Origin of the sequence: Paenibacillus sp. FSL R5-0470 (assembly GCF_037975205.1) — a bacterium.
In the GTDB taxonomy this organism is placed as follows: Bacteria; Bacillota; Bacilli; order Paenibacillales; family Paenibacillaceae; genus Paenibacillus_AQ.
In genome coordinates this window covers 288358-403700 of record NZ_CP150238.1, presented here as the reverse complement: position 1 = coordinate 403700, position 115343 = coordinate 288358, and the positions used below count along the sequence as shown (strand labels likewise).

Here is a 115343-nt window from a genome sequence, read left to right as displayed (position 1 = left end):
GTTCGATGGAGTCAGCCATGGTACAGAGCAATGGCAATAAGTGGGGATGTGCCACATCTATATCCGCCATAAATGATATCGTTCCCAATATTTCAAGCCCATCCTCTTTATAAAAAGGAGCCGTGCAGCACACTAAACGATGAAGAATTTGATGATAATGGTCTTGTCCCTTCAACTGAAAAGGCCGATGGTGTTCGAGACACAACGCAATTGAATTTGTACCCACTTCTTTATTTAGTTGCACACCTTCTTTGATGCCAACCTGCCCTACGAGATCAATAATCGTCGGATCCCCTTTGAACGCCAATAGATAACCTGCATCATCCGATATGGTAACAAGGATCGGATTGCCTTTTACTGAAGAAAGAAACTTATTTACGAAAAAATCAATAACCTCAATCACTTCACTATATACACGGAGTTGCGACCCCAGTTCATCTGCAGCATAACATTTTGGAAAAATAGGAGGCTGCTCAGGGTCTATTCCTTGATCAATGCAATGCTGATTGGAAGCCTTAATGATAGTCTCATCCGTCAGTACCCCTGTTGTCTTTTCCAAAGCCTTACCCCATTCTGTATGAATCTTCAATTTTGTAATACTAATATGTATTCTACTTCTTTCCCCCTAATCCTTTTGAACCCTAAAAAATCAAAATATCCCAATGCGAATAAATTTCTTGCAGTACAAAAAAAACTCCGCCCTTTAAAGAGCGAAGTTGCGGATTCACATTATTTCTTCTTAATGTTTCGGATCATCCAGAAAAGGTTTGTTCACATAATAATACATAACCCCCATCAGAACTCCACCACCAATTAGATTTCCGATTGTAACGGGCACAAGATTATGTACCACACCACCCCACGAAACCGTTCCGGGATGGTCAAGGACTAATGCAATTGCAAAGGTACACATATTGGCAATACTATGCTCATAACCAGAGATGAAAAAACAGAATACGAATAAGACCATTGCGAACATTTTGGCCCCATCGCCCTTTATATTCATCGGGATGAAAAAAGCCATACAAACGAGCCAGTTACAGAGGATAGCACGGAAAAAAAGCTGACCTGCCGGAGCCTCCATTTTATGCTCAACCACATATAGTAAAAAACCATTTACATCAGAACTGTAAAACAGGCCTGTTAAAAAAATCAACAGTGCAAATGCAGCAGCACCAAGAATGTTACCTATATAACTCATGATCCACATGCGTACAACCTCGGACCATTTCATTTTGCGTCTCAAAGCAGTGTACGTGTAGTAGAAAGTATCTCCGGTAAATAAGTCCCCTCCCCCGTATGAGATTAGGATGATCGCTGCTCCAAAAGTAATCGCAGCCATTGGATACGCAAATGGTGAATGCTCCATATAGAAGTAGTTGCCTGTCTTGAATGCTACAATTACGCCGAACCCGATAAACATACTGGCCAGCATGGCTCTGGCAATATAGCGCAATATACTTTGCCGATAGATCTTTTGTTTCTTAAGTGCTAATTGTTCAACCTGTAGCAGCGCCTCGTTCTCCATGTGACCTCCTTAGGAATTTGGGTTTTCCAGCTAGTTATGGGCTAATCGTGCAATCTTGCGTTATTATACCCAATAACCAGCTGGAAATTACTTGAACCAAATCATGGTAAAAATCCTAAGTGTCCTCATTCATTTTTGCAATCGCTTCTGCTCTTTCACTACTGGCTACGATGATAAGCACGAGTATCAAGCACCCTAAGATCATATGCCTATCCTCACTTCCTCCACATGTAGTCTTGTGACAACTTATGTGTGAAGATAGGGCTTTATGATTGAGTATTGGCGTTTAAAAAAGCCTGTTGAATGAATTCAACAGGCTTCTCAATCTATTCTCTGTATTTTTATTATTGTCAGAAACAATTTAGTTCAAGAAACTGCTCAGTTGACTCTCAGCCTCTCCTTGCTTCAGTGCCTGAGGCTTGTCCGCCTCATTTAGTCCTAAACGATTGCCTAGTTGAGTATTGATTGCTGTCATTTTAGACGTATAATCCTGGCAGCTCTCAATAATGCGACGGTTGGACTGTTCTGAAGTGTCTAATGCGCTAAGCAGATCACCTATCGCTTGATTCACAGCTTCCATAGACATAGAAGGCTTAGACAGCAACTCGGTTGTTTTCTCTGTAGTGGTACGCAGCAGACGTGCATTTTCTTTAAATTGATCTTCAATCGTCTTATTCGTCGCTTCAACAGCATTGATGACGTTCTCCTGATCCGCTAAAGACATCGCAATCATTGCCGACACCGTGATCAGATTAGAGGTCTTATCAATAGCGTTATTCACGGAATCAATCAGCTTGTCATTATTGTCATTAATAATATCTGTAGCAGCAATCGCTTGATTGTACAGCAGAATCATTTCTGTCATCGACTGAATTCGAACCATCACTTTACGCAAACCGCGCTCCAGATAAGCTTTACGGTACTCATTCTCAGGCTTCGCGATCTCTACCTCGAACAACTCTTTCAACTTAGTGCCGAAAGCAATTTTGGTCTGTAGGTTATAGATCTCTTCCATGGAAGTACGTTTCAGCTGACGCATATTCACAATGCTCTCTTCGAGGGTATCTCTACCATCGCGAAGCCCTGTAACTATGGCATCAATGTTCGTGCGGACCGACTGATATTTGTACACATAATTCTTCATCGGACTCTTGCGTAGCATCTTGCCAAAGAAGCTCACATTCTTACTCTGCTGCAGATTCTCACACTCATTCCGCAGCTTCATAATCATGTTAGGCACTTCAACGCGCTTACCAGACATCAGGTCATTTACTGGGCGATCCAGCAGCTTCAAGGTTTGTCCTGCTTTTTCCTGCGTCTTAACCCCAAGCTTACCGATATCATCCATCAAGGAATCCAGTGTAACAGTATCCGTTTGGGATACCTTCTCAATTAATTGTGCCGCTTCCTCGACTACCTTTTGTTCATCTTCTTTTTTTAATTGGATCAACTGCGTGGACATGGGATTCCCTCCTATAGTTCGGAACTGCTGTACCGCTGATGAATCAGTTCCGCCTTCGTCTGAAGTTCCATCAGGTCTTTATGTTCGATCGTGGACGCAATATCCGATATTTTGGAATCGACATCTCTTAGACCGTTCAGCAGCATTCTCCGATTCTTCGTCTTTGCTTCACCGCCTAGGCGTAAGAACGGGTTGATTACACCATTCAAATCCTTCAGAATCAATCTGCGGACCGTATGATTAATCTCGCCGTTATTCAGCTCCTGCAGCAGTGGAATTACACGTTGAAGCCTCGCGAAGAGCGCCAATGATTTCTCGACAATTTCATTGTCCAGCGTATCCTTCTGCCCTTCTGAGATAATCATATCTTCCAGAATGCTAAGATACTCCACAACCGGAGCGAACTCCGGTCCAATCTTCACCGCGCTCTCAGTTCTACCGTCATAGCTGTGATTACCTGATGTAGTATCATTTGTCGTGTTGCTTAATTGAGGAGCACTCGCAGCGGGTGCCTTAGCAATAGGTGTCGTCACAGGGCCTGCTGGCAACACCTCCGCTGGGAGATTGGTTTTTGGACTTCTCGTTACCAGAGCACCTATCCCCGCACCCGCTAAAGGCAACAGCAGAGAGATGAATTCGGGAAGAAAAGAACTCGTTAATACAGCAACAACGTAGCCGATACCGGCGTAAAGCAATACTTTCGATTTAAACTGAATTGTTCTCACCTCTTGTGAGCGACTTTATGAACGCTCAATTCACGGCATCCGGAATGACAGATTGGCCGTTTATTTTCATAATCATCGGTTGCTCCAGATGGCTAGCCAATACATCACCTTCAAAATTCATAGGCTGAACCTCGCCACCGAGTGCGCTTTTAACGGCTAAATAAGGAAAGTTAATCCCTGACAGACATGACATATGCAGTCCACCGGACATTCGTGGGTTAATTTCCAACAGCTTTGGAGTATCTCCATTGTATTTCATTTGAATATTGAAATTGAAGGGGATCTTGTAAACTTCTGCAACTCTAGCTGCAATCTCCTCCAGTTCAGGAATATGCTCCATCAATCGCAGACGACCGCCCACTTTTCGACGTGGCACAGCTACTAACAGCTTACCGTTCTCATCTGCCAGACAATCTATACTATACTCGTAACCCTCCAGTAATTCCATCACCATCAAATCAGGGAAGGTCTCTTTGCTTGCAAGAATACGATAGGCATCATCAAACGTAATCAATGGAGTTACATACCCAAAAAGCTCTTGAAGAGGATCGCGGGTATTGTCGATAATACGGAAGCCTAACCCGCCTTCTGTTTCAGTAGGCTTAAAGCAAACACGATGTCCCTTGGCAACAAGGTCCTCGTAAGCGTCTTTAAACTGCTCCGCTGTACTAACTACATGATAATCCGGGATACTCATAATGCCCTGCTCACTAACATTCTCGTAAAATTTACCTTTGTCCATAATGGACTCCAGCAAATCAAGATCTCTACAGACCAGAACCTTTGTACCAATCGCATCAAACATTGCCGCATGGAGAGCAATATCAAGCATATGCAACCGTGGAATAAAAACATCGATCTCATTACGCCGACAGAAATCAACGCAAAACTGAACATATTCTATTCCCTTCAGCGCCGGCTCGGTTTCAGCAAAGTCAGCACCTTGTAGCGACATATGGCGGATATCCGGGTGTGTCGCAAAGATTTGAATCGGTATACCATCCTCGTTATTGCGGAGGAGATTCATATAATGGTAAGCCACGGAAAACCAACGATTGAAATAAATATTTACCTTTTTCATAGTGGCCCCACTCCCAATGCAGTTAGATTATTATAGATCATATTTACATACTGCAAAATCTCATCTCCAGCAAATACACCTGATTCTTTCGTAAATGGATATCTTGATTTTACAAGACCACTCTGTTGCTCTGCAAATATTTCACCATGGCAAGGGGCAATAGCATAGTCGGCACTCTCAAGCAGACTCTTATCTAGCAGTGAGTCCCCGGAGGCCACCATAGGTTCAGAGCGAACGGTGCGCCGCAAATGGAGTATAGCGTCGCTTTTGTTCACGGCAGCCGGCACAGCGTACAACTTGCGGCCTTGTAAAGAAACTCTCCAGCCGAGATTATAGAGCCGATCTGATAGATTAGTGATTTCATCTAAAGGCAACTGATCCCGATAAACCATGAAGGAATAGAATAGATCATCACAATAATTCTCACTAATGATCCAATCCTCACGCACGACCGCCTTGATATATGATCTAACCTCTTCAGCCCCAGCAGAGTGACGAGCTACCAATCTCCCGATTGATTCTCTCCATTCCTTATCGACAACTCCACCGATTAGGATATTCCCCCCATTGCTCGTAACCGCATAGTCAGGTATGACCGTTTCTTGAAACAGATTAATACGCTTATATTGTTGTATCGTACGCGTAGTAACCGGGATGAAAATAATCCGTTTGTTCAGATCCATCAGCTGATTTAATGCTTGCTGCGAAATGTAAGATCTCGTCTTTCCTTCTATAATTTCCGCCGGAATTAGACCTGGGGTATTCTCCGGCACACCTATTGCACCTAAAGAATAAATCAAAGTACGATCTAGATCACTAGCATATATCATTCTGTCTCCCCCTTCAGCGGTTTAATTATTCCGCAGCAGGAGTACGTCATCCCAGGAAAGATCTCAACAGGAACGCCCCGGTCCTTCGCTAAGAGAAGAATATGCTTTAGATTCGGATTATCCATAGTATCGACAAGAATTTTCCAAGGTACTCTGCGCAGTAATACGCGGGTTGTTTCGCCGACTCCCGGCTTTATTAGATTAATGTTATCTATTTCGAAAGTCTCCTGAATACTCTGAATATCACGAAGACCCTGCCAAGTGATTTCTGGCGGATGCTCCAGCATCTGTCCAGCAATATTCTTCGCTTCTGCTACTACGGATGGAAAATACGGGCAAATCGTATCAATAAATACATTGGACTCGTCCGCATCCAGCCACTCCTTATAAAACTTTGAACCATGAAATTCCTCAGGACCAATGAGATCAGCATGTAACACCGTTCGGCTCATCAGCCCTGAAACGGTAGAGTTTAAGCAGGCGCTAGGAATGAGATAGTCTTCTCTAGTCCCAAACATGCCTGCGCAGTTTCCCGGGTCAGCCAATACGGCAAGATCATCATTTAAGCGAATACCATACTTCTCGTAGAGGGTGTTGCAAGAATCAATCAGCACCCCACGGATAGCCCCTTTTCCTGTCCACCCATCCACAAACTGCAAATCAGCATCAAGTCCATGCTTCTGCAGAATGTAGAGTATCGCATTCTCATCTATCCCTTTTCCTCGAATGATAGAAATACTATAATGCGGCAAATCTACCTTGTATCTCTCAGCTATATAACGCTTAATCAGTATACCAATGGGCGTTCCTGCTCTAGCTAAAGAGACAAGCACCGTACTTAGTCCTCTTCTTGAGACAATCATCTCAGAAACAATGGCAACAGCTAAAGCAACCTTCTTAGCTGATTGCCGCAGCGTCTCATGAAACAAGTCGATATACTGCTCGGTAGGCTGATATTCAACGGGCAACATCTCAGAATAATGGACACCCGATTGAATAGCTTCCTCCCTTTCCTCTGTCGCAAGCTCCAGCGAAACGTCACTAAGATCCTTGAGCAGAAACGTAACATCTGACGGTGGATAGCTACCTAGCGCAACCGGTTCTGCTATTTTTTTGTCCATGACTTTATGATTACTTGTTCCCTTCATACTGGAGGCCTCCACTTCTTCCTTCAGGAGTCAGTACAATAAGATGCACTTTATGGCGGGCCAGTGTCTTCAGTATATCAAGCATGGGTTTCATTCTTTCATGCGGTACATCACGCTCAATCAGCACGAATATATCATCATACTGATCAGAATCCACATTGTAAATAAAGTTTTTAATTTCCGGATCGCTAGCTGAAGGATATGCGGCAGCACTATGCACTCCGTAATCTGGTCGACGTTCAGGGTGGATTGGACTGCGAGTAGAGGACTGATATGAAATGCCTTCCCCCATCTCAGCCGCTATCCGCATAGGAAGGTACATAAATTCCCCTACACCCATCACTAGAGTCTTAGAATCTCCCCCTCGTAGTTCTCTTAGCTGAGCGGCTATCCGGGTTACCCCTACATCAAGACCATCATTATTCAGCGACTCCAGTCCGAAACGTCCGCTGTACTTCAAATAAGGAGACGAGTTGGTGTCACCATATGAATCTACGGATGTTGCCTGCAGACGATCTAAACCGTCCACTACATAAGTAGTCACTACTTCGGATTCCACTGAAGACGATAACAAATCTTTGTCATTCCTAGCATTTAGCAAAGGCGTGCCTTTTACTTCAATACTTCCTTGAAGCAAACATAAGGACTTAATCCGAATCCCCAGTTCCTGTTCTAATTCGCTATAGGTATGAAGATTATTACCGCTCCTCCAATCCAAAATAGAAACGACTACGTATTCCTCCCGAGGGAATTTGGACTGAATATCACGGATCGTATTAATTGCTGTATTCCCTGTTGTAATCTCATCATCCACCAAAATAATCGGCTCAGTCCCTGATAATAGCTTAGTATTCAAGGCGTAACATAGATGGTCAACCGCATGTGAATGCTCTTCTTCAAAGCTAACAATGGACTCCAAATCGATGATATGTTCACGGGTAGTATGAATATATGATGCTGCATCGGCAAACATGTTGTACACACTGTGACCCAGCGCAGTTGCAGTCTCAGCAAAACCAATAAAGACAACAGGCCTAGGAAGAACTAATCTTGCCGCTAATAAATGCTCATAGGCTTCCTTGGCAGACTCAGGGTGCATCAGTCCGTGTACAGCTTTATCTAATAAATCTTCCATCCTATCATTATCCGCAGAATTACCGTTCATCTCCTGATATAACAACAGCGCTAATGCAGCACCACTTAGCAGAGAGGTGTACGGATTAACAGGGATATGTTTACCAAGTACCTTGCTGACGAACAAAAAGGAGCGTTTCTTATTAATCCGGGCTGCCATGGAGAATAAAGTATCCACAGGCAAATGAAAGGGATTAGATGTTTCGGTAACCGTAACCTGCAGGTTCTCGACTATGTTATACGTGTGTAAATTCGTTTTCGGGTAATAATCCGACAAAATGCTGTTGTTCATGTAACACCCCGTATATTTGTGATCGTAGTAAAATCCGTTTTGCCCAGTTCAAATGCGGCTTAATCTCGTTCATCTTATTAGAATATTGACTCTTGAAGACTCCTAGGCTGCCATCGTTACTCTCTACGATACTGCAGGCGTCAACATATTCCTCGTGCATTACCGTGTACATGGCCTGAACAGGTCTGAGGTGTGAGGGATGTATAATCGTCTTGCCCAAGATTCCATTTTCTTTATCTAAAATCACTTCACGAATAAGCCCATCCATGCTGCTAGAAATGTAACTATTTCGCATGTCGCGGCCGTTTTTACCATAGGTATCCTCAAACGGAGTCTGCCGTAGCTGTGGTCTGAGCACCCGATGCCCTTTATTCGCAAAATATTCCCAGACTGGTCCGGAAATTACATACCCTTCTTCCACTCTGCCAAAAATATTAATAATATCCGATATGCAGTCTCGAATAGGGGTAAGATCATAAATACTAATATCAGGACTACGGCGCAGTCCGAATAAACTTGAGAAGTCTGTTGCTCCAATTCTAACGTTCAACACATAATCGCGATAATTGCCTAGCAAATTACGAATAGATAAAAGACTATCTACCCGACTCTCCCGGTAAATAATAGGCGCACTTTCCAGAATTGGCATGCCATAAAGCACTGGGTCTGAGTAACTGCGCGTTCTATTGTAATCGGCTATGGCCTCGAAATATTGGATTCCGTTGTCGACCGAAAACTTAGGGAAAACAAACCCTGTTAACATCGTAACCAAAGACCCTAACCGAAAAATCAGCTGCCGTAGCTGCTCCGGGTTACGAACTCGGATGAAGAGAAGCGGAAGACTATCACTCCCGCTTGGCTCGTTCTCCTCATATGCGGCGAGAAAAATAAGATGCTGAATGAGAGACTCCTCTGCATGGTCAACCTCGTTATCTCCGATCGCATCCTCCAGATCAATAATAACGGTTACAAGTCCTGCACTTTTAAGCTTCAAAATGTCTTCGGGAACACTAGCACGAGTTGCTGGCATATAAAGGGCAGCTCCAACAGCATGAGCCAGCAAATCTTTACTCGTAGTATTATGGTTAAATGAAATCGGCGGATTATAAAATAAGGCTATTTCTTGTTCTTTCGTCAGGTAATCGAAGTATCTCAAGATGGTTCCCCCTTATAGTTTTGCGAAGCCAAGCAAAACAAGCGCAGGCCTCTCCTATAGAGAGTGGCAGAACCAGCTATACCCTATCCGGTTCTCTCATATATAAGTGAAGGCCTACGCTATAAACATATACGATTACCTGAAAGCAGCAGTGTTCAACTAGCTTTGAAATCAAGCATTTCTATGGGCTTCTTTTTTCTTACGCAGTACGCTGTAAAGGATCGTACCACCGAATACAAGAATAATGATTGAAAAGAATAATACATGTGGCATTTCGTACCCAAAAGCGCCCGCGAGCATTTTACCAGCAATAATGGCAATAAGCGCAAAAGCGGCACGCTCGAGTTCCGGAATTTTATCAATAAGCTTTAAGAATAATTGCGCTACTCCCCGCATCATCAGAACGCCTATGATTCCGCCCATAAAGAGCACCCAAACCTGGTTACTAACACCAAATGCAGCAATAACACTATCAATACTAAAAGCAATATCCATTAATTCAACAAGGAGAACCGTCTTCCAAAAAGAGAACCCCTTATTCTCGATCTTCTCATCGCCACCGCCCTTAAATAACCCGCCATAAGCGATATAAAAGAGATAGGCTGCACCAAGAACCTTAACCAACATGAATTTAATAAGAAATGTCCCTAGACCGATAGCCAAAAATCTGAATACATAAGCTCCTATAATACCGTAAAAGAGCGCCTTCTTCTGTTGTTCTTTAGGTAAATGCTTAACCATGACGGCGAGAACAAGCGCATTGTCTGCAGAGAGCAGTCCCTCTAGCAGTACTAAGCTACCAATAATGCCCCAGCTAACCGGGTCTGAGAGCGTACCTACCACATCGCTCCATGAGAAAAAATGACCGTAGTTCTCACTAATATTCCTAAAAAAATCAGCGAACCAATCCATTACACTTGCGCCTCCGAAAAAATCGTCTATTTACTGCCAGCAACCCAGCGCAGTCCCCAACCATATGCCTCATCAATCTCCCGATGACCACTGTAATATTGGACCAGCCGTTCAACACTGAATGTCTCGTTATTCACATTCCGAAATAACGCGATGGCACACATGCCTTTGCGGTTGTTATGCTCGTCCAAATTGACAATAATATCGGGGCCATCACTCTGGGTAATCGTGACAACACCGTCAGCTTCTGACCAATTGGTAACACCCTTATAAATAAAAGAAAAAATTAGAATCCGTTCAATATCAGCAATTTTGCTGCCATTAATCCGCAGATTCTCACCGGTTGTTACAGAGCCTGTCCGGTCATCTCCATCAAGCATGACATAAGGAGGTTGGTTCAATGAGCCAAAAGCATTGCCCAGCGCCTGAACTACTCCCTTACTGCCATTCTTCAACTCATATAGACAAGCAAGATCTAAATCCACACCATTTTTACGATTAAATAGCCCTCCACCCTGCTTCTGATTCCAGTTGAGGTTAATTAGCAATTCGCCCAAACCACCAGCTGATTTCTTCAGGTTGATCGAATCACCTTTTTTCTTCAGTTCGATCTTCTTCAGGTTGAGATTGACCGGAGGGGGTGTTACAGGTGAAGGCGCAGCTGCAGGAGGAGGTGGAATCTCAATCTTAGGCTCCGCTACCGGCGCTGATTGTCGTTTAAGCTCTGGCTGCGGCGGAGCTGCAGGCTTAGGCACTGGTACTGGTATCGGTGCCTGTTCATCGTTCGCTTCTATCCCAAAGTTCCTACACAGTTCCTGTAGACCACCAGCAAAACCCGCGGCAATGGCGCTGAATTTCCATTCACCGTTATATCTATATAATTCTCCTACCACAACAGCCGTTTCCACGGAGAAATGATTTTCAAGATCACATCGGAGAAGCTCCGCACCTGTTACTTGATTCAGAATCCGAAAATAGGCCTGATTTACCTGCCTAAAGCTTTGACCCCGCTTCTCGCCATCATAAATGGTAAGTGTAAACGCGAGTTTCATCACATCAGAAGGAACTTTGTTTAGTTCCACGTCAAATTGCTTGAGGCTGTTTGATGTAGGCATTTCCTTATATCTGATATAAGGTGTAGACGGATTATTATAAAATATCAAATCCTCATCTTTGCTTACTTTACCTTGCGCTCCAAGCAGAAAAGCAGAAGTATCAATCTCAAGTGAAGATGGCGATTGCCAGCCAATCTCTACGATAAGAGCATCAAGTCCAGGATTCCCTTTAGTTAAATCAACCTTTTGTCCTTTGACAACTGTAATACCCATTCTTACACCACCTTTATAAATGGAGCAAGCATAAACGCCTTCGGCGTCCTTATAAGGACGGCAAGCGTTTAAGCGAGAAATATAAGACATAATGTATCGTGTGAAACTTATATTTTTAAATAACTCCACAAAGTGGAGTTTATACTTCGAGACCCATTCCATTTCCTTTGTGAGGCAATCCATAAAGAATTAAAAAAAGGGCAGGATCGGTGATGACCCCGCCCGGAAGATGCTATTGCGCGTCCAGCCCATAATTTTTACACAATGCGCTAAGGCCGCCGCCAAAACCACTACCTACTGCCTGGAATTTCCAATCCGCACCATTGCGGTAGAATTCGCAGAATACAACTGCCGTCTCTGTTGAGAAATCTTCACCCAGGTCGAAACGGAGTACTTCACGATCTGTGGAAGCATCCACAACACGTACGAAAGCATTGGAGACTTGTCCAAAGTTCTGTGCACGAGTTTCGTAATCATAAATCGTTACGGTAATACCAATACGCTGAATATGGGCAGGGACTTTGCTAAAATCAACGATAATTTGCTCGTCATCTCCGTCGCCTTCTCCTGTACGGTTATCTCCCGTGTAGACTACAGAGCCTGCGCCACCATTTGGGTTGTTATAGAATACAAAATCATCTGTACCTTTAGCTTTGCCGTCTTCATGAAGCAGAAACGCTGAAGCATCGAGGTCAAAATCTTGACCTCCACTATACTTATTAGTGTCCCAGCCCAATCCAACTACTACCTTTGTCAGACCTGGATTAGTCTTGGTAAGATCAATCCGCTGTCCTTTGGAAAGACTGATCGTCACTGACATAACCTTCTTTCATGAGTGGATTCAGTTCACTGTGTACTACAAGATTTATTGCAAGCCGTAATCGCGAGTTAAACCGCTCAAGCCGTCTTTGTAGCCGCTACCGATTGCATTGAACTTCCACTCTGCACCATGACGGTACAATTCACCGACAACAACGCCAGTTTCAATAGAGAAGTCTTCACCCAAATCGAAACGGATTAGTTCTTCATTGTTCAAATCATTTACGATACGCACATAAGAACGAGAAACTTGACCAAAGTTTTGGCTTCTTGTTTCAGCTTCATAAATTGTAATAGTAAAAGCTACCTTTTCTACATCCGCTGGGATACTCAAAAGATCCACTTGAATCTGCTCATCATCACCATCGCCGTCACCTGTACGGTTATCACCTGTATGAACAACAGAAGCGTTCTCGTTCTGTTTATTATTGAAGTAAATGAAGTTGGTTTCTTTTTCAACTTTGCTGTTCGCATTAGTCAAGAATACGGAAACGTCCAAGTCGAAATCTTTACCGCCGTCATATTTATTAGTGTCCCAACCAAGACCTACTGTGATTTTGGATAGACCTGGATTTGTTTTTGTTAAATCGATCTTTTGACCTTTAGATAGATTAATTGCCATGATAACATTCCTCTTTTCTTTTATTTGGATTATACGTAGCGTTCTGCCAGTTGATTGATATGTGCCGCGTGACTACCCTCACCAATTGCGGCGAACTTCCACTCTCCACCTTGACGGTAAAGTTCCCCACAAATAAGCGCCGTATAGCCATTATAATTATCAGATAGGTTGAAACGGATTAGCTCATTGTTGCCTACAGCGTTCATCACACGGATATAAGCTGATTTAATCAATCCGAAATCCTGTTTACGGTTCGTGGCATCATAAATATTCACAACTACCAGAACCTTGTGTACATCGGAAGGAATGGCATTCAGGTTAACCATGATTTGCTCATCGTCTCCGTCACCATCACCCGTGAGATTGTCTCCGGAGTGAATGACAGAGTTACAAGGACTTTGCTTGTTATGGAAGCACACCAGGTTACCCTTCTTAACTAGCTTACCATTCTCGTTCAGCATCAGTGCTGACGCGTCACAGTCCACGTTAGCTTGTTTCTTTACACCGAAGAATCCTCGAGCTGGCTCAGCCGGATCCCAACCTAAACCTACAATTACGTTAGATAAGCCTGCATTACCTTTTGTGAGATCAATCTTCTGACCTTTTACCAGATTAATTCCAGCCAACTTTACGTACCTCCATTCCCTAAAAAGAATCACCATCTATTAGTCTAGCTTTTGGATGTTATATGAGTGATACGCTAAAGAACTAAATACGTTTCATCCGAACTCATGTATATGGTATTACATCATTTATAAACTGAATTCACCAGGGTTTAATCCCAAGACACCGCAAATATGCCGCACAACTGCTTTTTCATTGTCATCAAAATCACCATCAGCTGATCCAATAGCTGAGCACACACCCACAATTACACGTCCCACATCTGGTTTACCGGTAAACTTACCGATTGCTTTAAGTGCTTCCTGCTTACCGATTTCTGGTGAGAACTCAAAGTTACTTACATAAAAGTTGAACTGGGTAATGACATCTCTCATGTCAAACACCTTAAGCTCATTACTCATATTCATGTAACCAGCCATTTTATTCTTTTCAGCTTCTTCTATTTTACCGTCGGCAGCAGCAACCAAGGCGCAGCCCGCAACTACCGCATTCATGAAATCTTTATTTTTGAATTTCTTTACTTGTTCTGTTAGTCCGTTTTTGGTTGTGTTCAACCAGTTTTTAAATGTGCTCATCGTTTTCTCCTTCTATCACTGCAAGATTATGATAACAAAAGATATCCCAGAGCCTCCTCTCCACGTATCCGACAGAATTTTCATAGTAGATCCCTGAATCACGGTTTACTCTTCTAATATACCTGATAAAATATCAATATTCTACTTTTCCAGACTTTTACAGCACTTTTGATAGAAAAGATTGTGTCCGATCTTGCACAGGAATTCCGAACAATTGCTCCTCTGTTCAAAGAACCCCCGTATTTCTCGTTGAAACACCAAAAAAGGCACTGCCAGAGATTCTATCCTCTCTAGCAATGCCTTTAGCACATTTAACTGTGAATTCTTTTAAAGAATGATGTCCCCATCATAAGAACCAATCATTTTGTACAAATCCGGCCGGCGATCACGGAAGACGCCCCACTCGATCCGTCCGACTTCCAAAGCATCCAGATCAAATTCGCTCACTATTACAGCTTGCTCGTCTCGGCCTGCTTCAACAATTTTATTGCCTTGCGGTCCCGCAATGAACGAAGAGCCGTAGAAATTAATGCTAGAATCTTCATCAATTTCTTCACCGATGCGGTTGGAGGCAACGACTGGAATAAGGTTAGCCGCTGCATGCCCAAGCATACAAGTCTGCCAATGATCCTTAGAGTCGATCGATCCATCCTGCGGTTCTGATCCGATAGCGGTTGGATAGAACAGAATCTCTGCCCCCATCAAGCTCATCACTCTGGCCGCTTCCGGGTACCACTGATCCCAGCAAATCCCTACACCAATCTTGGCATAGCGAGTGTTCCATACTTTAAAGCCAGTATCTCCCGGATTGAAGTAGAATTTCTCTTCATATCCTGGGCCATCTGGAATATGGCTCTTACGGTATTTGCCCAGTATCGTTCCATCGGCATCGATTACAGCTAGTGAATTGTAACGTGCGTAGTTCTTTTTCTCATAAAAACTGATTGGCAGCACCACTTGCAGTTCCTTGGCTATTGCTGTGAAATGATTAATCGCTTTGTTATGCTCAAGCTCTGTTGCATATGCGTAATAATCAGCCTTCTCTTTCTGACAGAAATACGGAGTCTCGAACAGCTCCTGCAGCAAAATAATTTGTGCTCCCTGTGCCGCCGCTTCTCTGACCAATGTTTCAGCTTTGCTGATATTCTCATCAATATTGCTGGAACAGCTCATTTGCGTCGCAGCTACTTTTACATTTCTCAAGAATCTGTCCTCCTTATATATAAATGTCCCTTTGGACGTTTAGTTTCCTTCAATTATTGCTGAGCAGGCATTTGTTGCGTAGTGCAGTGAACGTTCCCACCCTCGGTGATGACCGCCATACCGTTAACTGTACGAATCTTACGTTCCGGGAACATACCAGCCAGTACTTCCTCGGCAAGTTTATCTGTTTCCACCGCTGTACCGCCAAACACAGGTAAAATAATTCCACCATTTACGAAATAGAAGTTCAAATAACTGAGCGTCAGACGGCTGCCGTCATGATCCACCCGTGGTGGTTGCTGAATCTTGATGATCTCCAGCTTACGCCCTTTGGCATCTTTGGCATTCTCCAAAATACGAAGATTCTCCTGTGTAATCTCAAAATTCTCGTCCTGCGGATCCTCACAGACCTGAATAATGACTTTACCTGGAGCAGCGAAGCAAGCGATATTATCCACATGACCATCGGTTTCATCACCACTTAGACCACGCTTAAGCCAGATAATAGTTTCTGTACCTGTATAATTGCGCACGTTCTCTTCAATATTCTCGCGCTTCAAATCCGGGTTGCGGTTCGTATTGAGCAGACATTCTTCTGTAGTAATCAAGGTGCCTTCTCCATCCGTATGGATCGAGCCGCCTTCCATCACAAGCGGCGCATCAAAGCGTGTCACTTGTGTGTGTTCGAGAATCTGTGGAGCTACCTCATCATCCAGATCCCAAGGTGAATATTTACCGCCCCAGGCATTAAACTTCCAGTTCACGCCTGCTAGAACGCCGTCTTTATTAACAACAAAGGTAGGCCCGTTATCACGCAACCAAGCATCGCTATGCTTTATAGGTAGTAGCGTTACATTCGGTCCGCTGACCAGACGTTCTACCTTTTCCACGTCCTCCGGGTTAACGATAACCGTAATCGGTTCAAACTCGGCAATAGCTGTAATAATGTCAGCATAACCTTGGCATACCGACTCGTGGTTGTCCGGGAAACACATAGATTCCTGCACCGGCCAGGAGATAAAAGTACGTTCATGCTTGCCCCATTCCGGTGGCATTGTATAGTTCAAATCTTTAGGATTCATGTGTTAACTACCTTTACTATTATATTTGGAGCCAGCCCTGCCCTAAAACTCCTACCTCATCATACAATAATATGTTCTAGTGCTCAATTCCCTAGAACACTAATAATGTTGGAAGGAATTCGGGTCACAAGAGATCTGACTGAGCTTATAGTGTAATCCTTTTTACCACATCGCCCTCAAAATCCTTAACGATGAATTCTCCACCCTCAAGGATACCATAGGAATTCGGATTATTCTCTTTAGGCAGCGATATCGAGCCGGGATTCAGCACGTATACGCCCTCTTTTACATCCGCAACCGGAAGATGGGTATGCCCCTGAATAAAGATATCATTCTCAGATAGTGCCGGTAAATTCTCAATACTAAAGCCATGACCGTGTGTAACATAGATTCGTCTGCCTTCATGCAGGAGCATCACATAATCGCCCATCATCGGAAACTGCAGCAGCATCTGGTCTACCTCAGCATCGCAGTTACCACGTACTGCCGTTATAGGCTTCTTTTTGTTATATTCATTCAGTTTATTAGCAACTCCCTGCGGGTCATAACCCTTCGGCAGTGGATTTCTGGGACCGTGATATAAAAAGTCTCCTACGATTACAAGACTGTCTGGCTGTTCTTCCTCCACCTTTTCCAAAGCCCGTTCTAACCAGAATAAAGAACCGTGAATATCGGAAATAAACATTAGCTTCATCATGTATTCTCCTTTTCGACTTAAATAGATCTTGTGCTTAGGTTTCAATTTTAACCTTGAATAGGCAAACAACGCAAAAGCGGACGTTCCTCCAAAAGGAACGCCCTGCCCTATATGCCTCTATTCTCACGGCAAATTCGATGATCCCATCAAGAATCGGTCCACTTCGCGGGCTGTCTGACGCCCCTCATCAATGGCCCAAACGACAAGGCTTTGGCCGCGGCGCATATCACCTGCTGTGAATACCGCCTCTACATTGGTCGCTTGTGCTCCGAACTCCGCCTTGGCATTTCCGCGCTCATCACGTGCCACCCCAAGCTCACCTAGCACAATCTCTTCGGGCCCTGTGAATCCTAATGCGAGTAGTACCAGCTGTGCCTTTAGAACTTCTTCACTGCCTGGTACTTCAACCGGAACTATCCGTCCCTGTTCATTGCGAGTCCACTCAATGCGCACGGTATGCAGCTCCTGCACATGTCCACCATCGTCACCAACAAAACGTTTCGTCGAAACGAGATAACGACGTGGATCTTCCTTATACAGTGAAGCCGCTTCTTTTTGGCCATAGTCCACCTTAAGAACCTTTGGCCATTCTGGCCACGGATTGCTAGGCTGACGGGTCAGTGGAGCTTGTGGCATAATCTCAAGCTGGATCACACTACGACAGCTGTGGCGGATCGACGTAGCTACACAGTCTGTGCCAGTATCCCCGCCACCGATTACAACTACATCCTTATCTGCCGCAGACAAGTATTCACCATCAGCAAGCTCTGAGTCCAGTAAGCTCTTAGTATTCAGTGTCAGAAATTCCATCGCCTGATGAATGCCCCGCAGCTCACGACCCTCTATAGGAAGCTCCCGTGCCTGCGTAGACCCACCACACAAGACAACAGCATCGTGCTCCGCCTTGAGTTGTGACGCCGAGATATCTCTCCCAATCTCTGTACGAGTTACGAATGTAATGCCTTCAGCCGTCAGCAGGTCTACTCGGCGCTGAACTGTCTTCTTATCCAGCTTCATGTTCGGAATACCATACGTCAACAAACCACCAATCCGATCTGCCCGTTCATACACGGTCACCGTATGCCCCGCTTTGTTAAGCTGAGCTGCACAGGCAAGACCTGCTGGACCCGAGCCCACTACAGCTACCTTTTTACCTGTGCGAGTAAGCGGTGGCTCAGGAACAATCCAACCTTCTTCAAAACCTCTATCTACAATCGACTTTTCAATCGACTTTATCGTTACGGGCTTGCCGTTCATCCCTACTGTACAAGAACCTTCACAAGGTGCTGGACACACACGTCCAGTAAATTCAGGGAAGTTATTGGTCTTATGCAGACGTTTCAGTGCAACCTCCCAGTTCCCACGATAAACCATATCATTCCATTCAGGAATCAAGTTGTGCAGAGGGCAGCCGGAAGCCATACCAGACAACAGACGTCCTACATGACAAAATGGCGTACCACAGTCCATACAACGCGCGCCTTGCTCGCGCAGATTCTCTTCATCCATAGGAATCGAGAATTCATCCCAATTCTTAATCCGCTCAAGCGCCTCACACTCCGAAGGCGTCTGCCGTTCAAATTCCAAAAATCCGGTTGCTTTCCCCATCTCTCTCATCCTCTCTAAATATCCCCACAGATATATACTTCCTAAACCGTTAAAAAAGAAAAGTACGCGCTATGTTTGTCTGCTGCCAAGCCTATGCCACTCTAAAGCGCCAAAGTAAATGCCTTCATATTAACATCCAATATCATCATCGAAAATGAGTAATGTCACCTTTTTATGTAAAATGAAACAATCAAATTAAGAAAATGGAAAAACAAAAAAAGCACACAGAGTACTGTACCTTAATTAGGGTACGTTATTCCGCATGCTTTTTAATAATGATCTTGTAAAAGACTAATTATTTCGCCGTCAGGACTACTGTCCCAATCCCATTTACAGTTAGCTTATTTCCAGTCAGCTCCTGCGTAAGATCAGCCCCGAAGATGGTCTTCCATGCTCCAAGCTGCGGCAGAACCACAGTGGTCTGTTCAGCATTCGCATTAAAAAGAACATAAATATGCTTCGCTTCATCTCCTCCAGCATGGCCACGTAGCGTGTAAGCTACTGCACTTGCCGGTGCTTTTTCAAAAACCAAATGGTTCCGAATGTCCACTGCTGTTCGCATACGGAAGGCCGGGTGAGCTTTACGCAATTCGATTAACTGTTTCATATACGCCACATCTTCCTGATGCGCGGCGCACAATTCCCAGTCCATACGATTGATCTCAACCGAAGACTTATAGCTGTTCTCCACCCCGTCCTTCGTACGCATAAACTCCTGCCCTGCATGGATAAAAGGAATCCCCTGACTCATGAACACTATCGCAGAAGCTAGTCTGTGCATGGAACGGCGCTGAGTAACCGTCTCACCCTCGGTGGACAATACGATTTTATCCCATAAGGTATGATTATCATGACACTCCACATAATTAACGTTTTGCTGAGGCTCCTCGGCAAATTGCTTAATTCCTGGGCTGAAGTCAATTCCTCCCGCAATCCCCGCCTTGATCGCAGGCTCCAGACCCATCATTCCACTGATGAAGCCCGGCTGATCGTACAAAAAGATATTTCCTTTAATAGCATCCCTGAAATCATCATTAAAATGTCCGATTCCCGGCATAAGGGAGGCATTCTTCTGATGAGCGAGCCGTTCCATCGGTAGCTCAGTCCCCATCATCCAGCCTTCACCGATCGTCATGATAGACGGATCTATTCCATCCAGACGCCGCCGGGTTTCCCGCATCGTATCGACATCCATCAAGCCCATCAAATCAAAGCGGAAGCCGTCGATATGGTACTCTTTAGCCCAATAGACCACGGACTCCACAATGAAGCGGGACATCATCAAGCGTTCTGTAGCCACGTCATTCCCACAGCCCGACCCATTCGACAGGCTTCCGTCTTGTTTATAACGCAAATAATAGCCAGGAACCAGTTTAGTGAAATTCACGCGATATCCGTCGTACACATGGTTGTAAACAACATCCATAATGACGCGGAGTCCACGATCATGAAGCGCTTGAATCATTGTTTTTAGTTCTTGAATACGTAGTCCGGGCACATAAGGATCCGTAGCATAGGAGCCTTCAGGAGCATTGTAGTTCTTCGGATCATAACCCCAGTTAAAATGAGGCTCATCCAGCTTCGTCTCATCTACACTCTCTGTAGAATAATCATAAATAGGCAATAGCTGCACGTGGGTTACACCGAGATCTGCGATATGATCGAGTCCGGTGAGAATGCCCTCTGGTCCGCGGGTTCCTTCTTCCGCCAAAGCGAGATATTGACCCTTATGAGCCATACCGCTTGCTGGATGAATGGATAAGTCACGCAAATGAAGCTCATAAATAATAGCGTCTACAGGATCCTCAAACGACGGCTTATCTTCCGTCCACCGCTCAGGGTCCGTCTTGCGCAAATCTAGAATAGCACCTCTGTCCCCATTCACGCCGACAGCACGCGCGTAAGGATCAGCTGCTTCATTCCACTGTTCACCTAGACGCACTCGGTAGGTATAGAACTTGCCATCTAAATCACCGTCAACCGTAGCTCTCCACGTTCCCCGAATATCGCGAATCATAGCATATTTGGACCCCGCAGCTCCCTGCCATGAATCATAAATTACTAGCTCTGCCTCCTGAGCCGTAGGGGCCCACAAGCAAAATGATGAACAGGCCGATGAATATGTAAGTCCGAGATCATCCCCGTCATAACTAAACAACTGATCAAACTCCTGAGCGAATACGGAAATCCCTCTAGTAGTCGCAGGATCACCATAATAAATCGGTTCCTTCATTTCCTTTTGTACGGACAAAGCACCTATCCCCTTTTCCAGTTATTAACTGGATTATAGTATGATCCTCGAATTTGTGCAAACGTTTGGACTCAAAATAACCAGATCATTTTTCCAGGGTAATTGCATAGCTAAATCACGATTAACTAGGCGTTTCTAAGATATTCATTCCCACCATCGTAATGATGTCTTTATTTGCATAATATGGGATGCGGCGTTCTTTACAAAGAGCAATCCTTCCATCCTTATACCTCACACCATTATCCTGAACGATGAGGATTGGACGATCCCCGTTATCAGGTACTTCATATCCTATTCCTAATACCCAATGGTAATCGTAAGCAAAATTCCCTCTCCACCGAAAATTAAACCATTTATCAAATTTAACAGCTACTGGCCGACCTGCATCAATCTCCACTTTATACACATCGAAATCGTTAAAAGTAGAGACAGAAAGCTTATGTCCCCCTTTTGGCGAGATTGAAGAGTGGATATAAGCTGTGATTCCCTTTACAAAACTACGTGTACTCATCCCCAAAGGGGTACCTCCGTGATGACTGTATATGTAATTAATATGAGCTGCTTTAGAGTGAAAATGACCTTTGCCACGAATAAAGTCCATTCCTAGCTGGGTATTCCAATACTCGGTTAAAGCTGCCAGCGTCGCTGGTCCACATGCAGAAGACGGGGATGAAACCCCAGCCTCCCACTGTGTGTATGGATCTACCGATAGTTTGTAACTGAGACTGGAGTTTCTATGCCTCATCAGGATGTTTCTCCCTTTGAAGAGTTCGGCTTAGAAGCTGAAAGGGCAGGGCCTTCCGGAAGTAAAATCACATTTTCACCAACATCCATAGATCCCTCTGAATTAGATCGTGATTCCATTTCCTGTGCGGGCTTCTGCTCTGCCTGAGCAATATCTTCCTCATCGCCCTCATATTTGCTTTCAGGATTAATCTGTAGCGTGAAATAGAAATTAGAGCCGTTTCCTTCGCTACTCTCCACCGCAATGGCTCCGCCCATCAGCTCGACAAGCTTCTTGCAAATGGCTAGTCCTAACCCCGTCCCGGCATACTTACGATTAAACGAGGAGTGCAGCTGGTAGAATGATTGAAACAACTGATGCTGCTTTTCTAAAGGAATACCTATCCCCGTGTCTCTGACATTAAACTTCAAAGTAGATTTCTTTGAAACCACGGACAATTTTTGCTCCACATAAATACAGACTTTACCTCGGTCAGTAAATTTAATCGCATTGCTGACCAGATTAACCAATACCTGACGTAATCGTCCTGCATCTCCCATAATGAACGTAGGAACTCCTGGTGCCATGCTGTAAGACAGCTCAAGATTTTTTTCCAAAGCCTTAGCCATAAACAGATCCGTTACACTGTCCAGTACCTCTCGAAGATGCACGGGCTCATGTACGATCATCATTTTTCCGGCCTCAATTTTACTGTAATCGAGAATTTCATTAAGAATATATAGAAGAGAGCTACTGCTCTCCTTAATAATATTTGTGTACTCACGTTGTTCTTCATCTAGTTCCGTCTCTGCAAGCAGATCAGTCATCCCCACAATGCCGTTCATAGGCGTGCGTATTTCATGGCTCATAATGGCTAGAAACTCTGATTTAGCCTGGTCTGCTTTTTCCGCAGATTCCTTCGCCCGAATGATCTCCTTCTCATCTGTAATATCCCTGAAGACGACTACAACCCCCTTAGGTTCACCTTTATCAAAAAGAGGGGTTACTTGGTACTCCGCAAGAAAGCTTGTACCATCTTTACGCCATAAGACTGCATCCTTGCTCTGGTAAGATCCCCCTGACCTAATGGCTTTGATAAGTGGCGACTCCTCTGGCCGGTAATGTATCCCATCAAGCGCTGTCTGCTGAATATGATCTAGATAGGAATGACCCATGATCTCATCATGTTCATAACCGAGCATATGCAAACCAGCAGGGTTGATGAAGGTCACCTTCTCCTCCATATCCAGTCCAAAAATACCCTCAGATACTGCATTTAATATAAGGGTGTACTCATTGCTTAGCTTCTCAATTTGTTCTGTATATCTTATACGTTCCGTAATGTCACGGGAAATACCATATACACCAACCACTTGATCGTCTACAATGATCGGAATATTAGTGGTATTAATCTCTACAAGATGGCCTTCTTTATGAATAAGCGTCAGATCATAGCTTTGGGGATAGCCCTTAGCAGCTAAGTTAAAATGATACAGCGTCTTCTCCATGTCCTTCTCATGCACAACGGGACCAAAGTACATTCCGATCAGTTCTTCCAGCGAATACCCGGTCAGCTTCTCCAGATTCGCATTGGCTGTTAAATAATCCCCTTGTAAATTCATTGAGTACACAGCAGAGGGATTATATTCAAATAAGGATTTATAGCGCTGTTCATTCTCCTGAAGCTTGAATTCGAACTGTTTGCGCTCTTCAACTGCATGACGCGAGATTAAATCCAGCGAATTCTCGGACATCAATCTATAATTACGTTCACTTTGATAAATCTGTTCCTCTAGATCTCGTTGATCTGCCATTTGTTGATCTGCAATCTTTCGGTCCGTAATATCTTCGGCGTACACAATAATACATGAAGGGGCTTGTCCTGCTGTTCCAAATCCTGAGAATGTCAGGGAAAGCCATACCGGTTGATCCCCTTTGTAAAAGCATTCTTCCTTCTTCCAGCTCCCTGCTGGAGAATTCTGAAGCTCGTCCATCACCAATCTATAGGAAAGCTCTTTCGAAGACGTCTGTCTATTTTCCATTTCTGCAAAAATAGCCCCAGCAAGAAACTCAGCTTCCGTAAAGCCAAGTAAATTGCAAAAAGCCGGATTGACCTTCAGCCAGTTGCCCTTACCATCGTTTAAAGACAGTACGGCTATTCCCTCTGGGGACCTCATAAATGCATGTTCCAACATTGTGCTATATTCTACCGCGTTATCCATCTACGCCAGACCTCCTTTGTTGCGAACGTTGCATCCTTTATTCCATCCTAAGTTCAGTATACGATAAGAGAAGTGAGTATAGAAATGCCCTGCGTATTATTTTGAATAGGGAATAGTTTAATTTTAAATATTGACTGGATGGCCTGAGGCAAACTATTATTAAACATAATAATATCGTTCGTGACCTATTACGCTGGAAGCACCCGTAATAAAGGCTTTTGCCTTTGCTACGGGTGCTTTTTTTGTTGCCATTAGGTAACGACAATAGGAGGAGAATAAATGAAAATATTTAAGTCAGTGCCCTTTCTACTGCTTACGATCCTGCTACTGCTAAGCACATCATCAGGAGCTATTGCTGCATCTACAACAGAAATAACCCCCTCTGTTAAAGCGGCTTTTGATCTGACGGCCGCAACGGCAGATGGTCCTGCCAGGGTTAAGCTGACTTCTCTTTACAATGATTTATCCACCTTAAAGCTGCAGTATGATCAGCGCGAGGAGCAAATCCGAATCCTTCACTACAATAATGAGCAATCGCTAGTTGTGGTTCGTCAACAAATTAAAGGGATTGATCTTGAAGCAGTGACCCGATTGGAGGCCTCCGTTAAGAGTAGCAAGCAGCGCTATCAGCCCTTATTTGACCAGTATAGTGCACTTAACAAGCGAATTAGTATCGCCAAGTCACTTAAGGACAAGACCTTGAATACCGTACTGCGTGCCCAAAGTGATGCTATGAAGATCTTGGTTCAGTTGGCACGCCAAGAGATCAGTGACAAGCAGAATCAGCTGAACGCCGCGAAAAAGAACCGTTCCCAAAAGATAGCCGAAGCGCGTAAAACCTTGTCTGGCATTGAAAGTCCTCAAATCACGATCAAATCTAACAAGAGCGTGATCACCTCGTTAAACAAACGTGTCTCAGCAGATTGGACTGACTTTAAAGCAGCGATTCGCAAACAAAACCTTACCCTAACCACCCAGTCCTTAGGTGCCCTGGTCTCCGGTTACCGTCAGATCGCAACCCATAAGCAAAAAATAATTGAGCTCGAACAAAAGGTTTCCCTTGTTATTGCGAATACGAAGAAGCAAATCAGTTAGCGGACTTCTTCTTCTCATTTGCTCTGCGGTAAGCCATCACTTTGCGGTACATGCTTTTATTAGAGAGATGTTTGAAAATATATGGATCTGGACTCGTATTCACTTCAATAATCCAAGGCGTCATGTGGTTATCTAATCCTACATCTACACCAATCTGTTTAAAGCCAGGATATTTCTTATGGTAGAAACGTCCGGTATCCTCACCTAGCTTTCGCAATATCTTAAGCATCTGAGCTTGCTGAGCATCGTTCAAATAAGGCGACAGCAGCTTCTCCATAGACATTAGCGTACCACCGTTATGATAATTGGTAACAATCTTGCCTTTCTCAGCTACTCGGCCAATCAATCCGGTAGTTTCCCATTTGCCACGCGGACTGAGCTGGACCATCACACGGATATCAAAACGATGCTTTCCATGCTTTAGCAAAACAATCCCTCTCTGAATCAAGTAACTGCGTCCGCGTGTCGCTTTCTTAAGGGATGAATAAAAGGTGTCATAGGCTCCAAAGGTTTTTATCTTTGTTCCACTTTGGTATTTGTATTCTGTTCCATGAGAATCCTTACTCTGTTCAACCTTCATTACACCATTACCATAGGTGCCATGTTCCGGCTTAACGTAAATCATCCCATATTTCAAGAGCATCGTTCTTAAGTTTGCTTTACTAAACTTCACTGTTTCTGGAATGAGCGGTGAAATCTCGGAACTTTGCATGAGCACCTTGGTTTTAATCCATTTGCTGGTCAACGCAGACTTTAACTTCGTTCCCAATTGCCCTCTCCCCTGTCACTAAATAATGATCACAGCCTTGCTTAACCTTAGTATTTTATGCTCCGACTATATGAATGGAATGGGTTGAACGCCCTCTCCGCTCTCAGATGTATCTCTAGATACTCAAGCTGCATATGGTGGGAAGAGGATAACCATTAGCGGATCAGAGGAGGCATGAACCATGCATATTTGTATTATTGCGCCGGAACGTCTCCCGGTTCCAGGAGACGGGTCAGTAGAAATCTGCATTTGGGCCATTGCCAGAAGGCTGGCTGAGAAACATAGGGTTACCATTGTGAGCCGCAGAGCACCGGGACTGCCCGATGCTTCCATATTGGAGCAGGTCAGAATCATTCGGTTACCCGCAAGTACTCCCGTTCATTATCGTACTTCGGTGTTAGACTACATTCAGAATGAGTCATTTGATATAGTTCAGATCGATAATCGCCCCCATCTTATGTCTGCTGTAAAGAAACGGCTCCCTCATCTTCCGGTATTTCTATTTCTGCATTCTCTTACATTCACACCGGACACAGTTAAGACTGCTAGAGCCTTGGCTAGAGCAGATCTGATTATTGCGAACAGCCACTCTCTACAGCGAAGACTAACCCGTCGCTTCCCTCAATTAAACAATGAAATCCGTATTGTCCTGCTCGGAGCAGATCTTGATCGATTCACTCCTGTAGCGCTACAGGAAAAATACCATCTTCGCAAACTTTACAGACTCCCGAGGGTCTTTACCGTCTTATTCGTCGGTCGAGTCATTCCCCGCAAAGGGGTGCCCGTATTGATACGTGCTATGTACCATTTAAATAAGCACCTTCCTGCTCATCTTGTAATTGCAGGCAAAGGGAAACCGTCATATTTGCGACAGCTGAAGCTACTTGCACAGCGACTAGGCGTATCCGTTTCCTTCCTTGGAAATGTAGCTCATGAGGATATCCATACCCTTTATCAAGCAGCCGACTGCTTCGTATGTCCTTCTCAGAATCATGAATCCTTTGGGCTTGTTAATGTAGAGGCCATGGCCTCGGGACTACCGGTCATCGCTTCTAGCAATGGCGGTATCCGTGAGATTATCGACTCCGGCCATAACGGATACCTGGTGGAACGATATCGCGAGGCCTTGCCCTTTGCTAGAGATTTGCTGCGACTAGGCCGGAATCCGGAGGTAGCAGCAACCATTGGGAAACAAGGACGAGCGGATGCGCTTGAAGCCTTCAATTGGCAACGTACAGCAACTGATTTGGAACGGCTTTATCAAGCTGCCTTAGTACAGCAATAGATCCCTACAATCATAAAAAAGTAGTCCGCCTCCATTCACTGGAGACGGACTACTTTGATTTAAATAAATTGAACAACCGTAAGTACAAGCCCTACAACAAAACCGCATAAGGCACCGTTCACACGGATCCACTGAAGATCTTTACCTACTTTATCCTCCAGCATATTCACTAGACTAGCATCGTCCATGCTATCCAGATTCTCCTTCACCAAAAGACCGATTCGGAAGTGGTTAGCCTCTACAAATGCAATCAATGAAGCGCGAATCCGCTCCTCCCAGCTACCGATCCACTCTTGTTCCTTACTAATACGGCGCATAAGAAGGGTGTATAGTGCAAATAGTTTTCGTCCGCCAGCTGCCCGGTCCTCTTCTAATAAGGAGAGTGCCTTACTACGTACGTTCTCCAATTGAGTATGCAGAAAAGCAGTTACTGCTTCTCCCTCAAGCTCTTGTAGTGCCCATTCTTTCACAGAAGTCATTCTAGCCTCATCATTGACAATCTGGAACAACGCCACCCGAATTTCCCGGATGATCTCTTCACGATATGGGCTATCCTCTTCACGAAAATCGCGAATACCGGACTGCAGCATGCCTTGCAGCATTTCACCAAGCATATCCGCATCCATGAATCCAACGAAAGCCTGAAAAGCCATCCCTTTCAGTCCACCGAGCTTTACTTCAGCCAGTTTCTCACTGGCGATCTTACCCAGCATAGCTTTCGTTTCAGGACGACCACTCCAGTTAGATACCCCTTCCAGCGCATAATCCAGAGCCGCTACATCTTTTCCATCGTTCATTAATTTAGTGACAATCTTATCAGCCGCAACTCCAAGCTCCGCTTCACGAATATAGTCAGAGGCTGCCTTTTGAAGAAAAGGTACAGCTTTCTCTACCGGAAGACGTGACACGAATTCGCTAAGTTGCTCTAGGATCTGGGCTCTCGCCTTCTTCTTGCTAAAGAACTTCGTCAGCAGCTTGGAACTCATAGACATAATGCCAAACTTGCGCAGCTTGTTCTCAATACTCTCTTTGTTCAGCAGCTCAGTCTCCATAGCGGTAATTAACGACTGAATAATCTTATCCCGATTCTTGAGCAGCAGTGAGGTATGTGGAATACGCAGCCCGAGCGGATGGCGGAATAACGCGGTTACCGCGAACCAGTCGGCAATCCCCCCAACCAGCCCAGCCTCAAAGCCACCTCTTAGTAGAATTACAGCGAGATTTTCAGGTAGAAATAGTGTAATCAGAAACCCACATGCCATAAAAGCTAGTGACATGGTGGCCAAGTTTTTGGATCTCACGATTAGTCCCCCTTACATACACAGCTGCCGATGTCCTTACGCAGGAAAAATACCGACGGATCACGTCCCACGAACATGAACTGACGATAGACTCGGCTAGTCGATTAGTTTAACAACTATTGTACCACGACTGAACTATATTCTAAAAATATACGATTAGACTAGGAATGAAAAGGTGTTTTTGGTTTTCAGAATATTAATGATAAGATACAATTAACGTTCTCACTAGCCCGCGAAGGGGACAACTATGACTGGATAAGGAGATCTTACAATATGCTGATTGCTTTAGATATGGATGGAACATTGCTGAACGAAGAAGGACAAATTAGCCCAAAGAACCGCGAGGCGATTATAAAGGCTCAAAATTTAGGTCATATCGTAATTATTGCTACGGGACGCTCTTTTATGGATGCGGAACGACAACTGCGGCTGGCAGATCTGGAATGCCCTGTAGTCAGTCTGAATGGCGCAGTGGTTACATTGTCTGACCACACGCTGGCAGCAAGTAAACCGCTGAAGAAGGAAGACATCATTCCTGCATTACGCTGGATGAACGAAATTCCGGATTTGTATTACGAGGTATACACAGAGGACAACGTATATGTGGAGCTCAATAAACGGGTACGATTAGAGAAACTATCTGCACTAAGTGAAGAAGAAGTACCTGAGGAAGTCAGCTGGCTGCTAAAAGCAATGATCGATCAGCAGTTTCAACAAGCGGCTGTAACTTACGTCGAAAGTATGGAAGAGATCTGGAGTAAAGAAGAAAACGTCATTTATAAAACATTAGCCTTTTCTCTAGACCGGGAACTGCTCAAAGAAGCCTCCACCCGCTTCGCCGCGATCCCTGGCCTTATTATTACAGCCTCCCATGTCAATAATATCGAAATTAACCATGAGGACGCCAACAAAGGCTCCGGTGTAGCTATGCTCGCCGCCCACTATGGCATCCCGCTAACAGATGTAGCCGTAATGGGTGACAGCTATAATGATCAACCGATGTTCGAGGTGGCAGGCTACCGGATTGCCATGGCTAACGCAGCACCGATTCTAAAGGAAATGGCTGAATTTGTTACCGTCAGTAATGCCGAAGATGGAGTGGCGACAGGACTTGAGCATCTTATGGCTAAATTCTGAACCAACATGCCTGGCTTAAATCATAAACTGCCAAAAAAACCTCTAACATCATCCTGAGGATGGGTTAGAGGTTTTTTTAAGATTGTCTTAACTAGTTATAGCTACAGCTTTATACAAGGATGATTGTCCAAGCTCAATGGCTTGGCAAACTCAACGTCTTTTAATAACTCGTTATTAAGCTTATTGTGCATAACACGTGATTCGGATAGCCCTGACTGAATCTCCTTGAGCATTTGACGATTCTCATCATATAAGGTAACTGCCAGTGTATGATCATCTTGTCTTACAACCAGCTCCATATTGGGCTTAACTTCAAGCGATACCGTTTCGAAAGGAGACATATCGATGATAACTTCCAGTCCCACATTCTTGAATGTATAGGCGTAAGTGATTTCAAGTCCACGGTTATACGTGGCTTCGATCTGTCCCTTTCCTATGTTCACATTATAAGCCAAGGATTCAAGCTCTTGCGGAATTCTTGGAGCAATTGTCAGTGTATTGTTAATCAGGTCTGGACGGATACCTAAGAAATATTGGTACCACACACGCAGGTGCTCAGCATTGGACCAAGCTTGCAGGTATGCACCCGTCAACTTCGCCCAGTGCTCATCTTCCTCAGGATAAGCATCCATATTCTCACAAAGTCCACCAACAACACCTAAATTCAAGGCCTGCCAGTTCATATTCTTGAATAGCTGATAGGCCGTTTCTTCCTGCCCTGCTTCAATCATACGCTGCATCGCAATACCATTAAGCCAAATCCAAACCGCACCGTTATGGTAAGCCTCGTCTTTCGGATAATGAGATGTTAAATGAAACGGACGAAACAATGGATGATGTCTATCTAGCGAAGCAACACCCCATGGATAGACCAACTCTTCCCACGCGGTACGAATCGCTCTAGCCTTAAAATCGTTATCATCAAACATTTCAAAAGCAAATAACTGGTTTGGGCGCAGGGAGAATTCCGGCTTGTCTTCTGCATCCAGTCTGTCTGCTAAATAAGGATGCGCTTGATCAATGAAATCAACCTCAAAATGGCGCTTCAAGGTTTCAGCAATGCCCTTCCATTTATCAGCATTCACCTTGTCATTCATATATTCAGCAAAGTAAACACCAGCAAGCAATTGGTTATACCAGAGTGCTTGAATATCATTGGCACGGGTATCCCGAGGAGAATATGACTCCAAATTGCCATCCCGGGCATCCATCCAAGTTTCATTATCTGCGTGCTTTAAGTACCCTTTATCATCTACCCAATATTTTATGGAACCTTCAATACTATATTGTACATTTTGATAAAGCTCTTTAATGATCGCTGTATCTCCTGAATACTTAACGTAATCCTGCAACTGGATAATGAATCGCGGCGTACCATCCGTTGTATGGTAATCCACTTTTCCAGGAGACAAGATATTTGGAATTCTACCAAAGTATTTAGAATCTTCGTCCGTATTCTGAAACTCTGCGAATGATAGCAAGATATTTCTAGCCGTTTCGAATTGCCCTGTAACGAGCACGGCACCTGGAAGAGCTATGAATTGATCCCGTCCCCAATATTCGTTAAACCATGGCAGCCCTGCATAGATACCATCACCCTGCTGTCTTGTAACCAACTGATCCATTGTGATGTTCAACCAATTCATGGCTAAAGTGAATGTATCATCACTGCTGGTTAAATGGGCATTATGGTGTAAGAAATCTTCCATCCGCTTAACACGTTCATCTTTCAAAGTGCTAATATCTTGTCTAGCTTTAAGGATTAAGCTTGCTGCTTCTTCGGATGTCTTACCTGCAGCGATATAATAACCCCCAGCGTTTGCACCGGCAATTAGAACTTCATTATCCATATGCAAAGGTGAAAGGTTGATAGCACTAACTGCAATCACCCAATCTCCCTCGATAGCGCTAAAGAACGCGATATGATCCTGTTGGTTTATATAGCTAACATTCTCTCCCCTTAAAACGATGCCTATGTCTTCCTTAGCATTAGCGAGACTAATTTCTAATAGATTATGATAATCCAACAACCACAGCTCTTCTGTAAGATCGGCGTGCTTACGCACCATTTTATAAGGATAGGCCCAAACTTCAGATTGTCGATTGTCTAGCTTCTGTTCACCTACGAATAAGGTGTATCCACCGAAAATTCTATTCTTAGCAATATTAAGTCCCTCAAAAAATGCATGTTCCACATGATCCGTATGATGGGATTGCGTAAAATAAAATGCTGCCTCTTTATTCGTAAATGAAATACTCCGATTGGCATCTTGAGAGACAAATGTCTTCATGTCATCCAGAATTGATGTATGAACTTGATTACTATTCATTGTAAGCCTCCTACTTGAAAATAGTAGGCCGCTATGAAGCTTCATAGCGGCTGTCTACTAATATTTATTCTTTAACCGAACCAACGACAATCCCTGATACGAAATACTTTTGCATAAACGGATAAATCAACAACAATGGTAGCGTAGAAACTACGATTTTAGCAGCGTTCAAAGTCTTATTCGAAACTTTTGCTAATTCCAATAGTTTTTCAGGATCTGTAATGTTCTGAACCTCAACGCTAAGCTGTTGGATATAGGTTTGCAATGGATAATTCGCCGTTTTATTAATATATACCAGGGCACCAAAGTAATCATTCCAATGGCCCACAATAGTAAAGAGCGTAACGGTGGCAAGTGTAGGCAATACTATCGGAAGATAGATTGTTCCTAATATTCTCCACTGTGAAGCTCCATCTATATTTGCAGCTTCCTCTAGAGATTTCGGTACAGCCCGGAATGCATTCATCAGCAAGATAACATTCCCTATCGGTACTGCACCCGGCAAGATCAATGACCAGATGGAGTCTAAAAGATTAAGCTCTTTGACTACCATAAAGGTTGGAATCAATCCGCCTGAGAATAACATCGCGAAGATAACGAGATTCATATAAACCTTCTGACCCGTGAATACTCGTGAACTTTTAGACAATGGATAGGCTGTAAGAATCATCAATACCATATTCACAAGCAGACCTAACACTACCCGTTCTACAGAGATCATGAATGAACGCCAAAACTGGCTGTCAGACAATAATTTTTCATAGGAGCTAAACGTCGGATTAACCGGGAATATACTTACTAGATTTGCGGAAGCCGCCGCATTATCACTGAAAGAGATGGCTACTAAATTGACTAACGGTATGAGACAGGACAAGGCGAACGCTAGAACAAATACCCAGATAATAACATCTGCAATACGACCCTTGATGTTAGATGCGTAAATGGGAGACCCCCCCTTTCTTTAGAAAATACGATAATCCGTAAGTTTTTGGGCCAATTTATTCGCAGAAAGAATCAGTACGATACCAACGACCGACCGTAATAGGCCAACTGCTGTACCTAAGCTGTATTGTCTTTCTACCAGACCCACCCGATAAACGTAGGTATCAATAATATCCGAAGATTCATACACCAAAGGATTATACAGATTGAAGATCTGATCAAAACCAGCATTCAATACATTCGGCAAGTTCAAGGTTGTAACCAGCAAAATAGTTGGCATTAAGCCTGGCAACGTGATGTGCCACAGTTTCTTAAACCGGTTGGCTCCATCAATGGAGCCCGCCTCATAAAGTCCGGGATCAATGGATGTCAGGGAAGCTAGGTAGATGATTGAACCGTACCCAAAACCCTTCCAGACATCTGTTAATACTAGCATCGGTCTAAACCAAGTATTGCTGGCCATAAACAAGACCGGGTCAATCCCAAACCAACTTAACATGGCATTAACAGGACCTTCATAAGAGAAGATATTCATGACTACAGTAGCTAAGATCGCCCATGACAAGAAGTTCGGCAGATAAACAACCGTCTGTATGAATCGCTTAGCAAACTTTACCCGAATTTCATTTAATAACAGGGCAAACACGATGGATGTAAAAGTACCCACGATAATTTTCCATAACGCGATAACGATCGTATTACTGAAAATCTGTTTGCTGTCAGGAATTTGGAGCATAAATTTGAAATTATCAAGACCTACCCAGGATGAACCACTCATTCCCTTAGCCGGAACATAATTTTGAAAAGCCATTATAATACCGAACATTGGAATAAACGAAAAGATAATTAGGAAAATCATGCCTGGCGCCATCATGAGATGGAATGCTGTCTGATCTTTTTTATTTTTCATTTACGGATCATCTCTTTCAACATCATTTGGTTGCTATCGCTTCGTTAACTTCCTTAGTAATGACTTCGCCACCAGTTTTATTCCAGCTTTCTACAAACTTATCAAATGCGTCAGGTGTTTGCTCACCTGTAATGATCTTCAAGTACATTTCAAGTTCCATTTTAGTAAGTGTCGGCCATTTCAACGTCATGGATGATGTACTTCCAAAGAATAATGGATTCACTTCTTTAATATTAGAGGCTTTCACCAAACTAGCTGTCGTAATACTGGAAGTATATCCAGCCCATGCATTGGAGTCTGGTGTTTCTCCATTCTTCTTACTATCAAGAAATTTCTTATAGGAGTTATAAGCCGTTAAATCCTCATTGCTAGTTAATTTACTTGTATCGCCTGTTTCTAATGCTTCTTTCATGATGTCAACGTTACGATAGAAAGCGTCATAATAATCGATATTAATGGCGAGCGGAGATCCGCCAACATTCATGCTCTTATAATCTTCAAATTCTTTCAAAGCTTTTTCATCTTTTTCTTGGTAACGCTGATAGTCATATTGAACACTCACAAGCTTGGCTGCAAGTTCAGGATGTTCAAAGCCTTTGCGAACAACCAAATAACTGCTGGAAGGATTTCCAGTGAACATTGTAAGCGAGCCATCTTCTGATTGTGGGGCAACATAAGATACCCATTCCGCTTCTGGATTCAGCTTAAGCGTGTCAGCCACAGTCCAGCTTCCCCACCAGTTATCCATGAACGACCCACTTTTTCCGCTTGTAAGTAGCGCCTTGCGGTCATCACCAGTACGTACTGCAAACTGGCGATCAATCAAGTTATTTTTGTACATTTCAGACAACTTGGTCAGTGCTGGCTTCATTTCTGGTTGAACAGATCCGTATACAGCCTTTCCACTTCCATCATCAATCCACTGTTTTGGATACGCACCATATAGTGAAAAAATATTATTAAATGAGAATTGTCCACCAGAGACACCGGCAACGTTTTCATTATCGACAACAAGACCTAGCGTCTTACCCGCTCCGTTACCACCTGGATCTTTTTCTACAAATTGCTTAATAATGTTCTCGACATCAGCCATTGATTTCGGCTCAGCAAGTCCCAATTTGTCCATCCAGTCTTTGCGAAGCCAGAGGATACCAGGACCATGTGAGATTTCAGTAGTTGGTATGGCCATCAGCTTGCCATCGAACTTTGCGCTATCCAGAACACGACCACCGTAGGAATCATAAATTTCCTTAATTCGATCGCTGGCAGTATTTTCATAAACCTCGGTCAAATCTGCAATCAGATCGTTCTCATAAAGCTGTTGCAATGTCGCGTAGTCAGGAACCACCATTAGATCAGGGATTTCACCGCTTACAATCGCCATCGAAACTTTCTGACTATAGTCTGTACCATCATTGGACTCAAACGAGGTCGTATTTTGAATGTTCAGCTTATCCTTGAAATATCTTGTCCACACATTGTTTGTGGCATTATCTTTCTCATAAGGCGTTCCTGCAAGTGCTGAATAGCTCGTTGCCACTTGTCCAACAGAATAAGTAACTGTTTCAGGATAGGCGCCAAATGGAGTCGTCTGTGCTTCTTTCCATGCAGGATCACTCACATCTGTCTTTGGAGTAGATGCTGAAGAATTATTAGAACTTGAACAACCTACCATAGCAACAGCTAATAGTGATGCTAATACTATGGAGCTTGATTTTCTCAATTTATGTTTCATTATAAGAGCCTCCCTTTTTCTATAAAAAAACTCGTATTAGAAAACGATTTCAAAGCGCCGGCCAGCTTCAAAAAAATTTATATTGTTACTTCCTTAAGTTTATAGATTATTGCTATCCATCGTAAACGCAAAAAAATTATGTTTTACACAAATAAATACTCATCATTAACGATAATATCGAGGAATAATTGCTACGGTCGAAGATGTTATACTACAATATCAATGTCACTACATGTCGAAAGGTGGTAAATAATGTTATCCATATTGGTGGTAGATGATCATAAGGAGGAGCGAGAGGGGATTGCTTTCCTCATTAACGAGCTTGGCTTCCCCCTCCAATTGCATGTTGCAGAAAACGGTCGTAAAGCACTTGAATATGTAAGCGCACACTCTGTCGATATTCTATTTACCGATGTGCGGATGCCTATAATGGATGGATTACAGCTAACAAAGGAAGCATTAAAGTTGCACCCCAAATTAAAGGTGATTTTATTCAGTGGATTCGCTGAATTTGAGTATGCCAAAACAGCCCTCTCCCTGGGCGTATCCGAGTATCTTTTGAAACCGGTTAACATTGAAGCATTCCAAACTACTTTAGAAAAAGTTATTCAGGAATTAAAGAGCCAGCAACAAAAAGAAGAAGCGTCACAAAGAAAGCTAAGCTATGTGAGAAAACATCTACTCTTCTCTCTAGTCAATGGCATCGGAAGCCCGCCTCCTCTTCAAGAGCTGTCTATTGAATTACCCAGCCATTACAATAAAATGCTTTTGTTAGAATTCGATAAGCCATTTTTTGAATCTGTGGATTCGGAGTTCGAAGAGTTTGTTCTTGGTTTAGTAGACACATCTGCTGATTACTTAAATCTAAACGGATGTCAGAGTCTACTACTGTTTCCCGAGCAAGAGTCCCCTTCTTCCCGGTTTGATAATAATTCAGCGATGCACCTGCATCATTGTATCCTTGATAAATATAAAGTGAATTGTTATCTCGCTATGAAAGAGGAACTAACCTCAATACTAGATTTAGGTTCACTTTTGACTTCATTAGAAGAATTGATGGAATATCGTTTTTTTCTCCCAGATACCTTTGTGTTTAATACACAAAATGACTTACATTTCTCTGAGGCCTTGTATCCAGACCTTACAGATAGCCATCTACTAGATCAGATTCGAAATAATCTGAAGGATCAAGATATTTTTAGCTTACGAGCAAATACTGAGATTTTATATCAAAAATACGTACATCAAGTACAGTATTCACATTTATATGTAAAGTATATGTTCTCCACAATCTATCAAGAGATCATGACACAAGCTGCACCTATATCAGAAATGGAGCTGCAGACTGCCGTCGAGACCATATATGGATCTGAAGATTTGCGGGATATCAAAGATATCATATTTGAAGGTATCGCTCGGATTGATCAGAACTCCACCAACCATGAGCCTACTCAGAACCGTGATGTCGACGCCGTCAAACAATATATTGAACAATATTATGCAGATGATCTCAGTCTGGAAATGCTTGCTGCTAAAGTGTATTTGTCTCCACATTATCTTAGCTCCATATTCAAGAAGCAGACAGGCTGTGGGCTTAATAAATATATTAAGAATGTCCGCATGCAAAACGCAAAAGAGTTGTTAACAAATACGCATCAAAAAATATCAAATATTTGCACCGCAGTGGGCTATCGCAATATTTCATACTTCTGCCAAAATTTCAGGGATTTCTATGGGTACACACCAGAAAAATATAGACAGTATAATCAGAAGTCCTCTGTATATCGGGAGGAGCATCATGCAACTTTGGCGGACACTTAAGCAAAATATTCGCGACTTGAAGTTTCAAACCAAGATCATGCTTTCATTTATGTTAATCAGTATGATTCCTGTGATTGTATTGGGCAGCTTCTGCTATCAAGAAGCCAAATCATCCCTCATTAAGCAATCCAAATCTGATTTGAATGCAGCCTTAAATCAAGGGGCTTTAGCTTTAAATAGTCATCTGGATGTCTACAATAAACTCATGAATTTCTTGAGTTTTAATCAGGAAATTATTAATTCAGCTAATCATACCTATACAAGTATGTATGAAATGTATGATCAGTTAACCCATGTGATTGACCAAAATTTCAATACGGCACGGTATCTAAATACAGGTGTAGAACAAATCACTCTGTATACAGGAACCAATCTTTTGGCACATGGCAATACCGTCCGAGCCCTAAATGATATTAAACAGGAACATTGGTACCCGCCGTTGATGAAGTCAGTCGATGTCCTGTGGTTTACAGATAATAAGGAGATTTTTGCTGTTCGACGCATTATTAATACGAAACAGAAAGATCCAAAAGAAAATGTGCTGTATGCACGTGTGAATTACGATTCGTTATTCACACCCTTTGACTCCCTACTCTCTCAAGGTTCAGAGATTCTCGTCAAAGATGCTTATGGAAAGTCGATCTATGCCTCGCCTGGTATAGAAGGATATATTCCTTCCAATAGCACAGACAACTTAGATACGCTGCAATGGAAAAATACAAAGTACACTGTATTGCAATCTGAAGTTCCTATATCAGGATGGACAGTGATGTTATGCAAACCTACGAAGATGATTACGAATTCTGCTTGGAAAATCCTTTCGACAGTTGGGCTTGTTATTGTTGCCTGTATTGCTGCCGTTGCTATAACCGCCAATCTATTCTCTCGAAAGTTCAATTCACAAATTAAGCGTCTGCGCAATAATATGCGCACCGTAGAAGAGGGATCCCTGGAAGTCACCGTCACTAGCACATCCAAAGATGAAATTGGGGATCTAATTAGAGGCTTTGGCAATATGGTTGACAAAACAAAAGTGTTAATCGATAAAGTCTACATTGAGGAAATTTCACGAAAAGAATATGAAATGAAAGCCCTACAGGCTCAGATTAATCCTCATTTTCTATATAATGCTCTTTCGCTCATCAATTGGAGAGCCATCCGAATCCATGCAACAGATATAAGTGAAATGGCTCAGCTTCTATCCACGTTCTATCGGACTACGCTGAATAAAGGGAATAATATTATTTCGGTTTCAGATGAACTATTGAATGTACAATCTTATATACAGATTCAGCTTAACATGCATAGCAACAGCTTTGAGATAGAATATCAGATCGACGAGGCTATTCTATCTTATTACATGCCTAACCTGATGCTTCAGCCTCTAATTGAGAATGCTATTATTCATGGTATTGAGAATAGAGAAGAAGAAGGAAGCAAAATTATTCTATCCGGAGAAATCGTGGAGGAGTGTATCATCTTCAAAGTAAAGGATAATGGCGTTGGCATCCCACAAGAACGACTCAATCTTCTGCTTAAATCCCCGTCTATAGGCTATGGGCTCAAAAATGTAAATGACCGGGCTATGCTAATGTACGGACCAGAGTACGGCCTGTCCATTACCAGTATTCTAGGAGTGGGAACGGAGGTCACATTTCGATTTCCATCCAAAAGATACGAAGGTGGCTCAGATCTATAACTCTTTTAAATGCAGTGATGTTAATTAGCTACATTCTAAAATTAAATTCAACCGGGACATGTACGCTGGATTAAACCCGGTTGATTTTTTTCAATCTATTGAATTACAAATGATCAGGAGCGCTTTCCTCCCCCACCCATTCAGCAGAAACACGTACATAATCCCCCACATCTGAAGATGTCACCAGTTCAATAATGATCAATTCGAGCGGCGTAATCGCCCGCAAACCATGTCTCGCACCGGCAGGTACTATGACAGTGTCTCCGGCTGCAACTGCATAAAGAACGCCGTTCATACGGTACTCTCCATTGCCCGAAAGAAAAGACCATATTTCTTTGGTATGCCTGTGAAAATGATAGCTGGTGTGCTTCCCTGCCAACATCGTGATTTTGGAAGTCGTAACCTCAACTCCTGCTGCTGTTCGTGAGAAATCCAGAATGCGTGAGCTCCCCCACCGCTTTTCTTCAATCATCGGCTTCGCGGCATGACCCTCCAGCTTCTGCTTAATCCGTTTCGCCTGCTCGATGCCAGCAACTAAAATACCATCCGCACCCGCCGCCACAATCAAACCTGGGGCACCGATGACATGTACGGGACAAGAGAGTTCGTTCACTAAATAGGTTCCTTTTGAATCCTCAGAAATGCTCCCCCTGCCAATTACCTTTTCCTGCAAATGAGGGGTAAGCGCATCCCAACTACCAATATCCGCCCAAACTCCGGTGTAAGTAATAACTACCGCTCGCTGCGTATGCTCAAGCACTTCATAGTCAAAACTTCGTTCTGGCAATTCGTCATAACGCTCCACTAGCTCCATGTAATCTGCTGAAAGATTCCGTTCCACCATAGTTGAGAGCAAGTATCCTAATGAGCAGGAGAACACCCCACAGTTCCATAGTCCTCCACAGGAGATGAACTCGGCTGCCGCCATTTCGTCTGGTTTCTCTGCAAATTGCTTCACATTTAGAAAAGACGTTCCCTCTGAACCTTCACTCGGCAATATATACCCGAACTGTGTGGATGGGAATTCAGGCGTAACACCGATCAGGGCAATATCCGCTTGTGATTCGGACAGCACGCTGGGAAACTGCCGAAGCTGACTGAAAAAAGAAGCCTCCACATAAGAATCCACCGGAATGACCACAACGATCTCTTCTAAGTCTATTTTCTTCACGGAATGCAAATAGCTCGCCGCCAATGCAACTGCAGTAAAAGTTCCCCGCTTCTGTGGCTCCGCCAGTAAAGCAACCTGATTGCCAACAGATTTGCGGGTAATTTCCACCTGACTGCGATGGGTTACAATGCAGCTTGAATCTAATAATCCTGCCTCATCCAGCCCTCTGCATACTCGCTCGATCATCGACTCCATGCCGCCATTTTCTGTTGGAAGAAGTCTTAAAAATGCCTTTGACCTGATCTCATTCGACAGCGGCCACAGCCTCTTCCCCGATCCCCCTGAAAGGAGCACGATCTGCAACGCTATCGCCCCCCTGCGCTGGACTTACTATTCGGTGTTCTCACATACCCCTTCCGTTTATGAAAAGACAATGATCTATACTTTTCCGCCAGCTCATTCAGCTTCTGCTTGGACAGCTGACCTGCATTCATATGAAGACCTTTATTACGCGCTTTTTGAATCTTCATGCCCCCACGATCCTTCGAATACAGGTAATTCCCATAAGTTTCGAATTCAGAAAAAGCAAATTGCTTAGTTCGGTTCATACTGTGTATAATCGCCGAATACCAAGGCTTCTGATGCTTTGCTTCAATCTCTCTTTTCATCTGAGTCAATTGGCTGCGTTCAAACAGCATATAATGCGTCACAAAAGAAGAAGCAGATGCCGCCTTCTTACCCATTAGCTTCCTATAGGTTGTAAAGTACTGAGGCTGACTCCAATTGCGGCTGTAAAAAATCGTCTTTCCCTTCTCACGGAATCGATGAGAAGCGATTAAGACCGTATCTGCATCGATGACTAAAAAATAGTCAGCCGTACACAGCTTGTCACCATTCAGCTTCAACAATTGCTGGAACAACCAACCGGATCTTTCCCATTTCCGTGAACGGTAATGGATATCTTTTTTTGTAATCGGGAGGACTGTATTCTCATCGACAAAGGTACAGCCCTTTTTTCGGCAGAAATCCAGTATTCGTGTCTTTTTTGGAGCAACAATCAATATACGACCTATCGGATGCTTAACATGTGTTCGGACAGCGTCAATAACATAGGGGAGTGTAGCCAAATCTTTCTCGATAGCCGGAATCAGTATATCTATGGTAACGGCATGTCTTATGCGGACCTTATTAGGCGAGGGCATACGGTCATCTCCATATCATTATTTTGCTTTAGGATATGAGGATAATAAGGAAAGGGAATGGGCTTTACTGTAAACTTAAGAGAGGACAAGGGGGGGGATTTATACCCTTCTTTTCGCCCATAAAGCCCATTCCGCTTCATTCTGGGGTATTTATACCCTTCTTTTCGCTCACAGAGCCAAATCCGCTTACTTCTGGGGGATTTATACCCTTCTTTTCGCTCGCGGAGCCCAATTCCAGCACTTCTACGGTATTTATCACGCACATTCCGCCCATAGAGCCCAATTCCAGCTTTTCTACGGGATTTATACCGTATATTCCGCCCACAGAGCCCAATTCCCACTTTTCTACGGGATTTATACCGCACATTTCACCCCCAGAGCCCAATTTCAGCTTTTCTACGGGATTTACACCGTACATCTTGCCCACCAATCCTCACTCGCACAACCAAGCTCCACAATCCCCCATACTATATCCAGCATTTTTTTCTGTGCAGTAAAAAGGCTGGGATGGTATATTGTAGATTGGCTAAATTTTCGGCGTATTTTAATCGGCACATTTTAAGATGAACTCAACCATTCTCCAACTAGTTTTGTTGAGCTCACTCTATACAGAAATATATGAAGGTGAATCTATTGAATAAGCTCTTATTTCATAATATCCCGCTGGGAGCAACCGGCGAACGCATCCCGCAAGCGGCAGTAGCTTCAGCGCAGACCAGCAAGGAGCTAGTGAAGCGGGAGGAGGGGGACTCCGCTTATTTCCGCAGGCTGGAGGAAGGCGGCATCCTGCTCAACCGCCCGCAGATTGCTGCGGTGCGGCATCATAAAGGGCCGCTGCTGACACTGGCCGGTGCAGGCTCCGGCAAAACCTCGGTTCTGATCTGCAGAACCGGTTATTTGTTGTCGGTGCGCGGCGTCTCGCCGAGTCAGCTGCTATTGCTGACTTTTTCGAGTAAAGCCGCGGCAGAAATGCGCGAACGAATCGCCCTGCTCCCGGGAGTCAGCACAGCGGACGTTGCAAGGCTTCAGGCCCGTACGTTCCATTCTTTTTTCTTATTTTTCTTGCGCAGACAAGGATTGCAACAGGAAATTTTCAGTGAGACACGGCGCCAGCACATCCTATTGAAGCAGATCATGCGTGAGCTCGGACTGCCGAAGGATGCTTATCCACCGGAAACCGTACTCTCTCTGCTCTCTTCCTGCAAAATGAACATGGGCACTGTGGAAGATCTACCAGAAGGCACCACCGCCGAAAAAGAAATGAAATCCATTCTGGAAATATACGAACAATGGAAACAAGACAATTTCAAAATCGATTTCGATGATGTCCTCTTAATTGCCTATCGGATGCTGAAGGAGCGTCCGGAGCTTTTGCAAGAGTTGCAGATGAGATATCTGTACGTGATGGTGGATGAGTTCCAGGATACAAACGCCTTGCAGTACGAACTTGTCAAAATGGTCGCTCACCCACAGCATAATCTAATGGTGGTTGGTGATGATGACCAAACGATCTATTCCTTCAACGGAGCGCGCAGTGAGTTCATTCTAGAGTTCGAGAAGCTCTATCCGGGAGCAAGGGTTATTACGCTCGATATTAATTACCGCTCAGGCCCAGCTATCGTTGGACTTGGCAACGGCATTATCAAGCACAATACACGTCGGCGTTCCAAAACCCTGCAAGCCGCAAAAGGTAGTGGAAGTCAGCCACGATATATGCGTCCGCAAACTGCAGATGAAGAAGCCGAGCAGATGATCGAGCATATTTTAAACGAGGTCTCTAGCGGCAAAAGAGAATATAGCGACTTCGCCATGTTGTACCGGGCCTCGAGCAGCAATCGGGCCGTTCTCGAACTGCTCCTTTTACGCGATATTCCCTATATTGATTACGGAGAAGGGCAATTATTGTACGAGCACTGGCTGATCTCTCCGGTAGTGGATCATTTGCGACTCTCCGTGAATCGGCGAAATTTTGCGGCGATGGAGAATATCCTGCCGACGCTATATATGAACCGTGAAAAAGGTATGAATCACATCCGCCAGATGGAAGCTAGACAGCCCAAGCAAGGACCGTTAATCCACTTATTGTCTATGCCTGGCATGGAAGACTTCAAAGGGACTAAACTAAGAGATCGGCTCGATCTAATCCGAAATATACGCGAACTGACCCCAATACAAGCAATCCGGCAGATTCGTACCCAATTCTATGATTATTTCATCGAAGCGAATGAACGGCATCAAGCGACGCTGCATCGAGAGACGTTAAAAGAAATGCTAGATGAGCTAGAATCCTCCGCGGCGCGTTTCGACAGCATCCCTGCCTTTCTTGATTTCATAGATAATGTCACGGAGCGTAACGAGCATAATCGCCAACCAGGTACTAAAGAGCAAGGCAATCGGATTGCATTAATGACCATTCATAAATCAAAGGGGCTAGAGTTTCCTGTAGTCTTTTTAATTGGAGCGTCTGAGGGAATTCTTCCGCATAGCTCTGCACTGGAGGGCGACCGGTTAAAAGACCGCAAGCTTGCTACCGGAAGCAGCGGAGCCTCAAGCTTAGCAGCACTGGAGGAGGAACGGAGACTGGCGTATGTGGCCGTTACGAGAGCCCGAGAGGAGCTATTCATCAGCTCACCTGCACAGCATCGGGGTAAAAAAGCGGAGGTCTCCCGCTTCATGTTATCCGCCTTCCGTTCAGCGGTTTCTTCCACAGCAGCAACTACGGTGAGTAGAACCGTGACAACAAGATCCTTGCCGACCAGCCGAGCGACCACGACAAAAACAAAAACCCATGTCGTTCCGGTATGGAACTGCACGGGCAACAGTTGTCCTGGTTGGACACGCATGAAAGCTGGCGGAGCTGAGGATCATCTAACCTCAAAGCCCTGCCCCTTATGTAGCTCACCTATGGCAAAGGATCAGCGAGAAGTTCCCGTATGATCTACACGCAAAAAAAGCAAGTTTCCTCTTCCCTGGAAACTTGCTTTTTTTAATATAAATATATATTTAAGCTGTAGTTACTACTGCTTCTTCAACTTCTTCATGTACAGTCTTAATCTGAATCATTACTGCATTCGGATCGGTCAGCACTTCGATTCCATCTTGGAAAATCAGGTCAGAAACTAGCAGCTGATCGCCAATATCAAGTTTACTAATATCTACTTCCATAGAAGTAGGCAAAACGCCCGGCATACAACGAACTTCTACTTCATACAATTCCACTTGCAATACGCCACCGGCTTTCACGCCGATTGCTTCCCCTGCAAAATGAATCGTAACTTTACTATCCATATTTACAGACATGTTCACATGCTGGAAATCAATATGCAAGATCTTACCTGACAGAGAATCCTTTTGAATATGCTGAACAATGATCGGCATTGCTTCATCGTCCGTTGTTTTTGCTTGCAGAATAGCCCGTGGATTTTTTTTCAAAGTACCCAACAGCTCTTTTTCATCCACTTCTACGTTCAGAGTATCTTTACCCACTCCATACAATACAGCCGGGATACGTCCCTGTTTTCTCGCTAATTTCTTTTGGGACTTTGTTTCGCCAGTACGCTTGTTTAATTGAATAAATTTACTCATTTTTTATTTCCTGCTCTCTTTGACCATAAATTCTTGTCAGTCTAAGTATAACATGACCATATAATCTAGTCAAATTTAGCAGAAATCTCCCCTTTTCCATACAAAAAAGAAGACTTGAGTGAATTCAACTTCCCATTCCTCAACTCTTCCCAACTGCACTTCCTCAATTTATTTAACTCTTACTTAATTCATCTTCACCTATCACTTCTTCTATTGTACAATCACTTTCATTCAACTCTTCGATTCCGATGAGTTCCCCAGGCTGTACATTAAAATATAAACAAAGCTTTAAAAGCAAGTCTCTGGGATACTGTACCATCTCATCCTTATACATACGGCGAACCGAATCAAAGTGATAATTAATATCCTTAGCAAGCTTTCGTATAGAGAGTTTGGGATCATGATTCTCCATGACCACACTTAATTTACTTCGGATAACCGGCATACATTCACCCCCAGCTTAAGTCCACGCCCACAAAAATCCATCGCGATCCCACGCGATTTTGCCGCCGTGCAGCTTCCGGAAAGCTTTCTTTACTTCCTTGGACAGCGAGGCATTGCCATTCTCATTTACAAATACAAATTGTTCCCCAAAGTTCTCTTTCACATATTCAATCGCCGCGGTCTGATACAAGGTACCCGTAAACCGAATTTCCTTAACCATCCATTCCGCTACATCTTGTGCTGTTACTTCCATATGGATGTGCCTCCTTTCATGTACTTCATGCTAAAATGTGCCCTCATTATAACATGAATACAGCCCGACCGGACAAACGTCCGAATCGGGCTGTATTAGGATGTCTTAATTATTGTGGATAGGTATGATTCGAAGGATAACGAGTCTTCTGTCCACCGCTTACCATCAACAGAATCCCTGTAATCAAGTGTAATACCCATCCCACTATTGGAATCCAAGCCAATAAAGAAGTTACAATTCCGAGCACTGAACCATAGATAGATTCATTGTTCTTTAAAGATAAAATCAAAGTGATTAGATGAAGAATAAACATAAATCCCAGTACAGAGTACCCACTGAACACTACAATAGTAGCACCCAGAAATGGAATTGCCAAAATAATTTCAAACGAGCCTGTAATCCATTTCATAGCTTTAGAAGCGCTCAAAAGACAACCTCCTAATAGGTAAAATATACTATTTATTATACAAAAACCCAGCGTTCCCGTATATGATTTTCATCTTGCTTTACTATTTTATTTTCATCCTAAAATCACAGGTTCATTCACCTCATGAAGTGGTTGCTTTTGCACAAAAGGGGGCAAGCCTTCCTTGCTCATTGCAGCTGAGGGAGCAAGCCCTAAGCAGTGGCACATTAACGGAGCCAGCCTTAATTGGGGGATTGCTTGATCTTCTTTTGCCAGAGGCAATGCATCTACTCCAAACGTATATAACGGCACATCCCGCTCGGAAGAGGTGACCCCTCCATGGTACCCATTTGCGTTCATCCCATGATCTGCCGTAATCAGAATCTTATACCCCTGCTCCATCCAAATAGGCAAAACAGTGGCTAGCAGTCCATCGGCGTTACGCACGGAAAGCTCATATTCCTTGCTCTCCCCGCCATAACGATGCCCGGCGTCGTCTATATTCATGGAGTGAATGTATAGAAAATGCGGATCATAAGCACTCCGTAAATACACGGCATCGGCAAACACATGACTGTCAGGATAGTGATCCTCGAAATAAAAGCTGCCATGCTGAATTGGCATCATCACATTATGCTGATGGCGATCAGCCAGTGGATCAAAGGGGGCCGAATTATAAAGCTCACTGACCCAATGATAGGCGACAGCAGCTGTACGCAAATTAGCGGCTACTGCCAAATGAAATACACTTTCTTCATGGCTAGGTCTCACAATATGGTTAGCCGTAATTCCATTTTTGGACACGGGTGTACCCGTTAAGAGCACTTCATAAAGCGGACGTGATAGACTGGGTAATTCCGACTGTACTCGATAACAAGATAAGGATCCTTGCTCCACAAGATGCTCCAGATAGCCCATGTATTTGCGAGCAGCATCATATCTAAGTCCGTCCAAGACCACCACAATGAGTTTATTGGTCATTTCCGTCAATCTACTCACGCTCCTTCTCGCTCTAAATGTAAAAGCTCGGAAGGGTTCAACGCCAATGTGACTTTGTCCCCTTCTCCAACCCGCAGCCAGCGTCCATCATTTAAAAGATCAACCGTTAATCGGATTCCTTCAGCCTCAACCGTACATCGAATAATATTGCCTAGCACAGACACAGATTTAATCACTCCATTCACCAGTTGTGCTCCGGCAGCAGCCTCCTGCTGACCCGCCCCATCATGCAGTAACGTTACGGCTTCGGGGCGAATAGCAAAGCTGTCCATCCCACTATCTATTCCGTGGAACAGCGCCATCACCTCTGGCCGAGTCAATACGTTATAACTGCCCATGAACCGGGCAACGAACTCTGTGCGCGGCGCGGTGTACAGTCCTTCCGGTGTTCCATCTTGGACGATGCGTCCACCATTCATAATGCAGATGCGGTCGGATAGAATCAGCGCTTCTTCCTGATCATGCGTAACGAATAGAGTCGTCATGTTAAAGCGCTTCTGAATATCACGAATTTCAGCACGTAGATTCTTGCGGATCTTGGCATCGAGTGCACTCAGGGGTTCATCCAGCAGTAATACTTTGGGCTGCACGGCTAGAGAACGGGCCAGCGCTACCCGCTGCTGCTGTCCACCGGAGAGTGACTGCGGATAGACGTCCCGCTTCTCCTCTAGATCGACTAAAACCAGCAGTTCCTCGCAGCGGCTACGTCGGGCGGCTTTGGACAAACCACGCATCTTCATTCCATACTCAATATTTTGGCTCACCGTCAGATTAGGGAATAGAGCATAAGACTGGAACACCATCCCCACCTCGCGTTTACGGGGCGGCAGATTTGCCAGATCTTTATTCTCTAGAAGGATTCTGCCGCCATCCAGCTCCGAAAGGCCAGCTATGCAGCGAAGTAACGTACTTTTCCCGCAACCGGAAGGTCCTAGCAGCGTCACAAGCTCCCCTTCACGTATCTCCAAATCTATATTGTCTAGCACACAGGTCTCACCAAACATTTTGAGTATTCCCTGCAGCTTCAGATAATCGTTCATCCCTTAACGCCTCCTCCCATCTTTTTGCCAAGCTTCATTAGTACCATCGAAAGAACTAGAATAAACAGAAAATACGAGATGGCAATCGCACTGGCTAAATGTCCGCTTTCGCCCATTCTTTGATATAGATACACCTGAATCGTCTGAATATGCCCGCCAACTAGCATGTTTGTAAGAACAAATTCACCGAACAGAACGGAAAATGATAATAAGGTAGAGACGATAACGCCAGGCCAGATATTTGGCAAAATCACATTCATAAAAGCCGTTCTGCGGCGGGCTCCAAGCAATTCTGCGGCATGCAGCAGTTCTACGGCGTTAACGGTCAACAGACTATTGCGAATGCCCTGATACATATAGGGAAGAATGACCACAAAATACGCCCCCACCAATAAATAAGCTGTTCCAGCGATATCAAAGAGGCCAGAGGAATAGGTACGAATAAGTCCCACCGCAGCCACTACACCAGGCACCGCATAAGGCAGAACAACAATCACTTTCATAAAGCTCTCCCAGCGCGGAAAATAAATGGTGATGACAAAAACAGCTGGCAGCATCACGGCCAGACTCAGCACCACGCTAATCAGGCATAAATACAGCGAGGTCCAAAGCGCCTCCAAAAAACGAATATCCTTAAACATTTCTCCAAACCAATTCAGTGTCCAAGCTTGAGGCAACAAGGTATTCTGCCAGTCCTGCGCGAAGGCATAAATACCGGTTGCTAACAGTGGAAGTAATAAATACACCATGAGCATTAGCATGAAAGTGCGCGGAGCGAAGCCTGCTTTACGTATATTCATTGCCCCACCTCCTCACTAGCTGCCGTCCACAAGCGCCGAGAAGATTTGGTTTTCACATCCGGTTTACTGAGCGCTTTAGCTCCAAATCTCTCCGTTCGCCGAACCATCAGATGATTCAAATAGACGGCCAAAATCGTAGTCAGACCCAGCAGAACAGCAAGCGTACTCCCCATTTCTGGCTGAGTAACCACATCTCCAGCAACCAGTGAACCGATACGTACCGCCAGCAGATTATAATTCCCGCCAACCAAAGCATATGCTGTGGCATAAGCCCCCATCGCATTGGCAAACAGTATTCCCAGTGTGCCGAAGATCGCCGGAGTTAGAATTGGCAGCCCTATCGTCTTCCAGAACTGCCACGGTCCTGCCCCCAGCAAGGACGCCGCTTCTCTCCACTGCTCACGAATTCCGTAAAAGGATGGATACAAGAGCAGTAAGGCTAATGGAACCTGAAAATATACATACACCAGAATCAAACCAGACCAGCTATATAAATCAAAATCGGTAAAAACACTCCAGCCCCACTGTTTGAATAAGAGCGTAAACACTCCATTGTTACCAAGCAAAATAATATACGCAAAAGCCAGCGGAACCCCTGCGAAGTTAGAGGTCATATTCGACAGCATTAAGAGTCTGTCTCTTACTCTCGGAGTGAACCGAGTAATACAATATGCACAAAAAAGTCCGACAATGATCCCTATCAGACTTGAGGTTAAAGAGATCAGCAAGCTGTTCTTGATTGCCTGCATGTAATAGGCACTTTGCAGTGCATGCAGATAATTGCCTAGCGTAAGCCCAGTTCCATCTGCCTTTTGGAAACTTCCCGTCAGCATGGACAATACAGGTACCAGCTGAAATGCCAACACCATCAGTGCAAACGGAATGAGTGCCAGGATCACACCGCGGCTTTTCTGTTTCAACTTCCTCACTCCTTGTCGCGGGAATAGAACAAGGGCACCTTACGGCATCGTAACGAAGGCGCCCTGTTTCTTTTTTTGGGGGAAGAACAATTCTAGTTCAAATGCACAAGCACACGTTCCTGCCATAACTGTGGAATGGTCTTCGCTGTTTCTTCCCATACCTTGTAATCACCAACAGGCTTAGCGTTAACATACTCCTCTTTTGGCAGCAGCTTAGCCGCAACATCATCCGGCAGTGTTACACTGTCACGAATCGGACGAGCGTACCCTTTGGCAAGATTAATCTGTCCTTCATCACTAAGGATGTATTGACGTGTCAGCTTCGCAGCGTTAGGATGCGGCGCATATTTGTTAATGATCGTTGCATATCCACTCACCACACTGCCTTCCTTCGGAATGGCTACCGCGAAGCCATCTTTGTTGATCTGATCTCTATAGTTCAAAGCGTTGAAATCCCACAGCAGGGTAACTTCTACTTCCCCTTTTTCAATGTTGGCAAGAGAAGCCTCTGCATTGGAGAGACGTCCTTTTTTAGCTAAATCCTCGAAAAAAGCAATCCCTGGCTCAATGTTCGACTCATCGCCACCAAAAGCAATCGCTGCGGCCAATACAGCCATCTGCGCTTGAGCAGCTTTGGTTACATCACCAACGATGATTTTGTAATTGCCGTTCTTCAGATCTTCCCAGCTCTTCGGTGGATTAGCCACGAGCTTGGTGTTTGTCAGAAACGAAATCGTCCCTTGATAGCCGACAATCCAATTTCCGTCCTTATCCTTAGCCCAATTAGGGATCTCATCCCAGTAGGTCGTTTTATAAGGTTGTGTTACTCCTTTTTCCACGGCAACCGATCCAAAAGCGATCCCTACATCTCCGATATCAGCCGTTGGCTTATCTTTTTCCGCATCAAACTTGGCAATTTCCTCCGCGCTCGACATATCCGTATCTGAATGTGTAAGACCATACTTACTACTCATATCACTCCATGTATCTTTCCAGTTCGCCCAGGAATCCGGCATTCCCACGCTGATAACACTGCCCTCTTCTTTAGCTTTACTCTCGATCTCGGTCAGACTTAATTCTTTGGTGCCAGCATTTCCATTCGTTGATTCGTCAGCCTTAGCCGAATTTCCACAAGCAGCAAGCAACAGGACGAGCAAGGATAACATTAGACCCATCGATAATTGATTTTTGATCCCTTTTTTCATGATTTCCCCTTCACTCCTATTTCTTATTTGCGGGCTTCTCTATGCTCCAACTGTTAGGCACCCAATTGCAGTATAGGCGTGTACTATTTTCGCGGCATTAAGGAGGATAGTAATATTTGTAAATAAAAAGTAAGACATACCAAAAACCACCTGATTCACTCAGGCGGTTCTCGTGTTTATCCTTATAGCTATACTACCTTCTACGCGCCGCCACACTTACCACGCCGTATCTATAGAGCACTTTCTTGCCGAACCAGCCAAATAACCGATCCGTGAAAAAGCCCATAAAGCCAAGACAGAATAACCCTACAAAGATCCAATCTGTCCGGAAAAACAACCTGGAATTCCAAATCAGATAACCTACACCTTCGTTCGAAGCAATCATTTCCGCACCGATAATCGCCATATACGAGGTTCCCATCGCTAATCGGATGCCTGTAAAAATATACGGTATCGTCGCCGGGACGATCACATGAATCAGAATTTGCCACTCACTGGCGCCCATACTACGGGCTGAGCGGATTTTATCCTCCTCTACGGACATCACACCGGTCAAGGTATTCAGCACCACAATAAAAAAGGTAGCGTACATAATCAACGCAATCTTCGACTGCTCCCCAATGCCAAACCACACTAGAAACAATGTAATGAATGCAATCGGCGGGATAAAACGAATAAAGTTCAGAAAAGGCTCTGCAAAGATACGAATCACATTCACCTTTCCAATAATCAGACCTACGGGAATCGCCATTAAACTGCCGAGTACCCAGCCAATTAGCACCCGGTAAAAGCTAATCCCGATATATTGCATCAAAGTTCCGTCTTCTAGAAGTTCGCGTCCACCCTTAAGCGTACTCCATGGTCCAGGGATCACATCAGGACCGTAGATCACTGCCCCAAGCTGCCAGACGCAGAGTGCGGCAATCCATAGTATGGATACAGAAACCCATTTCTTTTCCACCCATTTCATCATCTGTCCCACCCTATCCTATTCTTCGAAATGGCTCTGAATCTGGTTGTATAGCGAGTAAAATTCCGCTGAGGCTACGTCCCGTGGATAAGGCAGCGTATTGTCATAAATGTCCGTGATGTTAGAGGAAGGGCCTACAGACATAATGCCGATCCGTTCCCCCAACAGCAAGGCTTCCTGAATATCATGGGTTACAAAAATTACCGTCTTATGCGTCTGTTGCCAGATGTTGACCAGTTCTTTCTGCATCGTCCTCCGGGTCATCGCATCAAGTGCACCAAAGGGTTCATCCATCAGCAGGATCGCTGGATCATTGGCAAGCACCCGTGCCAGCTGAACACGCTGCTTCATGCCTCCCGATAACTCCTTCGGGAACTTCTCCTCATGCCCGTTCAGTCCTACAAGTCCGATGAACCTATCCGATATCGTGCGCCGTTCAGCCTTTGCAATTTTCTTCATTCGCAGTCCAAACTCCACATTCTCTCGAACCGTTAGCCAAGGGAATAAAGAGGAATCTGCTTGCTGAAATACAACTGCCCGATCTCTGCCAGGCTTATTCACCTCTTCATTATCCACCCGAAGGTTACCGCCAGATTTGGAAACAAATCCGGCGATCATATTCAGCAGCGTCGACTTTCCGCAGCCACTTGGACCGAGCAGAACGAAGAACTCTCCACCTTTGATTACGAGATCCACATCTTTAATAATATAATGAACATCTCCAGCGGCTGACTCACTGTAGCTCTTGCGAAGCTGCTCAATATGAATGGTGTGCTGCTTAGCAGGTGATGACATGCTGAACCCTCCTATTTCTTATACGTGACTTTTTCCGGCAAAGCTTTGGTTAGCGGTTCAAGATTCAGCTTGCTATCCAGATCAAAATCCTTCTCAAGGATTCCATTGTCGACCATATATTTCTTCTGCTTCGTCAGACTGTCATAAGCCGCCTGCGTGAATCCGAGCGCCCATGGATTGTTCGGAAGATCTTTGATCGTCGATTCCTTAGGCTGCTTCACTTCCTCGTACATCAAATCAGCAACCTCATCTGGATGAGCCTGGGCATAGCCCCCTGCTTCATCCACTGCTGCGAGAAAGTTGGCGATCCCCTCTGGATTTTTCGTTACAAAATCATTCCCTGCTACAATGCCCATCCCTAACCGCACGGTTGTTTTGGACATATCCGTCAGCTCATGTACGCCTGCAAGGGCACCCAGCTTATCATTAAGAACTGAACCATAGAACCATGCACCATCCACAGCCCCTTGCTTCAAAGCGATATAAGATTCGTCAAAGGCTCCCTGCCCTATTAATTCCACATCACTGAGCGCGATGTTATGCTCTTTTAAATATTCATCCCAAAGGTACGGAATAAAAGTTCCACGAATAAAGCTCAGCTTCTTGCTTTTCAATTCCTCAGCTGTCTTGATATCATCCTGTACGAACAGCTTCCATTCTGTAGAAGCTTCATCTGTCGCCAGACCCGCAGAGGCGATGATAGCGTAATCTCCTTTCGACACTGCGTTCAGCAAGGGAAAATCGGCCCCGAAAGCCACATCAACCTGTTTAATGAAGAGTGCATTTACACCTTCTGCCGGGGAACCAAAGTTGACTAGTTCAGCGTCTATCCCGTGTTTGGCAAAGATACCTTTATCTAATGCCACTCGAAAAGTTGGATTCGTATTGATGTCAGCGATTTTAATCTTCAATGTCTCTTTTTTGCCGTTCAATGCTCCATCTTTAGAGGACGACGCATCACCTTTGGAGCTGCAACCTGATAATAGGATAACAACGGATAAGGATAAGAGCAGAAAGCTTGAGCTGATCCATGACTTTTTCACAACGACATCCCCCTCAAATGTATTAGTTGGCTTTGCGGCTACTACCTTCATCAGTCGTCGCCACACAAGCAGCTCCCTCAACAAACGGCAGGGTTGTTGCCACGTTCACTACCGAATCCGATCCCTTAGGTGCAGCCCCTGGTACTCTGAACTGCGTGACATCTATCGGCTCAATCGCTTGTTCTTCCGGCTTCTCCAGCTGTGGTACCCACGCATAAGGCACACGATAGGAACGGTAAACCATGTTTGTATTTCTGGAATCGTTATACGGTGAGATATATTCCCAGACCAGTTCATGCTCTGGCGTAATCTCGAAAAGTCTACCGTTAGATCCTTCTGTAATTAAGGTGTTGCCATTCGGTAACCGCTGGGCGGAGCTAATATAAGGACTATAGAATTTATAAGAATCCGTCGGAACAGAGAAGCCTGCTTCTGCCGCGGTATACTGCCATTCAATTTCGAGTGTCACTGGATTAATCTCTAGAATTCGAGAGTAGTCGCGGAGTGCATTTTTTTGCCCAAAGGGTGAAGATGGATTGGGAAGACCATAACCGCCCCAACCTCCGTTATCAAATACGAGTAGGTTTCCTTCTCCCGGCAAGCCCTTCGGAATGATGTGCGCATGATGCTGGCCAATGATCCAATCGATATGCTTCAATTCTGGCAGTGAGTAGTCTGGACCGATTCTCCACACGATAGCCCCGGTACGCTTATCTGTAATTGCGATAATATTCGCTTCCCGTGCATCCCAGATCACGTTATCTGGATGGAAACGCTCATCGCCTGCATCGTAAAACTTATTAGGTCCTACATACGAAGCTGAATTAATATGCAACCAGTCACCCACACCGCCCCCTAGATTCCCGAAGGAGCGTGAATTAGGATCACGGAATAAGACGTTTTTCGCCGCTTCATCAAAGCCTAGCTCTGCAAAATGTTCATTCGGAGCCCACTCCCAAACGATATTCCCTTCCCAATCCACTTCGATAATCGTGTCATCCAGCAGCTGCTTGTCGGAGATTTGGTGGTTGTAAATATTTTTGTGAGCGAGGATTAGGGTTTTGCCACCGTCAACCTTAGGCTCTAGCCCTGGTGCAAAGTAACCTACTGGATTGCCCTCGCGCTGATAGTCATGATGCTGGCGGGCATACCAGAGCGGTTCATAACCCGGATCTTCTATATGTTCATAGCTGTTATATTTCCATACGATGTTACCGTCCCAATCGACCTGCACCAAATCTACATTATCCTGAATGCCAAATTTGGGATCTCTTCTTCCTGTACTGCCAAGCACATAACCACCAGGGAAAATTTTAGCCGGAAACCCGAGCAGCCCCTTCCACAGATGCACTTCTTTACCGTTCATATCAATCAGTACAACACCTTCTTCACCCGCTTGAAATACGGTATAGCCACTCCATGCTTTGCTCGGGTTATATACAGTTGCTCCAGTTGGATATATGGTTGAATGTCCCATCGTTCATCTCTCCTATATTCGATTTATTTTAATAGCTAAGATAATTACTTTTCTTTGTGACTGCTCGTGGCTTCTGTTCAAGGTTTGGCGAGGCCCCAGCCTCGGCATTCTCCTTCGCCAGCTTCAGCAAGATGTCTGAGAATCCTTCGAGATTGCTAATGATCCGCTGATAAAAGTGACTTTGCTGCACCAATTCCTCTTCCGTGAACCCTTCAAACAGAAGCGAAATACATCGTTCCCCAATATTGCTGTTAAGCTCTGCCATCTTCCGGCCTTTATCTGTGATGTCCAGCATCACCGTCCTTCGGTCCCCTTCCTTACGTCTGCGTACGGTAAATCCACCAGCCTCAAGCTTATCGCTCAAAGCCGTGATCGCACCTGACGTAAAGTCCAGTTCATCTGCTAAATCCCCAAGCCGCTGTTCACCTTCGCGAATGATTTTGTGCAAAATCAACATGCCTGGTAAGGAGATCCCTTCCACGGTGACCTTATCCCGCTCCTTTACGAATCTGCGGACCACCTTGCGGAATACCCAGTCCGTCTCCTCCAGCTGTCTCCAATACGTATCGCTCATTCTTACCTCATCTCTCTCCATAGCCAACAAAAAAAGACTCCCATCACATATCCCTGGCAAGGGAAAGTGCGGGAGCCTTTGGCGGTCCAATCGGCTCGGATTAATTATTTCACTGTTCATTTAATTAGTGTTTAAGTATTGCTGATATCATATAACCCTTTATTCCTACCTGTCAAGTATGTATTTTTAATTCTAAAAAATTACGCCGATACTAGCGCAGAAAGCATGCTTGTTCTAATTCAAAATCAAATAAATTTTAAGTTTTTTCATTGACATTTTGCCCATTGTTAAATATATTGTACCTAAGAATAAATGTTTACCTAGGGAAACAAATTAGATAATTAAAATAAATGTTTCCAATAGGAAACAAATCAATAATTTTCAAGACGAGGAGCTTTTTAATGATTGAAATTAGAAACCTAAACGTGGATTATTTCGGTAATTCAGCGCTAGAAAATGTAAATATCGATATCCCCTTTGGGTACACCATCGGAATTATCGGGCCAAATGGTGCAGGAAAATCGACATTCATTAAGTCATTGTTAGAAGTAATCAAGAAAAGAAGCGGAACGGTGAGGGTAGAGGGAAAAGACATTTCTGAGTATAAACGGAAGATCGCATATGTACCGCAAAAAAATGATATTGACCTTACTTTTCCAATCACAGTGAACGATACAGTGCTAACTGGAACCTATCCAAACTTAAGAATCTTCCAACGCCCCGGGAAAAAAGAGCGGCAATGCGTCGAGGAATGTATGGCCATGGTAGATATAAGTGATCTTGCAAATAAACAAATTAGTAATTTGTCTGGAGGACAACTACAAAGAGTTTTTATTGCCAGAGCGCTTGCCCAAAAAGCGGATGTATTTTTTTTAGACGAACCTTTTGTCGGCATAGATCTAGTCAGTGAGAAAATTATTGTAAAACTGCTTAAACAGCTTCGTGAAGAAGGGAAAACCATATTGATCGTTCATCATGATTTACATGAAGTCGAAGAATATTTTGACAAAGTAATCATTCTCAATAAAAAGCTTATTGCTTTTGGCGATGTGAAAGACACTTTTACAGCCGACAATATCCTCAATGCTTACGGGGCATCCTTAGGTAATCTGGTAATCAAAGGAATGGGGGGCGCCGAAAATGATTGATTATTTCTCATCATTATTAAACATTCCGATCTATGCGCTTAACGCCGGATTGTCTGCTATCATTCTTGGCATTGTTTCAGGGGTTTTAGGAAGTTTTATCGTACTCAGAAAAATGTCATTAATGGGCGATGCTTTGTCTCATGCTGTATTACCAGGTGTGGCGTTATCTTATATTTTAGGGATCAACATTCTTGTAGGAGCTTCATTGTTTGGACTTTTAGCGGCCATCCTCATTCAATTCATAACAAGTCGCAGCAATATCAAAAGTGATACCTCGATCGGAATTATTCTCAGCTCATTTTTCGCTCTAGGAATTGTCTTAATCACTTTCGCCAAGAGCGGGCTTGATCTAACTCATATTTTATTCGGTAACATCTTAGCCGTCCCGCAGTCCGAGTTAATGCAATCATTTATTATCATGCTTGTTGTTATTGCCATCATTTCATTGTTGTATAAAGAGCTGTTAATTAGCTCGTTTGATCCTGTCGTCTCTAAGGCATTTGGTTTAAAAACGGGATTCTATCATTATTTATTGATGATGCTGTTATCCGTGGTTACTGTGTCCTCATTATCTCAAGTTGGAATTGTGCTTGTTATTGCAATGCTAGTTATTCCAGCAGCTACATCATATCTTTGGACAAATAAGCTGATCCATATGATTATCCTGGCTTCCACCATCGGCGCTGTATCTGGAATTATAGGTGTGATCATTAGCTTCAGATTCAATTTACCTACAAGTGCCACCATTGTTCTAGTAGGGGTAAGTTTGTTTGCTATATCATTTATTATCTCGCCCAAAAATAATTTTCTAAGAAAAGGGGTTAAACAAGGATGAAAAAAACAATAAAGATGCTCTCTTTGACAATGTTCATCTTGCTATTTACCGCATGTTCAAACGTTAGTGAGGGAGAAGCAGACCATGACAAGTTGAAGATTGTTGCAACCTACTCCATTATCGCGGATATGACCGAAAACATTGTAGGGGAAAAAGCTGAGGTCTATAGCATGGTTCCCATCGGAACAGACCCGCATATGTACGATCCATTACCTAAGGATACAAGTAAAGTATCTAGTGCAGATTTAGTTTTTTATAACGGATTGAACCTGGAAACAGGTAAGGGGTGGTTCCAAGACCTTCTTGATGTCACTAATAAAAAGGATGTCGCTTTTGCCGTCTCAGATGAAGTAACTCCAATGTACCTAACAGAAAAAGGCAAAGAAACTCAAGAAGATCCTCATGCCTGGCTTGATGTTCAGAATGCTATTAAATATGTTGATATCATCACTAAACATGTAATCGAAAAAGATCCGGACAACAAAGAATTTTATCTGAATAACCAATCAGAATATGTTAAGAAACTTAATGAATTAGATCAATATGCAAAAGAAGCGGTAGAAAAAGTCCCGCAGGAGAAACGTATTTTGGTTACAAGCGAAGGGGCATTTAAATATTTTTCAAAAGCCTACGGATTTGAATCCGCATTTATTTGGGAAATCAATACCGATAGTCAAGGAACGCCAGAACAAATGAAAAATATAATTAAAATCATTGATGAAAATCAAGTGCCGGCTTTATTTTTGGAAACGAGCGTTAATCCGAAAACAATGGAAACCATCTCCAATGAAACGGGTGTACCGATACATTCTAAGATTTTCACCGATTCTTTAGCTAAGAAAGGCGAAGAAGGCGACACATACATTAAGATGATTAAATGGAATATTGATAAAGTCGTTGAAGGATTGTCGTCATAAAAAAAAGGCTGTCGAGATTTTTCTCGACAGCCTTAACTTTTATAATAACGAACCATTATTGGCCACTTTCCAGCACAATTGCATGACTGTCCTCATCATAAACCTGCATAAAAGCTGAAACCGTCGGCAAATATTCAGCTGCCACATATAAAGTGCCCTTTATGTTTTCCACATTAAGGCTTGCATCTGGCTTTAGGGAAAGTGTCCACTCCCCTTTGCTAATCATCGTCTCTTTGCTTGCCAAATCCCAACGAATGTCCGCTCCCCATGCGCTAAATAGCGCTCTAACCGGTAAATAAATTTTGCCGGATTGCTCAAGTGGTAGATTGTTAGTATTCAATTTCACCTGTACTCCGTCCAACCATACTTGCATGTCCTTACCCACTGGTAGTAACGAGACTGCATCGAGCAGATCACCCTCGCTACGCAGTGGCTTAAGGGCTTGCAAATCGAGACTCAATACCTTCAGCTTGTTATTCAGCGTATCCGTCACATACAATTTCCCGGAAGCAAACGCAACACCGGAAGGCTGATTAAACATCACTTTATCCAATGCTCCAACTTGATCTCCCAAGGTGCCCTGCCCTGCAACTGTGATGACTCTTCCATCTTTCTGAATGGCCCGAACCCTATGGTTCAGACTATCAGCAATCAGCAAGACTCCATCGGCATAAGCGAGTCCACGAGGACGATTGAACAGCGCAGACAGACGATCTCCATTGTGGAACCCTCCAGCCATATATCCAGTCACTGGATCAACTGTCGTTGCTTTGCCCGCAAAGGTCTCAACCATATTGCCTTTAATCAATCGAATCATCTGATTCCCACTGTCAGCCACATAGAGATTACCGGTTTCATCGAACACAAGACCCACGGGCTCATTAAATTTGGCCGAAGCTACCGAACCATCTAAATAAGCACCAATATTACCCTGCTGACCTGCAAAAGTAGTCACAATACCTTCCGGTGTAACTTTGCGAATCACATGATTCAGCGTATCGGCTACATATACATTGTCATTACTGTCTATTGCCAATCCACCCGGCGCGTTAAACTGCGCGGTATTGGGTTGTCCATCTTTATAGCCAGCCGCTCCCGTTCCTGCGAAGGTATATACTTCTCCATTCTTAATTTTACGGATGACATGATTGTCGGTATCACTGATATAGATAATGCCTTTACTGTCAGCAGCGGTATACGTCGGATGATTAAACAAGGCCTTTGCACTCTTCCCATCGATATATCCTTCTGCACCTTGTCCAGCCACTGTCTGCAGCTCACCATTACTCCACTTGCTGATAGTACCGCTTCCGGACTGTACGATAATGAGATCATTGCTGCCAGATACAGCAGTCAATCCCCATGGCTGTTTAAGAGAGAGTACAGCGTTAGAAGAGATATTCTGATTTATACTCCCTTGAACGTTGCCGCTTACGGGTTGTACTGCCTCTGCGGTAACGATGCTAGATGGTACTGCGCTTATGAGCATAAATCCACAAACGATGGAGATGAGTTCCTTTTTCATTATGTTTGTTCTCCTCTCGAAGGTTATTGCGCCTTTAAAATAACAAAGATAATCTAATCTGGAGGTTGTCTACTACTACCTCTACAGGGCCGTTTTCTGTATCTTCAATCCTCACGAGAGGAATGGTAACGATATAAGGTTCGGGAAATAATCCATTCAAGAACTCCGGAGTAAGTTTAAGCACAAAGGTATTCTCACCGTTACGATCCAGTACATAATCTGTATCTTCTAGTGGAGATGGATCTGCCTCAGAATATTCATAATGATATCTAATCCCCCCTACATCATAACCCAGCGAATGGATGATAAATTCTGGTGCTTCACCTTCACCTATAGGGCCAGTATGGTTAAAATAACTCGGAGTGATCATTCCCTTGTAGGTAAAACCGCCATCTGCTATCAGTTGATCCTCTTCCTGTACTTCACCCCCGGAAAGGGCATTCTTTAACAAACCGCCGTTTACCTTGATTTGAACGAAAGAGCTATAAGGAATTGATTCACGCAGCTGAATGTGAAGCTTATTCTCTCGAATATATACCTCCCCTAAATCGAGCTTGTCCTCACTTTGATTCAAAGTAACACTCACCCCATCCCTCGCAGCATTAGGATTAGTGTCATCTGCGATATTAAAGAATAACGGTGCTGTAAACGGCAAAACAATCTCATTATCACGGACGAGATAGTCATAGATATGTTCTCTAAATTCCTGCTGGTCTAGCTCTGGTGCACCTAGCGGATTTGGTGTTGGCTCCGGTGTTGGTACCGGCGATGGTGTTGGTGTTGGTGTTGGTGTTGGTGTTGGTGTTGGTGTTGCTGTTGGTGTTGGTGTTGCTGTTGGCTCCGGCGTCGGTGTTGACGTCGGTTCCGGTGTCGGCGTTGGTGTAGGTCTCGTCGGCGATGTTGGTCTCGTTATATCTAAGGGAGCTGAACTAGATAGATCATAGTTAATCTGAGGTGGAATTGTTGGAATAGGCGGACTTGAGTGAACGGGCATAGCGGCTTTTATTTGCTCGAGTAGTTGCTCGATTTTTTTCTTAGCCGATTCGAATTCTAATACCTCTTCTTCGTTCAGATATTTCAAATACTGCTCTAGCGCAAATTGTGGTAATGCATTTAGGGACAACTGCGACTCTATCCAGTGTTGATTCTCCATAATTAACTGCTGGGAGGCTGTTATCATACGCTCAATCAGCGTGGGATCAATAGTCGAAACTACATGAACTGTTCCTTCCAGAACTCCCAGATAATCGCCGTTATTCCCTATCCCATTATTAAGGACTACGTTACCTTGGCTATTAACGCTAACAAAAAACTCTGTACCCATCACGCCCATAATAGCCGTTGGTGTCTCAATCTCAAAGCGAGAATCGCCATCCAGTTTCTTTTTCACCTTGATCAAGACTTGTCCGTTTTGCAGCTTTAGACTTGTCTTACCGCCCAATGCCTTTGCGCTTTCTACTAATTGGCTAATGGTAAGCGTAGTACTAGCTCCGATCGTAACTTCTTTGTTAGCATCAAGATCGAGGCTAATTTGCCCATCATTGCCTGTTATAATCGTATCACCTTGGGTAATCGCCATTCCTTTAAAAGCGTTGAATTTCTTCGTTCCACCGCTCTTTTTCACTTCAGACTTGCCTGAGACCGCAGTTATTTTCCCAATTTTTACGCTATCCTTCGCCTCTGTGACAACTGCTGGCCAAAGAATACTGAACAATAGCATAAACGACAGTGTAAGCTTTAACGACCTCATCTCAATCCCTCCAGTTCATAGACACTGATTCCTTGTTCCTTGCCCTTTACCTTGATCTCTCCTAATGAAACGGCTGATACTCTATCTTTTACAAAAGCGTAGGTAGCCTCACTGATGAGGATTTGTCCAGGCTTCGCATTGCTTTCCAGACGGGCTGCCGTGTTGACGGTGTCGCCAATCGCTGTATAATCCATCCGGGTCTTGGAGCCGATATTCCCGAATACAGCTGGACCAGTATGCACCCCGATACCGAATTTCACTACAAGACCAAACCGTTGGAACAGCTTTTGTTCCACCGCAGCCGAGCCTTCCTTCATGGCCCACGCCGCCTTCACCGCTTGCATTGGATGATCCTCCAGCAGCAATGGAGCATTAAAGATCGCCATCGTGGCATCCCCGATAAACTTGTCCAGCGTGCCATCATACTTAAAAATACAACCCGCAGTCAGATCCAGATACTCATTCAGAATCTCAACAATCTCCTCTGGTTCAGCAGCCTCCGATAACGGAGTGAACCCGCGAATATCAACGAATAACAGGGTTAGCTCTCTGCGGCTTCCTCCCAGCTTCAGCCCTTCTTGACCGTTCTTGAGAATTTGATCGACAACCTGCGGAGCAACATATCGACCAAAAATATCCGTAACTCTACGTTTCTCCATCAGTTCTTCTAAATATTGAAAAGCTATTACGATAATACAACTAACGATTAGAAAGGGAATCACATAACCCAGTGAAATTACTATCCCTTGGTCATAGAAAAAACGACCTGCAAAGATAAGAAGGGCAATGATGACCACAATGACCGCGTAGGAATATAGCATCTTCACTTTACGGAATAGTAGATAGGCTAGGAGCGCAACAAAAAGCAACACTACCTCGTTCCACTTCCAATCCAGTACCCGCTTATAATTATCGTCCAGTAGAGATTGAATGATATTTGCATGAATTTCCACACCATATAACGTATTTTTTCCGCTAATTGGTGTTAGGAAGTCATCCTTAAATCCTGTAGCATAGGGCCCTATAAGCACAATTCTATTCTCAAAATAAGATGGTGGAACCTCTCCGCTAAGAACCGCCGAATAAGGAATCTCCTCAAAGTCGCCATTGCCACCTGAATAAGGGATATAAAAGCGCCCAAAGTCATCCAGTGGGAGTTTCTGCGGATCAGCAGTGCCCCCCATCGCCTCTCGATATTTCTGGTAGACCGTCCATGACAAGCTGTGAATAGACTCCCCTTCATAGTCAAAAGAATAAAGAGCCTTACGCACCACTCGATCAGTATCCGTAATAGTATTGATATGGGCGGTTGCAGCCGCAGCCTTCCGCAAAGCCTCAAACGGCTGGGATAGCTCCAGCGCTTCGATCTTTCCCTGCTCGGTATTTGGCGCAAATGTGCCATATACCGGCAAAACAACATTCTCCGCACGGGCCACAGCCGCAGCGAATTCTGTATCCGCCTCCGGGTCCTCCGAGCCTACAGGGAACGTAAGGTCAAAACCGATCACTGCTGGATGTCCCTCGGAGAGCGTATCTAACAGCTGTGCATGAACATTTCTGCTCCACGGCCAGCTGCCAAAGTCCTCCAAGCTCTGATCGTCTATCCCGATGATAGCAATCGTAGTATCCACAGACCGCTCGTGCTGCATCACGCGGTCTTGTAACAGATGATCAATGGAGTCAAGACTTCCTCTATACAGTAGAACCGCAAAAATCACCGTAAGTAGAAGCAAAATATGTGCTAACTTTACTCTCAAGGTTCGTTTCTCCAATCTATGTATTATGGAATGAGTCCGAGCCAGCGCTATAATAAGCGTTCAAATACGTTGGTAATTGATAAGCAAAGAAGAAGGGGGCAGTGGATAACAGAATAAGGAATATAAGCAATCGTGGATGAATATCCATTCCTGCGCCAATTGGAAGAAGTGCCGTAACAAGGAGAATAACTGCCGGATCATCGTGAATAACTAGTGTAACAACGAAAGATATTATTATGACTGCCAGCAGGAAGCTAGATTTTGTCTATTAAAAATTTATTCAAAAATATTATATATGAAAAATCATATGAATAGTAAGAATTTCCTGCTTTGCTAGAAGAAAAGGAATATAGAGTGCAAAAAATGACAAAAAGCAGGCCAGAGTTACCTCTGCCTGCCTTTGCCATACTATTCTTATAAATTGATTATTCCATATAACAGTTTTGCAATTTCAGCACGGGTTACTTTGCCACGAGGATCGAAATTATTGTCGCCCTTACCGTCAAGGATTCCCTTAGCTTTCAATTCATTTACCGCTTGCTTCGCCCACTCTGATACGCTGTTCATATCCTTAAAGCTTGCAGTAGCAGCAATGGAAGACTGCACTCCAGCTTTGTATTGTATTAATTTCTGCAGGACAACAGCCGCTTCTTCACGTGTAATTGCATCTTTAGGACGGAACTTGCCATCACTGCCTTGGATGAGTCCAAGCTGGACAGCTTTGTCTATCGATGATGCATAATAAGCATCTTTTGATACATCAGCAAAAGCACCATTCCCCGTAGTTTCACTTGTCTCATTCAATCCGAGTGAACGAATGGCTAGTGTAACAAAATCTGCACGGGTTACATTCGCTTGTGGACCATAGTGCGTATCGTCGATACCCTTAATCACATGCTTAGCCGTCAGCTTGGAAATGTACAGCTCTGCCCAGTGACCAGCGGTATCACTAAATTGCTTATGGTATTCCAGTACCGCAAAGGAAGAGAAATGATCTGTTGTAAAGGTAACGGTATTGCCTTTAAACACTCCACCCAAATATTCCAAGGTACTGCCATTTACATAATAGACACCCGCAAAATCTATATCAAGCTTAGCGAGCTGTTCCTTCGTCAGCGTCAGGGTAATCGTAACAGCACCTTTAAACTGATGAATAGCCGTTTCTTTGCCGCCTGCTGTGGTACTGAGGTTCAGCTTCACGGTTGCCTTGGATGGACTCATTCCAGCGACATTGCTTTGTACAGCTGTCGTAGTTGTATCAACGCTCAGCAGCAGCATTTCACTGCCGGCCGGGATCGCTGGTAAAGAGCTTGTTGGTACGCTTAATGTAACGCTGGAAGATACAATATTCAGATTCAGCTTCTTGTCGGTAGCCTGTTGGATGCTCGTTGCATCAAGTGCAAGTTTAAACTGATCTTGAGCCGAGGTTGCTCCGCCTACGCTAATCTTTAGGCTTCCCCCTGTAGCAGCTTCCTCTATCAGCTTCTTCAAGGCTGACGGATCAGCTGTATACGTTCCATTACTTCCTAATGCCAGTTCAATGTTTCCTTTTCCCGCTCCAGGTGTGGCTGTAGGCGTTGGAGTCACTGTTGGCACTGGTAAAACTACTGGAGGTGCCGATGTCACCTCTGGTGCTGGTGTCGGCGTCACTTCTGGCGATGGCGATACCTCTGGTGTCGGCGTTACCTCTGGTGTTGGTGTTGGTGTTGGTGTCACCTCTGGTGTCGGTGTTACATTCTCTTTCCCAGTGTAGAAGCCCCAAATGTCTGAAAGCACACTACCAGAGTTATCATCCTCGACTTTTGTATACCACTGGTAGTAGCTTTCTGGATTTAGCTTACTCCAAGTGACCTGAGTCTCCGTACCGCTCTCTACTTGCTGCTGGGTCGCGATTGTCTGATCACTGTAAACCTTAACTCCAATGTAATCGGTAGCTACACGTTTGGTTACAGGCTGCAGATCGAGATCTAGTACGAACTCATCTTTGCCAGGGAACTCATTTTCATCATAATAATTATAATCATCCAAGTAAGGCGAATAAGTCTTCACACGAAGCTTGTTGTTAGCTACATCGAACTGAAGCAGACGAATATAACCAAGTCCACCCTCTTCGGCACCTTGATAATCTGCCAGCATTTGATATACACTGCGGTCCGCAATGCCATCTCCATTATCATCCAACTCATCTACCTTAAGCTCCGCATCATGATAATGACCGGACAAAGCTGCGATTACGTTCTTGTTAGGTTTTACAACCTTTTCAAAGATCGTATCGGCAATCGGTGCGCGGTTATTAGATACGAGCAGGTATTCATGAAGACAAAGAATCGCTTTACGTTCTGGATAACGAGCAACGATCTCATTCATCCATTCAATTTCTTCTTCAGCCAGTCCCCAGCCCATATATACGATAATGAAGTCATTTCCGTTCGCAGATACTAAATCATAATGGCCCCGGTTGTTGTCATAGGATCCGCCAAAGGTTGGCATGTCCTTAAATCTCCATTCCCCAAAGTATTGCCAGAATTTCGTGTAATCTCCGGTTTGATGGCCTACATCATGATTACCCGCAAGAACACCATATGGAATACCTGCATCCTCAAGTACCTTCATATCCCGATCGGCTTCTTCCCATTCATATTCCTGATAGGATTTGTCCACTATATCTCCGGTATGAATTACATATTTCAAGTTCAAATTATCCTTATTGTCGGCAATCCACTTTACATTTTTCTGATAAATGTAAGGGTAGCTTTGAGAATAATATTGCGTATCAGACATCCATACAAAAGAAAAATCATAGGTATCCTGCGTAACTGTAGGTGCAGTCTTAGTCGCGGACGCAATCTCATCCTGAACCATGACAGCGATGCTATCTCCGCTAGCGAATTCTCCAACAGTCACCGTAGATTTCAGTTCAAAATCCTCAGTACCAGCAATTAAATGATCCAGCTGTATCCACTTTTCTTCAGCAGGACTCCACGCGTAGAGACTTACTTTACGACCTGGAAGTGAATTACCCTTCCATTCAATATCCACACGATCTGAAGCCTTCACCGATTCATCCAGCTTAATTTCATAGCGCTGATATGGGAATTGCTCAACAGCATCGTTAATTAAGTACTTTCCGTCAACTGAACTTATTTTGCTGTATTCGTCACTGTTAAGGGCTTCTTCGCCCGCAGGAACGGATTGCTTCGGCGGTTCTGTATCCGATGCGTTCTTAAATCCAGTAAATCCTTGCTCTGGATGGTTACCATCGTACTTGAAGCCTCTATAGAAGGTAACATCCATCTTATCCTGGTTAGGATCTTCAACCTTAACCTTCAAGGTCGGATTCGTACCCACACCAATCTCCCAGTTCTGAGGTGAGATCAGGAGTGGTGCAAATGGATTTTCATTCGGTACATGGAATGTAATTACCTTTTCCACCTGATTACCTATCTTATCCAATGCGGTGATAGAAAGCGTATGGTCTCCACCGGACAACTTTCCGGATGTAGTAGCATAAGGCAGTTCAATAACATTGCCGTCCAGCTTCACGCTAACTTTATCTACACCTGCGTAAGTATCCTTGATCTCAGCAGTAATTACGAAATTACCACGATAAGTTTTTCCATCTTCAATCGATGCTTTAATGGATGGTGGCGTGTTGTCTACAACTACGTTTGACGATACCTTGGATCCACCTTCGGTCACTGTTACTTTATGTTCTCCGTCCGTTACTTCTGTAGTATTCCAGTTATAAGCCTTCGAACGGAACAAATCAGATTTCAGATCGAACCGGAAGCCGATGGATTCATGCTTACCTGCGCTGTCCCCCATCTTAATTTCTTTATCACGTTCTGCATAAGCAGGGTCCCAAACTTCAGTACCGTCTGCAAGTAATAGGCGCACATTCTTTACTTCAAAATCATCTTTATTCTCCTCGGGACGAGGGTCAAAAGGCGATGATTTAGAGCCCGCCCGAATGTAGATCACATTATCCTTGCCCACTTGCAAAGCGGCAGAGGAGATCGGGAAGGTCAATGTCGTATACGTAGTAATCGGGTCCATAAAGGTGTATAGAATACTCGCATCCCCTAATTCTTCTGGTCCCATGGTGATACCGTTTTTGAAATAATAATCTACATTCTTCGCATCAAATACAAAGTAAGCATCATTCTCAAGCGCGGCATATACCTCGTTATCGCCAAGCACCTTATTGTCGATGCTCAGGCCCACTTCATCAGCCTTTGCGGTAGCAGAGGTTCCTTTTACCGTCATAGAGCCATTAATGAATTGCCCATCCTTAACATTCAAACGAAGCGCTGATTGATCTGGGCCACCTGTAATTTTCACTTTCATTACCGGAGATTCAGTCTCATTTGTGCCATCGGAAACGACGAAATAATACTGTATTTCATTTCTGCCGATCAAATCAGCAGACGACAATTTATAATGATATAAGCTATCGTTAAAGTCTTGGGATAGATTATGGCTGACAAAATCAGGCTGCTTATCCGAAGCTACCCTTACTTCTACAGACGTAACGGCTTTATTGTCATCCGCGAAAGCCTTCAAATCCAGACTCATCGACTGATCAATCTCCGTTACAGCAGTCAGATCATTTACCGTCGGATTTTCGGTATCCGGATCCACATGGATCGGTGTGTTAGGAAGCAGTGCAACATCTACCTGCCCTGGTGACGGAACCGCTGATCCTGTACTAATCTTGAGCATTTTACTTTGCCCATTCACAGGATATTTGTATAGAAGGGCTTTATTTTCTTTGGTGTCGTCACCTTTAGCCCCACCATCATAGGTAAGATCAGCATCATAATACGCAGAGGAAATTTCTTTCTCGGTATTACTTTTGATTACGACGGCCCGGCGGCCAGAGTTCGCCATCCCATCGCTTTTGATTTGAAAGAGATTTGTGCCATCCATCAGATTAGTGTTGAATTCTGCATTAAAATCACTAGCGGTGTATGTACTGTTAGCACTATTAATAACCCAGAACACTACGGACTGCTGTGCAGGAATTACAAAACTCTCTTTCGTAGAGGGCCACTTCACATCGGAAGCATTGCCTTTATCAGGATAGCGATAATAGATCTTGTAGTTTTTAAAATCAATCGGTGCATCAGTATTGTTATATACCTCAATGAATTCAAAAGCATCGCTGCTCGTACCTTTTACATTCGTCGAATTTGGCAGCAGCTCTGTAATTAACAGCGGCGGCACACTATTCGAATCGAATGCAGGCAGGTTTACATGAACAGAATAGCTCTCTGTTACATTGTTTACACGAATGCTGTAGTGCAGTTCTGGTTCTTCCAGTGCAGCCGCAGGAATCACGGCCGTATATTCCCCCTCGCCTTTTGAGGTCATGGTGATTACCGTATCTTTCACCTGAGAAGGAGAGCCATATTGCAACTTTACTACCGGTAGCGTTCCGTCTGGTCCAATCTCTAGGTTCGTAATCTTCGCGGTGACGGGAAGATCCGCTGGATCCACACTGCTCTGCGAGTGGTGTTCAATTACCGGTTGCTTGTCTCCAGGTACTAGCTCAGGCAGTTGCTCTGGATCTACGGTTCCTGGTGTAGCCGCAACCGTTCCCGAAATCGCCATGAGACTCATCATAGAGCTGTCGGATTGCGAATACTTATAGAAAATCCCGTTGTTTTCCTTCACCTGTTCTTTTCCATAAGAAGCAGAGACAATAAGAGCATCTCCTGCTTTACTTTTAATTTGTAAGTTGCGCGGAGAAGTGTTTGCCATACCACCGCCACCGTTAATACGGAACAGGTTTACACCTTCCTGCAGAGATGCTGAAGGATTAAAGTTTTTGATGAAATCCTCGGCAGGAACACTCAGATTATTGCCGTTCATAATCCAGAAAACAATATTTCCATGCGCCGGTATTACTGCGTCGCCGTTAGTTGTCCATTTATCTCTATCATAATAGTAAAAATAATAATCCTTGAAGTTAACCGGCTCGTCCGTATTATTGTAAACCTCAACAAATTCGTAACCATCTACAGAGGTTCCATCTGCACCTTTTACATTTTTAGTATCCGGAACAACCTCTGTAATAAGTAAAGAGCCTGGATTGGTTGGTGTCGCGTATACATCTGTCATTACAGTCGGTTGACTTAAAAGCGTGTTGAGCTCAACCTGTTCATCAAAATGTGCTCCTAATTCGGAAGATGTCTGCTCCGTATCCGGCTGCTGTTCTTCCGCATATCCTGCTGGAACCATGATCCCCAACATCAAACTACTTGCAATTACGCTGGATAGAAAACGTTTAGCTTTTGCTGTTATTCTCAAAACTCCGAACACTCCCCGTAAGTTTGATTGTGACCCTTCTGCATAAATATGCAATTTAGATCATCTGGAAATTATACTAGGGGTATATTATCGCTATATCATTTCAATGTTAAATCTTTAGGTTATCTTAAATATTGTTTAAGCTTCAGCTCAGCTTTCCGGGTTATAATAGAAATAAGTTAAACCACAACCATCACAGACACTTTCAACAGAAACCATAGAACGTTATTCGTAAAATAAGAAAAGAGGACTCTAATGGATATAAAAAGAGTGATTATAGTAGGAACCGTAGTTATAGTAATGTCTTTCGGAAATGCTTGGAGTAGCCTTACTGCTAACGCAAGCTCGTCAACTCAATGGTCCACCACAAGTGTTGCGGATAAAGACGAATTATTATTGAAAGCCCTTAACCAACCCACAGATGATGATCTGTACGATGCCTTATATGACGGCAAATCACTTCAAGATATTGCAATAGAACAAAACACAGATATTGAAGATGTGATCGATCTACAGGTAACCCAGCTAACGGAACAGCTAGATTCACGACTAGCTTCCGGAAATATTACAGCCGAGCAGTATGCAGCACACAAAGCGGAGCTGAGGGACATCGTTACGGAGAGCGTTCTCACTTCTTTCGGCTAAGAAAGATACATATAGTGGCCGTATAACATTTCTCCGCGCCCAAGCTAAAACGCATTGGGCGTCCCTAATGGACGGTAAGCGTTTATGCGAGAAATATAAGGATAATATATAGCGTGGAGATTATAAATTCTTATATTTAAATAAAGAGGGTGATCCGAAAGCCATTGAATGGCTATCGGATCACCCTCTTCGTATATTCAACGCTATTAAACTGAATTCCTAAGTCTCTATCTTGTTATCTCTATTGATCTCCAGTATATCCAGGAAGAATACAAAAATTGGAATGCCGAGAATTAGACCCCATACGCCCATATAGTGCTCAGAGAAGAGAAGTACGATAAAAGTGTAGAACATAGGCAGGTTCATTTTGGATGACATCAGTTTTGGATTTAAGAAGTAACCCTCAACAAAATGTAGTATGGCGATCATAACCAATACATATATCGTCATTGCTATACCACCAATGTTGTAACCAATAATACAAAGTGGTATTAAGGAGATCACAAAGCCTACAACTGGAATCAAACTAAGCAGGAAGATCATAATCGATAAGGCGAATAGATACGGAAAACCTAAGATCCAGAGTCCAATCACCGTAAAGCATGTATTAAACAGCGCGATCAGAATTTGCGCTTCGATCACTTTACCAAACGATGAGATGAATTTTCTACCGAAATACTCAAGCTCAACATAGAACCAAGAAATCTTGCTCTCTTTAAGACGGGCAGTGAAACTGACAATTCTGTTCTTCTCAAGGATAAAGACAAAGCTCAGAATGGTGGATAATACGAAGCTTGTGCCCCAATTACTTATTTTCAGGACGTATTCAAGACCATCTTTCACATAAGACTGGTAGTTCAAATCCTTAAGCTGGGCAAATAAATACTGCACGATTTCGTTCTGCGGAATGTTTGCAGGGGTTAAACTGGTCAGAAAATTAGTTAACTGCTTTATCTGTGTGAAGACCTTCGGTAAATAATTCACTAAGGTCACTACGATCAGAGCAATCAGAGCTAAATACAAAATAACAATAATGACTTTACTGTTGACCGCAACATATTTATTGATTCGCTTCGTGAGCAGCACCTGAAAGCTGTTCATTACATAAGCAATCAGAAATGTTAACAGTACTAAATTGAGCATATCTCTAATACTGAATAGCAGCAGGGCAACCAGCCCCAAAATAAAAAAACGCCGGACCGTTAAATTCGCGTAATAACGCTTAAATACTTCCATCTGTTCTCTCCATTCGCCTACCAATTAGTACTCTAATTATAGTCTACAGTAAGGAATTCACTTATAGCAACTAGTGATTCGCCCAAATTGGCGAAATTTCTCACTTTTTGTAAACTCCTAATGAACATAGGGAAAGCTGATATCCATTCCATACATTTCCTTAGCCGTTTATGAGCCTCCCGTTGTGTTCATTAACTTAACGATTCGACTCTTCTGATCGTAGTTGAGATCAATATGTAGATCCTTGCATAATTGTATAAACGGAACCATCAGGGTCCCTTTCCTCATTTCGGGCGCACTTCCTATCAGAGCTACTCTTTGGTTATTCAGGGTTAATTCCATAGGTGAATCTATATGTTTAACCTGTTCAAGAGTTTGGACTGCAGTTAGACTCTGACTTCCCCCGTTGATCCGGGAGGCATTTCGGTCCGTTCTCGCATTGATCCCATCCTGGATTTTAAATGTTAGCGAAATTCCGAGTGAATCACATGCCGATAGCAATCGGTCATTGTATGATCCATAAGGAAAGGCAACCGCTGAATCGGTATTCCCCAGCTCTTCCTTCAGTCTTTGCTCCGCCTTGGCTAAATCACGAGTAACTCTGCTGTAGTACTCCGTATTCATTTCGTTTCTGTTCTCATCATCGATATATAACAAAGCACTGGCGGCTGGCCGCTCCCCACCCTCAGCATCCACGATACCATAATGGTGTAAATCGTACGTGTGACTATAGAATCCCATCCCGTCCCGCTTCATTTCCCGCATCTGCTCCCAATTAAGCTTCGGCACACTATTCGGATCTGGGTGATCAATCGTAGATACGATAACAAAATTCACTGCCGTATAGCCATATTTTTTGAGAATAGGAAAGGCCAATTCATAAAAGCTCTCATATCCATCGTCAAACGTCAGCAGCACCGCATTATCTGGAACCGTGCCGCCATTCAGCATAAATTCACGGTATTGTTCCATCGTAATCACGTGAAACCCTTCTTGCTTCAGCAGGTTCATTTGATCATCAAACCGATCGGCAGATAAGATCCAAGGAAACTGCGGCATTGGCTTCTCTGAAAGATGATGGTACATCAGCACAGCTACATGGTCTCTATAGTAAATACCTTTCGGAAGTGCCCCCTGCTTCTGCCAGCCGATACGCATATTAAGGGCCTGTTCTGCTGCAGCCTTGGGAATCATTAGCTCATCAGGCGAGCCCGGATATGTAGCTACTGTCTTAATGATTTGACCGTTCACATCTATAGTAACAGCAGAAGACTCGTGTTGATTGTTGAAAATAGCAGCAAGACTTATTAGCAGAACAATGACTAAAAGTATCATATATTTTTTCGTATGCAATCTCTGAATCTCCTTAAAAAGATCTTTTATTCACTATGTAACTACATATTTGGTGACAGTTCCACCTACTTTTGGTTACATTTTCTTTTTTATTTTGTTTCTTATCATAAAAATAGGAGGCGAACCCTAAGCCTCAACTAGCTTAAGGAACACCTCCCTCACATGGAGATCTATATATAATTATGTACATCTATGTCTAATTGTAGACGGTCTAGGACCTTCTCTTGTCTACAAAGTAATTTTCTTCCCCTAGCTCGTCCACAAACTGCTGCAGCCAATCATAATATTGAACGGCATGCTCCAGCTTCTCCAGATCCTTCAGGCAGAATTGCCGCTCCTCCTCAGGCGTATCCACGGCATGAACCAATCCCTCCAGCTCAGGAATAACAACATCCAAGGCTTGCCTCATGACATCAATCTCCCGCTGCAGCTTCATTCCAAAAAAGTTCTTAAAGGTCTGAAAAAAATCTGTTTCCACTGCATACAGATCCTTTCGCTCCCGCTTCTCCTCCAGCTTGGTCACCATTTTGGAAGCCATCAAAGATCGGACTCCATAGCTCATATTACTCTTACTCATATTCATCACATTCTTCATCTCTTCAAGCGTCATCGGCCGGTCTTCAAAGAACATAATTCCATACAGCTGCCCGAATGAGTAATTGGCACCATATAAGTCCATCGTCTGAGCAATTGCATCAATCATCGGACGCAGCAGCTGCTCGCGTGGAGATAAGTCTCTATTCTCTTCACCAAAGGCTACCTGTTTCATAGCTGCACCTTCATTCCACTTAGAATCTACCTTCTATTTTACACAAAATAGCAACTACTTTCGCTAATCTCTTAAATTTTTACATAATCTCGCATCGATCTTTACGCCCGCTTGACCACGCAGCTGCTCGATGAGTGTACAATTTTTTTTGAACGGAGGAGCTTTCCTCAGAATTATACCGCAAAAAACAGAAGATGGAATGGGGTATCGACAGAATAATGAAACGCACAAGATTTATAGGTGAGTTGAAACCGGTGCTCTTCACCTTGCCGGCAATGATTCCATTCGTGGTATTTTGGCTCGCGCCATTACTTTATGTATTTTATCTCAGCTTTACTGAGTGGGACTTCATGAGCCCCGAGAAAACCTTTGTCGGACTAACCAACTATCTGGATCTGTTCAGCAATCCCGCCTTCTATAAAGCGCTAAGAGTAACCTTGTTATTCTGTGCGGGAAGTGTACTGCCCGTTATTCTGATCGGACTTGGACTTGCACTCCTGATGAATGGGAAGCTGAAAGGCTCCACCCTCTATCAGGTACTTCTTTTCTCCCCTTGGGTCACGCCAACCGTGGCGGTATCCATTGTCTGGTCCTGGATCTATGAACCTGAAATTGGCCTTGCTAATACTGTACTTGACCTCTTAGGTCTAGAAAAAATCGGTTGGCTTCAAGATCCTAAATGGGCACTGCTCGGCGTTCTGCTCGTGACGATATGGAAATCGGTAGGCTGGGCGATGATTTTTTACTTGGTGGCACTACGCAATGTCCCTACCGATCTGTTGGAAGCCGCTGAACTGGATGGAGCAAATGCTGTGCAAAAATTCAACCGTATTACTTTACCGCTAATCTCGCCAACGACACTGTTTCTGTTCATCGTACAGATCATTGGTGCCTTACAGGCATATGACCAGATTAACGTACTGACACAAGGTGGACCTTCGGGATCAACACGTACCTTGCTCTATATGTATTATCAGTCTGCCTTTGAAGCCTTTCAGATTGGAGAAGCCTCTAGTGTCGCAATGATTCTGGTATTTATATGTATGCTGCTCTCCGTAATCTCCCTAGAGGTTAGTAAACGGACAACCCATTATCAATAACTACTGCTGTAAAGGAGAACGACTGATGAATGCAACGACCGTACGAGTGGGCAAACTGGCCCGCCATCTATTTTTTGCAGCTATTGCACTGATCATGGCCTTCCCCTTCTATTGGATGGTCACCAGCGCCTTAAAAACCAATGATGAAATCTGGCAGTCTCCGCCGACGATCTGGCCGAAAGAGCCGCTGTGGAGTAACTTTTCAGCCGCCTGGCACGAAGCCCCTTTCTTTAGATATATGGGCAATAGCGTATTTGTCGCCGTGTCGATTGTTATTTTGCAGGTGATAAATTCCGGGATGATGGCCTATGCGCTTACGCATATGAAATTCCGCTTCAGAGGGCTGTTCGCAGGTGTCATTCTTTTCGGCTATATGGTCCCTGCCACCGCCGTTTATCTTCCCGGATATCTGGTATTGTCCCAGCTTCATCTACTGGATTCATATGCCGGGTTGATTCTATCTAACTGTGTAAGTGTCTTCTCTATCTTTCTAATTCGGCAAGCCTTCCTTCAGGTTCCCCATGAGCTGGTAGAGGCTGGAGAAGTGGATGGTTCCTCGCATATGCGGATTCTCTGGACCATTCTTGTCCCCATTACACGGTCTTCCTTTGCTGTGCTAGCCCTGATCACCTTCATTGATCAGTACAATAACTATTTCTGGCCAATGCTCATCACCAAAGATCCTAATCTACAGCTGGTCTCGGCCGGTCTGCGTAGTTTCTTCACTCAAGGAGGTGCTTACGGATTGAAATGGCCGCTGATCATGGCCGCTAGCGCATTCACCATCGCCCCGTTGCTGCTAGTATTTCTACTAGCTCAGAAAACCATCATGCAAAGCGTCAACATGACCGCTGGTTCCAGCAAAGGATAAGCTAACTATTCTATTTAATAAGAGGAGAATGATGATGAACGTATTGAAGAGACTGTCCGCCCTATCTTTGGTTGCCGGATTTACAATGTTAACAGCTTGTGGAGGAAATGCGAGTACAGATAATGTTACAGCGGCAAATGGAGCTTCTTCCTCCCCCTCCGCAGAGGCTGCACCTACACAAAATGCACCGGTAACGATTGAGTTCTGGTATGGTCTCGGCGGTAAGCTTGGTGAGAATATGGAGGCACTGATTCAGAAATTTAATGCCTCCCAGCAAGAGGTCATTGTCAAAGGTATCGTGCAGGCAGACTACACTGAAACCGAGCAGAAGCTGCAAGCGGCCATTGCTACAGGAAAAGTGCCTGCTGCTGCTCTCTCCTCAAACGTAGATTGGGCCCGCAAAGGATATTTCGCTCCGATAGATGAGCTTATGGCATTGCAGCCAGATTTTAATAAAGAGGATTTTGTCCAAACCTTTCTAAATCAGGGCCAGGTTGATGGGAAGCAATACTTCTTGCCGATGTATGGAACAACACAGGTTATGTACTATCGCAAAGATGCTTTTGAGAAGAACGGAATTGATGCGAGCACATTGAAGACTTGGGAAGACCTAGCTGCCGCAGCTGCGAAAATGACCGTGAAAGACGGCGGCAAAACCACCCTCTTCGGTTGGGAGCCTATGTGGGGTTCAGGGAACATGATTGATGCCGTGCTCAGCAAAGGAGGCACTATTCTTAGCGAGGATGGGAAACAAGTCATGATCGACTCTAAAGAGTGGATCGAAACCTGGGATTTGTTCCGCAAATGGATCCACGAGGATAAGATCATGCGGATTCATTCAGGGGGGCAAGGCTGGGAATATTGGTACAAAACAATTGATGATGTAATGAAGAATCAATCCGCAGGCTACACCGGCTCCAGTGGCGATCAAGGTGACCTCGACTTTAGCATTGTTTCTGCTATGGAGCAGCCAGGCTGGGCAGGGATTGGCGAGGGCAAACCCGTAGCCCAAGCACTGATGGCCGGCATTCTATCTAAAGCTAGCGACAGTGAGAAACAAGCGGCTATGAAATGGCTAACCTACTTCACAAATGCCGAGAATACTGCCTCTTGGTCCATTAATACTGGATATATTTCGGTGCGCCAATCCGCATTGCAAGACCCGGCGTTTGTGTCATTCAGTGAAAGCAATCCACAGATTAAGGTTCCGTTGATGCAAGCTTCTCATGGTTCTGCACCATTCCAAGATCCAACTGGCGGCAAAATCAACGATGCGCTGAAAATCGCCGCTGATAAGGTGCAGATTGAGAATATTCCTGCAGCACAGGCACTTAAGGAAGCACAGGAAACAGCGCAAGCAGCGCTTGATAAACTAAAATAAAGGCGGTGGAGTTCATGTCTGAGCTCATCACGCCACAAGGCAGATACGCTGTAGCAGCTATTCTATTCGACAAGGATGGTACGCTGCTCCAGTTCGTATCCCTCTGGGGCAGCTGGGGCGAGTGTTTTTTAGAGCGATTCACGAAGGATATGAAGCAAAGAGGACTACAGATTCCAGAAGAACAGCTCCCTGCATTAATGGGAACTATACACAATGCCCAAGGAAGCATTACCGATTATGATCGGAACGGCCCCCTGGCTATGGGGACTATGAGTGACCTCTATGCCATCCTGTCATGGCAGGGTTATCTGCAAGGTTTATCGTGGGCGGAGTCCATGGAGCTTGTTCATCAGTGCCGTCTGGAAGCGGATGTTATGTTGGAAGAGAAACGCCCCGTTCACTCGCTGCCGGGTATTCATCGTTTTCTCGATGAGTGTGCGAGTGCTGGCATCCCTCTCGCCGTGGTGACCGCAGATGAAACAGATGCTGCAGAGAAACATCTCCAATGGCTCGGCATACGGCACTATTTCTCCGAGGTAATTGGAACAGACCTTGTGGATCAGGGTAAACCTTTCCCCGACATGGTGCAGCTTGCCTGCGAAAGGTTGGCCGTTGAACCCGCGCACACAGCAGTTATCGGTGATACTAATGGGGATATGCGAATGGCTAAAGCAGCGGGTGTGCAGGTAGCTATAGGTATCACTGAAAATGAAGACATTAGTGCTTCGTCGCATATTCTCCCGGATGCAGATCTCATTGTGCGATCTTACGCTGAACTCAGCATCGAGGTTACTTCCCTGTGAAAATAGAAGGAATATGGGCATGGATGTTTCTGATGCTAGCGATTGTGTTCGAACTCTCAGGGACCATCTCAATGAAAATATCTCAGGGGTTCACTCAGCTCTGGCCTTCCGTGCTCATGTTTCTGTTCTATGGAGCCAGCTTCACCTCCCTGAATTATGCCCTCACCTCTATTAAGGTAGGCGTTGCTTATGCGATATGGTCAGGGGCGGGAATCATCCTTATTTCTTTCATAGGAGCCCTGTTCTTCGAAGAAAAGCTAACCCTGTCCTCCCTACTATGGATAGCCGTTATCCTAACCGGGATCATAGGACTGAACATTAGCGGGAAGACGCATTAGTGAACAGCCACAGTATTTCATAGATTCATAAAATGAAGGGGGATGCCTAAACATGAGCGCGAACACATTACCTGAAGAGAAGCCTGTTATTACCTTTCAGATCATCACGGATACGCATGTCACCGCTGACCGAAATCATGAGTACAATCTTAACTTTGAGCTGGCGCTCCGTGATATAGCCGCACATGGAAAAATGAGCAGTGGGATTATGCATATCGGCGATGTCACAAACCATGGTTTTTCTGCTGAATATAAAGAAATGCTTCGTATCATTAATCAACATAAGGCTGACTTGCCCGACATTACTTTCACTTTAGGTAATCATGATGTAGGCCTCGGGATTTGGAAGTCTCGCTTAGGGATGTATACGTCACAGACTGGAATGTCTGGACCCTATCATGATCACTGGATTAATGGCTATCATTTTATCTTTCTAGGTACAGAAAAAGGATTACCTAAATTCTGTCATCTTTCCTCTAAGCAGCTTGATTGGCTGGAGCATAAGCTTGGGGAGCAAGCTTCACCGGATCAGCCTATCTTTCTTTTCCTGCATCAACCGCTTAAAGATACAGTAGCTGGATCGTTAGAATCACAAGATTGGTATGGTGTCACTCAAGATAAGGAATTAAAAGAGATTCTTTCGAGACACCCCCAGACCTTGTTATTCACTGGTCACACCCATTGGGAGTTAGAGGTAGACAACACTATGTACCCTGGCCATGGAGAGATGGCAACAATGTTTAATGCTGCTTCTGTCGCCTACCTTTGGACAAACGAAGATAAGCATAAGACAGGCAGCCAAGGCTTCTATGTGGAAGTATATAGAGATAAAGTGCTTGTCCGGGGCAGAGACTTTAAGACAGGAACCTGGATTGAAGCTGCACAATATGAGGTTGCTTATACAGCAGTAAACGTATAATGAAACTCCCCGCAGCAAGCTGCGGGGAGTTTCATTCTGTGAATTACACGCACAAGGATTAGCCGTACCGCCACGCTCTGCGTTATTCATCCCATGCTTCTAACAGCTTCGGAATGCCTTCTACAAGAAGCTTGTGGTATACCTCGGAAATATCTTCAATATCATCCGTATTCGCCACACCCAGCAGCGTCTGCATAACGATCCCGTCAATAGCTCCAATCAGCAATGAGGCAATGGCTTTATTGTATTTCCCGGGTTGTTTTTCGTACAAGCGTTGTAACAGCTCCTCGGTATGACCAATCCATTTCTTATACTTAACTTTCAATTGATTGGAGATTTCCTCGTTCCCGAGTATCGCTTCCTGGGCAAGATAGAACTGCATTCGATTGTCATCTATTTTGTTAAAACGATCTTTCACATTCTCGCTGATTTGCTCAATAACTTCCCCGCGGCTATACTTCCCTTGCTGTACCTCCTCGGCAATTCTCGTAGATACGGATAGACTGCGATCCATCGCATCATAAAGAATCTCTTCTTTACTATTGTAATGATGATACAACGCCCCCGTGCTAAGCCCGGCTTCATCGGCAATTCTCCGCATAGTCGTACCCGCAATACCCATTCGATAGATAACACGATTCGTCGCCTCAATAATATGTAATTTTCTATCCTCAGACATAAACTCCCCGCCCAACTGAATCGCTTATTGCGATTTATTTTTATATGAAAAGAGTACTGAATCTAATTTGTTTTTTGTGTGTTAATTAGCACAGACAGAACCAATTAATTCCTAATACAATAAAACCGAACAGTTGTTATGTTTATGAATTAACCAAGCATTGTAGGGTTGAAGCTCAGTATCGGCAAGAATTGATTACGCTTTCACAAAAAAAGGAGGTTTATCATGGATATTCCTGCATGGCAGTACGGCGTTAGTATGATCGGCTACATAGTTCTGCTTCTTATTGTTGTCAGTATCATGCGCAAGCATTATAAGTTTGCCCACTGGTTCTGGATTGCTTCTTTACTAACCTTTCCCTTATGGCTTATGGGCGGTGTCGAAGGCTGGTTTCGGTGGGCCAAGATTTTAAGTGTAATTCTTCCTACGATATTTGTTGGATTCATTCGTATTGCTAACTACGAGAAACGAAAAGGACCGTTCTGGAATGGGTTACAGAAGGATTGGGTATTGTGGTTCGTATATGGCGTTCTATTCCTTAATATCATGGAAGCGACCATTAAAGACTTTACGATGGGGAATACATTCAATGCGCTTACCGGCCTCCTATTATGTATAACCATCCCTTTTGCGCCAAAATATTGGAAGATTTCTACTGAATCGCACGGCGATCTCATTGCATATACGACAATCGGCTGGAACTTCCTCTATACAACTTGGAATGCAGCCTTCGTCTATGCAGAGAGTCCGAAGTTCTTTGCAAGCTCGCTATGCATTCTTCTCGCAGCCGAGCTCTATCCCATCATCAAACGCCGCCCAGAACTCTACATCATTGCGCGGGTCTATACATTAGCGGCACATTTACTTCTACGCGCCTGCTTCGTTAGCCTGTTCCCGACACTAATGGATGCTTCATCGTGGTACAATGCAGACGTCATGAACTATTGGGGAATCATCAACTTTATTATGATTGTTCCGTTTGTATTCTGGCATATGTGGCAGCTGCACACCGGCAAAGCAGAAATCAGCTTCCGGCGTGGCCGGATTGAAGTGAACTAACCAAGAACGCCCTTATCCTTTCCATGAGGAAAAGGTAAGGGCGTTCTTTCTTTATTTCTTCTCTGCTTGGAGAGGTTATCGTTGAATCGGCTCGATCCGGTAGCTTGCGTTAGCGCTGGAATCGTCTTCCACGCCGGCTCCACCGTGAATCTGCCAGCCGAATGACAGCACAGATTCCAGCCGGTTCTTCTCGGCTGTCGTCAATACTATTTCTATGGCTTCTTTACCCTCTTCAAGCTCCAACTCTGCCTCTTTACCAAGAACAACCCATATCCAGCTACGAATGCCACGAATCGTGTTGTACTTGATCTGATAGCCTGTCTTCACCGCTTGCTCGAACAATTCTGGCTGCTCCGCTTGTAAAGTGGTCAACTGCTTATAATCAAATTCGTATTCACTCTCGTCAACGGGCAAATCGCCCTCCGCCACTTTACGAAGAATATCCTCATTGGACCAGCCCAAAGCGCGAAGTGATTCTACCAGTAAAGCATCCCACTGGGATAACTTTACCCGGTTCAAATTGTCTGACATCCTGATTCCCCCCATACCTGTATATAGATTCTACTTATTCCGTGAAATCATAAGCAACATAATGACCCGGACTAACTTCCTGCAATGTAGAGGTCTCAGCCCTGCCGTACTCTGCCGAATATCCATCTAAAATAATTCTCTGATTAGCCCGCTTAGGGTCTGTCTCCAAAATCGAAGATAGCAGCGCCTTCGTATAAGGATGAATAGGGTTCTCGTATAGTTCGTCACTTTCGGCTACCTCTACGAGACGACCGCCATACATCACCCCAATCCGGTCCGAAATATGCCGTACCATCGACAGATCGTGCGCAACAAAGAGGTAGGTCAACCCAAATTCCGACTGCAAATCCTCCAGCATATTCACTACCTGAGCCTGAACAGATACATCCAGCGCTGAGATTGGTTCATCGCACACTACGAATTCAGGTTTCACAGATAATGCTCGAGCAATCGAAATCCGTTGGCGTTGCCCGCCACTGAATTCATGAGGAAAGCGATAAAGATGCTCTCTTTTTAAACCCACCTTATCCAGCAGTGCCGCAACAGCCTCTATACGCTCGTCGCCTTCGTGGATCCCGTGGATTTTCATAGGCTCACTGATCAGATCAAGCACATTCAGGCTTGGATTCAACGAGGAATATGGATCTTGAAAGATCGATTGAATTCGTCTGCGAAAAGGCTTAAGCTGCTTCTCTCCAAGCTTGCTCAGCGGCTGCCCGTCAAAAGACACTTCACCATCTGTATAGTCATACAATCGCAGCAAGCAGCGTCCAACCGTAGACTTGCCGCTCCCCGACTCTCCAACCAGTCCAAAGGTCTCCCCCTGACGAATCTGAAAGCTTACGCCATCTACCGCCTTAAGCACAGATGTATTACGTCCCCATATATCCTTGCCTTTGGAGAAATGTTTCTTCAGATTATTTACGTCCACTAGAATCTTATTATCACTCAACAGAACCGCTCCCTTCAACACCAGCTACGGCTGGAGTCTCCTGCACACCGTCTGCCAGCCAGCACATCGAACGATGGCCAGGCGATAATTCGATGACCGGAGGACGTTCGCTGCAACGGGCAAAAGCATTAGGGCAACGTTCCATAAATGGACAGCCCGAAGGAGGATCCAGCAAATCCGGAGGTGTGCCTTCGATAGGGACAAGGCGTTCCCGCGACTTGCCGTCACGTTTTGGAATCGAGCGAAGCAGACCTTTCGTGTAAGGATGCTGTGGGCGATAAAAGATATCCTCTACCGTGCCCTCCTCCATCACAAGTCCACCATACATTACGATAACCCGTGTACATACCTGTGCGACCACACCCAAGTCATGGGTAATGAGCGCTACAGCTGTACTGGTATTATTTTTCAACTCTTTAAAAAGATCGAGAATTTGCGCTTGTATTGTTACATCGAGCGCAGTTGTCGGCTCATCCGCAATCAATAGCTCTGGCTTACAGGAAAGAGCCATGGCGATCATGACCCGCTGGCGCATCCCGCCGCTGAATTCATGCGGATATTGCTGCAGCCGCTGTTCAGGATTATTAATACCTACCTGACGCAAGATGCTTGCTGCCTCTTTAAGCGCTTCTTGCTTATTTAAACCCCGATGCCGACGGATGACTTCCGTAAGCTGCTGGCCGATTTTTTTTACAGGATTAAGAGAGGTCATGGGGTCCTGAAACACCATTGCTATACGATTGCCGCGTAGCTTTCTCCACTCTTTTTCCGAAAGGTTCGATAAATTCTCACCACGAAAATTAATATTTCCACCGATAATTTTACCCGGAGGTGTAATTAACGACATAATCGCCTTGGCAGTTACACTCTTCCCACTACCAGATTCTCCGACGATTCCTACCGTCTCACCAGCATCTATATGAAAGCTAACGCCGCGAACTGCTTGATTCTCTCCGTCCCTTGTATGGAACGAAACCTTCAAATCCTCGACAGACAATAGCCGTTCCGTCATGATGTCTTCACACTCCTATCTTCGGATCAGCTTCGGTTCAAAGCCTACCCGCAAAATATCACCCAAAACATTAAAGCTAAGTACCGTTAATAGTATCAATAATCCAGGGAATAAAGCCAGATATGGCGCTTGAGCGATATATCCCTGCGCATTGTTAAGCATACTGCCCCAAGTCGCATTCGGAGGCTGTACCCCGAACCCGAGGAAACTTAGGGACGACTCCATCATTATCGCCGAAGCGATATTATTCGTCGCACCTACAATGACAACAGGCACTAGCCCCGGAAGAATATGACGCCAAATAATTCCGAAATTGCTCTGTCCGGAGGCTTTTGCATAGAGTACATATTCGCGTTCCTTAATCGTCATCGTCTCTGCCCGAATGACACGGGCGATATTCATCCACATTAATAGAGCAATAATAATGATGATATTCCCAACACTCGGCTTCAGAAATACGCTAAGCAGCAGGAGAACTAAGAAAGAAGGAATGGACAGCACTACATCAAGCATCCGCATGAGAAGATTATCGACCCATCCGCCAAAGAATCCACTGATTACGCCCACCGTAACACCTATGCCTGTAGCAATGATCATTGAAGCAAAGCCAACTAGCAGTGATACCCGGCCACCATATAATGCGCGGGCAAAATAATCCCGGCCATAGTCATCCGTCCCGAACCAGTGATCGGCTCCCGGCGATTTCAGACGTGCCAGAACATCCATCGCATTCGGATCATGTCCAGATAAAAAAGCAAATATAGAGCCCAGTGAGAAGATGATTAAAGTAATGAGGGCTGCGACGCCCAATTTATTCGTAAATAGCTCATCTCCAACACTTTTCCATTTACTGCGATTCATGAGGTCACCTCGTTAATTTAATTCGTGGGTCCACGAAGCTATATAGAATATCCGCGACCAGATTACCGATGATCAGCATTAAAGAGGAGAATAGAGTAATTCCCATAATCACGGGGTAATCCATCCCTTTAACTGCAGTCATCCCCAAAGAGCCAATACCTGGCCATGAAAATACTGTTTCTGTAACAATTGCGCCTGCCACCAGATCACCCATAGACATCCCGAGCAATGTAATTACAGGAAGCAACACATGCTTCATTACATGACGGAACAGAATCGTTGTCTTGTTAGATCCAAAAGCATATTGAATCTGCACGTACTCTTCTTTTAGCTGTCCAATGGTACTAGAGCGAATGTATCGCACATAACCAGCCAAGAATCCAAAAGCAAGCACGGTGCAAGGCAGGATACCATGCTTGAATACATCAAACGCCGATTCCACACCAATCGTTCGCATCCCCATAATAGGAAGCAGATGCAGCTTAATCGCGAATAAGTACATTAGTAAGATGGCAAGCCAAAACAAAGGCACGGATATTCCGACATAGGATAAGAAATTAATCAGCTTATCTACCCAGCGGTTCCGGTTTGCTCCAGCAATAAGACCGAGTGGAATCGCCAGCAAAACAGCGAGACCGATCGCAGAACCCATCAAACCTGCCGTTGCAGGCAGGCGTTCTAGAATTTGATCCAATACTGGCTGATGATTCACTAGGGAATAACCGAAATTCCCCTGCAATATTTCTTTAATCCAGATTAAATATTGAATGTAGGCTGGCTTATCCAGCCCAAGGTTATGCCGGATACGCTCAATATCATCTGCGTGCATATTCGGCGTAACGAAGGATAATACCGGATCCCCCGGAGCCAGCTTAATCATCGCAAAGCACACAACCGAAACAAAAAACAACATCGGCAGGGTTTGCAGTAATCTTCGGACGATAAGTTGTCTCATACGTTTATTCTCCCAGTTCTGTATCGGTAAAAAAGTAAGCTGGATAACCCAGCTTACTTTTTCCCGTTTTTATTTAAGGTAGATTTTCGATAAATCTTCAAAAATAACGACAGGCTTCAAGACTGCTTCTTCTAGACCGCCGTAGTTCTTGGAGACAGCTACAATAGTCTTAGTATTAGCAATTGGATAAATCGGTGCATCGTCAGCAATGATCTCCTGGATCTTCTTATAGATCTCACCACGTTTAGTCACATCTGCTTCTCCTGCACCTTCATTGAACAACTTATCGACTTCAGCATTATTATAATGCGAGTAGTTAGAGTCAGCAGTAGAAGTATACAAAATTCTGTAAGCATCAGGATCGTAACCCATAATATAACCTGCAATCGCAAGTTCAAAATCTGTTGAATTCATATCACTGAACTTCTGACCATATGCCGAAGCATCCATATTTTGCAGTTCAACTTCAGCGCCAATGGCCTTTAGCTTTTGCTGCACGTATAGTGAAATAGCTTCCTGAGCTTTATTACCGCTCGATACAATCAATCTCAATTTCAGATCGCTAACCCCTGCCGATTGCAGAAGCTCTTTCGCTTTTTCCACATCATTATCGAAAGAAGGTACGTCATTAGTATAGAACAATGCATCCGGAGTCAAGAATGACTTCGCCGGGTCAGCATACTCGCTAGAGGAATAAGCAGCCTGAATGATTTCATCACGGCTTAGTGCTAGAGACAAGGCTTGACGAACTTCTTTTTTAGCAAGAGCACCTCTATCGCTGTTCGCGTTGAACAACAGGTACGACAATCGGCCTTCACTATAAGGAAGAATTTCGAAATTGTTCGAAGCTTCAATCGTTCCAACATCCTGTGGATCTAGATATTTAATGTTGATCTCACCACTCTGAAGTGCGAGATTCGCAGCATTCGTATCTTTAGCAATCCGGTACGTAACAGAATCAAGATGTGGTTTGCCACCAAAGTAGTTATCAAATCTTTCTAATGTAACATATTCGCCCGCTTTATATTCCTTAAATTTAAATGGTCCAGATCCAACAGGATTAGCATTCTTGGTGCTTTTCTCTAGATCCGTCTCATTTTCAAAAATATGCTTTGGAATCGGAAATACTTGCACTAGTGTAGCTTCAAAAGCTGGGCTGACCTGCGGAAGCTTGAACTCTACGGTCAGATCATCCACCTTAACGGCCTTAACGGGTTTATCACCGATGAATAAGTTCGCTCTCAACATGCTGTTTTGCTTCTCATCGAGGATGCTATCAATCGTGAACACGACATCGTCAGCAGTAAGCTTTTCTCCGTCATGCCATGTCAGTCCGCTTTTCAGCTTCAACGTATAAGTCAGGTTATCTTCTGAAAGGGTCAGGCTGTCTGCCAAGTAGAAGGTCTTCTTACCATCATTTACTTGGAACAGTGGAGCATAGAGCGCTTGGTCAATCGTAAGACTGACACGGTCACCCGCGTAGTTCGGATTTAGAATAACAGGATCAGCAGCGACTCCAATAATCAAGTTGCCTCCATCTTTTATCTCAGTGCTTGCTGTCGTTCCATCATTAGTAGCAGGTGTCTGATTTTTATTTGTAGAAGTGGCGGTGTTCCCTCCGGAGCACGCACTAATCAAAAATGTTAACAAAATCAAAGTAATAACTCCAGATAATCCTTTACGCATAAGTTTCTCCCCCGTATTCTATGTTCTGCGTTGCTTGTGTTTTTTATATTGTATATCGGAATACTAGGAATTACAATGGATAGCATTTCACATTAATGTAATATTGAGGGAATCGATTGATGGTTTATCCATAACGCTCATCCTTTGCTGTTCATATTGTCATCTAATTATTCGGTTATTGTACAGCAGATCGTTACGAATTAATACATCTAATACTCATTTACTTTACAGAACTTTGAAAAATAAGGATTATTGCCGCTCTCCTGTAAATATATTGAGAACATAAGGACCATCCAAGGAAAGAGGGGCGTTCCCCAAGGAGGCGGCAATGACGGAAAACAAGGTTCGCGTATTGATTGGCAGTCCAATCCACCAGAAGCCTATGGTTTTAAAAGAATTTCTGAATTCCCTGCTTCGTCTGAATATTGCCGATATTGAGCTGGATTTCCATCTAGTTGATGATAATGATGATGAGGAGTCACGTCGGCTGCTCCAGGAATTCCAAAGCATGGGTGATCATATTTATCTTCAGAGCTCCGGCTTTCACGATGCGTATATTCGCAATGATACTACCCACTTTTGGAATACCAACTTAGTCTGGAAAGTAGCCAATTTTAAAAATCTCATGATCAACCGCGCCCAAACCTTGAACTATGATTATTTATTCCTTATAGACTCTGATCTCATCCTCCATCCTGATACCCTCAGACATCTAATAGGTACGAACAAGGATATTATTTCAGAGGTGTTCTGGACACAGTGGCAGCCAGAGACTATGTTTCAGCCGCAGGTATGGATGCACGACGAATACAATCAGTGGGAGCTACTGCCCGGTGAAAAACTGCAACCAGAGGAGATTAATCGCAGATTTCATGAATTTATAGCAAAGATGCGGATTCCCGGAATCTATGAGGTGGGCGGACTCGGGGCTTGTACACTGATTAGTCAGCATGCGATAAAAACCGGAGTTAGCTATAATCAAATTCGCAACATTTCATACTGGGGAGAAGACCGTCATTTCTGCATTCGTGCCGCAGCCCTTGGCATCCCCTTGTTCGTCGATACCCATTATCCGGCGCTACACTTGTATAGAGACAGTGATTTGAGTAAAGTTGAGGATTTCATCAAAGAAACTACGGAGACCAAAGCTGAAGCCACTGATACTGAGAACAGTTCATCTACGGACGAAGTACCTGCATCAGTAATGCCGACACCCACAACATACAATCCAGACAACGAAAGCTCCAAGGAGGCAGTCCCCCCAGCCAGAAAGCGGCCCAAGCTAACCCTCACCATGGTTGTGAAAAATGAAAGTGGACGCTTTCTGCGGCAGGTTCTGGAAGAGCATCGCAAATACATCGACGAGGCTGTCATTATCGATGATGGCAGCACCGATAATTCAGCAGCTATCTGCCTGGAGGTGCTTGAAGGCATTCCCGTCCATCTCGTGCACAATACCATATCCAAATTCAGCAATGAAATTGAGCTGCGAAAGCAGCAATGGGAAGAGGTTCTGAAAACGAAGCCCGAGTGGATTCTAAGTCTGGATGCAGACGAAATCTTTGAAGCGAGCTTCGCGGCAAATATCGAGCCCTTGCTGTACGCTGACGAGGTCGATCTATTTTGTTTCCGTCTCTACGATTTATGGAACGCCACTCATTACAGAGAAGATATTTACTGGCGCTCTCATATGAACTACCGTCCTTTTCTGCTTCGTTATAAAGAAGACTTCAACTATGTATGGAATGAATCTCCACAGCATTGTGGGAGATTCCCGGAGAATGTCTTCGAGCTTCCCCACCAGCTAAGCAACTTGCGACTCAAGCATCTCGGTTGGTCGAAGGCAGAGTTCCGCTTAGAAAAATATCTACGTTACATGCTCCTTGATCCCGATGGCCAATACGGCTGGAAGGAGCAATACCTCTCCATTCTGGATGAACACCCTCATTTAATACCTTGGGTAGAGTGAGGGTAATCATAAAAAGGACGTCCACAAAACCTTAATGGCTTTGTGGACGCCTTTTATTTTCCATAGTACGATCCGTTTTGCTAACTTCTTCTTATTCAGTACGCTGTGGTTCATCGAGATCTGGTTTCATAATGCTCACCGTCAGGCCGCCACCGGATTCGTCTACTTGAATCACCGTACCTTCTGCGGCTTCACCAGCAATGATCGCACGTGCCACACGGGTCTCCAGACTTCGCTGGATGAAGCGTTTCAGCGGTCTCGCCCCATACACTGGATCAAAACCTTCCTTAGCGATAAAGCGTACCGCGGGCTCAGTTAACTCAAGACCAATTTCCCGGTCAGTAAGACGCAAACGTAATCCGTCCACCAGTTTGTCCACGATTTTCTCGATCTCGCCCAGGGTCAACGGCTTGAACATCACAATATCGTCAACCCGGTTCAGGAACTCTGGACGGAAATGACCAGTTAGTTCCTTCATTACGCTATCCTTGGCAGCCTCCGTAAGCTGACCCTTCTCATCGGTGCCTTGAATCAGATGTGGCGAACCGATATTTGAGGTCATGATAATGATCGTGTTCTTGAAGTCGACCATCCGGCCTTGTGAATCGGTCAGCCGTCCATCATCAAGCAGCTGCAGTAGAATATTAAATACATCGGGATGCGCCTTCTCCACTTCATCGAGCAGCACTACTGTATAAGGCTGACGCCGTACAGCTTCTGTAAGTTGGCCGCCTTCCTCATATCCAACGTATCCCGGAGGTGCACCGACTAGGCGAGAAACACTGTGCTTCTCCATATACTCCGACATATCGATACGGATCATGCCATCTTCGCGATCAAAGAGAGAGACCGCGAGCGATTTAGCCAACTCCGTCTTCCCTACCCCAGTCGGACCGAGGAACAGGAAGGAACCGATCGGCCGATTCGGATCTTTGATCCCGGCTCTTGCCCGAAGCACGGCATCGGCCACCAAGCTGACAGCTTCATCTTGGCCCACAACTCGTTCATGCAGTGTTTCTTCCAGACGCAGCAGCTTATCCCGTTCGCCTTCAACCAGTCTGCTAACTGGAACACCCGTCCAACGCGACACAATATCTGCGATTTCCTCCTCGGTTACAGCTTCACGCAATAATCTTGTATCCTGATCCTGCTGTGCCGCTTCTTCCGCTGCTTTCAATTGCCGCTCTAGATCAGGAATGATGCCATAGCTCAATTCGGCTGATTTATTAAGATCGTATTCCTCCTGTGCATCGACCAAATCCTTACGGGCTTGCTCCAGCCGCTTTTTGAGGTCGCGGATGCCTTGAATCGCTGACTTTTCCTTCTCCCAACGCGCCGTCATTCCAAGCTGCTTCTCCTTGAGATCGGCTAGTTCACGTTGTAAGATTTCAAGACGGCGTTTGCTGGCGTCATCCGTTTCTTTTTTTAGCGCTGCTTCCTCAATCTCCATCTGCATCAGACGGCGGGTCACTTCATCCATCTCACCCGGCATGGAATCAATCTCTGTACGGATCATGGCACAAGCTTCATCCACTAAGTCGATCGCTTTATCCGGCAAAAAACGATCCGTAATGTAGCGGTTAGACAGAACACCTGCAGCGACGAGGGCGCTGTCATGGATTTTGACTCCATGATGGACTTCGAACCGTTCCTTCAGACCGCGTAGAATGGAGATCGTGTCCTCTACATCCGGTTCGCTGACTAGCACCTGTTGGAAACGACGCTCCAGCGCAGGGTCCTTCTCAATATACTTGCGATATTCATCGAGCGTTGTGGCACCAATACAGTGCAGTTCGCCGCGAGCCAGCATCGGCTTCAGCATATTGCCCGCATCCATCGAGCCTTCAGTTTTACCTGCCCCTACAATCGTGTGCAGCTCATCAATAAAAAGAATAATACGGCCGTTACTTTCACGAACTTCCCTAAGTACCGCCTGCAAGCGTTCCTCGAATTCACCTCGGAACTTCGCGCCTGCTACAAGGGAACTCATATCCAGCGAGAAAATCGTCTTGTCCTTCAGCCCCTCCGGCACGTCTTTGCGTACAATCCGGTGAGCCAAGCCTTCCACAATCGCTGTTTTACCTACACCTGGCTCACCGATCAGCACAGGGTTATTCTTCGTTTTACGGGACAGAATTCGGATCACACGACGTATCTCAGCGTCACGTCCGATGACTGGATCGATCTTACCCGCGCGAACCTCTGCTACAAGATCACGTCCGTATTTCTCCAGCACCTCATAAGTAGCCTCCGGCTCCCGACTCGTTACACGCTGATGTCCACGAATCTCAGCAAGTATAGACATCAGCTTCTCGCGTGTTAATCCACGACTGACAAAAAGATCACGCAGCTCACGATTATCCCTGCTCGAATCCGACACCATGGCCAGCACGGCATGCTCCACCGAAACAAACTCGTCTTGCATCTTCGCTGCTTCTTTCTCCGCCTGTTCCAGCAGATGAATCAGCGATTGCGAGGCATAACGCCGTACTGTGCTTGCTCCTGATCCGCTTATGCTCGGCTTGCGCCCAAGCAGTTCATCCGTGCTGCGCAGCAGCTCAGCTACGTGGACGTTCACCTTTTGCAGCAATCTTGGCAGCAAGCCTTCTTGCTGCTGGAGTAACGCTTTTAACAGATGGAGATTATCGATCTCCTGATGTCCGCTTTCTGAAGCCAGCGACTGCGCCGCAGCCACTGCTTCCTGCAGCTTTTGAGTAAGTTTATTGAAATCCATAGCTCTCTCACCTTTCTATTTAAGAATGATATATGGGATCGGCCGTTTTGGCCGGGATAGATTAATTTAGCGGGATTAACACCGTACATTTGGACGGATGGGCCGCATTTGGCGCTATCTACGGGATTAATACCGCACATTTGGACGGATGGGCCGCATTTGGCGTAATCTGCGGGATTAATACCGTACATTTGGACGGACGAGCCGCATTTGGCGCTATCTGCGGGATTAATACCGTACATTTGGACGGACGAGCCGCATTTGGCGCTATCTGCAGGATTAATACCGTTCATTTGGACGGATGAGCCCCATTTGGCGCTATCTGCGGGATTAATACCGTTCATTTGGACGGATGATCCCCATTTGGCGTTATCTGCGGGATTAATACCGTTCATTTGGAGGGATGAGCCCCATTTGGCGTTATCTGCGGGATTAATACCGTTCATTTCGGGTGATCAGCCGAATTCGGCTCATTCTGGGGTATTTTCACCCCCTCTTTTCGCTCATAGAGCCGAAATCCACGCAGTCTGGGGTATTTTTACCCCTCTTTTCGCTCATCGAGCCAAATCCGGCTCATTCTGGGGTATTTTTACCCCTCTTTTCACTCATCGAGCCCAATACGACTCATTCTGGGGTATTTTTACCCCTCTTTTCACTCATCGAGCCCAATACGACGCATTCTGGGGTATTTTTACCCCTCTTTTCGCTCATCGAGCCGAAATCCACGCATTCTGGGGCATTTTTACCCCTCTTTTCGCTCATCGAGCCGAAATTGGCGCAGTCTGGGGTACTTATACCCCTCTTTTCACCCATTAGCTCGTATTCAGCACACTTTAGAACACCTTTACCCTTCCTTTTCCCGACACTTCTTACAGGTCTCTACTATAGTTAGTTTCTAATTAAGTTACTTTTCTACTACTAGCACTCTATTCACCATATTCACCAGCCACATTCGATCACGAACATACAAAGTTACCTCTACCTACCTATTAATTACCCACTTTTGCCTTCGGACGCTGCGCACTAGCGCTTTGACGTTTAGCTCTAGCCTCGAAATTACTGGATTCAGCCAGTTTACGGTACAAATTCTTCTCCGCTTCGCTGGTTGGCTCAGGGACAACAATCTCAATACCAAATAAAATATCACCGTTCGCACCATTCTCACGCTTCAAACCTTTGCCTGGGATACGCAGCGTTTTACCACTTTGAATTCCTGCAGGAATCTTCAATTTCACGGCACCGCCACCCGGTAATGGAACCTTCACCTCACCACCCAATACCGCTTGCCATGGAGCAACTTCAACTACACCGTATAAATCGCCACCTCGAAGCTCGTATATATCATGAGGAAGAATATGAAGTGCCAGCAGTATATCGCCACCTGGAGCTATGCCACTCTGAGTGGTTCCTGCGATTTTTAAAATCGCGCCTTCACTAGATCCCGGCGGAACTTGAACGTCCACAGTTTTATCACCGATCTGCACTCTTACAGTTGCTCCCTTATAAGCCTGCTCCAACGTAATATCCAGCTGCGCCTGCGTCGAACTACGCGCCTCACCCCATGGATTGCCGTTCGAACGCCCACTGCCACTACTAGAAAAGAAATCAAAGCCAGCGCGATCCGCCGATCCCCGATTCCCAAAAAACATTCCGAACAAATCTTCCTCCGAAATGCCAGAACCTCCTGAAGAATAAGTTCCGCCGCTCCAGCTTCCACCATAGTTTGAATCCCACGAAGAGGCTCCGCTCGACGCACCTCCACCAGCTCTACCACGCTGAGCCCCATAAAGCAGCTCCTCATCGTAAAGCTTGCGTTTCTCCTCATTGCCCAGCACTTCATAGGCTTCAGCCGCTTCTTTGAATTTCGCCTCTGCCTCAGAAGCTTTGTTGACATCGGGATGCCACTTCTTGGCCAGCTTTTGATAAGCCTTTTTAATTTCCTGTTTAGTTGCTGTTTTGCTCACGCCCAAAGCATCATAATAGCTTTTGTTAGCCACTCGGATTCCTCCTTTCAACGCTTTATTAAATACAACCCAGCGTACGATTCCGAGAAAAGACGCACCATAGCCGGAATCCTCCACTACAATGCGCCTTTTATTCATAAAACTATATTAAAAGCTCGCCGCCTATTTCTAAGATGCTAAGCGGAAACTATTACCGCCTAAATTATGCTTATTCAGACTACGAAGCGCTAGAATCTCCGTCTTGAATCTCAATGCGTTTCCCTTGTGGTTTTTGCTGTTTTGGAACTTCCAGCTTCAGTAATCCGTCTTTCAAAGACGCGCGAATCTCTTCCACTGCAATATCCTGAACATAGAATCTGCGAACATATTCACCATATCGACGTTCTCTACGTACAATTTGATGATCCTTGTTCTCCTCCGCATTCGCTTCCTTCCGCACCGCTTTAATCGTCAAGTAAGGGCTGGCATAATCAATGTCGATTTCTTCTTTTTTAAAGCCAGGAAGTTCAGCTTCAATCAGGTAAGCCTGCTCACTCTCGCGAATATCCGTTCTGAAGGACATCGTGGAGCTTTTGATCGGTGCAAAAAAATCATCATTAAAAACATCATTCAAAGACTTAGCCAGCATACCAAAAGCATCATCTCTACGTTTACCAAAAGGAACCAAATCAAACATTATCCATTCTCCTCTCATTGACTTTGACTTTATTTGACCTATGACCTTATTATAGTCCCCTATCAGAGGAATAACAAAACCGATTTAAGCGAATTTCCGGTCAAATTCAGGCAAATCAGCTGATTTAATGCTACAAATTTTAATATTTTTAATGTTTTGACCTTTTTTGACCTTTGTTTGATCTATACTTCAAAATTCAGCACGATTAGTATATGTTTAGGCCCCACGTTCCATACAAGCCGGCAATTTCGCTTTCATTACAACCCCAAAACATCCTACTCAAAAAGAAATGATATAATGAAGGTCAAATAACGACCATTTTTCTTACGGGAGACCAATTGTATGCAACCAACCTATACTATGGATGATACGCAGTGGAGTAAGCTCATCCAGAATGTCGCCTATTATTTCGATGACCTCACCCTCAAACGAGGGTTCCAATATTATAAGCAAAGCCGTATTCGTTCGTTCACTATGACGGAGCCATCTAAGATCAATGCCCTTGTTGAAGGTAGAGAGGATTACCGCGTTACTATTGATCTGGACAGCTTCACTCGGTGCCATTGCAACTGCCCTGTTTCAGGTCATTGCAAGCATATGGCCGCTGTACTGCTCAGTTTTGCTGAACAACAGAATAGGTCTGTACAAGTTCTAGCTAACGCCAAAGCCGCATCTTTTCTCCCAAAAACATCAAGTAGTTCACCTGTCGGAACCGATGGAAAGCACCAGCAGCAGCTAAAAGAACATGCCAGCCGGATCGCTGACGGAGGCATCACAGAGTGGCGCGAGTATTTTGCGTTCTGCATCACGCCTCTGGCACATACCACTCGGAATCCTGAATATGTGGATCGAGCATTATCTTCCATTACTAAATTTAAGCCGAAGTTATCACCGGAAATGGACAAGCTATTTACCCTGCATGCCCATCTTTTTCTTCTAGAAAAGCTGGCTAAGCCTTCCGCCAATCTACCCGGTCAGGTCGCCTTCACCTCATCACTCGGCTATTACACGCAAGTAGCGGTCTCTGAGCTACAGGAAGCAATCACACGTCTGTTAAAAAGCACACTCCCGCTGTCTCCCGAGCAAGAGCAGGAATACGATCTTTGGCCGCATATCGTCGAGACCCTCTCCTACTTGCGGCGTGAGATGTTGACGGAGTCGCGCGATCGCTTGCGGGATCAGCCCTCTTTTTCACTGTGCTATGACCTGCTGTGGAGAAACTGGATTTATCCGAATACAGGTGGAACTAAGCTTTATCTGGATGAAATCAAACAGCTTCAGCAGGCAGAAAGTGAATTAGGCGCTTCCCTGTCACGCCATGCGTGGCTGTTAGCCCAGAGCCGCATGTATTTTTATCTGAAGGATGACCCAAAGGCATGGGAATTACTGAATAAAGCTGCCGAGCGCCCAGGTCTCCATCCTGATGAGCTTATGAGCTTCACCTCCCCGCTTCTGGATGCAGGTGAATGGTCACGCTTGGTGGGCTGGCTTGCTCAGATCGGTCCACTGCTGAGCAGCAGACTCTATAATCTGAATAACTATTCGAACAGATGGGAAGAGGCCGTTCGCCATCTTCCTGAAGCTGAGCCGCAAATGTGGAATACATTAGCCACTATGTTACCTATCTCTGGAGAAGTATACGAAGAGAAGTTAATTACCTATGAAAAATGGCAGACATGGATGGATTATCAACTGTCCATCGGTAAGCTGCCTTCCGAATTTCGTGTTACAGACCTCCAGCCTATGGAGAAAAACGCACCTGAAGTTCTGCTCCCCTTCTACCATCAGGCCGTCGAAAGATTTGTGCTGGATAAGAATAGACATAGCTACAAGGCGGCTGTGAAACTATTGAAACGATTATCCAAGCTGTATAAAAAAATGAAACAAGAAGAACGGTGGGAAGAGTTCCTCATTGCCTTCACCACAAAGCACAGCAGACTCCGTGCGCTGCAAGAGGAGCTTCGGAAAGGAAAGCTAATACCATGAACATGCATTTGCGCACGCTGACCATCCGGCTTGCATTAAGCCAGTATGGCGACGCCTTAATATACGGAATGAATGAAAGAGAAGATCTCGTGCCCGGTTTGCAGCTTAAACAGCGGTTATTCGCCTGGCATGAGGCGTCTTTTTATGGAACGGAGTTAACGGTTCAACCAGCTGGCGAAGGTGTAGAGCTAGTGATTCTACCTGCGGAGCAGGTCATCCCTTTCTTTGCAGAGCAGAAGCTGCTGGTGCACATCGAATGGAACTGGGAGGGCGATGCGGCTCACCTGACTGAACTGGCGCCACTTCTGGCTATATGTCTGGAGAACAAACAGTATATTCCCGATATCTCCGCTTATCGTGCCGGGAGGTTGCAATGGACCTGGGATGAGGGCGCTTTGGCGCAGGTGGCAGTGGAGAATGACACTGCCAAAGGGGCCCTTGAGGCGCTAAATGGCGGCAGCGAATTTAGCCGTGGGTTACGCGCGGCGTTCTCCGCCGCCGTGTCGCAGAGGTATTACAGCACGGAGGCCGAAGCAGGCGACCTCCGGAGCGAGTACCCGCTTCTATTCGATAGAAGCGGGGCCCTTGCAGCGGGCATGGATACCGCTGCATGGCTTATCGCCATTGGCTGGAAGGCGGATACCGCGCCTTTCCGGCCTGCACTTCAGCTGCTGGAGCCGGAAGGGGATGAATCCCCTTGGCGGCTCCAGCTGATCCTTCAGGACAAGCGCGATGAATCCGCGCTTGTTCCCATCAGGCTCGCCGATGATGGCGAGCCGCACGGCTTGTGGCCGACAGCATGGTCGGCCCACGTGCACGAACGCGCCGCGGGATGGCTGGAGCGCCTCCGCGGCAGTCTGCCGCCCGAGCGCTTCGCGGCGGGCGGCGACGTGCTGGCCGAACCGCTCAGCGATGCCATCGCTTGGCGGTTCTTAACCGCCGAGAGCCAGCGGCTGCTGGAAGCAGGCTGGCAAGTGCTGTTGCCGGCGTGGTGGGAAGCCGCCAGCCGAAAAAAACCGCGCCTCCGCGCCAAGATCAGCTCCGGCGAGGACAAACGCAGCGGCGGCGAGTCGCTGTTCGGCCTCGATTCGATCATCGATTTCGATTGGCGAATCTCCATCGGCGACGTCGACCTCACCGAAGCTGAATTTGCCGAGCTGGTCGCAAGAGGAGAACGACTCGTCCGCTTCAAAGGCAAATGGGTCTCGCTCGATCCCGCGCTGCTGGCGCAAATCCAAAGAGCCATGGCTGGTATGGACAAGTCGCAAGGCTTATCTTTCCAAGATGTGCTTCAGCTTCATTTGCTGCAAGCGAGTGAGGAAGCTGATGCTGAGGCTACAGAAGAGCAGCTTCAAGAGGATGCTGCGCGCCTGCGGCTCGAGGTAGAGCTAAACGAGCATTTGATCAGCCTCATTGGTCAGCTCGGCCAGCGCTCACAGTGGCCGAAGCCTCCAGTGCCCGCAGGACTCCAGGCAGAGCTACGCACCTATCAGCATGAAGGATATGCTTGGCTGACTTTCCTGCGTCAATTCGGTTTGGGGGCTTGTCTAGCCGATGATATGGGGCTTGGCAAGACCGTCCAACTCATCGCATATTTACTTCATATCAAAGAAAATACCGATCCTAGCTCATCCCGTCGCCAGACCGACCCTCCGGGGTGGCCTGCTCTGATCATCTGCCCTACCTCCGTGCTGGGCAACTGGCAGAAGGAATTGCAGCGCTTTGCGCCTTCTTTGAATGTGATGCTGCACTACGGAAGTCGCCGTTTGGACGCAGGATTCTTCTATGGCGCTGCTTCGCAAGCTGACGTGGTACTCACCTCTTATGCGACTGCAGCGCTTGATCAGGAGTTGCTGAAGGAATTCACTTGGGCGGCGATTTGCCTGGACGAAGCACAGAACATCAAAAATGCTCAAACGAAGCAGTCGGTAGCTGTGCGCAGCTTCCCGGCTTTACACCGGATTGCGCTGACAGGAACACCTATTGAGAATAGATTATCTGAGCTGTGGTCCATTTATGATTTTATAACCCCAGGTTATCTGGGTAGTGCCAAAGCCTTTAACGACCGATTCAGTAATGCCATTGAGAAGGAACGCGACGAGAAGCGTACAGCGGACTTACAGAATCTCGTGAAGCCGTTCATGCTACGCCGTAAGAAAAAGGATCCTAATATTCAGCTCGATCTTCCAGATAAAAACGAGATGAAGACCTATGTCCATCTGACAGCTGAACAAGCTGCGCTCTATGACCAGACCGTAAACGGACTGCTCGACCGTATGCAGAAGTTGGAAGGTATTGAGCGTAAGGGCGCTATTCTTGGGGCTTTGACCGGACTTAAGCAGCTATGTGATCACCCGATGCTTGTGACTAAGGAGGCCCTCCCTGAAACCGATTCGGATAATAAACTGGATACCAGTCTACTCATTAACCGTTCCTCTAAACTTGAAAGACTGCTGGATATGGTTAAGGAACTGCGTGCAGAGGATGAGCGCTGTCTCATCTTTACGCAATATGTCGGGATGGGAAAAATGCTTCAGGCTGTTCTACAGCAGGAGCTTGGGGAGCCTGTCCTTTATTTGAACGGAAGCACCTCCAAACAGGCGCGTGACCGAATGATTGAGCGATTCCAGACGCCTGCATCTTCCGCGGACGAAGGGTCCAGACGTCCAGATGCACCACCGTCTGATCAGCCGAATGTATTCATCCTTTCTCTCAAAGCCGGAGGTGTCGGTCTGAACTTAACCGCAGCCAATCACGTATTTCACTTCGATCGCTGGTGGAATCCGGCCGTTGAGAATCAGGCGACAGACCGCGCCTATCGGATGGGCCAGACGCGTGATGTACAGGTGCATAAGTTCATCGCTCTCGGGACGCTCGAAGAAAAGATTGATGAGATGCTGGAGAGTAAGCAGCAGCTAAGTGATAATGTCATCTCCAGCTCCGAAGGCTGGATTACCGAGCTGTCTACTGAGGCTTTGAAAGACCTATTTACATTACGGAGAGGCTTAACAGACTAATCTTAACGCTTGCAACGACCATCAAAAGGAACATTCGCATCTACGCGGATGTTCCTTTTTTCAATCAGTAGAATTTATCTTCAGTACTGGATTAAAGAACGCTCACCATTGCTCGGACATCTTAAAGGTGACTGCGAGATCATCATCACCTGAAAGTGAGTTAACCACCAAAGTAACCGGCTCATTCTGAAGCTCGTAAGAGAGTCGCTCGTTAAGCAAATTAACAGCCAAATTCGCATAAGCACCGGAGATTCCCGATCCTGTACCTTGCATAATCACCTTTCCACCCGTGACCGTAGTGCAGGTGTAATTCACCAGCAATGCCGTGTCCGTGACAGGAATATCCGTAGTTGGCGTTGGGAAATTTTCGAATGTCCCATCCAGAGTGCCACCTGCGACGACCATATATCGCACAGGTCTTTTGGATAGAATATCTAAAGCCGCCGGTCTAATCTCAGCCGCAAGACCTTGTGGAATAGTAAAGGCAGAACTCCTCATAAAGCTAATCGCCGCGAAGTCAGTCGATGTAACCGATACATTATCACGGATTTCCGAGGTTATACGGCTTACTTGAAACACTTCCAGATTAACAGCTGTCCAGACACCGTTCACATCCACAAGAAAAACCTGAATCTTCAATTGTTCCTGTGAATACACAAAATTAAATTGGAATAAATCCTCTACAATAGTGTAGGTCTTGCTTGACGTTTCCCGATATTGCAGCTCAAATAATTCTTCAATAAAGACTGTCTGAGGACTTGCACTATTGGCTAAACCCGTTAAATAACAAGCCGCGCCAGCTGATCCATTGTTAACCACTTTGATCACAACTTGATCTATTGGACGAGTACCGTCGACAGGTAAATTAATGATGGTGTTTGTAGAGAGGACAGGCAATGTCGTCACACCTCCTATTCATATCAAATTATATATATATGGTATGCAATCATTTTTTAGAATTCTTGGATTGATATTAAAATAGAGATGTGCTTCACCGAGCATAAAATACAGATTTGCCACCAAATAAAGGATGTGGTAAACTCGACTTAACTTTTTATGAACGGAGGGTTACGTGTGATAGACTTTATCCGAGTTAGAACTTTGCGCGGCTAATTGAATAGCGCTAAAGCTCTGCCCATGTGCAGAGGACTCAGGATAGGTCTACCCATTTAACTCCATAGAAGCCAACAAACCAACTGCTACTCGTAAGGGATTAGGTTATCATTTCCCTACGCCCCAGCCGTTGTTTAATTCGATATATCTATGGAAGACCCTAATGTCGTAACGGAGATTTCTCCTTACACATTTGTTCTGACGTCCTCTAACGAACCGTAAGCACAGGCAGATGTCCTGTGTTTTTTTGCGTTTACTATTTACTACTGGAGGATGAATAAATATATGGAACAACTACGAGAAAAAGCTATTATAGTCGGTGTCCAGCTACAAAACGAAACAAACTTCGATTATTCGATAGAAGAACTCAGTAATCTGGCAGCTGCCTGTGACATAGAAGTTGTCGGAGAACTTAGTCAGAAGGCAAGCCGGATCAACCCTTCCCACTATATCGGCACAGGCAAAATCCAAGAAGTATCTGCGCTCTTAGAAGCACATGATGCTCCTATTGTTATTTTTAATGATGAGCTGTCTCCTTCACAGATTCGCAATTTGGAGTCTTCTCTAGGCCGTCAGGTCATTGACCGAACGATTCTGATCTTGAATATTTTCGCAGAACGAGCAAAGACCAAAGAAGCACAGCTGCAAGTAGAAGTAGCCAAGCTGCAGTATATGCTGCCCCGCCTGACAGGTCTCCGAGAATCCCTCGGAAGACAAGGCGGTGGTGCTGGGCTGAAGAACAGAGGCGCTGGTGAAACGAAGCTGGAGCTGGATCGCAGAAGAATAGAAGAACGCATTTCAGCGTTACAAGTTGAGCTTCAACAGCAAGTAGCAAGGCGCCAAATTCAGCGAAAGCAGCGGCATAAGAATGAGGTTCCTGTCGTCTGTCTCGTCGGCTATACAAATACCGGCAAGTCCAGCTTAATGAATGTGATCGTGGAGACGTATCATCCCGGCTCTAATAAGCAAGTGTTCGCCAAGGATATGTTATTCGCTACGCTGGAGACATCCGTTCGGAGCATTGAGCTACCGGATCACAAAACCTTTTTATTAACAGATACCGTCGGATTCGTCAGCCAGCTTCCCCATCATCTGGTCAAAGCCTTCCGCTCCACGCTCGAAGAGGTGACCGAAGCTGACTTATTGATTCACGTAGTCGATATTTCCGATCCACAGCATGAGCAGCATATGGCCGTCACTGATGAGACTTTGAAAGCGCTCGGCGCGGACCAAATTCCAACGGTTTATGCCTACAACAAAGCTGACCTAACTGACTTGCCTTACCCTCACCTTGAGGGTGACAATGTCTATCTCTCTGCCAAACAAAATAGTGGGGTAGCTGAACTTACAGATCTGATTCGCAGCCATGTGTTTACGGATTATGTACAGTGTGAAATTCTGATTCCATTTGATCGCGGCAATGTAGTCTCCTATTTCAACGAGCATGCCCATGTTCAATCCACTAGCTATGAAGAAACAGGCACACGGCTTGCGCTAGAATGTAGAAAATCTGATTTCGAGAAATTCCGCAACGACTTTGTTGAGCTTTAGGCTATTAGACACAGCAAAGGGGCTGTCCCATAAGTCATAAATGACTCAGGGACAGCCCCTTCTTTTTCTTATTGGTGGAGCTGAATCCGGTTAACTACCCGAAACATTTCACTTAGTGTGCAAGTAATTTATCCAACAAACGAATGATCATCGCAACCGACTCCGCACGGGATGCAGCATCATTTGGTTTGAACAATTCGTTGCCTTTACCAGTTACTATGCCAGCAGTTGCAAAAGCATTGATTTGTTCTGAAGCCCAGTTCGTAGCTACATCCAAAAATAGATTGGATGCGTTAGGAACATAGTTTGTCAGCCGAGCAAGCATTGCAACGATCTCAGCGCGGGAAATTTCTTGATTCGGATGGAAAGAGCCATCACTATAACCCGTAATTACCCCTTTAGCTTGTAATGCTGCAATCGATTCTGAAGCCCAATGCCCTTGCGTGTCAGAGAAAGATGAACCGCTTGAATTCGGTAGACCAAAAGCTTTTGCTACCATTGTGGCGAACTCGGCGCGAGTTACCTTTTGATTCGGATGGTAAGAACCATCACTATAACCCGTTACAATCCCCATCTTAGCTGCACGCTCCACTACAGAGGCACTCCACGAAGATGCCGGAACATCCGTAAAGTTTATAGCGGGAGCAGACTTCTCTTTTTCCACGATAGCTTTAACTGCATCTACATTTACCTTGTCGTTGAATACCGGCTTCGACGCTGTTGGCTTCGATGTCGATATTGGCGGTGTTGGCATCGCTGTTGGCTTTGGTGTTGGTGGTGTTAGCGTTGCTGCTGGTGTCGGTGTTGATGTTGGTGGCGTTGCTGTTGAATACGGTGTTGATGTTGGTGGTGTTAGCGTTGCTGTTGGTGTCGGCGTTGGTGCTGGTGTTGGTGTTGGTGTTGGTGTTGGTGTCTCAGTTTCCGTTGTTTTCTTGACAGAAAACTCATCGATTAATGTACCCGCACTTGTACGTGCCTCCACATGAATCGCATCCTCAGTAATTTTAATAGCGGAGTATACAGGAACGTCTTCATCAAAAATATAATTCAAATAATTATATTGGGTGCCATCATAGAATTTCCAGCCTGAAGCACCACCATCAAGGTATACAGTACCCTCATTGGTAGCTTTATTTGGCTTTCCATCCATCATTGGATAGGTGCGCGCATATACATGATCATGACCAACCAGAACCAAATCGACTTTTTTCTTTTCTAATATGGGTGCAAAATAGGTTTGGGTGTACTCAACAAGGGATTCTCGGCCATTCTCTGTATGATAAGCTGGACGGTGGAACATAACGACAGTCCATTTTTTATCATTCTGATCCAAATCGTCCTTTAACCATGATGCTTGATCAACCATCTGTTCCTCTGTGCCTTCTGAGTTCAATACGACAAAATGAGTATCATCGACTTCATAGGAGTAAGCATATTGCAGTTGGGATTCTGGTCCGTTTTCCGGGAAATTCGCACCTTTGGTGAACACATCCTTCCCTTCACTCTTCACATCATGGTTGCCCAGTGTTAGTGCAGTCGGGAGTTTTGTTGCATAAACAGAAGATGCTAGCCAGAACTTTTGCCATTCTTCGAATGCGCCGCCCACATCAACCATATCTCCACCATGCATAATAAACTGTGTTGATGGATATTGTGTCAAAGCGTTAGTCATTAGCTCTTGATAGATTTGTAATCCTGGTAGTTGATTCGTATGGGAATCCGTAATAAACAAGAATGAGGTCGGTGTTGATTTATCCTGATCGACAGTAGAATATTCATGCCACTCCGACCATTGGTCTTCATAGCCTACACGATATTTGTAAGTGGTATCTGCTTTCAAGCCCTTAACCAGGACATTATGAAACCGGATTTCACCCTTCGTTCCATTTTCCTTCATACTAAGCACCTGCAGCTCACTCTCAGCTTGCTGCTGCTTTACTTTATTGTTGTCTGGGCTTGCACCTGCTCCCCATTCACCAGTTTCGATGTATTGAATATACGTAGAGGTTTGATCTGGTTTTGTTTGCCAGGCAGCACTCAGTTGTGAAGACATATCCTCTGCGACATAGGTTTGAATATATTGCGGTTCATTCATACCATACTGCTCTACAACTTCATAATTGACAACCTTACTGTTCTGATCACCGATGACTGCTTGTACCTGATAGGTTCCAAGTGCCAATGTAGTGAGGTCTGTTATTAACTGTCCTTTGGCATCTGTTTTACCAAGGCTGCCGCTCAATAACTGACTACTAACATCAGCTTCAGGGATATAACCTGTTGTTTGTCCGTCTGCGAGAATAACCTCGTAAAATCCATTCTTAGCTGCTGTTGAAGCATAGTAACGTTCACCATCATTTGCAACCATGATTACATTAGAAGATGTATCATCATCCTCATATACACTAGACGTAACAGTGTTAACTGTAGCGACTGAGCTTTGCTTTAATAATCCAGTGAAAACAATATCCGCACCTTCAAACGGCTTGCCTCCATGGTCTAACACTGTAAAGGTAGAAGGTGTACCCAAACCAACTCCCGTCATTTTCAGCTGATAGGGGAAACCGATTGTATAATGAATAGGCGCAGCTAATGGTGTACTCGTCTGAACGCCGCCAGCAGTAAGACTCGCATTACTCATTGTTATGGTTTTATACGCTTCGCCACGCTCTAAAACGGCATGAGAGCTCACTCTGAAGTTAACAGTAACGACATTTTGAGCTGCTGCTATTACGTTATCAAGTGCTACTTGAACCATGCCGTGCTCATTATCAATATCTGAGGTTAGGGAGACTCCAGCCGCCTGAGTAATGCTTTCAACTTGAAGGGTGCTTGCATCATAATTTAAGCTGAATTTTGCCTGCTCTGCTTTCAAGTAATCTTTAATATTAATATGAACAGGATAGATTTCATTACTTATTGCTTCTTCGTCTGCAGTCATGAACAAACGCTCTCCTGCATTTATTGTGAAGGTGAGTTTTTTTGCTGCCGGGTTACCATTCTTGTCCTTCACTTCAATCACAAGCTCATGATAACCGCCATCTACATATTCTCCTGGGTAAGTTAATAAATTTGTATCTGGAGAATAGTGCACTTCATCCGTGATATCCGTTCCATCTAACTGAACAGATAAGGTACCCAAATCCAGACCTGATCCGTTATCTGTCAGCTCAACCTTCAATTCATCAAGTGGAGTGTTTAAGACTTCATTTTCAACAGGGGCTTTAGGTTTAATGGCAGGAACGTCCTTATCCTCATCAACTTCATCATAGATAAAAGTAATATCATCTACCCAAATAGAGCCCTTGTTTTTCTTGCTCATATTCGATTGTTTCAATTGGAAAAACAATTCAAGAACAATCGGACCCGGTTTACCCTGCGGAATATCTGCCTCGATATATTTCCAGCCGGACCAGTTGATACCCACTTGATTTACATCATAAAATTCTGCCTGGAAAGAAGATCCGCCTATATCTCTAAATTTTGTCGTCAGCAAATGTCCTTCATTGTTTGCATAAACCCACATGCCTACTTTAGTAGGGTAACCTGTAACTGGGATATTCCCCGTTTTATACCCGACTTCAATTTGAGAGGGGTTATCTACTATGCCGATCATATCGTAATCAATTCTAGCCGAATATTGCCCATTTCTTACAAGCTTCTTGTTATCTTCCAAATGCAGCGTAGCATTATACATACGTTTAGGATTAAATTTCACATCATTGATTCCATCTTCAAAATCTTCGACCAGGATGGATGGCGTAGTATCATCTGCTGCGTAGACATAATTATTCTGACTAAAGTCTGTATTAAACCCTCCTCCTAGCAACGTTATCGCTGATGCAATCACTATTGTCTTACGTAATGTATTCATGCGCTTATCCTTCCCCCCTGTTAGTAAAGTATTGATCAATGAGTACTATAACAGTTCAATGTAAAATTAAACCTTTGCTATTATTAAAGATTTAAATTGTATGCATGACGTAATATGCAAGAGTCACAAAGAGGTGCAATACAGCTGCTCAAGCTTTAATGACTACGAACTAGAACTATTGAATCCACACGAAAAAAAGACACCCTAGATGGTGTCTTTACTGAAACTACGTATGACGGACAAACGGATGGTGAAGTGATTTTTCAGGAAGATTACTCTTCTTGGGACCCTCTTAGCTGTTAAATCTTATAAATGTAACTTCTAGTCCCAATTCTTGAAAAGACAGTGCACTCAGAGCCTCTATTTTCCGCTCCGGGTAAGACAGAACCTGTAGATAGTCGCTGTAAATAATTAAAATCAGGATGTATCGACTCATTCGTAAGAAAAGCTGAGGTATTGCTTCCGGGCGATCTTTCCTCATTAAGTGAGGCTATGATGACTTCTGCAGTGGTTATCCCAATGCCGTGGCCATAATACAGGTCTTCTTCAAGCTTAACAGCATTCTCACCCTGCCATTCTGGCTTGCTAGGCGCATGATCTGGATTCCTGAAATACACAATATCTCCCCGCAGCATCTGATCCTTATTATAGTTCGTAATTAAGCGCAGATTCTCGTCGTAGTTCCAATCCCATAAGAATAAATCAGTAAAATACCTATTAAAGGCTTCTTCACCTATAGCTTCAATTGTCGCCCTGTACATAACAATGACCATCGCTGTCGCACATTCGAAGGCATATAAATGTCCGTTCTGAAAAATGTCTTTTATCCCCACCGAAGGCGCCACACCAGCGTTTAGCTGTAGTCCTCCAATATCTGTACGCGTCCAAAACTGCGGGTTGCAGCGCGACTCATCAAATGTTGCAAAATCCGCTCCACTGTTATTTAAAGCTTCCGCCGATTCCACGATGCTGTCTCTCATTTTCCGTTCAAAGTCAAGGGCATCGGGTGAACGAACTTCCTTCACCATGCTTAGTCCCTCCAATATTATAGGTTCTAAATATAGGTTATTGTACGTGTTCGCTGCCCAGTTGGTGCTTAATTCATTTTATTCCCCTGACTCAACAAACCACTGATTGAGCTGCCTGGTCTCTTCCGTCAAAATATCCAAATATAAAGAAGTGCGGTATCCCGTGTCCTTTAAGCTTTTTCCCGTAATCTCTGCTATGCGATTTAATCTGTACAGCAATGTGTTGGTATGAATATGTAAAAAAGCGGCGGATTCCTTCAAGTTTCCACTGAGTGATAAATAAACGGCAATGGTTTTTAGAAAATCACTTTTATGCTCGCGATCATGCTCTTTTAGGGGATACAGTAAAGGACTTTTACGGGTCCGACTACGTTTTTGCTCTATAATAGCCGGAACATACGCCCAAAATCCAATATCCTCATACAATAGTAACTCTCGGCCATGAAAAGGCAGCAGCTTCTTGATTTCCAGAATGGAACCCGCTTCCCAGTACGCAATGGCTGCCGACATATACTCAGTGTAATCCAGGCTACAGCCTGCAGCCAGCATACAGCTCTCACTCTTACGCATATCCTCGATAATTTTGTGCATGAACGAATACAGACCACCCGTACCTTCCATGCGAAAGCTGAATGAAAACAATATAATTAACCGATTGTGCTCAGCAGTCAGAAATAATAATTTCAGCCCCGGATAGGAGGCCATAGTTTGCCGAAACCGAAGTACGAAGTGGTCATTGATGACCTTGTCACTCTCAAACACGCTAATATAATATTTGTCCGGCAAAAGAATCGACCAAACTTCCGCGTCCTGCTTGATATTCGCTTCATTGTCATAATGGGAGGTGAGCAGCTTCCAGAAAAAATCCTCCTGCGTTTTCTCCTGCTTCGTCTTCCAACCCCGTTGCTTCAATATATAACGACCAACGATGGCCGCCGCTTTCTCTACAATATTCTCTGCGTGTCCTTCAACTAGATTGCCTGCATCTACTACCCATATGTACCCGAGAATTTCCTTCTGATGTTTGATGCAAATAGCGAGTCGGGGGCCAAGACCTACCTCCATGACCGCAGGAATCCGAATCGGACGTGTAGCGCTCTCAAGCTGCTGCATAATCCCCTTCTTGCGTAAGCCAATAATGACAGCGTTAGGTACACGCTTTCCAATAATGGTCGAAATTCTCGCGGAATCACTCTCAAATTGATGGGAGCTGTATCCGATCACATGGTGATTGCTGTCCTCAATCGTAACTTGGGATTGAAGAGATTCACTAATCGCATCCGCCAACGATTCCATACTATCGAAGAAACGATCAAACAATGGATCCTTTTCCGTCACTAGCCCCACCCCTGCCTGAAAAAATGCCGAACCTTGTACTTTAGAGTGATTTTATTATAGTATGCGTGCTCCCCGCTGACTATAAGATTATGGGATGGGGCGAGATGGCGGGACCTTGAGATCGCCGGGTGGAGGAGTTACGAGGTTATAGAGTTGCGTGGGGGCGTATTTGCTGAGTACAGGTTACGTTGGTTGCGAAATGGCGAGGTTATGGAGTGGCGTGGGACGGAGTTGCAGGTTACGTTGCTGCGGATTACGGGAAGCGAGGTGACGGAGTGGCGCGACAACACTTAAACCGCTACTTGATAGAGCCCCTTTAGAGTTTTTAGGGAATTCCTCCCTAAAATTCTGTATTTTAGGCTTGGTTTACTACTAATCAGGGAAAAACTCCCTAATATTCAACCGATCAGGTTATTATTGGGCATATTCTTCGTATTTTTAGGGAGAAATTCCCTAATTATAGCGTTTCAAGCTATTTTCGCGTAATTTTTAGGGAGGATTTCCCTAAAAATCATCACCAACACACATCCACCCGATCCAACCATCTTCATAACGCAGTCCTACAACCTTTAACACCGAACTAGTAGACTTCTGCTGGATCTAGCACACTGAAGCCGATTCTAGCTACCTCCTGGATCGAACTAGCAAACTTCTACCGGATCTCCCCCACATCGAAAGGAGCCAAAAATATTACTCCCAGAAACAACAAACAGCAAACTCCCATAGCGGGAATTCGCTGTCTATTGTCCCTAAATATCACCACTCACTTGGAACGCATCTATTCATCTCAATTTAGCTCTATTTAGCTCATCGTGAACGTCTGCTCCATAGCTTGTTCTACCGTAAAATGTTTCTCGCCAAGTGCTTCAGCCACGGCTTGGCAGGTGATTTTACCGTTGGCGACATTTACGCCGCTTCTTAGGCCGGCATTATCCTGAATCGCCTTAATCACACCTTTATTGGCAATTTGCAGGGCGTATGGAACGGTGACATTGGTTAAAGCGATCGTCGAAGTTTTGGCCACAGCGCCCGGCATATTAGCAACAGAATAATGCAGCACGCCGTGCTTGATAAATACAGGATTATCATGTGTTGTCACTCTGTCGATCGTCTCTACGATACCACCTTGGTCAATGGCCACATCGACAATCACCGATCCCGGCTTCATGGTCTTGACCATTTCTTCTGTAACCAGCTTCGGTGCTTTCGCACCCGGAATCAACACCGCACCTACCAGCAGATCTGCCTCAGCTACCACTTTGGCAATATTGTAAGGGTTAGAGATCAGCGTATTGATCTGTGCCCCAAAAATATCATCTAATTGACGCAATCTTTCTGCACTGAGGTCAACAATTGTAACATCAGCACCCAAACCGATAGCCATTTTTGCAGCGTTTGTACCTACTACTCCACCGCCGATGATGCTAACTTTGCCACGACTAACCCCGGGAACACCGGAGAGAAGAATCCCTTGTCCGCCATAGTTTTTTTGCAAAAACTGAGCGCCAAGCTGAACAGACATCCGGCCCGCCACTTCACTCATCGGTGTTAATAACGGCAAGGTACGTTCATGAACAACTGTCTCATACCCGATGGCAAAGACACCCTTGTCTTTGAGCGCAGCGGCCAGAGAAGGTTCAGGCGCAAGATGCAGATACGTGAACAAAATAAGGCCTGGACGGAAATAAGGGTACTCGCTTTCGAGCGGTTCTTTCACTTTCATCACCATTTCGGCAGAGCTCCAGACCGTAGCTGCGTCCTGAATCAGCTTCGCTCCGGCAGAAGCATACTCTTCGTTCGGAAATCCACTTCCCACACCAGCCCCAGCTTCCACCAGCACTTGATGTCCTTCTTTAATAAGGCTAACTACACCCGCAGGCGTTATGGCTACACGATTCTCATTATTTTTAATTTCTTTAGGCACTCCGATAATCATCATTCATCTCTCCCGTCTAATGTAGATCCCTTATGTAAAGAATGATAACATACGCTTAGTATTCCCAATTTGGTAAAAAATTAAAATATTATCTATCATCATTGTGTTTTTACACAAAGGATTCGACTTAAACCGCCCAGTAACTTTATGTCATTTGGTACCCAACACAACCCTAATCATTATCTCATAAAAAAAGACACTGCTTAAAGTGTCTTTTTGACGATTTTGTATGAAATTAAAGCACTACTTCCATATTGGAATGTTATGTTTGGTGACGCGTATTACTTTGACAGTAATAACAACACCGTTTCTAGGATTACATTTACCCCTTTTTCACAGTCTTCATAGGAGGTAAGCTCCTCTTCACAATGACTTTTCCCCCTCACACTAGGTACAAACACCATCGCGGATGGCAGAAAGCTGGCTACGAACTGAGCATCATGCCCTGCGCCACTTGCGATCTTCCGTTTTGAATAACCCAAGGCTTGTGCCGCTTGCTCCACTAAATCACATATACCCCGGTCAAACCATACTGTTTCTCTGCCCCAAAGCTTGGTCTTACTCACTTTGCAGTCCTTTAGCATCTCCGGTAAACCATGGATAATATCTTCTACCTCATGAACAATCTCCATATCCTTATGTCTAGCCTCGATCGTGAAGATCACTTTATTGGGAATGACAGTATGAATATTAGGAAGAACGTTCAATCTGCCCATGGTATACACTAGCTCAGAGTCGAGCGCACTCAGCGCGCCTCGCAGCTCCGTGATCAGATCTGTGGCAGCGAACAAGGCATCCTTGCGCATCGCCATAGGTGTGGTGCCCGCGTGATCCGATTCACCCGTCACTTCTATCTCATAACAGGCCATACCAACTACACAATCAACCAAACCAATCGATAGTTCCTCTAATTCCAGCACAGGACCTTGCTCGATATGAAGCTCCAAATAAGCAGTGGCTTCGGTAATACGATTGCTCATTTCTCCCTTATACCCACTTTTCTCGAGCGCTTCTCCAAAAGTAATGCCCTCTGGATCTTTTTTTTTCAGCATTGTCGCCTTATCGAACTTCCCGGACAGCACACCAGAGGCCATCATCGAAGGCTCGAAGCGAGCTCCTTCTTCATTTGTGAAATTCATAATGGTCACTGGTAGCCTCGGCTTTATTCCGTGATCCACGAGTGTGCGGACTACCTCTAGTCCAGCGATTACCCCAAGGATACCATCGAATCTGCCGCCTTTTTTCACAGTATCCATATGCGAACCAATTACGATAGGAGGCCCAGATGCTACACCCGCAAGCGTAGCGTACATCGTGCCCATGTCGTCCATCTTCACAGACATCCCCAGCTCTTCACAGCAAGCGCAAAAATAATTCCGAACCTTAACATCCTCTTCCGTCAGCGATAACCGGGTCACGCCATTTTTATCTGTACGCCCAAAATTCGCAAATGCCTCAATCGTATTCTTTAATCTCTCACCGTTCACGAATATTTTTTGCAATTGCATCGTAGGTCCCTCCGCTTCGAGCGTTCATGATTTTATAGACTTTCTATATATGTTATACCAATCGATATGATTGTCATTTTACATACTGTAATAATTATTATTCGCGTAATGTTACAACAAAATAGAGGTAGCAATAAGTAAACTAAAGTAGTATATACAATCTTTTGAGACGGAGGGTAAGCTTAAGATAGCTATTTATCCAGTTCTACCAAGGAAAGGAGCAGCACATGAATCTAAGCATTGTGGTCCCAGTATACAATATAGAACATTATATAACCCCTATGTTTAATTCACTCCTTACCCAAAGTGAACCGCATTTCGAGGTTATTATCGTTGATGACGGATCTACGGATAACACTTACAACGTTATAGCAAATATTCTCGCACTTCACCCCACCCTTTCCTGCAAAGTCATTCGAACAGAGAATCAGGGGGTTAGTTCGGCTAGAAATAGAGGCCTAGCAGAAGCCACAGGGAATTATGTGTTGTTTCTGGATGGAGATGATTATATTTCTGCAGACTTAGTGCGGACCATTCATACCTATATCCATGACGCTGGCCCCGAGATTATCTGCTGGGGTTATAACCATGTTTCAGAGGATGGAGTCACTACTTTGAGTTATACATCCGCTTATAGCGACATAACAGGCAGTGAAGCGCTGACTCATATTTTTGTGGACAAAAGCTTACGAATATGGACAGGGAGCATTGCGTACAAACGGGAATTGTTACTCCTTCATGATCTCCAATATACGGAATGCTGTGTGAATGGAGAAGATCAGGAATTCATCTACAAAGCCTTATCCAGAGCCGCCAGAGTTGTCACGCTTCCGGATATTCTATCGTTTTATTTACAAAGAAACACGTCAATTTCCAACAGCTATAATGTGAAAAAATTTGATGTCGTCGATGTATTCAAACGGGTCGATGCCTACTTTCAGGCACATCCCTTTGAGCAGTTGGATACGATATCCCCTTATATAAGAAATCGTGAGCTGATCGAGAATTACTTTTTCAACATAAAGACCTGTCTAAATGAGACAGAAGGGGTAAGCATTCAGGAGTTACTTCGCGACATCGATCATACCTATCCTGAACTAAATCAAGAAATGTATGAACTCATAAGACGTTATAGGGGCAATGATCGAAGATTAGCCCTTTATATCCGAGCATTCTTAATCTCCCCGCTTCTATATCACAGATTCATTTCTGTGGAGAGAAGCTTATCCAGGTTCAAGCGAAGGGAATCTAGAATATGAAGAAGATGCTGATCTATGCCTATACCGAATTTAATTTGGGCGATGATTTATTCATAAAGGTGTTGTGTGAGAGATATCCGGATACGGAGTTCAGAATCTGCGCTCCACACCTATACAAGCTATGCTTCAAAGAGATCAAGAATCTCAAAGTGATTCCTTCCGATTCCATTTTCTTAAGAGGTATTGCCTATATTTGCAGAAGATTAAAGATACATAATCTGGCGCAAAAATTCATGGCAAATCACTCCGATGGCGTTGTTCATATCGGCGGATCGATTTTTATGCAGGCAGAGCATTGGGAAGAGCATTTCAAGAACGCAGAAGCTATTCGGAATAAGAATAAGCCCTACTATTTATTAGGATCGAATTTCGGCCCTTATACAGATAAAGAATATTATGAGGAACATAGGCGGATTTTTAAGGACTATACAGACATCTGCTTTAGAGAAAAGTACTCTTATGATTTATTTGAGGATCTGAATAATGTCCGTTTAGCACCCGATATTATTTTTCAGCTTAACCCGTCAGATCTTCACACCGAACCGGAGGATTATATCGTCTTATCCGTCATTAAGCCTTCTGCTAAAGGTCTGAACGGTTTTGACAACCTCTATTATGAAAAAATGAAAGAACTCGCAATTTATTTCATTGAAAAAGGCTACGCTGTTCATTTCATGTCATTTTGTGAACACGAAGGTGATCAGCTGGCGATTGAGGAAATCCGGAGTCTTATGGGTCCCTCCTATGAGGATGCCACCCAAGTGCATTTATATAAAACGAATATGGAAGAGGTCTTGGCCGTTCTAGCCCATTCCAGCTTTATCGTAGCTTCAAGATTCCATGCGATGATCCTCGGGTGGGTATTGGGTAAACCAGTGTTTCCCGTCGCTTACAGCAAAAAAATGATCAATGTAATGGAAGATGCCCAGTTCAAAGGGTTATATACCGATTTCACTACACTGGAGCAGCTCCAGCCTGCACAGGTTTTTGAAAGTATGACTACTCACTATATGGATGTCACACCGCAAGCCAAACATGCCGAAAGGCATTTCGAGCATCTGGATACGTATTTATCGCTTTACGAAAGGAGGATACGTTATGAGAGCCAAGCGGAGCATTCTTAACTTATCTTTTGGACTCGGGAGTCAACTCATCACGATCATCCTCGGTTTTTTTATCCCCCGACTGATTATGGTCAACTATGGCTCAGAGGCCAATGGTTTAATCGCTTCTATTGTACAAATTATTAGTTATTTGGCACTGCTGGAAGCCGGCGTAGGCGCCGCTTCGATCCAAGCCCTATATAAGCCAGTAGCTTCGGATGATAAGAACCACATCAACTCTATTTTGGCCGCCACCTCTAGCTATTATAAAAAAACAGGCATTTATTATTTCTTCGCCGTCCTTCTAATCGCCACCGTGTATCCATTAGTGATCACTTCTGACATCGATCGATTATCGATTATGCTCATTATTTTACTTACAGGGATGGGCGGAGCGATCAATTATTATTTTCAAGGGAAATTCAAAGTGCTTCTCGCTGCAGAGGGAAAAAGCTATGTAGAGACTTCTATAGTCACCGTAGCTAATATTCTGAACAATGTAATTCGGATTCTGTTATTACTTCAAGGCGTTAACATCATTGCTGTGCAAGCTTCCTACTTCATACTGACCATACTTCAAATCGTCGTCTTCTATATTTATATCAATAAGCATTACAAATGGATCAACCTAAATCTTAAACCAGACTATGAAGCCATTGGTCAAAAAAATTCCGTCTTAGTCCATGAGATCTCCTACTTAGTGTTTAGAAATACTGACGTGCTAATCCTGACTATATTTACGAACTTAAAGATCGTCAGCATTTATGTCATGTACAACATGATTTTTACGATTGTAGATAACATCGTCCAAACCATAAACGGAAGCGTGAAGGCTGCTCTCGGTCAGAGCTTTCATGAGAGTAAAGAAGCTTTCATTAAATTTTATGATGCTTACGAAGTGTATTTTATGGGGCTCATTTTCTCGATTCTAACGGTAGCTTACATTCTAATTCTACCTTTTATGAAACTGTATACCGCTGGGGTAAATGACGTGAATTATATCGATATGTGGCTGCCGATCC

Annotated in this window: 94 protein-coding genes (2 of these 94 only partly in view); 26 read left to right on the top strand and 68 right to left on the bottom strand. The window is 44.6% G+C overall.

Annotation, left to right across the window (positions count from 1 at the left end):
• The 22 genes from MKY99_RS01795 to MKY99_RS01690 form a co-directional block, all read right to left on the bottom strand.
• A protein-coding gene (locus tag MKY99_RS01795; protein ID WP_339268326.1) for an ATP-binding protein crosses the window boundary here: on the bottom strand, window positions 1-589 show its beginning. Its footprint begins 1043 nt before the window's first position; 589 of the gene's 1632 nt are visible here — the first part of the coding sequence; it begins with the start codon at window positions 587-589; its stop codon lies off the left edge, out of view.
• Between the two features lie 150 nt (window positions 590-739).
• Entirely contained in the window at window positions 740-1528 is a 789-nt protein-coding gene (locus MKY99_RS01790; protein ID WP_042184273.1) for a formate/nitrite transporter family protein, read from the bottom strand.
• Window positions 1529-1889: 361 nt separating this feature from the next.
• The gene (locus tag MKY99_RS01785; protein ID WP_042184271.1) at window positions 1890-2990 is read right to left on the bottom strand and encodes a toxic anion resistance protein; all 1101 of its coding nucleotides are present in this window, start codon (window positions 2988-2990) and stop codon (window positions 1890-1892) included.
• An 11-nt stretch (window positions 2991-3001) separates the two neighbouring features.
• Complete coding sequence (locus MKY99_RS01780; RefSeq protein ID WP_339271464.1) at window positions 3002-3706, bottom strand: hypothetical protein; 705 nt, start codon at window positions 3704-3706, stop codon at window positions 3002-3004.
• 34 nt (window positions 3707-3740) lie between these two features.
• Window positions 3741-4796, bottom strand: a complete 1056-nt coding sequence (locus tag MKY99_RS01775; RefSeq protein ID WP_339268325.1) for an ATP-grasp domain-containing protein — start codon at window positions 4794-4796, stop codon at window positions 3741-3743.
• Entirely contained in the window at window positions 4793-5626 is an 834-nt protein-coding gene (locus tag MKY99_RS01770; RefSeq protein ID WP_339268323.1) for an HAD family hydrolase, read from the bottom strand. Before MKY99_RS01770 ends, MKY99_RS01775 begins: the two co-directional genes overlap by 4 nt.
• Window positions 5623-6774, bottom strand: coding sequence for a cysteine protease StiP family protein (locus tag MKY99_RS01765; RefSeq protein ID WP_339268321.1), 1152 nt, complete (start codon window positions 6772-6774; stop codon window positions 5623-5625). The genes MKY99_RS01770 and MKY99_RS01765 overlap by 4 nt, the downstream gene beginning before the upstream one ends.
• Window positions 6758-8068, bottom strand: coding sequence for a phosphoribosyltransferase family protein (locus MKY99_RS01760; protein ID WP_339271462.1), 1311 nt, complete (start codon window positions 8066-8068; stop codon window positions 6758-6760). Before MKY99_RS01760 ends, MKY99_RS01765 begins: the two co-directional genes overlap by 17 nt.
• A 76-nt stretch (window positions 8069-8144) precedes the next feature.
• Window positions 8145-9356 (bottom strand): HpcH/HpaI aldolase/citrate lyase family protein, encoded by a 1212-nt coding sequence (locus MKY99_RS01755; protein ID WP_339268320.1) that lies wholly within the window; start codon window positions 9354-9356, stop codon window positions 8145-8147.
• A gap of 171 nt (window positions 9357-9527) precedes the next feature.
• On the bottom strand, window positions 9528-10268 hold the full coding sequence (locus MKY99_RS01750; RefSeq protein WP_042123539.1) for a DUF475 domain-containing protein: 741 nt from the start codon (window positions 10266-10268) through the stop codon (window positions 9528-9530).
• 26 nt (window positions 10269-10294) lie between these two features.
• A complete protein-coding gene (locus MKY99_RS01745) occupies window positions 10295-11596 on the bottom strand; it encodes a TerD family protein (RefSeq protein WP_339268318.1) in 1302 nt (433 codons plus the stop codon).
• 232 nt (window positions 11597-11828) lie between these two features.
• Window positions 11829-12410 carry a TerD family protein gene (locus MKY99_RS01740; protein WP_076299900.1) on the bottom strand — a complete coding sequence of 194 codons (582 nt, stop codon included), beginning with the start codon at window positions 12408-12410 and terminating at the stop codon, window positions 11829-11831.
• 51 nt (window positions 12411-12461) lie between these two features.
• Window positions 12462-13037, bottom strand: coding sequence for a TerD family protein (locus MKY99_RS01735; RefSeq protein WP_042184261.1), 576 nt, complete (start codon window positions 13035-13037; stop codon window positions 12462-12464).
• Window positions 13038-13066: 29 nt separating this feature from the next.
• Entirely contained in the window at window positions 13067-13663 is a 597-nt protein-coding gene (locus MKY99_RS01730) for a TerD family protein (RefSeq protein ID WP_076285126.1), read from the bottom strand.
• Window positions 13664-13789: 126 nt separating this feature from the next.
• The gene (locus tag MKY99_RS01725) at window positions 13790-14236 is read right to left on the bottom strand and encodes a tellurite resistance TerB family protein (protein ID WP_042184258.1); all 447 of its coding nucleotides are present in this window, start codon (window positions 14234-14236) and stop codon (window positions 13790-13792) included.
• A gap of 327 nt (window positions 14237-14563) precedes the next feature.
• A complete protein-coding gene (aguB, locus tag MKY99_RS01720) occupies window positions 14564-15439 on the bottom strand; it encodes an N-carbamoylputrescine amidase (RefSeq protein WP_076285125.1) in 876 nt (291 codons plus the stop codon).
• Window positions 15440-15492: 53 nt separating this feature from the next.
• Window positions 15493-16521 (bottom strand): agmatine deiminase family protein, encoded by a 1029-nt coding sequence (locus tag MKY99_RS01715; protein ID WP_339268317.1) that lies wholly within the window; start codon window positions 16519-16521, stop codon window positions 15493-15495.
• A 145-nt stretch (window positions 16522-16666) separates the two neighbouring features.
• The gene (gene yfcE / locus MKY99_RS01710; RefSeq protein ID WP_339271460.1) at window positions 16667-17215 is read right to left on the bottom strand and encodes a phosphodiesterase; all 549 of its coding nucleotides are present in this window, start codon (window positions 17213-17215) and stop codon (window positions 16667-16669) included.
• 126 nt (window positions 17216-17341) lie between these two features.
• Complete coding sequence (locus MKY99_RS01705; RefSeq protein ID WP_339268316.1) at window positions 17342-18826, bottom strand: glutamate synthase subunit beta; 1485 nt, start codon at window positions 18824-18826, stop codon at window positions 17342-17344.
• A 295-nt stretch (window positions 18827-19121) separates the two neighbouring features.
• Window positions 19122-21077: a type I pullulanase gene (pulA, locus tag MKY99_RS01700; RefSeq protein WP_339268315.1), complete on the bottom strand. Its 1956-nt coding sequence runs from the start codon at window positions 21075-21077 to the stop codon at window positions 19122-19124.
• A 121-nt stretch (window positions 21078-21198) separates the two neighbouring features.
• On the bottom strand, window positions 21199-21822 hold the full coding sequence (locus MKY99_RS01695; RefSeq protein WP_339268314.1) for a C39 family peptidase: 624 nt from the start codon (window positions 21820-21822) through the stop codon (window positions 21199-21201).
• On the bottom strand, window positions 21822-24023 hold the full coding sequence (locus MKY99_RS01690) for a PAS domain S-box protein (RefSeq protein ID WP_339268313.1): 2202 nt from the start codon (window positions 24021-24023) through the stop codon (window positions 21822-21824). Before MKY99_RS01690 ends, MKY99_RS01695 begins: the two co-directional genes overlap by 1 nt.
• A gap of 279 nt (window positions 24024-24302) precedes the next feature.
• Between MKY99_RS01690 and MKY99_RS01685 the strand changes: the two genes are divergently transcribed.
• Window positions 24303-25118 (top strand): hypothetical protein, encoded by an 816-nt coding sequence (locus tag MKY99_RS01685; RefSeq protein ID WP_339268311.1) that lies wholly within the window; start codon window positions 24303-24305, stop codon window positions 25116-25118.
• Here the strand turns inward: MKY99_RS01685 and MKY99_RS01680 are convergent.
• On the bottom strand, window positions 25111-25887 hold the full coding sequence (locus tag MKY99_RS01680) for a YheC/YheD family protein (protein ID WP_256716337.1): 777 nt from the start codon (window positions 25885-25887) through the stop codon (window positions 25111-25113). The two genes, MKY99_RS01685 and MKY99_RS01680, sit on opposite strands and share 8 nt — an antisense overlap.
• Window positions 25888-26068: 181 nt before the next feature.
• Between MKY99_RS01680 and MKY99_RS01675 the strand changes: the two genes are divergently transcribed.
• A complete protein-coding gene (locus MKY99_RS01675; RefSeq protein ID WP_339268309.1) occupies window positions 26069-27172 on the top strand; it encodes a glycosyltransferase family 4 protein in 1104 nt (367 codons plus the stop codon).
• Window positions 27173-27231: 59 nt separating this feature from the next.
• On the opposite strand, the gene MKY99_RS01670 is transcribed toward MKY99_RS01675, so the two are convergent.
• Window positions 27232-28473 (bottom strand): DUF445 domain-containing protein, encoded by a 1242-nt coding sequence (locus MKY99_RS01670; RefSeq protein ID WP_076285116.1) that lies wholly within the window; start codon window positions 28471-28473, stop codon window positions 27232-27234.
• A gap of 273 nt (window positions 28474-28746) precedes the next feature.
• Here MKY99_RS01670 and MKY99_RS01665 point away from each other — a divergent pair, with 273 nt between their 5' ends.
• Window positions 28747-29610, top strand: coding sequence for a Cof-type HAD-IIB family hydrolase (locus MKY99_RS01665; RefSeq protein ID WP_042184240.1), 864 nt, complete (start codon window positions 28747-28749; stop codon window positions 29608-29610).
• Window positions 29611-29711: 101 nt separating this feature from the next.
• Here the strand turns inward: MKY99_RS01665 and MKY99_RS01660 are convergent, their stop codons facing one another.
• From MKY99_RS01660 to MKY99_RS01645, 4 genes are all read right to left on the bottom strand, one after another.
• Complete coding sequence (locus MKY99_RS01660) at window positions 29712-31940, bottom strand: amylo-alpha-1,6-glucosidase (protein WP_339268308.1); 2229 nt, start codon at window positions 31938-31940, stop codon at window positions 29712-29714.
• 64 nt (window positions 31941-32004) lie between these two features.
• On the bottom strand, window positions 32005-32883 hold the full coding sequence (locus MKY99_RS01655) for a carbohydrate ABC transporter permease (protein WP_042184238.1): 879 nt from the start codon (window positions 32881-32883) through the stop codon (window positions 32005-32007).
• A gap of 18 nt (window positions 32884-32901) precedes the next feature.
• Window positions 32902-33792, bottom strand: a complete 891-nt coding sequence (locus MKY99_RS01650) for an ABC transporter permease subunit (protein WP_042184236.1) — start codon at window positions 33790-33792, stop codon at window positions 32902-32904.
• 22 nt (window positions 33793-33814) lie between these two features.
• Window positions 33815-35527, bottom strand: coding sequence for an ABC transporter substrate-binding protein (locus MKY99_RS01645; RefSeq protein ID WP_339268306.1), 1713 nt, complete (start codon window positions 35525-35527; stop codon window positions 33815-33817).
• A gap of 252 nt (window positions 35528-35779) precedes the next feature.
• Here MKY99_RS01645 and MKY99_RS01640 point away from each other — a divergent pair, with 252 nt between their 5' ends.
• Both MKY99_RS01640 and MKY99_RS01635 read left to right on the top strand, forming a co-directional pair.
• Window positions 35780-37348, top strand: coding sequence for a response regulator (locus MKY99_RS01640; RefSeq protein ID WP_339268304.1), 1569 nt, complete (start codon window positions 35780-35782; stop codon window positions 37346-37348).
• Window positions 37326-39047 carry a sensor histidine kinase gene (locus tag MKY99_RS01635; protein ID WP_339268302.1) on the top strand — a complete coding sequence of 574 codons (1722 nt, stop codon included), beginning with the start codon at window positions 37326-37328 and terminating at the stop codon, window positions 39045-39047. The genes MKY99_RS01640 and MKY99_RS01635 overlap by 23 nt, the downstream gene beginning before the upstream one ends.
• A gap of 103 nt (window positions 39048-39150) precedes the next feature.
• On the opposite strand, the gene MKY99_RS01630 is transcribed toward MKY99_RS01635, so the two are convergent.
• From MKY99_RS01630 to MKY99_RS01620, 3 genes are all read right to left on the bottom strand, one after another.
• Window positions 39151-40512 (bottom strand): sugar phosphate nucleotidyltransferase, encoded by a 1362-nt coding sequence (locus tag MKY99_RS01630; RefSeq protein WP_339271458.1) that lies wholly within the window; start codon window positions 40510-40512, stop codon window positions 39151-39153.
• Window positions 40513-40523: 11 nt separating this feature from the next.
• Window positions 40524-41360, bottom strand: a complete 837-nt coding sequence (locus tag MKY99_RS01625; protein ID WP_339268300.1) for a DUF6492 family protein — start codon at window positions 41358-41360, stop codon at window positions 40524-40526.
• 136 nt (window positions 41361-41496) lie between these two features.
• Entirely contained in the window at window positions 41497-41778 is a 282-nt protein-coding gene (locus MKY99_RS01620; protein ID WP_339268298.1) for a hypothetical protein, read from the bottom strand.
• Window positions 41779-41993: 215 nt separating this feature from the next.
• On the opposite strand from MKY99_RS01620, the gene MKY99_RS01615 reads away from it, so the two are divergent.
• The gene (locus MKY99_RS01615) at window positions 41994-44297 is read left to right on the top strand and encodes a UvrD-helicase domain-containing protein (RefSeq protein ID WP_339268296.1); all 2304 of its coding nucleotides are present in this window, start codon (window positions 41994-41996) and stop codon (window positions 44295-44297) included.
• 66 nt (window positions 44298-44363) lie between these two features.
• Here the strand turns inward: MKY99_RS01615 and MKY99_RS01610 are convergent, their stop codons facing one another.
• The 14 genes from MKY99_RS01610 to MKY99_RS01545 all read right to left on the bottom strand — a co-directional run bounded on the left by MKY99_RS01610 (window position 44364) and on the right by MKY99_RS01545 (window position 55892).
• On the bottom strand, window positions 44364-44945 hold the full coding sequence (locus MKY99_RS01610) for a 50S ribosomal protein L25 (RefSeq protein WP_042184221.1): 582 nt from the start codon (window positions 44943-44945) through the stop codon (window positions 44364-44366).
• Between the two features lie 172 nt (window positions 44946-45117).
• On the bottom strand, window positions 45118-45390 hold the full coding sequence (locus MKY99_RS01605) for a helix-turn-helix transcriptional regulator (RefSeq protein WP_076285106.1): 273 nt from the start codon (window positions 45388-45390) through the stop codon (window positions 45118-45120).
• A gap of 15 nt (window positions 45391-45405) precedes the next feature.
• The gene (locus MKY99_RS01600) at window positions 45406-45642 is read right to left on the bottom strand and encodes a hypothetical protein (RefSeq protein ID WP_042123499.1); all 237 of its coding nucleotides are present in this window, start codon (window positions 45640-45642) and stop codon (window positions 45406-45408) included.
• Window positions 45643-45751: 109 nt separating this feature from the next.
• On the bottom strand, window positions 45752-46069 hold the full coding sequence (locus MKY99_RS01595) for a hypothetical protein (RefSeq protein WP_060623858.1): 318 nt from the start codon (window positions 46067-46069) through the stop codon (window positions 45752-45754).
• A gap of 93 nt (window positions 46070-46162) precedes the next feature.
• Window positions 46163-47029 (bottom strand): alkaline phosphatase family protein, encoded by an 867-nt coding sequence (locus MKY99_RS01590; RefSeq protein ID WP_076299988.1) that lies wholly within the window; start codon window positions 47027-47029, stop codon window positions 46163-46165.
• A gap of 14 nt (window positions 47030-47043) precedes the next feature.
• On the bottom strand, window positions 47044-48087 hold the full coding sequence (locus MKY99_RS01585; protein ID WP_042184215.1) for an ABC transporter ATP-binding protein: 1044 nt from the start codon (window positions 48085-48087) through the stop codon (window positions 47044-47046).
• Window positions 48084-48887, bottom strand: coding sequence for an ABC transporter permease subunit (locus MKY99_RS01580; RefSeq protein ID WP_042184213.1), 804 nt, complete (start codon window positions 48885-48887; stop codon window positions 48084-48086). The genes MKY99_RS01585 and MKY99_RS01580 overlap by 4 nt, the downstream gene beginning before the upstream one ends.
• Complete coding sequence (locus MKY99_RS01575) at window positions 48884-49807, bottom strand: ABC transporter permease subunit (RefSeq protein WP_042184211.1); 924 nt, start codon at window positions 49805-49807, stop codon at window positions 48884-48886. Before MKY99_RS01575 ends, MKY99_RS01580 begins: the two co-directional genes overlap by 4 nt.
• A 92-nt stretch (window positions 49808-49899) precedes the next feature.
• Window positions 49900-51012, bottom strand: a complete 1113-nt coding sequence (locus MKY99_RS01570; RefSeq protein WP_076299914.1) for an extracellular solute-binding protein — start codon at window positions 51010-51012, stop codon at window positions 49900-49902.
• Window positions 51013-51205: 193 nt separating this feature from the next.
• On the bottom strand, window positions 51206-51982 hold the full coding sequence (locus MKY99_RS01565) for an ABC transporter permease (RefSeq protein ID WP_042184207.1): 777 nt from the start codon (window positions 51980-51982) through the stop codon (window positions 51206-51208).
• A gap of 18 nt (window positions 51983-52000) precedes the next feature.
• Window positions 52001-52777, bottom strand: coding sequence for an ABC transporter ATP-binding protein (locus tag MKY99_RS01560; protein WP_042184205.1), 777 nt, complete (start codon window positions 52775-52777; stop codon window positions 52001-52003).
• Window positions 52778-52788: 11 nt separating this feature from the next.
• A complete protein-coding gene (locus MKY99_RS01555) occupies window positions 52789-53820 on the bottom strand; it encodes an ABC transporter substrate-binding protein (protein WP_339268292.1) in 1032 nt (343 codons plus the stop codon).
• A 22-nt stretch (window positions 53821-53842) separates the two neighbouring features.
• Window positions 53843-55297 carry an aryl-sulfate sulfotransferase gene (locus MKY99_RS01550; protein ID WP_339268291.1) on the bottom strand — a complete coding sequence of 485 codons (1455 nt, stop codon included), beginning with the start codon at window positions 55295-55297 and terminating at the stop codon, window positions 53843-53845.
• A 28-nt stretch (window positions 55298-55325) separates the two neighbouring features.
• On the bottom strand, window positions 55326-55892 hold the full coding sequence (locus MKY99_RS01545; protein WP_339271455.1) for a MarR family transcriptional regulator: 567 nt from the start codon (window positions 55890-55892) through the stop codon (window positions 55326-55328).
• A gap of 380 nt (window positions 55893-56272) precedes the next feature.
• On the opposite strand from MKY99_RS01545, the gene MKY99_RS01540 reads away from it, so the two are divergent.
• From MKY99_RS01540 to MKY99_RS01530, 3 genes are read left to right on the top strand one after another with little or no spacing between them, the layout of a single operon-like run.
• A complete protein-coding gene (locus MKY99_RS01540) occupies window positions 56273-57019 on the top strand; it encodes a metal ABC transporter ATP-binding protein (protein ID WP_339268289.1) in 747 nt (248 codons plus the stop codon).
• Window positions 57012-57854, top strand: a complete 843-nt coding sequence (locus MKY99_RS01535) for a metal ABC transporter permease (RefSeq protein ID WP_042184200.1) — start codon at window positions 57012-57014, stop codon at window positions 57852-57854. Before MKY99_RS01540 ends, MKY99_RS01535 begins: the two co-directional genes overlap by 8 nt.
• Window positions 57851-58771 (top strand): metal ABC transporter substrate-binding protein, encoded by a 921-nt coding sequence (locus tag MKY99_RS01530; RefSeq protein ID WP_339244380.1) that lies wholly within the window; start codon window positions 57851-57853, stop codon window positions 58769-58771. The genes MKY99_RS01535 and MKY99_RS01530 overlap by 4 nt, the downstream gene beginning before the upstream one ends.
• Before the next feature lie 55 nt (window positions 58772-58826).
• On the opposite strand, the gene MKY99_RS01525 is transcribed toward MKY99_RS01530, so the two are convergent.
• The 4 genes from MKY99_RS01525 to MKY99_RS01510 form a co-directional block, all read right to left on the bottom strand.
• Window positions 58827-60296 carry a stalk domain-containing protein gene (locus MKY99_RS01525; protein WP_339268286.1) on the bottom strand — a complete coding sequence of 490 codons (1470 nt, stop codon included), beginning with the start codon at window positions 60294-60296 and terminating at the stop codon, window positions 58827-58829.
• 34 nt (window positions 60297-60330) lie between these two features.
• Window positions 60331-62046, bottom strand: a complete 1716-nt coding sequence (locus MKY99_RS01520; protein ID WP_339268284.1) for a FecR domain-containing protein — start codon at window positions 62044-62046, stop codon at window positions 60331-60333.
• Window positions 62043-63803, bottom strand: coding sequence for an adenylate/guanylate cyclase domain-containing protein (locus tag MKY99_RS01515; RefSeq protein ID WP_339268282.1), 1761 nt, complete (start codon window positions 63801-63803; stop codon window positions 62043-62045). Before MKY99_RS01515 ends, MKY99_RS01520 begins: the two co-directional genes overlap by 4 nt.
• 414 nt (window positions 63804-64217) lie before the next feature.
• Window positions 64218-70115, bottom strand: a complete 5898-nt coding sequence (locus MKY99_RS01510; protein ID WP_339268280.1) for an S-layer homology domain-containing protein — start codon at window positions 70113-70115, stop codon at window positions 64218-64220.
• A 255-nt stretch (window positions 70116-70370) separates the two neighbouring features.
• On the opposite strand from MKY99_RS01510, the gene MKY99_RS01505 reads away from it, so the two are divergent.
• Window positions 70371-70760 (top strand): hypothetical protein, encoded by a 390-nt coding sequence (locus MKY99_RS01505; RefSeq protein WP_042184194.1) that lies wholly within the window; start codon window positions 70371-70373, stop codon window positions 70758-70760.
• Between the two features lie 219 nt (window positions 70761-70979).
• Here MKY99_RS01505 and MKY99_RS01500 read toward each other — a convergent pair whose 3' ends face one another.
• From MKY99_RS01500 to MKY99_RS01490, 3 genes are all read right to left on the bottom strand, one after another.
• Window positions 70980-71996, bottom strand: coding sequence for an AI-2E family transporter (locus MKY99_RS01500; protein ID WP_042184192.1), 1017 nt, complete (start codon window positions 71994-71996; stop codon window positions 70980-70982).
• Window positions 71997-72164: 168 nt separating this feature from the next.
• A complete protein-coding gene (locus tag MKY99_RS01495; protein ID WP_339268278.1) occupies window positions 72165-73349 on the bottom strand; it encodes a polysaccharide deacetylase family protein in 1185 nt (394 codons plus the stop codon).
• A gap of 211 nt (window positions 73350-73560) precedes the next feature.
• Window positions 73561-74118 (bottom strand): transcriptional regulator, encoded by a 558-nt coding sequence (locus MKY99_RS01490; RefSeq protein WP_042184190.1) that lies wholly within the window; start codon window positions 74116-74118, stop codon window positions 73561-73563.
• A gap of 194 nt (window positions 74119-74312) precedes the next feature.
• Between MKY99_RS01490 and MKY99_RS01485 the strand changes: the two genes are divergently transcribed.
• Genes MKY99_RS01485 through MKY99_RS01460 form a run of 6 tightly spaced genes read left to right on the top strand, consistent with a single transcriptional unit; the run spans window position 74313 to window position 79530 of the window.
• The gene (locus MKY99_RS01485) at window positions 74313-75218 is read left to right on the top strand and encodes a sugar ABC transporter permease (protein ID WP_339268275.1); all 906 of its coding nucleotides are present in this window, start codon (window positions 74313-74315) and stop codon (window positions 75216-75218) included.
• A 25-nt stretch (window positions 75219-75243) separates the two neighbouring features.
• Window positions 75244-76089, top strand: coding sequence for a carbohydrate ABC transporter permease (locus tag MKY99_RS01480; RefSeq protein ID WP_149646299.1), 846 nt, complete (start codon window positions 75244-75246; stop codon window positions 76087-76089).
• A gap of 34 nt (window positions 76090-76123) precedes the next feature.
• Window positions 76124-77470 (top strand): ABC transporter substrate-binding protein, encoded by a 1347-nt coding sequence (locus tag MKY99_RS01475; RefSeq protein WP_339271453.1) that lies wholly within the window; start codon window positions 76124-76126, stop codon window positions 77468-77470.
• Window positions 77471-77484: 14 nt separating this feature from the next.
• Complete coding sequence (locus MKY99_RS01470) at window positions 77485-78273, top strand: HAD family hydrolase (protein ID WP_076285091.1); 789 nt, start codon at window positions 77485-77487, stop codon at window positions 78271-78273.
• Window positions 78274-78296: 23 nt separating this feature from the next.
• On the top strand, window positions 78297-78611 hold the full coding sequence (locus MKY99_RS01465; RefSeq protein WP_339248381.1) for a multidrug efflux SMR transporter: 315 nt from the start codon (window positions 78297-78299) through the stop codon (window positions 78609-78611).
• Between the two features lie 52 nt (window positions 78612-78663).
• Window positions 78664-79530 (top strand): metallophosphoesterase, encoded by an 867-nt coding sequence (locus MKY99_RS01460; RefSeq protein ID WP_339268272.1) that lies wholly within the window; start codon window positions 78664-78666, stop codon window positions 79528-79530.
• Window positions 79531-79612: 82 nt separating this feature from the next.
• Here MKY99_RS01460 and MKY99_RS01455 read toward each other — a convergent pair whose 3' ends face one another.
• Window positions 79613-80209 (bottom strand): TetR/AcrR family transcriptional regulator, encoded by a 597-nt coding sequence (locus MKY99_RS01455; protein ID WP_076285089.1) that lies wholly within the window; start codon window positions 80207-80209, stop codon window positions 79613-79615.
• Between the two features lie 225 nt (window positions 80210-80434).
• Between MKY99_RS01455 and MKY99_RS01450 the strand changes: the two genes are divergently transcribed.
• On the top strand, window positions 80435-81268 hold the full coding sequence (locus MKY99_RS01450) for a hypothetical protein (protein ID WP_042184178.1): 834 nt from the start codon (window positions 80435-80437) through the stop codon (window positions 81266-81268).
• A gap of 75 nt (window positions 81269-81343) precedes the next feature.
• Here the strand turns inward: MKY99_RS01450 and MKY99_RS01445 are convergent, their stop codons facing one another.
• From MKY99_RS01445 to MKY99_RS01420, 6 genes are all read right to left on the bottom strand, one after another.
• Window positions 81344-81799: a hypothetical protein gene (locus MKY99_RS01445; protein WP_339268269.1), complete on the bottom strand. Its 456-nt coding sequence runs from the start codon at window positions 81797-81799 to the stop codon at window positions 81344-81346.
• Between the two features lie 34 nt (window positions 81800-81833).
• Window positions 81834-82754: an ATP-binding cassette domain-containing protein gene (locus MKY99_RS01440; RefSeq protein ID WP_143759515.1), complete on the bottom strand. Its 921-nt coding sequence runs from the start codon at window positions 82752-82754 to the stop codon at window positions 81834-81836.
• Window positions 82744-83763 carry an ABC transporter ATP-binding protein gene (locus tag MKY99_RS01435; protein WP_042184174.1) on the bottom strand — a complete coding sequence of 340 codons (1020 nt, stop codon included), beginning with the start codon at window positions 83761-83763 and terminating at the stop codon, window positions 82744-82746. The genes MKY99_RS01440 and MKY99_RS01435 overlap by 11 nt, the downstream gene beginning before the upstream one ends.
• A 15-nt stretch (window positions 83764-83778) precedes the next feature.
• On the bottom strand, window positions 83779-84624 hold the full coding sequence (locus MKY99_RS01430) for an ABC transporter permease (protein ID WP_042184173.1): 846 nt from the start codon (window positions 84622-84624) through the stop codon (window positions 83779-83781).
• A 4-nt stretch (window positions 84625-84628) separates the two neighbouring features.
• On the bottom strand, window positions 84629-85579 hold the full coding sequence (locus MKY99_RS01425; RefSeq protein WP_042123467.1) for an ABC transporter permease: 951 nt from the start codon (window positions 85577-85579) through the stop codon (window positions 84629-84631).
• Window positions 85580-85648: 69 nt separating this feature from the next.
• Window positions 85649-87265: an ABC transporter substrate-binding protein gene (locus MKY99_RS01420; RefSeq protein WP_042184171.1), complete on the bottom strand. Its 1617-nt coding sequence runs from the start codon at window positions 87263-87265 to the stop codon at window positions 85649-85651.
• 328 nt (window positions 87266-87593) lie between these two features.
• Between MKY99_RS01420 and MKY99_RS01415 the strand changes: the two genes are divergently transcribed.
• Window positions 87594-89234: a glycosyltransferase gene (locus MKY99_RS01415; protein WP_339268266.1), complete on the top strand. Its 1641-nt coding sequence runs from the start codon at window positions 87594-87596 to the stop codon at window positions 89232-89234.
• A gap of 91 nt (window positions 89235-89325) precedes the next feature.
• Here MKY99_RS01415 and clpB read toward each other — a convergent pair whose 3' ends face one another.
• Window positions 89326-91968 (bottom strand): ATP-dependent chaperone ClpB, encoded by a 2643-nt coding sequence (gene clpB, locus MKY99_RS01410; RefSeq protein ID WP_339268265.1) that lies wholly within the window; start codon window positions 91966-91968, stop codon window positions 89326-89328.
• An 89-nt stretch (window positions 91969-92057) separates the two neighbouring features.
• On the opposite strand from clpB, the gene MKY99_RS01405 reads away from it, so the two are divergent.
• Window positions 92058-92273: a hypothetical protein gene (locus tag MKY99_RS01405; protein WP_339268263.1), complete on the top strand. Its 216-nt coding sequence runs from the start codon at window positions 92058-92060 to the stop codon at window positions 92271-92273.
• Between the two features lie 684 nt (window positions 92274-92957).
• On the opposite strand, the gene MKY99_RS01400 is transcribed toward MKY99_RS01405, so the two are convergent.
• Window positions 92958-93965: a DnaJ C-terminal domain-containing protein gene (locus MKY99_RS01400; protein ID WP_339271450.1), complete on the bottom strand. Its 1008-nt coding sequence runs from the start codon at window positions 93963-93965 to the stop codon at window positions 92958-92960.
• A 184-nt stretch (window positions 93966-94149) separates the two neighbouring features.
• On the bottom strand, window positions 94150-94608 hold the full coding sequence (locus MKY99_RS01395) for an Hsp20/alpha crystallin family protein (protein WP_339268261.1): 459 nt from the start codon (window positions 94606-94608) through the stop codon (window positions 94150-94152).
• 342 nt (window positions 94609-94950) lie between these two features.
• Here MKY99_RS01395 and MKY99_RS01390 point away from each other — a divergent pair, with 342 nt between their 5' ends.
• Window positions 94951-96594: an SWIM zinc finger family protein gene (locus MKY99_RS01390; protein WP_339268259.1), complete on the top strand. Its 1644-nt coding sequence runs from the start codon at window positions 94951-94953 to the stop codon at window positions 96592-96594.
• A complete protein-coding gene (locus MKY99_RS01385; RefSeq protein WP_339268257.1) occupies window positions 96591-99611 on the top strand; it encodes a DEAD/DEAH box helicase in 3021 nt (1006 codons plus the stop codon). The genes MKY99_RS01390 and MKY99_RS01385 overlap by 4 nt, the downstream gene beginning before the upstream one ends.
• Window positions 99612-99713: 102 nt before the next feature.
• On the opposite strand, the gene MKY99_RS01380 is transcribed toward MKY99_RS01385, so the two are convergent.
• Window positions 99714-100517: a hypothetical protein gene (locus tag MKY99_RS01380; RefSeq protein WP_339268255.1), complete on the bottom strand. Its 804-nt coding sequence runs from the start codon at window positions 100515-100517 to the stop codon at window positions 99714-99716.
• A gap of 492 nt (window positions 100518-101009) precedes the next feature.
• Between MKY99_RS01380 and hflX the strand changes: the two genes are divergently transcribed.
• The gene (hflX, locus tag MKY99_RS01375; protein WP_339268253.1) at window positions 101010-102275 is read left to right on the top strand and encodes a GTPase HflX; all 1266 of its coding nucleotides are present in this window, start codon (window positions 101010-101012) and stop codon (window positions 102273-102275) included.
• 112 nt (window positions 102276-102387) lie between these two features.
• Here hflX and MKY99_RS01370 read toward each other — a convergent pair whose 3' ends face one another.
• From MKY99_RS01370 to MKY99_RS01360, 3 genes are all read right to left on the bottom strand, one after another.
• Window positions 102388-106149, bottom strand: a complete 3762-nt coding sequence (locus tag MKY99_RS01370) for an S-layer homology domain-containing protein (RefSeq protein WP_339268251.1) — start codon at window positions 106147-106149, stop codon at window positions 102388-102390.
• Between the two features lie 299 nt (window positions 106150-106448).
• Entirely contained in the window at window positions 106449-107177 is a 729-nt protein-coding gene (locus MKY99_RS01365; RefSeq protein WP_339268249.1) for a protein-glutamine gamma-glutamyltransferase, read from the bottom strand.
• A gap of 78 nt (window positions 107178-107255) precedes the next feature.
• The gene (locus tag MKY99_RS01360) at window positions 107256-108515 is read right to left on the bottom strand and encodes a helix-turn-helix domain-containing protein (RefSeq protein ID WP_339268247.1); all 1260 of its coding nucleotides are present in this window, start codon (window positions 108513-108515) and stop codon (window positions 107256-107258) included.
• A gap of 153 nt (window positions 108516-108668) precedes the next feature.
• Here MKY99_RS01360 and MKY99_RS01355 point away from each other — a divergent pair, with 153 nt between their 5' ends.
• On the top strand, window positions 108669-108809 hold the full coding sequence (locus MKY99_RS01355; RefSeq protein ID WP_339268246.1) for a hypothetical protein: 141 nt from the start codon (window positions 108669-108671) through the stop codon (window positions 108807-108809).
• A gap of 508 nt (window positions 108810-109317) precedes the next feature.
• On the opposite strand, the gene ald is transcribed toward MKY99_RS01355, so the two are convergent.
• Window positions 109318-110451 (bottom strand): alanine dehydrogenase, encoded by a 1134-nt coding sequence (gene ald, locus MKY99_RS01350; protein WP_042184149.1) that lies wholly within the window; start codon window positions 110449-110451, stop codon window positions 109318-109320.
• Between the two features lie 281 nt (window positions 110452-110732).
• Window positions 110733-111959 carry a Zn-dependent hydrolase gene (locus MKY99_RS01345; RefSeq protein ID WP_339268244.1) on the bottom strand — a complete coding sequence of 409 codons (1227 nt, stop codon included), beginning with the start codon at window positions 111957-111959 and terminating at the stop codon, window positions 110733-110735.
• A 227-nt stretch (window positions 111960-112186) separates the two neighbouring features.
• On the opposite strand from MKY99_RS01345, the gene MKY99_RS01340 reads away from it, so the two are divergent.
• The 3 genes in view from MKY99_RS01340 to MKY99_RS01330 are tightly spaced (each overlapping or abutting the next) and all read left to right on the top strand, a layout consistent with a single transcriptional unit that may run on beyond the window.
• The gene (locus MKY99_RS01340; RefSeq protein WP_339244342.1) at window positions 112187-113218 is read left to right on the top strand and encodes a glycosyltransferase family A protein; all 1032 of its coding nucleotides are present in this window, start codon (window positions 112187-112189) and stop codon (window positions 113216-113218) included.
• Entirely contained in the window at window positions 113215-114342 is a 1128-nt protein-coding gene (locus tag MKY99_RS01335; protein WP_339268242.1) for a polysaccharide pyruvyl transferase family protein, read from the top strand. Before MKY99_RS01340 ends, MKY99_RS01335 begins: the two co-directional genes overlap by 4 nt.
• Window positions 114317-115343: the 5' portion of a sugar isomerase gene (locus tag MKY99_RS01330; RefSeq protein ID WP_339268240.1), read on the top strand. 521 nt of this gene lie beyond the right edge of the window; 1027 of the gene's 1548 nt are visible here — the first part of the coding sequence; its start codon is at window positions 114317-114319; the stop codon falls past the right edge of the window. The genes MKY99_RS01335 and MKY99_RS01330 overlap by 26 nt, the downstream gene beginning before the upstream one ends.

What these genes read in the sequence shown, in the direction of transcription:
- MKY99_RS01790 (WP_042184273.1), bottom strand. Translation starts at nt 1,528, where the DNA reads ATGGAGAACGAGGCGCTGCTACAGGTTGAACAATTAGCACTTAAGAAA.
- MKY99_RS01785 (WP_042184271.1), bottom strand. Translation starts at nt 2,990, where the DNA reads ATGTCCACGCAGTTGATCCAATTAAAAAAAGAAGATGAACAAAAGGTA.
- MKY99_RS01775 (WP_339268325.1), bottom strand. Translation starts at nt 4,796, where the DNA reads ATGAAAAAGGTAAATATTTATTTCAATCGTTGGTTTTCCGTGGCTTAC.
- MKY99_RS01770 (WP_339268323.1), bottom strand. Translation starts at nt 5,626, where the DNA reads ATGATATATGCTAGTGATCTAGATCGTACTTTGATTTATTCTTTAGGT.
- MKY99_RS01765 (WP_339268321.1), bottom strand. Translation starts at nt 6,774, where the DNA reads ATGAAGGGAACAAGTAATCATAAAGTCATGGACAAAAAAATAGCAGAA.
- MKY99_RS01760 (WP_339271462.1), bottom strand. Translation starts at nt 8,068, where the DNA reads ATGGCAGCCCGGATTAATAAGAAACGCTCCTTTTTGTTCGTCAGCAAG.
- MKY99_RS01750 (WP_042123539.1), bottom strand. Translation starts at nt 10,268, where the DNA reads ATGGATTGGTTCGCTGATTTTTTTAGGAATATTAGTGAGAACTACGGT.
- MKY99_RS01745 (WP_339268318.1), bottom strand. Translation starts at nt 11,596, where the DNA reads ATGGGTATTACAGTTGTCAAAGGACAAAAGGTTGATTTAACTAAAGGG.
- MKY99_RS01735 (WP_042184261.1), bottom strand. Translation starts at nt 13,037, where the DNA reads ATGGCAATTAATCTATCTAAAGGTCAAAAGATCGATTTAACAAAAACA.
- MKY99_RS01725 (WP_042184258.1), bottom strand. Translation starts at nt 14,236, where the DNA reads ATGAGCACATTTAAAAACTGGTTGAACACAACCAAAAACGGACTAACA.
- MKY99_RS01715 (WP_339268317.1), bottom strand. Translation starts at nt 16,521, where the DNA reads ATGAATCCTAAAGATTTGAACTATACAATGCCACCGGAATGGGGCAAG.
- yfcE (WP_339271460.1), bottom strand. Translation starts at nt 17,215, where the DNA reads ATGAAGCTAATGTTTATTTCCGATATTCACGGTTCTTTATTCTGGTTA.
- MKY99_RS01705 (WP_339268316.1), bottom strand. Translation starts at nt 18,826, where the DNA reads ATGGGGAAAGCAACCGGATTTTTGGAATTTGAACGGCAGACGCCTTCG.
- MKY99_RS01695 (WP_339268314.1), bottom strand. Translation starts at nt 21,822, where the DNA reads ATGAGGCATAGAAACTCCAGTCTCAGTTACAAACTATCGGTAGATCCA.
- MKY99_RS01690 (WP_339268313.1), bottom strand. Translation starts at nt 24,023, where the DNA reads ATGGATAACGCGGTAGAATATAGCACAATGTTGGAACATGCATTTATG.
- MKY99_RS01685 (WP_339268311.1), top strand. Translation starts at nt 24,303, where the DNA reads ATGAAAATATTTAAGTCAGTGCCCTTTCTACTGCTTACGATCCTGCTA.
- MKY99_RS01675 (WP_339268309.1), top strand. Translation starts at nt 26,069, where the DNA reads ATGCATATTTGTATTATTGCGCCGGAACGTCTCCCGGTTCCAGGAGAC.
- MKY99_RS01665 (WP_042184240.1), top strand. Translation starts at nt 28,747, where the DNA reads ATGCTGATTGCTTTAGATATGGATGGAACATTGCTGAACGAAGAAGGA.
- MKY99_RS01660 (WP_339268308.1), bottom strand. Translation starts at nt 31,940, where the DNA reads ATGAATAGTAATCAAGTTCATACATCAATTCTGGATGACATGAAGACA.
- MKY99_RS01650 (WP_042184236.1), bottom strand. Translation starts at nt 33,792, where the DNA reads ATGAAAAATAAAAAAGATCAGACAGCATTCCATCTCATGATGGCGCCA.
- MKY99_RS01645 (WP_339268306.1), bottom strand. Translation starts at nt 35,527, where the DNA reads ATGAAACATAAATTGAGAAAATCAAGCTCCATAGTATTAGCATCACTA.
- MKY99_RS01640 (WP_339268304.1), top strand. Translation starts at nt 35,780, where the DNA reads ATGTTATCCATATTGGTGGTAGATGATCATAAGGAGGAGCGAGAGGGG.
- MKY99_RS01635 (WP_339268302.1), top strand. Translation starts at nt 37,326, where the DNA reads ATGCAACTTTGGCGGACACTTAAGCAAAATATTCGCGACTTGAAGTTT.
- MKY99_RS01625 (WP_339268300.1), bottom strand. Translation starts at nt 41,360, where the DNA reads ATGCCCTCGCCTAATAAGGTCCGCATAAGACATGCCGTTACCATAGAT.
- MKY99_RS01620 (WP_339268298.1), bottom strand. Translation starts at nt 41,778, where the DNA reads ATGTACGGTGTAAATCCCGTAGAAAAGCTGAAATTGGGCTCTGGGGGT.
- MKY99_RS01610 (WP_042184221.1), bottom strand. Translation starts at nt 44,945, where the DNA reads ATGAGTAAATTTATTCAATTAAACAAGCGTACTGGCGAAACAAAGTCC.
- MKY99_RS01605 (WP_076285106.1), bottom strand. Translation starts at nt 45,390, where the DNA reads ATGCCGGTTATCCGAAGTAAATTAAGTGTGGTCATGGAGAATCATGAT.
- MKY99_RS01600 (WP_042123499.1), bottom strand. Translation starts at nt 45,642, where the DNA reads ATGGAAGTAACAGCACAAGATGTAGCGGAATGGATGGTTAAGGAAATT.
- MKY99_RS01590 (WP_076299988.1), bottom strand. Translation starts at nt 47,029, where the DNA reads ATGACCAATAAACTCATTGTGGTGGTCTTGGACGGACTTAGATATGAT.
- MKY99_RS01585 (WP_042184215.1), bottom strand. Translation starts at nt 48,087, where the DNA reads ATGAACGATTATCTGAAGCTGCAGGGAATACTCAAAATGTTTGGTGAG.
- MKY99_RS01580 (WP_042184213.1), bottom strand. Translation starts at nt 48,887, where the DNA reads ATGAATATACGTAAAGCAGGCTTCGCTCCGCGCACTTTCATGCTAATG.
- MKY99_RS01570 (WP_076299914.1), bottom strand. Translation starts at nt 51,012, where the DNA reads ATGAAAAAAGGGATCAAAAATCAATTATCGATGGGTCTAATGTTATCC.
- MKY99_RS01565 (WP_042184207.1), bottom strand. Translation starts at nt 51,982, where the DNA reads ATGAAATGGGTGGAAAAGAAATGGGTTTCTGTATCCATACTATGGATT.
- MKY99_RS01560 (WP_042184205.1), bottom strand. Translation starts at nt 52,777, where the DNA reads ATGTCATCACCTGCTAAGCAGCACACCATTCATATTGAGCAGCTTCGC.
- MKY99_RS01550 (WP_339268291.1), bottom strand. Translation starts at nt 55,297, where the DNA reads ATGGGACATTCAACCATATATCCAACTGGAGCAACTGTATATAACCCG.
- MKY99_RS01545 (WP_339271455.1), bottom strand. Translation starts at nt 55,892, where the DNA reads ATGGAGAGAGATGAGGTAAGAATGAGCGATACGTATTGGAGACAGCTG.
- MKY99_RS01540 (WP_339268289.1), top strand. Translation starts at nt 56,273, where the DNA reads ATGATTGAAATTAGAAACCTAAACGTGGATTATTTCGGTAATTCAGCG.
- MKY99_RS01535 (WP_042184200.1), top strand. Translation starts at nt 57,012, where the DNA reads ATGATTGATTATTTCTCATCATTATTAAACATTCCGATCTATGCGCTT.
- MKY99_RS01530 (WP_339244380.1), top strand. Translation starts at nt 57,851, where the DNA reads ATGAAAAAAACAATAAAGATGCTCTCTTTGACAATGTTCATCTTGCTA.
- MKY99_RS01525 (WP_339268286.1), bottom strand. Translation starts at nt 60,296, where the DNA reads ATGAAAAAGGAACTCATCTCCATCGTTTGTGGATTTATGCTCATAAGC.
- MKY99_RS01520 (WP_339268284.1), bottom strand. Translation starts at nt 62,046, where the DNA reads ATGAGGTCGTTAAAGCTTACACTGTCGTTTATGCTATTGTTCAGTATT.
- MKY99_RS01505 (WP_042184194.1), top strand. Translation starts at nt 70,371, where the DNA reads ATGGATATAAAAAGAGTGATTATAGTAGGAACCGTAGTTATAGTAATG.
- MKY99_RS01500 (WP_042184192.1), bottom strand. Translation starts at nt 71,996, where the DNA reads ATGGAAGTATTTAAGCGTTATTACGCGAATTTAACGGTCCGGCGTTTT.
- MKY99_RS01490 (WP_042184190.1), bottom strand. Translation starts at nt 74,118, where the DNA reads ATGAAACAGGTAGCCTTTGGTGAAGAGAATAGAGACTTATCTCCACGC.
- MKY99_RS01485 (WP_339268275.1), top strand. Translation starts at nt 74,313, where the DNA reads ATGGAATGGGGTATCGACAGAATAATGAAACGCACAAGATTTATAGGT.
- MKY99_RS01480 (WP_149646299.1), top strand. Translation starts at nt 75,244, where the DNA reads ATGAATGCAACGACCGTACGAGTGGGCAAACTGGCCCGCCATCTATTT.
- MKY99_RS01475 (WP_339271453.1), top strand. Translation starts at nt 76,124, where the DNA reads ATGAACGTATTGAAGAGACTGTCCGCCCTATCTTTGGTTGCCGGATTT.
- MKY99_RS01470 (WP_076285091.1), top strand. Translation starts at nt 77,485, where the DNA reads ATGTCTGAGCTCATCACGCCACAAGGCAGATACGCTGTAGCAGCTATT.
- MKY99_RS01465 (WP_339248381.1), top strand. Translation starts at nt 78,297, where the DNA reads ATGTTTCTGATGCTAGCGATTGTGTTCGAACTCTCAGGGACCATCTCA.
- MKY99_RS01460 (WP_339268272.1), top strand. Translation starts at nt 78,664, where the DNA reads ATGAGCGCGAACACATTACCTGAAGAGAAGCCTGTTATTACCTTTCAG.
- MKY99_RS01455 (WP_076285089.1), bottom strand. Translation starts at nt 80,209, where the DNA reads ATGTCTGAGGATAGAAAATTACATATTATTGAGGCGACGAATCGTGTT.
- MKY99_RS01450 (WP_042184178.1), top strand. Translation starts at nt 80,435, where the DNA reads ATGGATATTCCTGCATGGCAGTACGGCGTTAGTATGATCGGCTACATA.
- MKY99_RS01445 (WP_339268269.1), bottom strand. Translation starts at nt 81,799, where the DNA reads ATGTCAGACAATTTGAACCGGGTAAAGTTATCCCAGTGGGATGCTTTA.
- MKY99_RS01435 (WP_042184174.1), bottom strand. Translation starts at nt 83,763, where the DNA reads ATGACGGAACGGCTATTGTCTGTCGAGGATTTGAAGGTTTCGTTCCAT.
- MKY99_RS01430 (WP_042184173.1), bottom strand. Translation starts at nt 84,624, where the DNA reads ATGAATCGCAGTAAATGGAAAAGTGTTGGAGATGAGCTATTTACGAAT.
- MKY99_RS01425 (WP_042123467.1), bottom strand. Translation starts at nt 85,579, where the DNA reads ATGAGACAACTTATCGTCCGAAGATTACTGCAAACCCTGCCGATGTTG.
- MKY99_RS01420 (WP_042184171.1), bottom strand. Translation starts at nt 87,265, where the DNA reads ATGCGTAAAGGATTATCTGGAGTTATTACTTTGATTTTGTTAACATTT.
- MKY99_RS01415 (WP_339268266.1), top strand. Translation starts at nt 87,594, where the DNA reads ATGACGGAAAACAAGGTTCGCGTATTGATTGGCAGTCCAATCCACCAG.
- clpB (WP_339268265.1), bottom strand. Translation starts at nt 91,968, where the DNA reads ATGGATTTCAATAAACTTACTCAAAAGCTGCAGGAAGCAGTGGCTGCG.
- MKY99_RS01395 (WP_339268261.1), bottom strand. Translation starts at nt 94,608, where the DNA reads ATGTTTGATTTGGTTCCTTTTGGTAAACGTAGAGATGATGCTTTTGGT.
- MKY99_RS01390 (WP_339268259.1), top strand. Translation starts at nt 94,951, where the DNA reads ATGCAACCAACCTATACTATGGATGATACGCAGTGGAGTAAGCTCATC.
- MKY99_RS01385 (WP_339268257.1), top strand. Translation starts at nt 96,591, where the DNA reads ATGAACATGCATTTGCGCACGCTGACCATCCGGCTTGCATTAAGCCAG.
- hflX (WP_339268253.1), top strand. Translation starts at nt 101,010, where the DNA reads ATGGAACAACTACGAGAAAAAGCTATTATAGTCGGTGTCCAGCTACAA.
- MKY99_RS01370 (WP_339268251.1), bottom strand. Translation starts at nt 106,149, where the DNA reads ATGAATACATTACGTAAGACAATAGTGATTGCATCAGCGATAACGTTG.
- MKY99_RS01365 (WP_339268249.1), bottom strand. Translation starts at nt 107,177, where the DNA reads ATGGTGAAGGAAGTTCGTTCACCCGATGCCCTTGACTTTGAACGGAAA.
- ald (WP_042184149.1), bottom strand. Translation starts at nt 110,451, where the DNA reads ATGATTATCGGAGTGCCTAAAGAAATTAAAAATAATGAGAATCGTGTA.
- MKY99_RS01345 (WP_339268244.1), bottom strand. Translation starts at nt 111,959, where the DNA reads ATGCAATTGCAAAAAATATTCGTGAACGGTGAGAGATTAAAGAATACG.
- MKY99_RS01340 (WP_339244342.1), top strand. Translation starts at nt 112,187, where the DNA reads ATGAATCTAAGCATTGTGGTCCCAGTATACAATATAGAACATTATATA.
- MKY99_RS01335 (WP_339268242.1), top strand. Translation starts at nt 113,215, where the DNA reads ATGAAGAAGATGCTGATCTATGCCTATACCGAATTTAATTTGGGCGAT.